General features: G+C 62.6%; 101 protein-coding genes, 1 tRNA gene and 1 pseudogene (1 of these 103 running past the window's edge). 54 read left to right on the forward strand and 49 right to left on the reverse strand.

What is annotated here, in order from left to right; translation table 11 throughout:
• Positions 1–123 precede the first annotated feature (123 nt).
• The 5 genes from D3242_RS00005 to D3242_RS00025 all read right to left on the reverse strand — a co-directional run bounded on the left by D3242_RS00005 (position 124) and on the right by D3242_RS00025 (position 5,084).
• Positions 124–930, reverse strand: coding sequence for an ABC transporter permease (locus D3242_RS00005; protein ID WP_064982905.1), 807 nt, complete (start codon positions 928–930; stop codon positions 124–126).
• Positions 930–1,763: an ABC transporter permease gene (locus D3242_RS00010; RefSeq protein WP_038645585.1), complete on the reverse strand. Its 834-nt coding sequence runs from the start codon at positions 1,761–1,763 to the stop codon at positions 930–932. Before D3242_RS00010 ends, D3242_RS00005 begins: the two co-directional genes overlap by 1 nt.
• Before the next feature lie 20 nt (positions 1,764–1,783).
• Entirely contained in the window at positions 1,784–2,896 is a 1,113-nt protein-coding gene (locus D3242_RS00015; RefSeq protein ID WP_064982907.1) for an ABC transporter substrate-binding protein, read from the reverse strand.
• Positions 2,897–2,965: 69 nt separating this feature from the next.
• Entirely contained in the window at positions 2,966–4,060 is a 1,095-nt protein-coding gene (locus D3242_RS00020; RefSeq protein ID WP_064982909.1) for an ABC transporter ATP-binding protein, read from the reverse strand.
• 136 nt (positions 4,061–4,196) lie between these two features.
• Positions 4,197–5,084, reverse strand: coding sequence for a LysR substrate-binding domain-containing protein (locus D3242_RS00025; RefSeq protein WP_019857136.1), 888 nt, complete (start codon positions 5,082–5,084; stop codon positions 4,197–4,199).
• A 75-nt stretch (positions 5,085–5,159) separates the two neighbouring features.
• Between D3242_RS00025 and D3242_RS00030 the strand changes: the two genes are divergently transcribed.
• The 14 genes from D3242_RS00030 (at position 5,160) to D3242_RS00095 (ending at position 20,021) form a co-directional block, all read left to right on the forward strand.
• The gene (locus D3242_RS00030; RefSeq protein WP_064982911.1) at positions 5,160–6,746 is read left to right on the forward strand and encodes a zinc-binding metallopeptidase family protein; all 1,587 of its coding nucleotides are present in this window, start codon (positions 5,160–5,162) and stop codon (positions 6,744–6,746) included.
• Between the two features lie 40 nt (positions 6,747–6,786).
• Positions 6,787–7,719 carry a dimethylarginine dimethylaminohydrolase family protein gene (locus D3242_RS00035; RefSeq protein WP_010915034.1) on the forward strand — a complete coding sequence of 311 codons (933 nt, stop codon included), beginning with the start codon at positions 6,787–6,789 and terminating at the stop codon, positions 7,717–7,719.
• 159 nt (positions 7,720–7,878) lie between these two features.
• Positions 7,879–8,496: a cupin domain-containing protein gene (locus tag D3242_RS00040; protein WP_064982913.1), complete on the forward strand. Its 618-nt coding sequence runs from the start codon at positions 7,879–7,881 to the stop codon at positions 8,494–8,496.
• 140 nt (positions 8,497–8,636) lie between these two features.
• Positions 8,637–9,578, forward strand: coding sequence for an ABC transporter substrate-binding protein (locus D3242_RS00045; RefSeq protein ID WP_019857132.1), 942 nt, complete (start codon positions 8,637–8,639; stop codon positions 9,576–9,578).
• A 92-nt stretch (positions 9,579–9,670) separates the two neighbouring features.
• Entirely contained in the window at positions 9,671–10,471 is an 801-nt protein-coding gene (locus D3242_RS00050; RefSeq protein ID WP_019857131.1) for an ATP-binding cassette domain-containing protein, read from the forward strand.
• On the forward strand, positions 10,468–11,481 hold the full coding sequence (locus D3242_RS00055) for an ABC transporter permease (RefSeq protein WP_064982915.1): 1,014 nt from the start codon (positions 10,468–10,470) through the stop codon (positions 11,479–11,481). Before D3242_RS00050 ends, D3242_RS00055 begins: the two co-directional genes overlap by 4 nt.
• Position 11,482: 1 nt before the next feature.
• Positions 11,483–12,571 (forward strand): phosphotriesterase family protein, encoded by a 1,089-nt coding sequence (locus tag D3242_RS00060; protein WP_064982917.1) that lies wholly within the window; start codon positions 11,483–11,485, stop codon positions 12,569–12,571.
• A 33-nt stretch (positions 12,572–12,604) separates the two neighbouring features.
• A complete protein-coding gene (locus D3242_RS00065) occupies positions 12,605–13,375 on the forward strand; it encodes a glutamine amidotransferase (protein ID WP_038645574.1) in 771 nt (256 codons plus the stop codon).
• Positions 13,376–13,377: 2 nt separating this feature from the next.
• The gene (locus D3242_RS00070) at positions 13,378–14,289 is read left to right on the forward strand and encodes a ribokinase (protein ID WP_064982919.1); all 912 of its coding nucleotides are present in this window, start codon (positions 13,378–13,380) and stop codon (positions 14,287–14,289) included.
• Positions 14,286–15,131 carry a BtpA/SgcQ family protein gene (locus D3242_RS00075; protein ID WP_064982921.1) on the forward strand — a complete coding sequence of 282 codons (846 nt, stop codon included), beginning with the start codon at positions 14,286–14,288 and terminating at the stop codon, positions 15,129–15,131. The genes D3242_RS00070 and D3242_RS00075 overlap by 4 nt, the downstream gene beginning before the upstream one ends.
• Positions 15,128–16,372 (forward strand): Zn-dependent hydrolase, encoded by a 1,245-nt coding sequence (locus tag D3242_RS00080; RefSeq protein WP_064982923.1) that lies wholly within the window; start codon positions 15,128–15,130, stop codon positions 16,370–16,372. The genes D3242_RS00075 and D3242_RS00080 overlap by 4 nt, the downstream gene beginning before the upstream one ends.
• Positions 16,373–16,609: 237 nt before the next feature.
• Positions 16,610–18,763 (forward strand): transglycosylase domain-containing protein, encoded by a 2,154-nt coding sequence (locus tag D3242_RS00085; protein ID WP_064982924.1) that lies wholly within the window; start codon positions 16,610–16,612, stop codon positions 18,761–18,763.
• Positions 18,764–18,874: 111 nt separating this feature from the next.
• Entirely contained in the window at positions 18,875–19,459 is a 585-nt protein-coding gene (locus D3242_RS00090; RefSeq protein WP_064982926.1) for a DUF1214 domain-containing protein, read from the forward strand.
• Positions 19,452–20,021 (forward strand): DUF1254 domain-containing protein, encoded by a 570-nt coding sequence (locus D3242_RS00095; protein WP_038645568.1) that lies wholly within the window; start codon positions 19,452–19,454, stop codon positions 20,019–20,021. Before D3242_RS00090 ends, D3242_RS00095 begins: the two co-directional genes overlap by 8 nt.
• A gap of 51 nt (positions 20,022–20,072) precedes the next feature.
• On the opposite strand, the gene D3242_RS00100 is transcribed toward D3242_RS00095, so the two are convergent.
• Positions 20,073–20,258, reverse strand: coding sequence for a hypothetical protein (locus D3242_RS00100; protein ID WP_056563609.1), 186 nt, complete (start codon positions 20,256–20,258; stop codon positions 20,073–20,075).
• 210 nt (positions 20,259–20,468) lie between these two features.
• Between D3242_RS00100 and D3242_RS00105 the strand changes: the two genes are divergently transcribed.
• Positions 20,469–21,503: a DUF2336 domain-containing protein gene (locus D3242_RS00105; RefSeq protein WP_064982928.1), complete on the forward strand. Its 1,035-nt coding sequence runs from the start codon at positions 20,469–20,471 to the stop codon at positions 21,501–21,503.
• Here the strand turns inward: D3242_RS00105 and D3242_RS00110 are convergent.
• From D3242_RS00110 to D3242_RS00120, 3 genes are all read right to left on the reverse strand, one after another.
• The gene (locus D3242_RS00110; RefSeq protein ID WP_019857119.1) at positions 21,481–21,828 is read right to left on the reverse strand and encodes a DUF1491 family protein; all 348 of its coding nucleotides are present in this window, start codon (positions 21,826–21,828) and stop codon (positions 21,481–21,483) included. The genes D3242_RS00105 and D3242_RS00110 overlap by 23 nt on opposite strands.
• 207 nt (positions 21,829–22,035) lie before the next feature.
• Positions 22,036–22,848: a peptidoglycan-binding domain-containing protein gene (locus tag D3242_RS00115; RefSeq protein WP_064982929.1), complete on the reverse strand. Its 813-nt coding sequence runs from the start codon at positions 22,846–22,848 to the stop codon at positions 22,036–22,038.
• The gene (locus tag D3242_RS00120; protein WP_064983550.1) at positions 22,823–24,586 is read right to left on the reverse strand and encodes a sensor histidine kinase; all 1,764 of its coding nucleotides are present in this window, start codon (positions 24,584–24,586) and stop codon (positions 22,823–22,825) included. Before D3242_RS00120 ends, D3242_RS00115 begins: the two co-directional genes overlap by 26 nt.
• Before the next feature lie 532 nt (positions 24,587–25,118).
• Here D3242_RS00120 and D3242_RS00125 point away from each other — a divergent pair.
• Together D3242_RS00125 and D3242_RS00130 are read left to right on the forward strand one after the other, a co-directional pair.
• Positions 25,119–25,469 (forward strand): DUF5330 domain-containing protein, encoded by a 351-nt coding sequence (locus D3242_RS00125; RefSeq protein WP_019857116.1) that lies wholly within the window; start codon positions 25,119–25,121, stop codon positions 25,467–25,469.
• Positions 25,470–25,569: 100 nt separating this feature from the next.
• Positions 25,570–25,998, forward strand: a complete 429-nt coding sequence (locus D3242_RS00130; RefSeq protein WP_019857115.1) for a SufE family protein — start codon at positions 25,570–25,572, stop codon at positions 25,996–25,998.
• 82 nt (positions 25,999–26,080) lie between these two features.
• Here D3242_RS00130 and D3242_RS00135 read toward each other — a convergent pair whose 3' ends face one another.
• Both D3242_RS00135 and D3242_RS00140 read right to left on the reverse strand, forming a co-directional pair.
• Entirely contained in the window at positions 26,081–26,506 is a 426-nt protein-coding gene (locus tag D3242_RS00135) for a Ros/MucR family transcriptional regulator (protein WP_019857114.1), read from the reverse strand.
• Positions 26,507–26,934: 428 nt separating this feature from the next.
• A pseudogene (locus D3242_RS00140) lies at positions 26,935–27,320 on the reverse strand (SH3 domain-containing protein).
• A gap of 114 nt (positions 27,321–27,434) precedes the next feature.
• Here D3242_RS00140 and D3242_RS00145 point away from each other — a divergent pair.
• The 5 genes from D3242_RS00145 (at position 27,435) to D3242_RS00160 (ending at position 31,868) form a co-directional block, all read left to right on the forward strand.
• Positions 27,435–29,558 (forward strand): S9 family peptidase, encoded by a 2,124-nt coding sequence (locus D3242_RS00145; RefSeq protein ID WP_064982931.1) that lies wholly within the window; start codon positions 27,435–27,437, stop codon positions 29,556–29,558.
• Positions 29,555–30,181 carry a LysE family translocator gene (locus D3242_RS00150; RefSeq protein ID WP_064982933.1) on the forward strand — a complete coding sequence of 209 codons (627 nt, stop codon included), beginning with the start codon at positions 29,555–29,557 and terminating at the stop codon, positions 30,179–30,181. Before D3242_RS00145 ends, D3242_RS00150 begins: the two co-directional genes overlap by 4 nt.
• A gap of 150 nt (positions 30,182–30,331) precedes the next feature.
• Positions 30,332–30,721 (forward strand): SET domain-containing protein, encoded by a 390-nt coding sequence (locus tag D3242_RS00155; RefSeq protein ID WP_027046644.1) that lies wholly within the window; start codon positions 30,332–30,334, stop codon positions 30,719–30,721.
• A gap of 102 nt (positions 30,722–30,823) precedes the next feature.
• Positions 30,824–31,135: a hypothetical protein gene (locus tag D3242_RS33410; RefSeq protein ID WP_019857110.1), complete on the forward strand. Its 312-nt coding sequence runs from the start codon at positions 30,824–30,826 to the stop codon at positions 31,133–31,135.
• Positions 31,062–31,868, forward strand: a complete 807-nt coding sequence (locus tag D3242_RS00160) for a serine hydrolase domain-containing protein (protein ID WP_167470402.1) — start codon at positions 31,062–31,064, stop codon at positions 31,866–31,868. The genes D3242_RS33410 and D3242_RS00160 overlap by 74 nt, the downstream gene beginning before the upstream one ends.
• A 10-nt stretch (positions 31,869–31,878) precedes the next feature.
• Here the strand turns inward: D3242_RS00160 and D3242_RS00165 are convergent, their stop codons facing one another.
• The 4 genes from D3242_RS00165 to D3242_RS00180 all read right to left on the reverse strand — a co-directional run bounded on the left by D3242_RS00165 (position 31,879) and on the right by D3242_RS00180 (position 35,095).
• Positions 31,879–32,829, reverse strand: coding sequence for a cytochrome c (locus D3242_RS00165; protein WP_019857108.1), 951 nt, complete (start codon positions 32,827–32,829; stop codon positions 31,879–31,881).
• A gap of 9 nt (positions 32,830–32,838) precedes the next feature.
• Positions 32,839–33,276 (reverse strand): c-type cytochrome, encoded by a 438-nt coding sequence (locus tag D3242_RS00170; RefSeq protein ID WP_019857107.1) that lies wholly within the window; start codon positions 33,274–33,276, stop codon positions 32,839–32,841.
• 162 nt (positions 33,277–33,438) lie between these two features.
• Positions 33,439–34,038 carry a superoxide dismutase gene (locus D3242_RS00175; protein ID WP_019857106.1) on the reverse strand — a complete coding sequence of 200 codons (600 nt, stop codon included), beginning with the start codon at positions 34,036–34,038 and terminating at the stop codon, positions 33,439–33,441.
• Between the two features lie 178 nt (positions 34,039–34,216).
• Complete coding sequence (locus D3242_RS00180; protein WP_019857105.1) at positions 34,217–35,095, reverse strand: branched-chain amino acid aminotransferase; 879 nt, start codon at positions 35,093–35,095, stop codon at positions 34,217–34,219.
• A 154-nt stretch (positions 35,096–35,249) separates the two neighbouring features.
• On the opposite strand from D3242_RS00180, the gene D3242_RS00185 reads away from it, so the two are divergent.
• Together D3242_RS00185 and D3242_RS00190 are read left to right on the forward strand one after the other, a co-directional pair.
• On the forward strand, positions 35,250–35,909 hold the full coding sequence (locus tag D3242_RS00185) for a haloacid dehalogenase type II (protein WP_019857104.1): 660 nt from the start codon (positions 35,250–35,252) through the stop codon (positions 35,907–35,909).
• Positions 35,910–36,083: 174 nt separating this feature from the next.
• Positions 36,084–36,914 (forward strand): L,D-transpeptidase, encoded by an 831-nt coding sequence (locus tag D3242_RS00190; RefSeq protein WP_019857103.1) that lies wholly within the window; start codon positions 36,084–36,086, stop codon positions 36,912–36,914.
• A gap of 85 nt (positions 36,915–36,999) precedes the next feature.
• On the opposite strand, the gene D3242_RS00195 is transcribed toward D3242_RS00190, so the two are convergent.
• The 7 genes from D3242_RS00195 to D3242_RS00225 form a co-directional block, all read right to left on the reverse strand.
• Positions 37,000–37,812: a 3-methyl-2-oxobutanoate hydroxymethyltransferase gene (locus tag D3242_RS00195; RefSeq protein WP_064982936.1), complete on the reverse strand. Its 813-nt coding sequence runs from the start codon at positions 37,810–37,812 to the stop codon at positions 37,000–37,002.
• 9 nt (positions 37,813–37,821) lie between these two features.
• Complete coding sequence (locus D3242_RS00200; protein ID WP_038645542.1) at positions 37,822–38,604, reverse strand: hydroxypyruvate isomerase family protein; 783 nt, start codon at positions 38,602–38,604, stop codon at positions 37,822–37,824.
• Between the two features lies 1 nt (position 38,605).
• On the reverse strand, positions 38,606–38,917 hold the full coding sequence (locus D3242_RS00205) for a MocE family 2Fe-2S type ferredoxin (protein ID WP_019857100.1): 312 nt from the start codon (positions 38,915–38,917) through the stop codon (positions 38,606–38,608).
• 105 nt (positions 38,918–39,022) lie between these two features.
• A complete protein-coding gene (locus D3242_RS00210) occupies positions 39,023–39,847 on the reverse strand; it encodes an ATP-binding cassette domain-containing protein (RefSeq protein WP_019857099.1) in 825 nt (274 codons plus the stop codon).
• Positions 39,844–40,848, reverse strand: coding sequence for an ABC transporter permease (locus tag D3242_RS00215; RefSeq protein ID WP_064982938.1), 1,005 nt, complete (start codon positions 40,846–40,848; stop codon positions 39,844–39,846). Before D3242_RS00215 ends, D3242_RS00210 begins: the two co-directional genes overlap by 4 nt.
• Positions 40,849–41,003: 155 nt before the next feature.
• Complete coding sequence (locus tag D3242_RS00220) at positions 41,004–41,984, reverse strand: sugar ABC transporter substrate-binding protein (protein WP_064982940.1); 981 nt, start codon at positions 41,982–41,984, stop codon at positions 41,004–41,006.
• Positions 41,985–42,095: 111 nt separating this feature from the next.
• Positions 42,096–43,103, reverse strand: coding sequence for a sterol desaturase family protein (locus D3242_RS00225; RefSeq protein ID WP_064982942.1), 1,008 nt, complete (start codon positions 43,101–43,103; stop codon positions 42,096–42,098).
• 286 nt (positions 43,104–43,389) lie between these two features.
• Between D3242_RS00225 and D3242_RS00230 the strand changes: the two genes are divergently transcribed.
• Complete coding sequence (locus tag D3242_RS00230) at positions 43,390–44,427, forward strand: LacI family DNA-binding transcriptional regulator (RefSeq protein ID WP_038645533.1); 1,038 nt, start codon at positions 43,390–43,392, stop codon at positions 44,425–44,427.
• Between the two features lie 37 nt (positions 44,428–44,464).
• Here D3242_RS00230 and D3242_RS00235 read toward each other — a convergent pair whose 3' ends face one another.
• Positions 44,465–46,012 (reverse strand): helicase HerA-like C-terminal domain-containing protein, encoded by a 1,548-nt coding sequence (locus D3242_RS00235; RefSeq protein WP_064982943.1) that lies wholly within the window; start codon positions 46,010–46,012, stop codon positions 44,465–44,467.
• 307 nt (positions 46,013–46,319) lie between these two features.
• On the opposite strand from D3242_RS00235, the gene D3242_RS00240 reads away from it, so the two are divergent.
• Both D3242_RS00240 and scpA read left to right on the forward strand, forming a co-directional pair.
• Positions 46,320–47,762 carry a methylmalonyl-CoA mutase subunit beta gene (locus tag D3242_RS00240; RefSeq protein ID WP_027046642.1) on the forward strand — a complete coding sequence of 481 codons (1,443 nt, stop codon included), beginning with the start codon at positions 46,320–46,322 and terminating at the stop codon, positions 47,760–47,762.
• Positions 47,759–49,882 carry a methylmalonyl-CoA mutase gene (gene scpA, locus D3242_RS00245; RefSeq protein WP_064982945.1) on the forward strand — a complete coding sequence of 708 codons (2,124 nt, stop codon included), beginning with the start codon at positions 47,759–47,761 and terminating at the stop codon, positions 49,880–49,882. Before D3242_RS00240 ends, scpA begins: the two co-directional genes overlap by 4 nt.
• A gap of 11 nt (positions 49,883–49,893) precedes the next feature.
• Here the strand turns inward: scpA and greA are convergent, their stop codons facing one another.
• Positions 49,894–50,367 (reverse strand): transcription elongation factor GreA, encoded by a 474-nt coding sequence (gene greA, locus D3242_RS00250; RefSeq protein WP_064982947.1) that lies wholly within the window; start codon positions 50,365–50,367, stop codon positions 49,894–49,896.
• Between the two features lie 109 nt (positions 50,368–50,476).
• Between greA and D3242_RS00255 the strand changes: the two genes are divergently transcribed.
• Entirely contained in the window at positions 50,477–51,853 is a 1,377-nt protein-coding gene (locus tag D3242_RS00255; RefSeq protein ID WP_064982949.1) for a TIGR03808 family TAT-translocated repetitive protein, read from the forward strand.
• Here D3242_RS00255 and D3242_RS00260 read toward each other — a convergent pair.
• The gene (locus tag D3242_RS00260) at positions 51,846–52,850 is read right to left on the reverse strand and encodes an asparaginase (RefSeq protein WP_064982951.1); all 1,005 of its coding nucleotides are present in this window, start codon (positions 52,848–52,850) and stop codon (positions 51,846–51,848) included. The genes D3242_RS00255 and D3242_RS00260 overlap by 8 nt on opposite strands.
• Positions 52,851–52,879: 29 nt before the next feature.
• Positions 52,880–54,046 carry an acetyl-CoA acetyltransferase gene (locus D3242_RS00265; RefSeq protein ID WP_027046640.1) on the reverse strand — a complete coding sequence of 389 codons (1,167 nt, stop codon included), beginning with the start codon at positions 54,044–54,046 and terminating at the stop codon, positions 52,880–52,882.
• Between the two features lie 199 nt (positions 54,047–54,245).
• Here D3242_RS00265 and betI point away from each other — a divergent pair, with 199 nt between their 5' ends.
• The 5 genes from betI (at position 54,246) to betB (ending at position 60,550) form a co-directional block, all read left to right on the forward strand.
• On the forward strand, positions 54,246–54,836 hold the full coding sequence (gene betI / locus D3242_RS00270) for a choline-binding transcriptional repressor BetI (protein ID WP_064982953.1): 591 nt from the start codon (positions 54,246–54,248) through the stop codon (positions 54,834–54,836).
• Positions 54,833–56,362: a choline-sulfatase gene (betC, locus tag D3242_RS00275; protein WP_064982954.1), complete on the forward strand. Its 1,530-nt coding sequence runs from the start codon at positions 54,833–54,835 to the stop codon at positions 56,360–56,362. Before betI ends, betC begins: the two co-directional genes overlap by 4 nt.
• On the forward strand, positions 56,362–57,363 hold the full coding sequence (locus D3242_RS00280; protein ID WP_081296015.1) for a threonine/serine dehydratase family protein: 1,002 nt from the start codon (positions 56,362–56,364) through the stop codon (positions 57,361–57,363). The genes betC and D3242_RS00280 overlap by 1 nt, the downstream gene beginning before the upstream one ends.
• Positions 57,356–59,008, forward strand: coding sequence for a choline dehydrogenase (gene betA, locus D3242_RS00285; protein WP_019857084.1), 1,653 nt, complete (start codon positions 57,356–57,358; stop codon positions 59,006–59,008). Before D3242_RS00280 ends, betA begins: the two co-directional genes overlap by 8 nt.
• Before the next feature lie 78 nt (positions 59,009–59,086).
• Positions 59,087–60,550: a betaine-aldehyde dehydrogenase gene (betB, locus tag D3242_RS00290; protein ID WP_064982958.1), complete on the forward strand. Its 1,464-nt coding sequence runs from the start codon at positions 59,087–59,089 to the stop codon at positions 60,548–60,550.
• Between the two features lie 7 nt (positions 60,551–60,557).
• On the opposite strand, the gene D3242_RS00295 is transcribed toward betB, so the two are convergent.
• Together D3242_RS00295 and D3242_RS00300 are read right to left on the reverse strand one after the other, a co-directional pair.
• Positions 60,558–62,798: a mannose-1-phosphate guanylyltransferase/mannose-6-phosphate isomerase gene (locus D3242_RS00295; protein WP_064982960.1), complete on the reverse strand. Its 2,241-nt coding sequence runs from the start codon at positions 62,796–62,798 to the stop codon at positions 60,558–60,560.
• A 42-nt stretch (positions 62,799–62,840) separates the two neighbouring features.
• Positions 62,841–63,740, reverse strand: coding sequence for a LysR family transcriptional regulator (locus D3242_RS00300; RefSeq protein WP_064982961.1), 900 nt, complete (start codon positions 63,738–63,740; stop codon positions 62,841–62,843).
• A 101-nt stretch (positions 63,741–63,841) separates the two neighbouring features.
• Between D3242_RS00300 and D3242_RS00305 the strand changes: the two genes are divergently transcribed.
• The 9 genes from D3242_RS00305 (at position 63,842) to D3242_RS00345 (ending at position 69,738) form a co-directional block, all read left to right on the forward strand.
• Entirely contained in the window at positions 63,842–64,726 is an 885-nt protein-coding gene (locus D3242_RS00305; protein ID WP_064982963.1) for an NmrA/HSCARG family protein, read from the forward strand.
• Between the two features lie 75 nt (positions 64,727–64,801).
• A tRNA-Pro gene (locus D3242_RS00310) sits at positions 64,802–64,878 on the forward strand.
• A gap of 417 nt (positions 64,879–65,295) precedes the next feature.
• Positions 65,296–65,748, forward strand: coding sequence for a pyridoxamine 5'-phosphate oxidase family protein (locus D3242_RS00315; protein WP_019857079.1), 453 nt, complete (start codon positions 65,296–65,298; stop codon positions 65,746–65,748).
• Between the two features lie 33 nt (positions 65,749–65,781).
• Positions 65,782–66,429, forward strand: a complete 648-nt coding sequence (locus D3242_RS00320; protein ID WP_064983552.1) for a DUF6064 family protein — start codon at positions 65,782–65,784, stop codon at positions 66,427–66,429.
• Positions 66,430–66,916: 487 nt separating this feature from the next.
• A complete protein-coding gene (locus tag D3242_RS33240) occupies positions 66,917–67,423 on the forward strand; it encodes a hypothetical protein (RefSeq protein ID WP_147377437.1) in 507 nt (168 codons plus the stop codon).
• A 121-nt stretch (positions 67,424–67,544) separates the two neighbouring features.
• Complete coding sequence (locus tag D3242_RS00330; RefSeq protein WP_019857076.1) at positions 67,545–67,826, forward strand: hypothetical protein; 282 nt, start codon at positions 67,545–67,547, stop codon at positions 67,824–67,826.
• Positions 67,827–68,411: 585 nt separating this feature from the next.
• A complete protein-coding gene (locus D3242_RS00335) occupies positions 68,412–68,627 on the forward strand; it encodes a hypothetical protein (RefSeq protein ID WP_038652355.1) in 216 nt (71 codons plus the stop codon).
• Positions 68,628–68,631: 4 nt separating this feature from the next.
• Positions 68,632–69,069, forward strand: a complete 438-nt coding sequence (locus D3242_RS33415) for a hypothetical protein (protein ID WP_064982967.1) — start codon at positions 68,632–68,634, stop codon at positions 69,067–69,069.
• A 324-nt stretch (positions 69,070–69,393) separates the two neighbouring features.
• Positions 69,394–69,738 (forward strand): hypothetical protein, encoded by a 345-nt coding sequence (locus tag D3242_RS00345; RefSeq protein WP_064982969.1) that lies wholly within the window; start codon positions 69,394–69,396, stop codon positions 69,736–69,738.
• Between the two features lie 46 nt (positions 69,739–69,784).
• On the opposite strand, the gene D3242_RS00350 is transcribed toward D3242_RS00345, so the two are convergent.
• The 4 genes from D3242_RS00350 to D3242_RS00365 form a co-directional block, all read right to left on the reverse strand.
• Positions 69,785–71,404 carry an ABC transporter ATP-binding protein gene (locus D3242_RS00350; protein WP_064983554.1) on the reverse strand — a complete coding sequence of 540 codons (1,620 nt, stop codon included), beginning with the start codon at positions 71,402–71,404 and terminating at the stop codon, positions 69,785–69,787.
• A 17-nt stretch (positions 71,405–71,421) separates the two neighbouring features.
• Positions 71,422–72,543, reverse strand: coding sequence for an ABC transporter permease (locus tag D3242_RS00355; protein WP_019857070.1), 1,122 nt, complete (start codon positions 72,541–72,543; stop codon positions 71,422–71,424).
• The gene (locus D3242_RS00360; protein ID WP_019857069.1) at positions 72,536–73,459 is read right to left on the reverse strand and encodes an ABC transporter permease subunit; all 924 of its coding nucleotides are present in this window, start codon (positions 73,457–73,459) and stop codon (positions 72,536–72,538) included. The genes D3242_RS00355 and D3242_RS00360 overlap by 8 nt, the downstream gene beginning before the upstream one ends.
• Before the next feature lie 160 nt (positions 73,460–73,619).
• Complete coding sequence (locus D3242_RS00365) at positions 73,620–75,212, reverse strand: peptide ABC transporter substrate-binding protein (protein ID WP_019857068.1); 1,593 nt, start codon at positions 75,210–75,212, stop codon at positions 73,620–73,622.
• Between the two features lie 283 nt (positions 75,213–75,495).
• Here D3242_RS00365 and D3242_RS00370 point away from each other — a divergent pair, with 283 nt between their 5' ends.
• Together D3242_RS00370 and D3242_RS00375 are read left to right on the forward strand one after the other, a co-directional pair.
• Positions 75,496–75,942, forward strand: a complete 447-nt coding sequence (locus D3242_RS00370) for a TadE/TadG family type IV pilus assembly protein (RefSeq protein ID WP_019857067.1) — start codon at positions 75,496–75,498, stop codon at positions 75,940–75,942.
• The gene (locus D3242_RS00375) at positions 75,943–77,712 is read left to right on the forward strand and encodes a Tad domain-containing protein (RefSeq protein WP_019857066.1); all 1,770 of its coding nucleotides are present in this window, start codon (positions 75,943–75,945) and stop codon (positions 77,710–77,712) included.
• 51 nt (positions 77,713–77,763) lie between these two features.
• Here the strand turns inward: D3242_RS00375 and bglA are convergent, their stop codons facing one another.
• The 10 genes from bglA to D3242_RS00425 form a co-directional block, all read right to left on the reverse strand.
• Positions 77,764–79,410, reverse strand: a complete 1,647-nt coding sequence (gene bglA, locus D3242_RS00380) for a beta-galactosidase BglA (RefSeq protein WP_064982970.1) — start codon at positions 79,408–79,410, stop codon at positions 77,764–77,766.
• Positions 79,410–81,407, reverse strand: a complete 1,998-nt coding sequence (glgX, locus tag D3242_RS00385; RefSeq protein WP_064982972.1) for a glycogen debranching protein GlgX — start codon at positions 81,405–81,407, stop codon at positions 79,410–79,412. Before glgX ends, bglA begins: the two co-directional genes overlap by 1 nt.
• 172 nt (positions 81,408–81,579) lie before the next feature.
• Entirely contained in the window at positions 81,580–83,208 is a 1,629-nt protein-coding gene (locus D3242_RS00390) for an alpha-D-glucose phosphate-specific phosphoglucomutase (protein ID WP_064982974.1), read from the reverse strand.
• 3 nt (positions 83,209–83,211) lie between these two features.
• A complete protein-coding gene (glgA, locus tag D3242_RS00395) occupies positions 83,212–84,657 on the reverse strand; it encodes a glycogen synthase GlgA (protein ID WP_064982975.1) in 1,446 nt (481 codons plus the stop codon).
• Between the two features lie 83 nt (positions 84,658–84,740).
• Positions 84,741–86,006 (reverse strand): glucose-1-phosphate adenylyltransferase, encoded by a 1,266-nt coding sequence (glgC, locus tag D3242_RS00400; protein ID WP_019857060.1) that lies wholly within the window; start codon positions 86,004–86,006, stop codon positions 84,741–84,743.
• 34 nt (positions 86,007–86,040) lie between these two features.
• Positions 86,041–88,260, reverse strand: coding sequence for a 1,4-alpha-glucan branching protein GlgB (gene glgB / locus D3242_RS00405; RefSeq protein WP_064982977.1), 2,220 nt, complete (start codon positions 88,258–88,260; stop codon positions 86,041–86,043).
• 106 nt (positions 88,261–88,366) lie between these two features.
• The gene (locus D3242_RS00410; RefSeq protein WP_027046634.1) at positions 88,367–90,835 is read right to left on the reverse strand and encodes a glycogen/starch/alpha-glucan phosphorylase; all 2,469 of its coding nucleotides are present in this window, start codon (positions 90,833–90,835) and stop codon (positions 88,367–88,369) included.
• A gap of 131 nt (positions 90,836–90,966) precedes the next feature.
• Positions 90,967–91,749, reverse strand: coding sequence for an ATP-binding cassette domain-containing protein (locus D3242_RS00415; protein ID WP_019857057.1), 783 nt, complete (start codon positions 91,747–91,749; stop codon positions 90,967–90,969).
• Positions 91,746–92,807, reverse strand: a complete 1,062-nt coding sequence (locus tag D3242_RS00420) for an ABC transporter permease (RefSeq protein WP_019857056.1) — start codon at positions 92,805–92,807, stop codon at positions 91,746–91,748. Before D3242_RS00420 ends, D3242_RS00415 begins: the two co-directional genes overlap by 4 nt.
• 160 nt (positions 92,808–92,967) lie before the next feature.
• Positions 92,968–93,945 (reverse strand): sugar ABC transporter substrate-binding protein, encoded by a 978-nt coding sequence (locus D3242_RS00425; protein WP_394811859.1) that lies wholly within the window; start codon positions 93,943–93,945, stop codon positions 92,968–92,970.
• A 268-nt stretch (positions 93,946–94,213) separates the two neighbouring features.
• Between D3242_RS00425 and D3242_RS00430 the strand changes: the two genes are divergently transcribed.
• The 4 genes from D3242_RS00430 to D3242_RS00445 all read left to right on the forward strand — a co-directional run bounded on the left by D3242_RS00430 (position 94,214) and on the right by D3242_RS00445 (position 98,213).
• Entirely contained in the window at positions 94,214–95,440 is a 1,227-nt protein-coding gene (locus D3242_RS00430) for an ROK family transcriptional regulator (protein ID WP_064982979.1), read from the forward strand.
• The gene (locus D3242_RS00435) at positions 95,441–95,887 is read left to right on the forward strand and encodes an RbsD/FucU family protein (RefSeq protein ID WP_019857052.1); all 447 of its coding nucleotides are present in this window, start codon (positions 95,441–95,443) and stop codon (positions 95,885–95,887) included.
• On the forward strand, positions 95,884–96,807 hold the full coding sequence (locus D3242_RS00440; RefSeq protein WP_019857051.1) for a carbohydrate kinase family protein: 924 nt from the start codon (positions 95,884–95,886) through the stop codon (positions 96,805–96,807). Before D3242_RS00435 ends, D3242_RS00440 begins: the two co-directional genes overlap by 4 nt.
• Before the next feature lie 263 nt (positions 96,808–97,070).
• Entirely contained in the window at positions 97,071–98,213 is a 1,143-nt protein-coding gene (locus D3242_RS00445; RefSeq protein ID WP_064982980.1) for a DegT/DnrJ/EryC1/StrS family aminotransferase, read from the forward strand.
• 13 nt (positions 98,214–98,226) lie between these two features.
• Here D3242_RS00445 and cysQ read toward each other — a convergent pair whose 3' ends face one another.
• The 3 genes from cysQ to cysD are packed head-to-tail and all read right to left on the reverse strand — an operon-like array spanning position 98,227 to position 101,874.
• Positions 98,227–99,018, reverse strand: a complete 792-nt coding sequence (gene cysQ, locus D3242_RS00450) for a 3'(2'),5'-bisphosphate nucleotidase CysQ (protein WP_019857049.1) — start codon at positions 99,016–99,018, stop codon at positions 98,227–98,229.
• 10 nt (positions 99,019–99,028) lie between these two features.
• Positions 99,029–100,966, reverse strand: coding sequence for a sulfate adenylyltransferase subunit CysN (gene cysN, locus D3242_RS00455; protein WP_064982982.1), 1,938 nt, complete (start codon positions 100,964–100,966; stop codon positions 99,029–99,031).
• A 2-nt stretch (positions 100,967–100,968) separates the two neighbouring features.
• Positions 100,969–101,874, reverse strand: coding sequence for a sulfate adenylyltransferase subunit CysD (gene cysD / locus D3242_RS00460; RefSeq protein WP_019857047.1), 906 nt, complete (start codon positions 101,872–101,874; stop codon positions 100,969–100,971).
• Positions 101,875–102,464: 590 nt separating this feature from the next.
• Here cysD and D3242_RS00465 point away from each other — a divergent pair.
• Positions 102,465–103,718 (forward strand): O-antigen ligase family protein, encoded by a 1,254-nt coding sequence (locus D3242_RS00465; protein WP_064983556.1) that lies wholly within the window; start codon positions 102,465–102,467, stop codon positions 103,716–103,718.
• A gap of 18 nt (positions 103,719–103,736) precedes the next feature.
• Positions 103,737–104,690, forward strand: a complete 954-nt coding sequence (locus D3242_RS00470) for an NAD-dependent epimerase/dehydratase family protein (protein ID WP_064982983.1) — start codon at positions 103,737–103,739, stop codon at positions 104,688–104,690.
• On the opposite strand, the gene D3242_RS00475 is transcribed toward D3242_RS00470, so the two are convergent.
• Together D3242_RS00475 and D3242_RS00480 are read right to left on the reverse strand one after the other, a co-directional pair.
• Positions 104,669–105,223 carry a sugar transferase gene (locus D3242_RS00475; protein WP_171880397.1) on the reverse strand — a complete coding sequence of 185 codons (555 nt, stop codon included), beginning with the start codon at positions 105,221–105,223 and terminating at the stop codon, positions 104,669–104,671. The two genes, D3242_RS00470 and D3242_RS00475, sit on opposite strands and share 22 nt — an antisense overlap.
• Before the next feature lie 154 nt (positions 105,224–105,377).
• Positions 105,378–107,366, reverse strand: a complete 1,989-nt coding sequence (locus D3242_RS00480) for a nucleoside-diphosphate sugar epimerase/dehydratase (protein WP_019857043.1) — start codon at positions 107,364–107,366, stop codon at positions 105,378–105,380.
• A gap of 397 nt (positions 107,367–107,763) precedes the next feature.
• Between D3242_RS00480 and D3242_RS00485 the strand changes: the two genes are divergently transcribed.
• Positions 107,764–109,215: a phosphomannomutase gene (locus tag D3242_RS00485; protein WP_120145477.1), complete on the forward strand. Its 1,452-nt coding sequence runs from the start codon at positions 107,764–107,766 to the stop codon at positions 109,213–109,215.
• A gap of 197 nt (positions 109,216–109,412) precedes the next feature.
• On the opposite strand, the gene D3242_RS00490 is transcribed toward D3242_RS00485, so the two are convergent.
• On the reverse strand, positions 109,413–110,345 hold the full coding sequence (locus D3242_RS00490; RefSeq protein WP_064982985.1) for a glycosyltransferase family 2 protein: 933 nt from the start codon (positions 110,343–110,345) through the stop codon (positions 109,413–109,415).
• Positions 110,346–110,751: 406 nt separating this feature from the next.
• Between D3242_RS00490 and D3242_RS00495 the strand changes: the two genes are divergently transcribed.
• The 3 genes from D3242_RS00495 (at position 110,752) to D3242_RS00505 (ending at position 113,849) form a co-directional block, all read left to right on the forward strand.
• Positions 110,752–111,639 (forward strand): ABC transporter permease, encoded by an 888-nt coding sequence (locus D3242_RS00495; protein WP_223217764.1) that lies wholly within the window; start codon positions 110,752–110,754, stop codon positions 111,637–111,639.
• Between the two features lie 5 nt (positions 111,640–111,644).
• On the forward strand, positions 111,645–112,346 hold the full coding sequence (locus D3242_RS00500; protein ID WP_010914947.1) for an ABC transporter ATP-binding protein: 702 nt from the start codon (positions 111,645–111,647) through the stop codon (positions 112,344–112,346).
• Between the two features lie 294 nt (positions 112,347–112,640).
• A complete protein-coding gene (locus tag D3242_RS00505; protein WP_064982987.1) occupies positions 112,641–113,849 on the forward strand; it encodes a sulfotransferase family protein in 1,209 nt (402 codons plus the stop codon).
• A 95-nt stretch (positions 113,850–113,944) separates the two neighbouring features.
• Here the strand turns inward: D3242_RS00505 and D3242_RS00510 are convergent, their stop codons facing one another.
• Positions 113,945–115,343, reverse strand: partial view of a rhamnan synthesis F family protein gene (locus D3242_RS00510; RefSeq protein WP_064982989.1) — the 3' portion only. Its footprint extends 431 nt past the window's final position; only the last 1,399 of its 1,830 coding nucleotides appear in the window; the start codon falls outside the window, past its right edge; it ends in the stop codon at positions 113,945–113,947.

Raw genomic sequence — 115,343 nt, forward strand, 5'->3', positions numbered from 1 at the left:
AAGGTCTCATCTGATACCGGAACGTGAAGAATCAATTTGCGAGCGAACGGCATAGTCAGATTGTAGGCCGACGGGTGACTGCTTTCCAGCGTCTCACTGATCCAGCATTTATGAGTTCACGGCCTAGTGCCCGGCGCGCTGCCTGGTCATCACACTGCGCACCGCCAGCACCAGCACCGTGATGATGATTAGGATCACCGAAAGGGCGGCGATCGCCGGGTCGATGTTGTCGCGCAGGCCCATCCACATCAGGCGGGGCAGCGTGATGGCATTGACCGAGGTGATGAACAGGGTGACGCCGATTTCTTCCCAGGACAGTACGAAGGACAAAAGCGCTGCTGTGATGATGCCGAACTTGATGTTGGGCACGATGATGCGGGTAGCACGCTCCCAGACAGTTGCGCCAAGGCCGCGCGCGGCAAGGTCGATGCGGCGGTCGAGCTGGCTGAGCGAGACCAGGATCAACACGGTGGCGAAGGGCACCGTCATCACCGAATGGGCCATGGCGACGCCGAGCCAGGTGTCGTAGCCGAAGTACGAGCTGAAGCCGGAGATCGAGGTCAGCAGGAAGTAGAGCGTGATCGCCGACACCACCGGCGGCACCACCATCGGCAACAGCACGAAACCGACCAGTGCCGCGGTAAAGCGGGGCTGGAACATCCACACACCGAGGCTGAAGCAGAGCGCCAGCACTGTGGAAATCGCGCTGCTGACGATGCCGATACGGATCGACAGCAGGATCGACTGGAGCCAGCGCGGATCCTCGATCAGCGAGCGATAGTGGCGCAGCGACAGTTCGCCCGTCGGCATCGCCAGCATGCGGCTCGGCGTCAGCGACACCGGGATGACCGCAAGCAGCGGCATCAGCAGGAACAGCGCCACAAGGGCGGCGAGGATCAGCGAGACGGGACCGGGGCGATAGGTCGGCATCAAATCAACTGCTTCGGTCTGACATAGCGGAACAGCAGCGCCATCAGCGCGCCGACGAACAGCACCAGCACGACGCTGATCGCAGCCCCCAGCCCCCAGTCCGGACTCTGGAAGATCCTGAGATAGATCAGTTCGGCGATCATCACGCTGCGGCCGCCGCCGAGGATTGCCGGCGTGACGAAGAAGCCGAGCGAGAAGACGAACACGATGAGCGCCGAACCGATGATGCCGGAGCGTGTCATCGGCACGAACACCGTCCAGAAGGTGCGCGTGCGGCTGGAGCCAAGCCCGCGCGCCGCAAGCAGCACGCGGTCGTCGAGGCTGCGCATGGCGGACGCCAGCGGAAAGACCGCGAAAGGAATGAGGAAATGCGTCATGCCGACGACGACGCCGAACTCATTGCGCACCAGGGTCAGCGGTTCGGAGATGAAACCGATCGATTGCAGCCAGGTGTTGATCAGGCCGCGATTGGACAACAGCGCCACCCAGCCAAAGGCACGGGTCAGCACAGAGATCCAGAACGGCACCAGGATGCAGAATTCGGCGATGAGGCGCTGCGCCGGGCTGCCACGCACCCAGACGACCGTGATGGCGTAGGCGGCGGCGACGGAAACAACTGTGACGATCGCCGCGATGCGCAGCGTGCGGATGAACACCGACTGGACCAGATCGTCGGTGAGCAAGGCATCATATTGGCCAAGCCCCGGCGTCGGCAGAGTAAAACTCCACTTCACCACGCCGAGAAACGGCCAGGCATAGGCCAGGACGAGGAACAGGAGCAGCGGCGCCATCAACAGCGCCGCGCCCATCCTGTCGGAGAGAACGCCTCTCATCTCAGATCAGCATCCCGCTCTCAGGCGGAGATGATCTTGGTGTATTCGTCGAGCGCCGCGCCGTAGTTCTTGGCGTACCAATCCATGTCGAGTGCGATCTGCTTCTTCATGTTTTCGGGATCGACCGGGTTGATGCGCTTCTTGTCGGCGGGGATCAGCGCATCGGCCGCCGGGTTGGCCGGGCCCTGGCCGAGCTTGTCGAACATGACGAGCTGCTTTTGCGGATCCTGTGCGCTGGCGATGAACTTCATCGCCGCGTCCTTGCCGCCGGGATTGTTCTTGAGCACGGCCAGCGCGCCGGGCGAGATCAGGCCCTGGTCCCAGATGAACTTGATCTTGCCGCCGGAATCCTGCTCGATCAGCGAGGCACGGGTCGACCAGACGATGGCCATCGAGGCTTCGCCATTGAGCAGCACGCTCTGGCTCTCGGCGCCGCCGCCCCAGTAGGCGACGACGTTTTCCTTGAAGGCGGCGATCTTGTCATGCGCCCGCTTGAGGTCGAGCGGATAGAGCGAAGCCGGCGCGATGCCGTCGGCCAAAAGCGCCGCTTCCCAGCTCGACACGCCCCATTTGTAGAGGGAACGCTTGCCGGGGAACTTCTTGACGTCGAAGAAGTCGGCCATGCCGGTCGGGGCATTGCTGCCGTATTTCTCGGAATCATAGGCGATGACATAGGAGAAGAAGTAGGTCGAGGCGGCATATTCCCAGCCGAAGCCGGGGCGCATCTTCTTCTTGTCGACGATGTTGTAGTCGATCGGTTCGAGCGCGCCCTGTGCGCCGAGCGTGATGGCCGAGAACGGATCGACGTCGACCAGGTCCCAGGTCGGCGCACCGCTCTTGAACTGCGCCGAGATGGCGCCCTCGGTCGGGCCCGAGCCGTCCATCTTGACGGTGATGCCGGTGTCCTTGGTGAAGGCCTGGCCGTAGGCCGCATCATAGGCGGTGATGGCGTCGCCACCCCAGTTGACCAGCACCAGTTCCTTGGCCGCGGCAAGGGCTCCGGTCGAGCGCAGCAGCATCGGCGTGCCGGCGAGCACGAGGGCTGCCAGCTGCGTGAACTGGCGGCGCGAGATCTCGCCGCGTCTGGTCCTTTCGGACAGCGTGTCGATGGCGTTTTTCTTGGTGTCGTTCATGTCAGTTCCCCTTTGTTTTCGTTGATTTCAGTCCGGAAGCCGGCGCGGCGGGTCAGGCCGCGCCGGCGCTCATTGTCCTCCGTCCGGAAGGAGGAAACCCTTTTCCGCCGGCCAGGTCAGCCAGACGGAATTGCCTTTGCTGAGTGCCGCGGCGGCAACCTCGTTCGGCACCGAGACGGTCACCTTGGCGCCCTGGCGTGTGGTCAGATCGAGCTTGGTGGCGGCACCCAGATAGGTGGAGGCGATGGCGGTCGCCGCAATGCCGTTTTCGCCGGCGGCCGCTTCGCGCGCGATCGACATGTGCTCGGGCCGGATCGCCAGGATGGCGTCACCACGGACCTTTTCAGCCTTGCAGTGCATATTGACCGCGCGGTCCTCGCAAAGGCCCGTCGAGCCATTGTCGGCGGGCTTGACCCCCTTAAGCGGCAGCATGTTGATCTCGCCGAGGAATTCGGCGACGAAGCGGTTATCCGGCCGGTCGTAGACTTCGTCCGGCGCACCGACCTGCAGCAATTTGCCGTGGTTGAAGATGGCGACGCGCGAGGACAGCGCCAGCGCCTCGCTCTGGTCGTGGGTGACGAAGACGAAAGTGGTGCCGGTTTCCTGGTGCAGGCGCTTCATCTCGGCCTGCATCTGGCCGCGCAGGCTCTTGTCCAGAGCCGAGAACGGCTCGTCGAGCAGAAGCACGCCCGGCTCGAACACCAGTGCGCGGGCCAGCGCGACGCGCTGCTGCTGGCCGCCGGAGAGCTGCGAGGGCAGTTTCTTCTCATGGCCGATCAGGCCGACGCGCTCGATCATCTCGCCGACGCGCTTTTTGATGTCTGCGGCCGATTTCTTGCGCACCTTGAGCGGGAAGGCGATGTTGGCCTCGACGCTCATATGCGGGAACAGCGCATAGCCCTGGAACACCATGCCGGCGGCGCGCTGCTCGGCCGGGCGGTCGGTGATGTCGGTGCCGTCGCTGAAAAGCTTGCCTTCGGTCGGCTGTACGAAGCCGGCCAGGACCATCAGGAAGGTGGTCTTGCCCGAACCAGAAGGGCCGAGCAGCGTCAGGAACTCGCCGCGGCCGATATTGAGCGACAGATTGTCCAACGCACGGAACGAGCCGAAGCTCTTGCCGATTCCGATTGCCTTGATCTCTGCGGCCCGGCCGGGTTGCTGCATCCTGCCTCTTCCTCAGTCCCAGGTGAAATCGTAGGCAGGCTGGCGGCTCACCGCAACCGAATAGTTTTCGCTTGATCGGCAAATTTGATTCACGTCTGGCAGTTGGGACGCGTCCAATCTTCCCCTCCGGGGGAGATTAGAGTCGGCTCTCCGACAGCTTCGCCCTGAGCCAGTCGCTGAAGGCGTTGAGCACGGGATGACTGGCCTTGGCATGCTCGAAGACCAGGAAATAGGAGCGTGGCGAGGGCACGGAAGCTTCAAACGGCTTGACCAGCCGGCCTTCGCTGAGCGCCCGGCGGCCGGTCAGCTCGTCGCCCATGGCAATTCCCTGGCCGGCGACCGCTGCCGAAAAGACGAGGTTCATGTCGGAAAAGAAGATGCCGCCTTCGGTATCCGGGTTTTCCACCTTGGACAGCGCCAGCCAGCGCGCCCAGTCCTCGGTGTCGGAGAGATGCAGAAGGTTGGCGCGCAGCACGTCCGCCGGTTTGGAAAAGCCGCCGACCTTGTTGAGCAATGTCGGGCTGCAGAGCGGCGTGAAGTGGACTTCGCAGAGCAGCTCCACCGCCCGGTTCGGCCAGTTGCCGACGCCGAAGGCGATGAAGGCGTCGGCGTCCGGGTTCGAGACGTCATCGAGCCGGCGCGGCGTCAGCACCGAGAGCGCCACGTCAGGGTACATCTGCTGGAACTCGCCGATATGGGTGCACAGGAACATGGAGGCGAAGCCTGGCGGGCAGGAAATGGCGAAAGAGCCGCCGACGCCGGCGCCGTTCGTCTGCGCTCCCGCGTCGCCGAGCACGGTCAGCGCCTTCCTGACATCGGCGGCGTAGCGCTGGCCGCGCGGCGTCAGCGCCACCCCCTTGCCGATGCGCTGCAGCAGATCGAAGCCGAGATCGCGCTCCAACAACCGCAACTGGTGGCTCACCGCGCTGCGGGTGAGGTGCAGTTCGTCGGCGGCACGCCAGACGCTGCCGTGGCGGGCGAAACTGTCGAGGGCGCGCAGCGCCTGTGTGGATGGAATTCTCAAGAGGTGAACCGAATTTGCATGAACCGGGAAAACATATCACTTTTTGGCGAGCCGCTTCACTGCTTTCTTTGATGCATGGACAAACCGGTGACGACATCGGCGCAAGAGACCGCCCTTGCCTGCCTCGACGGCATCCAGCCGCTGCTGTCGGCTTGGACGCGCACCATCTTCGATTTCGGCGAGACCGCCTGGCGCGAATACCAGTCGGCCGCATGGTATGTGGAGCGACTGAAGCGGGAAGGCTTTACCGTCGAGGAAGGTTCCGGCGGCATGCCGACCGCCTTCTGCGCCCACTGGACGAATGGCGCCGGACCGACGATCGGCCTGTATGCCGAATATGATGCCGTGCCCGGCAACTGCCAGGACGCGGTGACGGTGAAGCAACCGCGGCCCGGCCTTGGCGTCGAGGCCGGCGGCCACACCGATCCGCATTCGGGGTTGGGCATGGCAAGCCTCGGCGGCCTGCTGGCCACCAAGGCGGCGATGCAACACCACGGCATCCCAGGCACGTTGCGCTTTACCGGCGAGCCGGCTGAAAAGGTGCGCGGATCGAAACCGATCCATGCGGCCAAGGGTTATTATGACGGCCTTGCCGGCATGATCTCGTTCCACCCTTTCTACATGCTGCCACTCTGCAATACGGCGCGCTGGGACACGCATTGTGGGGCAGCCTACGCCATGATCTTCCGCTTTGTGTGCGACGAACCCGAAAACTGGGTTCGCGCAGGCGACGGCGCACCGATCCCGCAGGCGCATTCGGCGGTCCGCGCCCCCGGCGCCAACGACGCGCTGATGACGATGTACATGGCTTCCAAGGCGCTGCGCGATTCCATGCTGCCGCACCAGGGCGGCTGGTCGATCAGCGAGGCGATCCTGACAGCCGGCCAGGCGACCGCCGATAATCTGCCGGCGGGGCTGGCAGAAATCCAGTACATGATCCGCGTGCCGACCATTGGCATGGCCGAGCAGGTGACAGCCGTGCTCGACCGCAATGCGGCGGCGGCGGCCGCGATCAGCGGCTGCCGTTACGAGCGCCACTGGGTGTCGAAGTCGCGGCCCGGCTTGGCCAATCATGCCATGGCCGGGATTGCCTATGAGGCGCTATCGACGGTCGGGCCGCCCCGCTGGGACGAGGCCGCCAGGGCGATCGGGCGCGAAATCCAGGTCAATGCCGGTGGTACCGCGACCGAGAACCCGTTCATCGACGAGTTGGAGCGGCTGATCGCACCACAGGAGGCGGAGGCGATCCTGCGCCGCGACCTGCCGCCCTCGCAGGTGAATTCAACCTCCGACGACTACACCGACATGAGCTGGCACGCGCCGACCGCGCGCTTTTACGTCGCCCGTCCGGCGCTGCGCTCGTCGAATGGCCATACCTATCCCTCCTGGGTGATGAATGCGCTGGGCGGCATTTCCGCCACCATCGACCCGATGGTTGCCTGTGCGGCCAAGACGGTCGCGCTGGCGGCGCTGCGCCTGCTCGAGGACGAAAAAGCCCGCGATGCGGCGATGGACGAGTTCGTCACCCGCACCGGCGGCGGCATTGGCGGCACCAACTGGATCGCGCCGCTCTGCGACTACGAACCGCCGATCAACTTCCGCTGGCCGGAATATGTCACCACGGTGCGCGGCCGCGACTGGTGGATCCCGAACAGCGCATGACCCGACCAACTCTTGAGAACAAGCCCACGAGGAGAACCGCATGACCGTTCATGACCGCATCGTCGCCGAGCCGTTTTCGCTGCAGCGCCGCAACCCGGCCGGCGGCACCAAGCCGCTGACATCATGGGGCTTCGCCAACGAAACCGACGTGCTGACCGACGTGCTGCTGGGGTCGCCGAATTTCCTGCGGCATCTGTCGACCAGCTCGCTGTCGCGCAAGCATCTGCGCGAGGCGCCCTGCAACGTCCAGATCGCGCAGGCGCAGCACAAGGACCTGGTCGCCGCCTATGAGCATTTCGGCGTCAACATCCACTGGCACGAGCCGACGCCGGAACTGCCGATGCAGGTCTATTCCCGCGATTCCAGCGTCATGACGCCTTACGGCGCCATCATCACCGCCATGGCCAATTGGTGGCGGCGCGGCGAAAACTATGCCGCCATCCGCACCTACGAGAAGCTCGGCATCCCGATCTACGACATGGTCACGGCAGGCACCTTCGAGGGCGGCGACTTCAACGTCATCGAGGACGGCGTGGTGCTGATCGGCTGCGGCGGCGCCCGCACGCAGGAAGAAGGCGCCCGCCAGGTGCAGGCCTGGTTCGAGAAGGAGGGCTGGGAAACCCGCATCGCCTTCATCGACGAGTACTATGTCCATATCGACCTGATGGTGGTGCCGATCGCCGAAAAGCTCACAGCGGTCTGCTTAGCCTGCACCGAACCCGGCATCGTCGACTGGCTGAAGGGCAAGGGCCACGAGATCATCGACGTTCCCTTCCAGGACACGATGGCGCTCGGCTGCAACTTCATGTCGCTCGGCAAGGACAGGGTCATCGCACCGACCTCCAGCCAGACGTTGATCGGCCAGCTCAAGGCGCGCGGTTTCGAGGTCGCGGCCGTCGACATGAGCGAAATCTCCAAGACCGGCGGCGGCATCCACTGCATGGCGCAGGCCTTGAAGCGCGAAGCCGCGTAAGAGATCACCGCCCCGCCGGTGTTATACGGCGGGGCGCGGAGACTGCCTGGACGGGTCCTTGGCTCGATCCGATGCATCGTCTGTTTTTCGCAAGGATGGACAACGCACGGGATCGGTTTTACGAGTCAGCCCGACCAGCGGAGATGTTCGCGCCCCCCAATGAACAAGATCGATACCCACAACAGCAAGGGCGGCGACGACCGCTCTACAGCCACCAGCCTGTTACGGCTCGGCACAAGGTTGAAGCTCTCCCGGCAGACGCGTGGCCTGACCTTGAAGGCGCTCGCGGCCGCCGCCAACTGCTCCGAAAGCCTGCTTTCCAAGGTCGAGAACGGCAAGGTCTCACCTTCGCTGCCCATGCTTCACCGGCTCGTCGAGGTGCTCGGCACCAATATCGGCTGGATGTTCGAGGAAGCCGATGGCGAGGAAGGCATCGTCTTTCGCGCCGGAGCACGGCCGTTGATTGCGCTCGATCCGCTCAGGCGCGGCGAAGGTATATCCCTGGAACGCGTCATTCCCTATTCGCCGGGCCACCTTCTGCAGTGCAATATCCATCACATCGAGGCGGGCGGAGAAAGCGCCGGCCCGATCCAGCATGCCGGTGAGGAAGTCGGCTATCTCCTGGAAGGCGCCATCGAACTGATGGTCGGTGAAAAGACGTTTCGCCTGACCGCCGGCGATTCCTTCGTTTTCAACTCGGAACTGCCGCACTGGTACCGCAATGTCGGCGACGAACGCGCCAGCATTTTCTGGGTGAATACGCCGGCGACATTCTGATCTGGCCAGCCCCCTTCTCCTTTCGCCGACGCTAATTCAAGTCACTTGACAAGAAATCAAGTATCTTGAATTATGCGTCTGCGCTCAGCGCCAGATGAGCCCGATCAAGGGCCTTTTCCGCAAAACCAAGGGGAACCGGAATGCGTCTTATCAAGATCCTTTCAGGCTGCGCCGCAGCCATCGCCATGACCCTCGCGCTTGGCTCCGCCTCGGCCATGGCCGAAACCTATGCGCTGGTCACCATCAACCAGCAAGCCCTGTTCTTCAACCAGATCAATGACGGTGCCAAGGCCGCGGCAAAGGCCGCCGGCGTCGACCTCGTCATCTTCAACGCCAACAATGTGCCGAGCGCGCAAAACGACGCGATCGAGAACTACATCACCCAGAAAGTCGACGGCATCATTCTCGTCGCCATCGATGTCAACGGCGTGAAGCCCGCGATCACCGCGGCCAAGGCCGCCGGTATTCCGGTGATTGCCATCGACGCGCAGATTCCGAATGGCGACAATGTCGCCTTCGTCGGCGTCGACAACACCAAGGCCGGCGAGGATATCGGCAAGTTCTACGCCGACTACGTCAAGACCAAGCTGAACGGAACCGCCAAGATCGGCGTTGTCGGCGCGCTTAATTCGTTCATCCAGAACCAGCGCCTGGACGGCTTCAAGAAGGCTGTCACCGAGAGCGGCCAGAAGGTGACCTTCCTCGACACGGTCGATGGCCAGAACGTGCAGGACGTGGCGCTGTCGGCCTCCGAAAACCTGATGACGGCCAATGCCGACATGACGACGCTTTATGCGACCGGCGAGCCGGCCCTGCTCGGCGCCGTTTCGGCCGTCACCAGCCAGGGCCGTACCGGCGACGTCAAGGTGTTCGGCTGGGATCTCACCAAGTCCGCGGTGCAAGGCCTCGAAGAGGGCTGGGTAATCGCCGTCGTCCAGCAGGATCCGGCCGGTGAAGGCAAGGCTGCCATCGAAGCCTTCGGCAAGCTCAAGAAGGGCGAGAAGATCGATCCGATCATCAATGTTCCGATCACCATCGTGACCAAGGAAAATGTCGGCCAGTTCAAGGACATGTTCAAGTAAGATCCTCCCCAGACCGCCGGGCCGCGCATTGACTTTGTGGTCGTTGCGCAGCCCGGCGACCGTTTGAACATGCCGCATTGAGAACTGGAACCATGATGAGCGATGGCGAGACCTACCGCGTCAGGATGACCGGTATTTCCAAACGATACGGGCCTATCCAGACGCTGGATGATGTTTCGCTGAACCTGAAACCTGGCGAGGTGCTTGGCCTGGTCGGCGACAATGGCGCCGGCAAATCCACCTTGAGCAAGGTTCTGTCCGGAGCGGTCATTCCGGATTCCGGCACGATCGAGATCGATGGCAAGGCCGTGTCCTTTTCCTCGCCGGCCGATGCCCGCGCCGCACGGGTGGAGATGGTCTACCAAGACCTTTCGCTCTGCGACACGGTGGATGTGGCGGGCAATCTCTTCCTTGGCCGCGAGCCTCGCCGCCACGTACTCGGCCTCCCCTTTCTCGACAACAGACGCATGCATGACCAGACGCGCGAGATGCTCGACCGGCTCGGCATCGTCATCGCCGACACCAGGCTCAAGGTCGAGAACCTGTCCGGCGGCCAGCGCCAGTCGATCGCTATCGGCCGCGCCGCCTCCTTCGATCCATCGGTGCTGATCATGGACGAACCGACAGCCGCCCTTGCGGTGGCGGAAGTCGAGGCGGTGCTGGACCTCATCCGCGCCGTCAGCGCCCGCGGCGTCAGCGTCATTCTCATCACGCACCGGCTGCAAGACCTGTTCCTGGTCTGCGACCGCATCCAGGTCATGTATGAGGGCCGAAACGTCGCCGAACGCAGGATCGGCGACACCAGCATCGAGGAGGTCGTCAACCTGATCGTCGGCCGGAAATTCACCGCGCGCTCGGCGCGCGCCAGCCGCGACGAGGGGGTACAGCCATGAACGTCACCTCCGCCGGTGTCGGCGCCTCGCCGCCCAAACGTGCCCACAACAGCACCTGGAAGGATGGGGCGCTAGCCAATGGCAGCGTCGTCTCCATCGCGCTGTTCTTCATCGTCGTCTGCGTGGTCTTCTCGCTGGTCACCGGTTCCTTCCTGACGACGCCCAATCTGCTCAACATCGTGCGCCAATCGGCGCCGCTGCTGATCGTGGCGGCGGCGATGACCTTCGTCATAACCACCGGAGGCATCGATCTTTCGGTTGGGTCCGTGCTGGCGCTGACGGCGACACTTTCGGCCGTTGCGCTGCAGGCCGGCCTGCCATGGCCGCTGGTCGTTGTCGGCATGCTGGCGCTTGGCGCGGCGATCGGCGCCTTGCAGGGTTTCTTCATCGCCTATGAGCGCATCCCGGCCTTCATCGTCACCCTTGCCGGGCTCTCGGTCATCCGTGGCGTGGCGCTGCTGATCACCGGCGGCTATTCGATCCCGGTCGAGCCGACGAGCTTCTTCGTCAACATCGGCAGGGCCTGGTTCCTCGGTGTGCCGGTACCCGCATTGCTCGCCCTTGTCGTCCTGGCCATCGCCTATCTCGCCTTCAACCAGACGCCGTTCGGCCGCTATGTGACCGGCATCGGGGCCAACGCCGAGGCTGTGCGCCGCGCCGGTGTCGATACGCGCTTCATGACGCTCTTCGTCTATGTCCTGTCGGGCATGGCGGCAGCGTCGGCCGGCGTCATTCTGGCCGCGCGGCTGGGCTCCGGCTCGTCCAATTCCGGCCAGGGTTTCGAGCTCGATGTCATCGCCGCCGTGGTGCTTGGCGGCACCAGCCTGTTCGGCGGGCGCGGTACGATCATCGGCACCGTGCTCGGCGCGTTGACCGTCGCTGTCATCGGCAACGGCCTGATCCTGGCGCACATGTCGCCCTTCCTGACGCCGATCGTCACCGGCACAATCATCCTCGTTGCCATCTGGCTGAATTTCCGCCTGTTCAAGGGCGCGACGCGGAGCCGCTGACATGGATCATTTGTTCGACAACACGCCAAGGCAAAGGGTGCCGATCGGTGTTCGCTCCGGCACCGTGATGACCGTTGCCGGCCCGGCCGCGATCGCCGACATGGGCGTGACGCTGATGCACGAACATATCCTGCTCGATGGTTCGACATCCTGGAAATGCCCCTGCCATCCCGACGACCGGAAGATCGCCGAGCAGCCGGTCAGTATGGAGATCATCGGCGAATTGCGGATGAACCCCTACATGAATCGCGACAATGTCTCGCTCGACAATAGCGACCTGGCGCTTTCCGAGCTCGCCAGGTACCGGGCGCTTGGCGGCCATACGGTTGTCGACGCGACCAATATCGGCATCGGCCGCGATCCGGTGAAGCTGGCGCGTATTGCCCGCGCCTCCGGATTGCGCATCGTCATGGGCACGGGCTTCTATCTGCAGCACACCCATCCCGACTGGCTGAAGGCGATGGACGTCGACGCCGTCACAGAATTTCTCGTCAACGATATCGGCGGCGGCCCGACGCAGCCCGAGATCATGGCCGGCATCATCGGCGAGGTCGGCGTCAGCAAGGATTTCACCGAAGAGGAACGCAAGTCGCTGCGGGCTTCAGCGCGCGCGGCCAGGATCACCGGCGTCCCGCTGACCATCCATCTGCCCGGCTGGGAACGGCTGGCGCATGACGTGCTCGACGTGGTCGAGGCGGAAGGCGCAGATCTCAGACACACTGTCCTCTGCCATATGAATCCGAGCCATAATGATCTTGCCTACCAGAGAAGCCTCGCTGCGCGTGGCGCCTTCCTGGAATACGACATGATCGGCATGGATTTCTATTATGCCGACCAGGATGCGCAATCGCCTTCCGACGAGCAGAACGCGCAGGCGATCCGTTCGTTGATCGACATGGGGCTGGTCGACAGGATCCTGCTGTCGCAGGACGTCTTCCTGAAGATCATGCTGACGCGCTTCGGCGGCTTCGGCTACGGCTTCATCCTCAAACATTTCGTGCCAAGGCTGAAACGCCATGGTGTCGAGCAATCGGCAATCGACCGCATGCTCGTCGACAACCCAAAGACCGTGTTCGCCGCGAGCCTCTGAACCGCCGGCCACAGCAAAAAACAGGGAGTTTACATGTCCAGGAAGAAAGTTCTTCTCGCCGGCGAGTCCTGGGTCTCGACCGCGACCCACATCAAGGGCTTCGACCAGTTTCCGACCGTGACCTATCACACCGGCGCCGATGAACTGCTGGCGGCGTTGAAGGATGGCCCGTTCGATGTCACCTTCATGCCGGCGCACGAAGCGCAGCGGAATTTTCCCCAGACCATGGAGACGCTTTCGGCCTATGACGCCGTGGTGCTTTCCGACCTTGGCGCCAATACGCTGTTGCTTCACCCCGACACCTGGGTCCACTCCAAGCCGACGCCGAACCGGCTGCGGCTGCTGCGCGACTATGTCGGCAATGGCGGCGGCCTCCTGATGTTCGGCGGCTACTACAGCTTCCAGGGCATCAACGGCGGCGCACGCTACCACAAGACGCCGGTCGAGGACGTTCTGCCGGTGACCTGCCTGCCGGTGGACGATCGCGTCGAGGTGCCCGAGGGCTATGCGCCGGTCGTTGTCGGCCCCCAGAGCCATCCAATCTTGAAGGGCCTGGGCAAGGATTGGCCGATCCTGCTCGGCTTCAACGAGGTCACGGTCAAGGAGGGCGCCGAAGTCCTCGCCACCGTGTCTTCCGACTACCGTTCCATGCCCCTGCTGGTGACCGGCAAATATGGCAAGGGCCGCACCGTCGCCTGGACATCGGATGTCGGGCCACACTGGCTGCCGCCGGGCTTCATCGCCTGGAATGGCTACAAGACACTCTTCGAACAGATGCTGGGCTGGGCGACAGCCAGGGATTAGCCATGCGCGTCCATGTCGTCGGCAATGTCTGCGTCGATACGACGTTTCAGCTGGGCCGCTTTCCGCGGCCGGGCGAGACGTTGAACGCGTCCAGTCATATTGACGGACTTGGCGGCAAAGGGGCGAACCAGGCGGTGGCCGCCGCCCGCACCGGAGCCGATGTCCGCTTCCACGCGGCGATCGGCGACGACGCCGCCGGCCTTTGGATACGGGAACAGTTGAGCCGCGACCTCGACGCCAGCCATCTGACGATGCTGGCACTACCCAGCGACCGGTCGACGATCATCGTCGATGTGCGGGGCGAAAACCTCATCGTCACCGGCGCCAGCTGCGCCGCCGCCTTCGATCCGCTGGCCGACGGCGGTTTCGCGACGTCGATCGAACGCGGCGACATTGTGGTGATGCAAGGCAATCTTCTTCCCGATGTAACGACAGCCTGCCTGCAAGCGGCGCGCAGCGCGGGCGCCATGACGATCCTCAATCCAAGTCCGCTTGCGGTGGGTTCGACACCGTGTATGGACGCCGTCAGCCTCGCTGTCGTCAACGCAGGCGAAGCAGAGCAACTGACCGGAACCGGCGATGCAGCCGCGGCGGCCCGCGAATTGATCCGTCAAGGCGCCGACAGCGCGATCGTGACGCTTGGTGCGGCCGGCTGCCTGGTTGCCGACCGCGAAGGACGGATCGACCGGTTCGCGGCGCCCAAAGTGGACGTGGTGGACACCAGCGGCGCGGGCGATGTCTTTTGCGGCTGCCTCGCAGGCTGCCTTGCGGCTGGCATCAGCCTCGCCGCGGCCGCGCGGATCGCGGTACGAGCCGCGGCCATTTCGGTCGGTCGCCCCGGCACGCTCGGCTCCTGCCCCGACAGGCAGGAGATGAAGATACTCATGGAAACGACGGAAGCGGAAACCGCATGACAACATCCCCCAACTCCATCGGCTCCAAGCAGGGCGCCGACGCGCTGCAGTCGATCTTCAACAGAAGGAAAGTGGTCATCGGCGTCGTTCATCTGGCGCCCTTGCCGGGCGCGCCGCGCTACGATGGCGAGGCGGTCGAGACCATCTACCAGCGCGGCCTCGACGATGCCAAGGCCTATCTCGATGGCGGTTGCGACGGCGTGATCGTCGAAAACCATGGCGACGTGCCCTTCGCCAAGCCGGACGATATCGGCCCAGAGACCTCCGCTTACATGTCCGTCGTCTCCGACCGCATCCGCAGGGAACTCGGCCGGCCGATCGGCATCAATGTGCTCGCCAATGCCTCCATCCCCGCGCTGTCGATCGCCAGCGCCTCGGGTGCCTCCTTCGTGCGCGTCAATCAGTGGGCGAACGCCTATGTCGCCAATGAGGGCTTTATCGAAGGCGAGGCGGCGCGCGCCATGCGCTTCCGTGCCAGGCTTCGCGCCAACGGCATCCGCATCTTCGCCGATGCCCATGTCAAGCATGGCGCCCATGCGATCGTCGGCGACCGGCCGGTCGAGGAACAGGTCAAGGACCTGGTGTTCTTCGATGCCGATGCGGTGATCGCCACCGGTCAGCGCACCGGCCACGCCGCCGACCTCGGCTATATCAGGATGATCAAGGAGGCCGCCGGGTTGCCGACGCTTGTCGGCAGCGGCGTGACGCCCGAAAATGCCAACGACATTCTCGACATTGTCGACGGCGTCATCGTGGCCAGCTCGCTGAAACATGATGGCGTCTGGTGGAATCAAGTCGATCCGCTGCGGGTGAAGGCCTTCATCAGCGGCCTCAAGCGATGAGTTTGACGCCTCGGATCGACGGCGACAGACTGCTCGGGCGGCTTGATGCTTTCGCTGGGATCGGGGCGACACCAGCCGGCGGTGTCAACCGGCAGGCGTTCAGCGTCGAGGATCGCAGGGCCCGGCGCCTCCTGGCTGAGCTGGCGCTGGAGCGTGGCTTCACGGTCTTTCAGGACGGTATCGCGAACCTCTTCATTCGCCGCGAGGGTACGGATGCCACGCTGCCACCGCTCCTGATCGGCAGCCATCTCGACAGCCAGCCGACAGGCGGCCGCTTCGACGGTGCGCTCGGCACGCTTTGCGCCTTCGAGGTGCTCGAAGCGCTGGAGGACGCACAGGCTGAAACCCGAATGCCGGTCGAGGTCGTCGCCTGGGCCAATGAAGAAGGCAGCCGCTTCGCGCCGGGCGTCATGGGCTCCATGGCTTTCACAGGCGCGGATGCCGCTACGTGGAAATCCGTTGTCGGCGCCGACGGTGCGCTCCTCGCGGCTGAGCTGGACGCGACGATCACCGCCTTGCCGGAGGCTGCCCTCCGTCCAACCGGCATACCGATATCAGGCTATATCGAGCTCCACATCGAACAGGGGCCATCGCTGGAAAAGGAGCAGTTGCCGATCGGTGTCGTGACCGCCGTCCAGGGTACGCGCTGGCTGGAAGTCACGACCCAGGGCACGGCCGGTCATGCGGGCACGACAGACCTTGCCTACCGCAGGGATCCGATGGTCGCAGCGATTGCCGCGATCCACAGGCTGCAGACGACAATCATGCCGCTCGACAGCAGCGCGCGGCTGACGGTGGGCCGGATCGCCGCCAGGCCGGGATCGATCAACGCCATACCGCAATCGGTGGCCTTCACCGTCGATATCAGGCATCCGCTGGCAGAGCAGCTCGATGTCATAGAGACCGAGGTCCGCCAGGTCTGCGCGGCGGAAGCAGAGGCCCAGCATTGCACGGCAATGATCAAACGATCGTTCGACATGCCCGGGGCGGCCTTCTCGCCCGATATGGTCAACCTCGTCGAGGAGGCCGTCAATTCCCTGGGACTTCCGCACAAGCAGATGATATCGGGCGCTTTCCATGATGCGCTGTTTCTCGCCCGTGTCGCGCCTGCCGCAATGATCTTCGTGCCATGCCGTGACGGGCTTAGCCACAACGAGGCGGAGTATGTGGAACCTGACGACGCAGTGATCGGCGCATGCGTTCTGCTGCGGACGGCCATCATGGCCGCCTCGCCGCGATGACCATTCATAGCACCCGTCTCTGACAGGCTGATCACAGTCAGCCTACCAAACGCGGTTTCGAGGTGGCGACCGTCGCCGATCATGGTTGCCCCTGCCCCTCGTCGACAAACCTTGCAGCTGTGTCCTCGCAGCCCTTGTGGGCACCCATAAAATGGATGAATAGTCAGGACAGGGCGCCGCCCTGAAATTGCCGGCTTGCGGTTTTCAGGTCACGCCACAGCCGAGCCGGGTTTTTGAATGGTCAGCCCTGAACCGCGCAAGAGAAGAGGTCCGATCGCGTCGCGCCTTCTGGCGCTGGACGCCTGGATCGATTCCTCGCTCTATGAGATCGGGTTCAAGGCGCGGCAGTTCTGGGAGGCCGCAACGATCTTCTCGCGGCGCTTCCGTCTCAAGGGCTGGCGGCGTGGCATCATCGAGATTTTGAGCGAAGGTTTCACGCTCGGCGCCGGCGGCATCGTGGTGATGCTGGCGCTGGCCATTCCGGCGTTCCAGGATACGGCCGGTGACTGGCGCGCCCAAGGCGATTTCGCCGTCACCTTCCTCGACCGCTATGGCAACGAGATCGGCCAGCGCGGCATCATCCAGCGCGATTCCGTGCCGGTCGACGAGATGCCCGATCACGTCATCAAGGCAGTGCTGGCCACCGAGGACCGACGCTTCTTCGACCACTACGGCATCGACGTACTCGGCCTGTCACGCGCGATCTTCGAGAATGTGCGGGCGAATTCCGTCGTCCAGGGCGGCTCGAGCATCACCCAGCAGCTGGCCAAGAACCTGTTCCTGACCAATGAGCGCACCTTCGAGCGCAAGATCAAGGAAGCCTTCCTGTCGCTGTGGCTCGAAGCCAATCTGTCGAAAAAGGAAATCCTGCAACTCTATCTCGACCGCGCCTATATGGGCGGCGGCACCTTCGGCATCGAGGCGGCGGCGGACTTCTATTTCGGCAAGAGCGTCAAGGACTTGAACCTGGCCGAAGCGGCGATGCTGGCCGGCCTGTTCAAGGCACCGACCAAATACGCCCCGCACATCAACCTGCCGGCAGCGCGCGCCCGCGCCAATGTGGTGCTGTCGAACCTGGTCGATTCCGGCTTCATGACCGAAGGCCAGGTGCTGCAGGCAAGGCTGCATCCGGCCGACGTCGTCGACCGCGGCGAACAGAAGAGCCCCGATTATTTCCTCGACTGGGCCTTCGACGAGGTCAAGAAGATCGCCAAGCCCGGCCAGCATTCGCTGGTTGCCCATACCACCTTCGACGCCAACATCCAGAAGGCGGCGGAAGAGTCCGTCGAGTTCCACCTGCGCCAGTTCGGCAAGGAGTACAACGTCACCGAAGGTGCCGTTGTGGTCATCGAGACCAATGGCGCGGTCCGCGCCATCGTCGGCGGCCGCGACTACGGCGCCAGCCAGTTCAACCGCGCCACCAAGGCGCTGCGCCAGACCGGCTCGTCCTTCAAACCCTATGTCTACGCCACGGCGATGGAACACGGCTTCACGCCCAACTCCATCATTTCCGGCGGGCCAATCAGCTGGGGCAACTGGTCACCGCACAATTACAGCGGCGAATCAGCCGGCAACATCACGCTGATCATGGCGATGGCCAAGTCGATCAACACCGTCCCGGTGCGGCTGGCCAAGGACCATCTCGGCATCGCGCCGATCAAGGCGATGGCTGAGGCGATGGGCGTGGAATCGCCGCTAGAGGCACACAAGACGATGGTGCTCGGCACTTCGGGCATGACCGTGATGGACCAGGCGACGGGCTACAGCGTGTTCGCCCAAAACGGCTTCGTCGGCTCCCGGCACGGCTTCACCCAGCTCGTCACCCGCACCGGCGACGTAGTCTATGACTGGACCAAGGATGCGCCGCCGCCGCACCGGGTGCTGTCCGAGCAGGCGCTGAAATCCATGAACACCATGCTGGCGGCCGTGCCGGTGATGGGCACGGCGCGGCGCGCGCAAATTCCCAACATCGTCGTCGCCGGCAAGACCGGCACGACGCAATCCTATCGTGATGCCTGGTTCGTCGGCTTCACCGGCAACTACACGGCGGCCGTGTGGCTGGGCAATGATGATTTCACCCCGACCAAGAACATGACCGGCGGCTCGCTGCCGGCGATGGTGTGGCAACGCCTGATGGTCTACGCGCACCAGAACATCGACCTGAAGCCGATCCCCGGCATCGACAAACCTTTCGTCGACGAGGATATCGCGGCCAAGGCCGCGGAAGCGCAGAAGAAGAGCGAGGAACAGGCCGCGGCCGACGCGGCCGCCGAACGCCCTGCGGTGCTGTCCGGCCGGACCACGCAGACGCTGAGGGACATGACGCAGCTGTTCCAATCCGCACCCAAACTCAACGCCGCCGCCTCGCCCGAAACGCTCTCGGCGCTGTGACTTCGGCCTCGGCGCGGACCAAGCCAACAGGCAAATCCATCACGCCCGCTTGCCACAGGGCCCCGCGCCGCGATATCCCCGAACGGCAATCCTTCGCGCACGCGGCCCTTCATGCTCAAGAACGCCTTCCTGATGCTGCTTTCGCTTGCCATAGCCATTGGCGGCGGCGGCGCCAGCGTCTGGTATGCGCTGAAGATCCAGGACGGCGTCGGCGCCATCCGCATCGGCCAATGGACGGCCTTCCCCGATATCGGCACTCCAGCAGCCGACCCCTACTCGAAGGCCCGCGTGGCGCGCGAGGGCGTGCTTGCACTCGGCCGCGCCGAAGGCCTGTCCTTCGTCGCCGAAAATGACGCTGCCGGCGACCAGCTCAAGCGGGAATGCAGCTACAGGATAGAGGGCGGATTCCCGACCGCCCGCTTCTGGACGCTCTACGCCGCCGATCAATCGCTCGGCGTCGTCGAGACCGGCAAGCCGCGGCTTGCCGCGCTTCAATCCTACCAGTTGCTGCGCCAGGCCGACAATTCGGTGACCATCTCGGTCGGCCATCACCCCATGCCCGGCAATTGGCTTCTGACCGACGGTTCTGGACGGATGTATTTCGTCCTGACCTTCTACGACACGCCGATCGCCAGCAGCACCGGCCTGTCGGACGTCTCGCTGCCCAGGATCGTGAAGGCCGGCTGCGATGCGTAATGTCCTGGCCACGCTGCGCCGTCTTTTCCACGCTGTGCTGCTCGGCCTGGTCGGCGCCGGCATTGTCCACATCGTGGTGCTGCTTCTGGTGCCGGAATTTTCGGAACGCGATGCCTGGTCGCGATTGTCCATGGCGTCCGATCTCTACCGGATGAACCGGCTCGATGCCGAGGCGGGCGGCGCGCCGGTGGTGAAATCGGTCGACCCGCTGTTCTACGCCACGGCCTGCCGGTTCGACCTCGAGGAAGGCATGGTCCGCATCAAGGCGCCGGGGAACGTCCCCTTCTGGTCGGTGTCGGTCTATGACCGCAACGGCCACAACATCTATTCCTTCAACGACCATACGGCGACCGGCGGCAAGCTCGATGCCGTGGTGCTGACGCCGGCGCAGATGATCGACGTGCGCAAGGATTTGCCCGAGGATCTGCAGGGGGCGATCTTCGTCGAAGCACCGATCGACGAGGGCATCTTCGTCATCCGCAGCTTCGTCCCGGACGACAGCTGGAAGCCGATCGTGTCACGCTTTCTCGACCAGAGTTCCTGCGAGCTGCAGGATTTCTAGACCAATAGCCAGAGGCCCAGATCTAGTAGCCTGACGGAACGGACCAAGGCTTCAGTGGTGCGGCACCGGCGTCCGTGGCGATCCCGGCTTGTCGGGCCCGGCAGGCCGAGCTTCCCCGGTGCTGGACCGCTCATAGCGGATGCCTGGAAAGATGATCACCGCCGCCGGTATTTCGGTGGTTTGCTTGGCTCGATTGGTCGGTGCCGCACGCGGCACGAAAGACAGTACCATGCCCATGATTCGCGCATTCCTCTCGGTTTCCCCGGAGCACAACGCAACGCCTCCAAATATCATTAAGGCCGGCAGAGGGTTAACGGAGCGCTAACGGATCACCGCTAACTTGATCTTTGTCTTGAGGTCAGCAGGTTCTGACCAGGGCAATCGCTCAACCGACACAGTCCCGGTTGAGCGTGGTCAAGGCTGTGTATCGAGTATCGGGTATCCTTCGTGTCATCTTCGGACTTCAGGCAAATCGCGATACGGACGGAATCGGGCAAGGCGGAAAGGCTGTTCCGCGCCGCGGTGTCGGCATTCTGCTCGCTGACCCGCCCGTCACGCCGCGAGATCGGCCAGCTCGAAGACCTGACGCTGCCGCTGTTCGACGATGTGTCCGTCGAATCGCGACGCTACGTCGCTGCCGCCCTTTCCGAATGCGAATATGCCCCTGCGGCGCTCGTGCGGCGCCTCTGCGAGGAACCGGTCGACATTGCCGCGCCGCTGCTGATCCGTTCGCGCGCCGTCAGCGATATCGACCTCATCGCGCTGATCGGCCGGCACGGGCTGCCGCACGCGCGCGCCATAGCGCGCCGCAAGGACCTGAACCCGACCATCGCCGATCTGATCCGGGCGCTCGAACGGCCGACACTGGTGCGGGTACGGGAACCGGACGTGCAAGCCCCCGCGGCGCCAACCGTCGCAGCCGTGAATGCGGAAGCTGCCGAGGACAGTGCTTCAAGCCAACAGTCTCCCGGCATTGCCGCCGAGAATGCCCGGCGCAGGCTGCGCTCGATGATGCGTACCGGCGACGAAGCGTCGACAGCGAAGGTCGATGCGTTCCCCGCCTCTGATACCTATGTCAAACTGCGCGAGACGGCGCTGACGGGAAACGCCGCCTTCTTCCAGACCGCGCTTGCGGACGCGCTCGACATTGATTTCTCGACCGCGCGCTCGCTGACTGCCAGCCAGAACTATGCCTCACTGCTCGCGGCGCTACGATCGCTCGACTTCAGCGAGGACAGGGCCTTCCTGATCACCGTCGCCATCTACCCCAGCCTGTTCCCGCATCCGCAGGCCATCCGCACCTATCTCGACCGCTACCGCCTGCTGCATCGCGATGTGGCTCTGGACAGGGTGCGGGGATGGAAAGCCGAGGCCCTCTCCAGGATGGTTCGCGATGCGTCGCCCGCAAACAGCGACAGCCGCAAGGCATCGGACTGCGACGAAGCCTCAGCCCCTGCCCTCAAGGCGTCTTCACGGAAATAAGCTCCTCGACGGGAACGGTGCCGGCCTCGATCTCCACCACCCAGATGTCGGGATCGAACTTCTTTTCCCTCTCGAGACGGGCATCGAGCACGGCCGGATCGTCTTCGGCGGCGAGAAGGCTGAAGAAACGGTCGTCGGGCTTGGCCGAATCGTAGCTTGTCTGCGGCGCCGGCCCGTAGAGGGCGACGTCACCCAGCCTGCCCCGCGCCAGCACGAAAACAGCACCGGCCTCGGTCGCGCCACGGTTGACCACGGCGGCAAATCCGCCAGCGCCGAAAACGCGGCGCACCAAGGCAGAAACCCACAGATCCGATGTGACGCGCATAAGAAAGCTCCGAAAGCGTGCGGGCTATCTAAAGCAGATGGCCGTTTCAAGGAAACGGCCATCTGCTCTAACTCTTTGTTTTGACGCAATTCCCTAGGGAAAGCGCTACGCGCTTTTCCCGGGAAAACCGTTCAAACTTTTCCTGGAATTGCTTGCCGATAATTCCGCCGCTCGGCGAGCCGTCGTTTCGGCCTCGTTGGCCGGACCTTAATTGGTCAGGCCGATCTCGCGCATCTTGACGTAGACGATCTCGTCGGGCTCGCCGGTCTGCGGCAGGCCGAACAGCGACTGGAATTCCTTGATCGCCGCCTTGGTGCGCGCGCCGACGACACCATCCAACTGCATGTCGTCATTGCCGAACGCCTTGAGCCCGGCCTGGATCTTGACGATGCGGGGGTCGGGTCCCTGGGTCGGGGCGGCATCCGTCTGCCCGGAATTCGTTTGCCCAGAATTTGTCTGACCAGAATTTGTCTGGAGGGACACCGGAACGGCGGCCTGCGTATCCGGGCGCGGCTGCGGTTTGGGCACGGAGGCAGTCTTCGGCGTTGCACCAAGCTGATCGAGCAACAGGGCATCGATCTCGCCGGAAGCGTTGAGGCCGACCTTCTGCTGGTAGGCCTGTATGGCCTTGCGCGTGTTGGGGCCGGAAATGCCGTCGACCGTGCCGGAATAGAAGTCGAGGTCCTTCAATATGCCTTGCACCTGCTCGACCACCGGATCACCCTTCATCGGTGCGGGGGCCGCATTGGGCCGCACGATGTTGATCGTCGTCTCCGGCTCGTCGGAGGCAGTGTGCGGAAAACCCTGGAAATTGCGGGTGGCGAAGAACGCCCCGGCATGCGGGAAAGGCTGATACCACAGCGCATTCGCCGAGACATAGAACAGCGTCACCAGGAATGCCGTCGATCCGCCGACCAGGACCGGATTGCGCGAAATCATCCCGCCGACGGCCATGGCGCCGTCCTGGAAGGCGTTGCTGCGGCGTTTGACCGCCTTAGGCTGTTTTGCGGAGCGAGCCATTTCTGTCCCCTTTCGCCCTCGTCACCGGCATCGTCAGCACCCCTGCCTCGTTCGCCGGACGCCCCTTCGGCCCGTTGACCGGCAGGCTGATGGTCACCGTGGTGCCCTCGCCCGGCATGCTTTCGATCGACATGGTGCCTTCGTGCAGCGCCACCAGCCCCTTCACCAGCGACAGGCCAAGGCCGGTCCCCTCGAAACGGCGCGTATAGTCGTTCTGGATCTGCGTGAAGGGCTTGCCGAGATTGGCGAAATCCTCCTCGGCAATGCCGATGCCGGTGTCCCTGACCCAGAAATGCAGGCGCGAACCGATCCGCTTGGCGCCAACGACGACATCGCCGCCGTCGGGCGTGAACTTGATCGCATTGGAGACGAGATTGATCAGCATCTGCTGCACGGCGCGGCGATCGGCATTGATGTCGCCGGCGTCGGGAGCGATCTGCGTCTGCAAATCGATGTTCTTGGCCTGCGCCTGCAGCCGCATCATCGACTGGCACATCTCGACGGCTTCCATAAACCGGAACGGCTCCGGGTCCGCCGTGTAGGCGCCCGATTCGATCCTCGACACGTCGAGTATGGACGTCACGACAGCCAGAAGATGCTGGCCCGAATCCCGCACCAGGGTGACATATTCCTTCTGGCGCGGATCCTTGAAGGCGCCGAACATCTCATGCAGCAGCATGTCCGAGAAGCCGATGATGGCGTTCAGCGGCGTGCGCAGTTCATGGCTGACCACCGCCAGGAACCGGCCCTTGGCCACTTCCGCGGCTGCCGCCGTCTCATTGGCCTGCGCCAGTTCCTCACGCAGGCGGGCAGTCTCGTCATTCTCGCGCAGCACCAGCGTGAAGACGTCGCTCTGCTCCTCGCCACGCAGCAGTTCGAGCAGGAATGGCCGGTAATTGTCGGCCATCAAGCGACTGTCACTTTGGCGCGTATCATTCTGGCCGTTGCCGTTCTGGGGCAGCCTGACGCGCAATTCGAGGCGGCGCGAGGCAGCACCATCGCGCATATCCGCCAGGGCGCTGAGATAGGAGACACGGTCCGACAGGTGGACACGGTCGAACAAGCCGGTTCCGGAAAGCAGTTCCGGCGGCAATTTCAAAAGCGTGCGTGCCTTGGCGGACGCATCGAGCACCTCGCCATGGCGGGCGACGCGCAGGATCACCGCGTCGATGATGTCTTCCAACCGGTCGCCGGTATCGAGCGTATCGGCCGCACCGGCGCTATCGCGAAACGCCGACAGGCGCGGGATCAGCGTCAGCGCCCAGGCCAGCGGCACCAGCCAATGCCAGGCAGCGATCTGCGCGCCCGCGAAGGGCAAGAAGGCCGCAGCCAGAGGCTGAAGGGCGATGGCGGCAATGGCCGAGACCGCTCCCCACAGGACCGCACGCCGCGAAGCACCGATCCACCAGGCTTCGAAGGGCAGCGCCACGGCAAGCACGGCGACGGGAGAACTCAACCCGCCGGCGGCGGCGATCAGACCGCTAAGCGCAACGGCCGCCATCGCCAGGGCAACCGGTGCCGCCACGGGCATCTTGCCGGTAGCCGCCACCAGCAAGGCGACGAACCAGCACAGACCGAAGGCGGCGAAGATAGCGGCCATGGTCACAGCGGCGCCCATGCCTGATGTGACCAGCGTGACCGCGGCACCCGCGGCGAAGAATGGCGCTGCCAGCATGACACCGATGAAACGGCGTTGGCGCTCGCGGCCGCTCTGCCCGAGAATTGAGGGATGGACCATACGTTCGCAACCGGCGGCAATCGCGCCAGGCAATTCAGCGTATCTGGCCTTGATCGGCATCAACTCAACGCACTCGCACTCGTCGTGAACAGCTCTGCTTTTGCAGATTGTTTTGATTGGCTCCGAAACTCTCATCCAGCGTTTAAGGAATGGATAAGGCAGGGCCGACCAAAGCCCGGCCCGTGGCAAATATCGGGATCGCAGCGGTCGAAAACCCGGGCAAATGCCGCCATAGTAAATGGAGGGTTATCTGCGAACGCCTGCCGTCGCCGGATCATGGACGAGGTGAGAACCGACTAAATTCCAGAAAAATTCAATGGAAACAGCAGGATAAACGGTTATCAAGAGATAACGAAAATCGTCCCGATATGAAACAAATCCATGGCAAAACGCTTCGTTTCGAATTTGCCTAAAATTTGAGGAAAATTGTCGCTGTGCGCGCAAGCCGTCCTTTGTGCCTGTGTGCCAACATCCTGCCCATAAAAGAGGTCATGCCATATGATGCATGATCCGGTCACGACGAGAGGCAGGCATGTTCTTCCTGATAAGAATGGCTTTCTGGTTTTCACTGGTGCTGCTGGCGCTGCCGCTGGGTGTCGGTTCCGACGAGCCGGGGCAGGAAAGCGTCGGGCCGATCCAGGCCCTGTTCGCGGCACGCGACGCGGTGGGCGACATTGCCGGCATCTGCGAGCGCAAGCCCGACGTCTGTGAGACGGGCAAGTCGGCGATGCACACCATCACCGCGCGTGCCAAGGAAACCGCCAAGATCGCGGCCGCCATGCTGGACGACAAGTCCACCGGCCCCGATACCTCGACAATGACGGGCAGCGTGGCGGAAGAGATCGTCCTGCCCGAGACCGTCAACCTGCCGGTCAAGAATTAAGCCGTCTCGACGGCGCACCGCGGGCCGTCTGCCCTCTCGACGCCCGCGGTGTCCTTGTTTTTTCCGTGACGCGGGGCCGCCGCGTGACTATATCCGGATCATGACGACCACGATCCAGACGATCCGCGACGACTTCTCCTTCCTTGACGAATGGGAGGACCGCTATCGTTACGTCATCGAGCTCGGCGAGGCGCTGCCTCCCTTTCCCGATGAAGAGCGCAATGCCGCCAACAAGGTCCCGGGTTGCGTCAGCCAGGTCTGGCTGACCACCGAACAGGGACCGGGCAGCGATCCGGTCGTCACTTTCACGGGGGATTCGGACGCCCATATCGTGCGCGGTCTGGTCGCGATCATGCTGGCGCTGTTTTCCGGACGGACCGCCAGCGAAATCCAGAAAACCGATGCGGAAGCCACGCTGAAGGCACTCGGCCTGGACGAGCACCTGTCGCCGCAGCGCGCCAATGGCCTTCGCTCGATGGTCAAGCGCATCAAGCGCGATGCCGAGATGGCACTCAAGCAGACCGCCTGACGCCCTCCGGCCAGCCTGTTCCCCAAAATCAAACGGCGCCCAAAGGCGCCGTCGATGTCGGGTCGACCTGAGGGAACAGCGACTACCGCGCCTTGCGCTTGCGGCCAAGGCCCATCTTCTTGGCGAGCTGGGAGCGGGCTGCCGCATAGTTCGGAGCAACCATCGGATAGCTCGGGTCGAGATTCCACTTTTCGCGATACTGCTCCGGCGTAAGATCATAGTGGGTCATCAGGTGACGCTTGAGCGACTTGAACTTCTTGCCGTCTTCAAGGCAGACAATGTAGTCGTCATGAACCGAGCGCTTCGGGTTGACAGCCGGCTTCTGCTTGTCGGCGGGGGGCTGTTCGGCGGTTCCGCCCACACGCCCGAGAGCGGCATGGACATCGGATATGAGGTTCGGCAATTCGCCGACCGGCACGGGGTTGTTGCTGACATAGGCGGCCACCACATCGGCGGTCAGCTCGATCAGCGCATCGTTGTTTCTGGAAGGTGTTTCGACAATATCCATGGTCTTCAGGCCCCAACAAGAGTTACGTCGATATGCGCCCTTTTTTACAGGCAGGGCATCGCACGAATTTTGAGCAGGTAGTGTTTCTACGATTCGTGTCGTGGGCACATCAATGCGACCATGGAGCAAGTAAGTCAATTCGCCCTTTGCATTATATTTAGGAAATCTGATCAACTATTCGCCAGTCAGCTTCAATCTTTCGTGCATCATGTAATTTTTCGATATTTCGTTCGCCAAACCGGCACTGCCTGACGTTAGGTCAGCTGATCGTTACATTCGCGATAACTCACAAAGCAATTCTCAATGCTCTGGTTTGCTTTGTCAGGGCGCCGTCAATCTTGGTTGTTCACAACTTTGCACAAAACCATAGGTTGCCGCTCATCTTTTCGCAGACAACGAGGCGACCTGTCCCACCGGCCGCATCACAATCAATCGACGACCGTCAAGCAATACGGGGTGATGTACTTCCCATAGGCCCGGCCGGTGACGAAAGCGCCGTTTTTGGCCGGGTCGTGCCAGACCTCAGACCAGCGATAGCGAACCGTCTGGTGTTGCTTCCATGCCGGCTGATTGGCGATGTCGAGCCGGTTTACGCCGCCGGTGCATCGCCCGGTATCTGCAGGACGGTGCCGTTCGGGTATGCGGCCTGCTTCTGGGAGGTGCCGGACGGATACTTGCGCACGTTGAGCGTGTCGCCGAACGGCACATTGGCCACTTGCCAAGCCGCGAATACGGTCGCATGAGACTGGCCGGCAAAGACCAGAGTCAGCGAAGCGACGGCGAAAGTCGCAGCGATCCGAGATCGAATAGTCATCATCTTCCTCCCGACCCACCTCATGGAGCCGACACCACCTCTAGGTTACGGCCCTTGAACCCACCCTGATCGGCGTGTTCACTCATCATTCAAGATATTCCCAAGCGAGACGCAATGACCAAGACTTCCGGATTTCCGATCGTCAGCCCGCCGACACCGCAGAAGCGGCCGGTTTTCGACACGCATCACGGCATCACGCGAACCGATGAATATGCCTGGCTGCGGGCCGACAACTGGCAGGAGATGTTTCGGGACCCGTCCCTGCTCGATGCGGGCATCCGCGCCGAACTCGAAGCCGAGAATGCCTACCAGTCGAAGCTGATGGCCGACACTTCAGACCTGCGGAAGCAGCTTTTCAAGGAGATGAAGGGCCGCATCAAGGAAGACGATTCTTCCGTTCCGATGAAGGACGGGCCCTATGCCTATGGATCTTCTTTCAAGCTCGGCGGCGAGCAGCCGCGCTATTTCCGCATGCCGCGCGACGGCGGAACCGAGCAGATCCTGCTCGACGGCGACCTCGAGGCGGAAGGCAAGGCGTATTTCCGGCTCGGCGGTGTCGACCATTCGGCTGATCACCGCAGGCTGTTGTGGGCCTTCGACGACAAGGGGTCCGAGTTCTACACGTTGTGCGTGCGCGACCTTGCCGATGGCAAGGACCTGGCGGACCAGATTCCCGCGACAGGCGGCTCGGGCGTATGGGACGCGGGCAATGACGGATTCTTCTACACGCGTCTCGACCCCAACCACCGGCCCTCGAAAGTGCTGTTCCACGCGCTTGGACAAGACCCTGGAACCGACCGCCTGATCTATGAGGAAACCGATCCCGGCTTCTTCATGAATGTCGACGGCACCCGCGACAACCAATGGATCATGATCGGCATCAACGACCACGAGACCTCGGAATATCGGCTGCTGAGCGCCAGCGATCCGTTTGCCGAACCCAGGCTGGTTTGTGCGCGCGAGACCGGCCTTCAATATGAGCTGGAGGAAGGCGGCGACATCTTCTTCATCCTGACCAATGCGGACGGCGCCAAGGACTTCAAGATCATGACGGCGCCGGCAAGCGATCCGGTCCGCGCCAACTGGCAGGAGCTGGTGCCGCATGAACCGGGCCGGCTGATCCTGTCGGTGATCGGCTTCAAGGACCATATGGTCCGGCTTGAGCGCAAGGAGGGCCTGCCGCGCATTGTCGTGCGCGACCGCACCAGTGGCGAAGAGCATCTTCTGTCTCTCGATGAGGAGGCTTTCTCGCTCGGCCTGTCGGGCTCCTATGAATACGACACCGAGATCATGCGCTTTTCCTATTCGTCGATGACGACGCCGGCGCAGGTGTTCGACTACAATATGCGCACTCGCGAACGTGTGCTGCTCAAGACCCAGGAAGTTCCGGCCGGTCATGATGCGGACCATTATGTCACCAGGCGGCTGATGGCGCCCGCCGCCGACGGCGAGCTGGTGCCGATCTCGCTTCTGCACCATCGCGACACGCCGCTCGATGGATCAGCACCTTGCCTGCTTTACGGCTACGGCTCGTACGGCATCACCGTGCCGGCGGCCTTCAACACCAACTGCCTGTCGCTGGTCGACCGCGGCTTCGTCTACGCCATCGCTCATGTGCGCGGCGGCAAGGACAAGGGCTACGGCTGGTACAATGACGGCAAGCGGGCGCACAAGATGAACACGTTTACGGATTTCATCGCCTGTGCGCGCCACCTCGTTGCCGAGCGCTATAGCGCGCATGACCGCATGGTCGCGCAAGGCGGCTCGGCCGGCGGCATGCTGATGGGCGCCATCGCCAATATGGCGCCGGACTGCTTCGGCGGCATCGTCGCCGAGGTTCCCTTCGTCGACGTGCTCACCACCATGCTCGACGCGACCTTGCCGCTGACACCGCCGGAATGGCCGGAATGGGGCAATCCGGTCGCGTCGGCCGACGACTACCGCACCATCGCCGCTTACTCGCCTTACGACAATGTCGCGGCCCTCGACTATCCGCCGATCCTGGCGCTCGCCGGCCTCACCGACCCGCGCGTCACCTATTGGGAGCCGGCCAAATGGGTCGCACGGCTGCGCGACCGCAAGATCGGCGACAATCCGGTGCTGTTCAAGATCAACATGGATTCCGGCCATGCCGGCGCGTCCGGCCGATTTTCAAGGCTGGAGGAGATCGCCTATACCTATTCCTTCGCGCTGAAGGTTACAGGCAAGGCGCAGCTTATTCAGGAGACCCTCCGATGATCGATCTGTCGACATTGATCGCCTACATCGCCGTCGTGCTCGGCTTTGTCTTTATTCCGGGTCCGGCCACGCTGCTGACGATCGCCCGGGCAACGAGTTCGGGAACGAAGGTCGGGATCGCGACCGGCGCCGGGATCGCGGCCGGCGACATTTTTCACACTGTCATGGCGATGCTCGGCATCTCGGCGATCATCGCCACCTCGGCGACGCTGTTCAGCATCGTAAAATATATCGGTGCGGCCTACCTCGTTTATCTCGGCATCCGCGCCATCATTGAGAAAACGCCGGCCGATCCCGCTGCCGGCGCGCTCGCGATCTCGGCTGACAAGGCGTTTCGGCAGGCCGTCCTGACCGAAGTGCTCAACCCCAAGACCGCACTGTTTTTCCTGGCATTCCTGCCTCAGTTCGTACGGCCCGAAGACGGAACGGTGATGCTTCAATTGGCCGTGCTGGGAATTGTCTTCGTCGTGCTCGGCCTTTTCAGCACGATCGTCTTTGCCGTGAGCGCCGGTCGCCTCGGCTCTTTCCTGCGCCGAAATCCGACCGTGCTGAAATGGCAGGGCAAGGTTGTCGGCGGAATCTACTGTGCCTTGGGCGTGCGCCTGGCCTTGCAGCAACGCTGAGGCTCCGGACAGCACGTTCACTTTTGGGTTCAGCGATCATGACTTTTTGAATTCCGCATTGCTCATTTCCACTCGCAATTGCGATGGTCGCGCGTTACCCCTGCACGACTTTCCCGGGCGATGAAGCCCGCACGCGCACAAGGGTCCATTATGCTGCTCGTCGACGTCTATCTCGACAAATCGCCGATCCAGGGCATCGGCGTCTTCGCCAAGCACCACATCCCCAAGGGCACGCTGATCTGGAAGCTCGACCCCCGCTTCGACCGGATCATCGACGTCGAGACCTATGAGGGCGAGAGCGGGCCGGTGAAGAACTATCTCGACCGCTATTCCTACCCGGACCGGCGCGATCCGGCCTATATCGTCTTCGAAGCCGACGACGCCCGCTACATGAACCATGACGACGAGCCGAATTGCGATGTCTCGTCACCTGAGGAAACCTATGCCTTGCGCGACATCGCACCCGGCGAGGAACTGACCTGCAACTACAACCATTTCTTCGAGACGGGCTTCGATTTCCTCGGCGATCGGCACCTCTAGTCTGAAAATGGGCATGGCCCCTAGAAGCCGGGGCCGGAGACTTCGATTGCCCGGCCCCTGTCTGGGCTGCTAGTTTGGGTCCTGATAAATTAGAGCCCAAAAATGCTGCGGTCATTCGAGCAACTGCGCGACACGGCAAAGGCCGATCTTCTGATCGCGGCCGACGAGGAGCACGCGGCTTTGGCCGGCAGTGGCGCCTACGCGATGCCGTGGCACTGGCACGATTGCCTGATGTTCATCCTACCAAGCCATGGAACGGTCGAGCTCAAGCACGAAGACCAGCGCGAAGGGACGTGGCTGTCGCAGGACCGGTTCGCCGTTGTGCCGCAGAACAGAGCGCATGAGACCCGCGCCGGGATTGGCGCGCATCGCCATGTCGCCATCTATGTCACCGGCGCCATTCTGCGCCGGTGACATAGATGGCGATGCGCGGGTCCGCGATGTCCTCGACATGCGGGTGAGCCTGGATTTCGAGGAGATCTATCACGATCCGCGCGGCCCCTACGCGCGCTATCGCCGGGCCGGCCTGCTGGACCCCTCCGAACCCGGTGAGGAGCCCGAGACGGTCGTCGGCTTCATCGCCGGGCTGAAAAAAGGCCGGGGGGACCACGGCGGCGTCTATCACTACGCCTCCCCCAACTCCGATGTTCTGGGCCTCGTCATCCAGGGCGCTTCCGGGCGGTGCTTTCCTGATCTTGCTTCGGAGCGCCTGTTTCAGCCGCTCGGCGCCAGGCAGGATGCCTATGTCACGGTCGATCGAGCCGGCACGCCGCGCACGGGCGGCGGCATCAACATGACGCCGCGCGATCTCGCGCGCATCGGCGAGATGATGCGGCAGGGCGGCGTCGCCAATGGACGCCGCATCGTCTCGCAGGCCTGGGTGAACGACACCACTACCGGCGGCTCTTCCAAGGCCTGGTCCGAAAGCACTTCCGCGAGCTGGCTGCCGAAAGGCCGTTACCACAACAAATGGTACCAGACAGGCAACGGCGCCTTCTTCGCACTCGGCATTCATGGCCAGTGGCTCTATGTCGATCCCCGGGCAGAGATGGTCCTCGCAAAGTTTTCATCACAACCCGATGCCATCGTCGACGACGCCAAGGATTTCAATCTCACTCTGTTCGACGCACTGGCAAAGATCGTCTGAGCCTGAACGCTCAATTCGCAGCCTGCTTGCGCGCGGGATAGCCGTTCGGGTGCGGCGGCACAGCTTTGAGATAGGCGGCGATCGCAGCCCGGTCCCCTGCTGTCAGCTCGGCCATGTTGCGCTGGACGTCGACCATCGCGCCGCCAACGGAATCGAAATTGGGCGTGAAGCCGGTTTCGAGGTAGTTGGCGATGTCGGCTTCGGACCAGTCGGCGAGGCCGCCCTTGCCCGATGTGATGTTGGGCACGATGCCCGAGCCCTCGGCCGCCACGGCCCCCGCCAGCCATTCGCCTTTCTTCGTCCCCCCTGCGAAGTTACGCGGCGTGTGGCATTCGCCGCAGTGGCCCGGCCCCTCGACCAGATAGCGGCCGGACGCCACCGGATCGGGCGCGCCATCGGCCAAGGCAACAACAGGCTGGTCGCTGAGATAGAGGCGCTTCCACAAGCCGATGCCACGCCTGACGTTGAACGGGAACGCAAGCGAATTGCCCGGCGCCTTGCCGGCGACGGCGGGCAGCGTCTTCAGGAAGGCATAGAGATCGGCAACGTCCGACGGCTTCATGCGGGCGTAGGACGCGTAGGGAAAGGCCGGATAGAAATGCTCGCCGGACGGTGAAACGCCCTTGAGCATGGCGTTGGCAAGGTCCTCGACCGACCATGCACCGATGCCGTCCTTGGGGTCTTGCGAAATGTTGGGCGGGACAAAGGTGCCGAACGGCGTCTTGAGTTGAAGACCACCGACCAGTTGAAGCCGAGCATCGCCCTGCGAACCCGGCTTCGCGTGGCAGGAGGTGCAACCGCCGGCGTAGAAAATGCGCTTGCCCTTGGTCGCGTCGCCCGGGCCGAGTTGCGCCAGGGCCGTCGCGTCCAGCTTGACCGGTGCCGACAGCAGCCAACCACCGACCGCGCCGACGCTGCCCAGAATGAGGGCCGCGCCGACAAGCTTCTTCAGCCATGCCATGTCAGGCAATCAGCCCTTCTTGATCCTGTAACCCTGATGGCAGGCGCCGCAATCCGAACCGATGGCGCCGACTTGCGCTTTCAGCGCGTCGACATCGGCGGGAGCCGCCGCGACCGCGGCCTTGACGTTGGCGAGATACTTGTCCTCGGCGGCCTTGAAGCCGGCCGTGTCTTCCCAGATTTTCGGCCCCGCCGTGGTGTCGCCGGCATCGCTGCCTTTCGGGAACAAAGCGTCGACGTCGAACTTCTCGGCATTCACCTGCAGCGCCTGCAGCTGCGTCAGCACGGCAGTGGCATCAAAGGAGTCCTCGCCCTTGGCGACTTTCGCCAAGCCGCCGACGATCTTTCCGCGTTCCTTCATCAGAGCCTGCCGGTCGATGATCGGATCGGCAAAGGCCGCCGAACCGGCGAAGGCGAGCATTGAGATGGCGATGACAAGCTTTCTCATTCATTTGGCTCCGTGATGAAGGTATTTGGGACACGACGTTAACGGATGCGGCGGACGGAATATTCCCTGTCCTCGGATGGTTTTTTCCGGGCCTTCGCAGCCACTGATATCGATACGGAAAAAGAAAGGCCCCGGGATTGCCGGGGCCTTTCTGACTGTCGATCACTTCGCCTTTTCGTAAAGTTCCAGCACATGATCCCAGTTGATCAGGCTGTCGACGAAGGCCTCGAGATATTTCGGGCGGGCGTTGCGGTAGTCGATGTAATAGGAGTGTTCCCAGACGTCGACACCGAGGATCGGCGAGGCGCCATGAACGAGCGGGTTTTCGCCGTTCGGGGTCTTCGAGATCGCCAGCTTGCCGTCCTTGACCGAAACCCAGGCCCAGCCCGAACCGAACTGCGTCGTGCCGGCGGCGACAAAATCAGCCTTGAACTTGTCGTAGCCGCCGAGATCGCTGTCGAAGGCCTTCTGCAGCGCGCCCGGCAGCTTGTTGCCGCCGCCGCCCTTCTTCATCCACTTCCAGAAATGGATGTGATTGTAGTGCTGCGCGGCATTGTTGAAGAGACCTGCATTCTTGCCGAACGACTGCTTGACCACCTCTTCGACCGACAGATCACCCATTCCGGCCTCGGCAGCCAGCTTGTTGCCATTGTCGACATAGGCCTTGTGATGCTTGTCGTGGTGATATTCCAGCGTCTCTTTCGACATGTAAGGCTGCAAGGCCTCATAGTCGTAGGGCAGAGCGGGCAATTCAAAAGCCATGGGTAGTACTCCCTCGTGGAAAAAATCCGGTATGGATACCGGATTAAGATAGGACTGGATTGAGCTGGAACAACTCCGGAAGTGAAGCGCCGGTTCCCTTTCTAAGCGGGTTCCGGAAAACTGTCACACGGTTTTCCTGCGGCCAAGCGCGCAGCGACAAAAAGGCCGAAGCGGCGCGTCAGCCGGCCGACGCCGAATGCGCCCAATCCCAATAGAGCTCGCGCGCCTTCTTGGCCACAGGGCCGGGTTGCAGATCGCGATCCTCGATGCGCGTGATCGGCACCACCTTGGAGTGGTTGCCGGTCGAGAAGATTTCGTCCGCTTCGAGGAAATCGCGCACCGACAGCGTCTTTTCCGTCGTCTTGAATCCGTACTCGCCCAGCAGCGTCATCGTGCGCGAGCGTGTGATGCCGGACAGGAAGGTGCCGTTCGGCGCCGGCGTCAGCACGTGGCCATCCTTGACCAGGAAGATGTTGGAGCTTCCGGTCTCTGCGACGTTGCCCAGCATGTCCAACACCAAAGCATTATCGAAGCCGCGCATCTTGGCTTCGAGGATGGCGCGGCCATTGTTGGGATAGAGGCACCCGGCCTTGGCGTTGGTCGGCATGGTTTCGATCGTCGGGCGCCGGAACGGCGATACCGTCACCGAAAACCCGGTCGGCGAGATCATCGGCGATTCATAAAGGCAGAGGCAAAAACGGGTCGAAGCAGGATCGGCCGGCACGCCCATGTAGCCGCCATGCTCGGCCCAGTACATCGGCCTGATATAGACCGCCGTCTTGCCGTCGAATTTCTTCAATCCGTCCCAGGTCAGCCCGACGATCTGTTCGGGCGACATGTTCGGCTTGAGGCCGAGCGCGATCGCCGAGGCGTTCACCCGCCTGGCGTGCAGGTCGAGGTCGGGCGCCACGCCCTCGAACCAGCGCGCCCCGTCGAACACGCTGGTGCCGAGCCACATGGCGTGGCTGCGCGGGCCCAGAATGGCGATATTGCCCTCGTACCAGTCGCCGTCGACGAAAGTCCATGTCGCGGATTGCGCCGCTGCCGCCAGTGTCATCGCGTTATCCCATTCCGATCAATCTTGTGTGACAACATTGGATGATGCTTTGGCCGCTGCCGTCAACGGGCATCGGGGAGTTTTGTTGAGGCCAGCGGGGCCGCGATGCAATCAAGGCTTGCACCTTGCCCCGCCTCGCCTCAAAACTGTCGCCATGCAATACGCCGCCTATGTTTTCGACGCCTACGGCACATTGTTCGACGTGCACGCCGCCGTGCGCCGGCATGCCGACCGGATCGGCCCGGACGGCCAGTTGCTGTCCGAAATCTGGCGCGCCAAGCAGCTCGAATATTCCTGGGTGCGCTCGCTGATGGGCGCCTATGCCGATTTCTGGCAACTGACCGAACAGGCGCTCGACTTCGCCTTGCGCAAGGTCCCCTCCGCCGATCCCGGCCTCAGGACAAAACTGCTGGAAGCCTACTGGCGGCTGGACTGCTACCCGGAGGTACCGGCCGTGCTGAAGGCGCTCAAGGCCTCTGGAGCCAGGCTGGCGATCCTCTCCAACGGCTCGCCCGAAATGCTGGAAGCGGCGGTCAAATCGGCCGCGCTCGACCATGTTCTGGACGACATCTATTCGGTCGATACGGTGCGGCGCTTCAAGACCGATCCGGCGGTCTACGACATGGTCGCCACCGGCTGGCGCCTCTATCCCGGCGCGGTGTCCTTCCAGTCCTCCAATCGCTGGGACATAGCCGGCGCCACCAAATTCGGCTTTCGCACCGTGTGGATCAACCGCTCCAACCAGCCCGAGGAATACCGGGACTTTCCGCCGGCCTTGATCCTGCCGACCCTCGAAGCGCTGGTCACCGCCTGAGCTGTCCAGCTGTGACCCTGGCGCAACAGTGGCGGCGCAGTCACAGCTTCGCCTTTGTTTGTCCACGTTCGGGCCAGAATCGGAACCGCCTATCGCCTCAGGTGTTGTCAGGCACCCGCATAGCGGCAAGCGTATTCACGCTTTGTTGCAATTTGAGTCCTAAAGAAGGCAGCCATGTCCATAGCCGAAATCGAATCCTATCGCCTGAGCCGTCGCGGCTTCCTCAACGCCGCAGCATTGGGCGCCGCATCGATCGCGGTTTCCGCATGCGCCACCACCGGGCCAGGACCGGTCGAGCCTCCGCAGCCAACCTATGTCGAGCCGCCGCTCGCCGACTATGCGTCGATGTACGCGGCTGTCAGCGATGGCGGCTTCGACCTGCCGGCCATCCCCTTCGACAGGATCGATCCACAGTTCCTACGCCAGATCGTTCCCGATCCGACCGGGCAGAAGCCCGGAACGATCGTCGTCGATACGACAGGCCATTTCCTCTATCTGGTTCGTCCGGGTGGCCAGGCCATCCGCTATGGCGTCGGCCTCGGCCGCGCCGGCTTCGAATGGTCAGGCGACGCCGTCGTCCAGTGGAAGCAGAAGTGGCCGAAATGGACGCCGCCGGATGAGATGATCGCCCGCCAGCCGGAATTGAAGCCATACAGCGCCGACAATGGCGGCATGCCCGGCGGGCTGAAGAACCCGCTCGGTGCCCGCGCGCTCTATCTCTTCCAGGGCAATGTGGACACGCTCTATCGCCTGCACGGCTCGCCGGAATGGAAGTCGATCGGCAAATCGGTGTCGTCGGGCTGCGTGCGCCTGATGAACCAGGACATCATCGACCTCTACGACCGCGTGCCGTCGAAAACCCCTGTCATCGTGACCAGCGACGCCAGCCAGCCGATGGCGGCGGCAGCGACGGCCAACCACAAGGCCATCCCGATCGACGCCGGCGTGCCGGACGGATCGGTGCTGCTCGGCCCAGTCAAGGCAGTGACGAACGCGATCTTCTGAGTCTGTCGAAGGAGCGGCGGACAGTCGCCGCTCCTTCCATGCATGTCGGTGCCGCAGCCTAAAACGATTTCAAGGGCGGTATCCGTCAGAGGCCAAGCGGGGCCCTGAAGGCCGCGAGTTCTTCGTCGGCGATCGAGACGACGTGCTGCGGCTCGGGATAAGTGCCGGTCTTCACATCGGAGATGAACTCGCGATAGGCGGCGATGCGCTCGCGCTGCAGTCGCTCATACTCGGCGGCGAAGTTGCGGTAGGTCTTGGCGTGGCGTGGCCTGTGGCCTGAGGTGTGGCCGAGTACGTCCTCGCTGAACAAATACTGCGCATCGGCATGCGGTCCGGCGCCCATGCCAAGCATGATCATCGGCGTGCTTCTGGTGATCAGTTCGGCAATCCGGTCCGGCACCACTTCCAGCTCGGCGCCGAAGCAGCCGATGGTTTCAAGGCGCTTGACGTGATCCCACACCGCACGCGCGCTCTCGGCCGTCCTGCCGACGGCCTTGAAACCGCCGGTCCAGGTGCATTGCGAAGGGATCAGGCCGACATGGGCGACGACCGGCACGGCGTTGTCGCACAGCGTCTTCTGGATATCGAGCGAGGCGGCGCAGTAGAAGCAGTCGCCGCCGATGCGCATGAAATGGTAGGCGGTTTTCAGATAGTCCTCCGCCGTAACCAGATTGCCGGCTGGGCCGTAGGGAAGCCCGACCTGCACGAAGCAGCGGCCGGCCACCTCGCGCATCTCGGGCGAGAAGAAGCGGCCCTCGATCGAAAGCATGTCGACGCCGGCCGCGTCGGCCGCCGCCGCCTCGTCGAGCGAGGTGACGTAGAGCATGGAAATCTTCTGCCCGCGGCCCTTCATGGCGCGGATGTCGGCGACGGTGGGCCGGGTATTTTTGCTGACCATTTTGTTCCCTCAGATGGTGAAAGCTTCGCGGAAGGCTTGCAGGGCGGCCTCAGGATCGCCTGAGGCGAACGCCTCCATGCCCACCGGCCCGCGGTAGCCCATGTCCTTCAGCGCATGGGCGATACCCCGGTAATTGATCTCGCCGCTGCCGGGCTCCATGCGTCCGGGGACGTCGGCCACCTGGACCTCGCCGATCCAGGGCAGGCAGGCGCGGCACAGCTCGATCAAATTCCCTTCGCCAATCTGCGCATGGTAGAGGTCGAGGTTGAGACGCAGACCGGGCCGGTTGACATCAGACACTAGCGCTAACGTGTCTTCCGCTCGTCCAAACGGCACGCCGGGATGGTCGACCGGCAGGTTCAAATTCTCCAGCGTGAAGGTCACGCCTTCCGCCTCGGCGAGGTCGGCGATGCGGTTCAGCGTGTCGCGCGCCTTGAGCCACATGGCACCGGTGACAGCCTCGCAAGGAGTGACCGGCAGGCCGCCTTCGCCGAGCCCCGTGCCGTGCAGATTGAGCCGCGCGACGCCGAGACGCTTGCCGACCGCCACCGTCTCCTTCGCCGTCTTCAACAGTTCGGCAGCGCCCTCGTCATCGGAAAGCCTGCCGCTGAGGTAGCCGTTCATGATCGAGAAGGTCGCGCCGGATCTTTCCAGCATCGCTAGGTCATGGTCCGGCCAGTTCCAGAGGCCGACCTGGAAGCCCAACTCGGTGAGGCGCTCGACGCGCCATTCCATCGGCCGGTCGCGCCACAGCATCTCGACACAGGCCGCAAGGGTGAAGGTATCGGACATGTCAGACCTCGATGTACACGCGGCCATCCTCGACCTTCGTGTTGTAGGTTTTCAGGTTCACGCAGACCGGTGCGCGCAGCGCTTCGCCGGTCCGGTAATCGAACACGCCGCTGTGCTTCGGGCATTCGATCCTGTGTTCCATAACCAGCCCATCGCTCAGATGCACCTTTTCATGCGTGCACAGCCCGTCGGTGCAAAAGAATGCATCGTCGGGGCTGTGGTAGATGGCGAATGTCCGGCCCTCGTGATCAAAGCGGATGACGTCCTCTTCGTCGATGTCATCGGTCGCGCACGCATCAATCCATTTTGCCATTGTCACTTTGCCGTCTGTTCTTTGGTTGGTCGAAAAGGCGGCCGGCGGGATCCCGCCGGCCGCACCGGAAGATGCCGGGGAGGAGGAGATGGGCACCTTCGCTGATCATACATGGCTCGCACCGCGCGGCGCATGCCCGTCATCAGCCGCCGAGAAGCTCTCGATCTCGGCTTCGAGCTCGGCCATTTGCTCGCCGCCCGCCATCAGGTCGGTGATCGCCTCGCGGCTTTTCTCGCCCTTACGGAAGTCGGCGGCCTTGGAGCCTCTGATGAGCACGGCGAAGTGATCGCCGACGGTCAGCGCATGGACGACATTGTGGGTGATGAAGATCACCGCGATGCCCTTGCGGCGCGCCTGGAGCACGATGCGCAGCACATGCGCCGCCTCCTTGACGCCGAGCGCCGCTGTCGGCTCATCGAGGATCAGCACGCTGGCGCCGAAATGCACGGCGCGTGCGATCGCCAGCGCCTGGCGCTCGCCCCCGGACAGCCCGCCGACGAGGCGATCGCCGTCGTCGATGCGGGTGATGCCGAGCTGACGCATCTCGGTGACGGCGATCTCGTTGGCCCGCTTGCGGTCGTAGATGGTGAGCGGCCCCCAGCGCCGCGTCGGCTCGGCGCCAACGAAGAAGGACCGACCGATGCTCATCAGCGGGAACGTGCCGCCGAACTGGTGGACGGTGGCGATGCCATGGTCACTGGCATCGCGGGGGGTGTCGAAGGCGACCGATCTGCCGTCCATTTCCATCGTGCCCGATGTCGGGCGGTGGACGCCGGAGAGAATCTTGATCAGCGTAGACTTGCCGGCGCCGTTGTCGCCAAGCAGGCAAAGCACCTCGCCTCTGTAGACCTCGAGCGAGATGTCGTGGAGCACGTCGATCGGGCCGAACGACTTGTTGATTCCAGTCAGCCTGAGCAGAGGCGTGGTCATCGGCGTGCACTCAGTTTGGTGCGCGGCGCGTAGGTCAGGGCCATGGTGCGGAAGGTGTTGTTCATCAGCACGGCCGCCAGCAGCAGGACACCGATGATCAGGCTCGCCCAGTTGGCGTCGAAGCCGGTGTAGAAAATACCCTGGTTGACGATGGCGAAGGTCAGGGTGCCGAGCACGATGCCGACCACCGAACCGTAGCCACCGGTGAGCAGCACGCCGCCGATGACCACCGCGATGATCGAATTGAAAATGAAGGACTGCCCCGCGGCCACCTGGGCGCTGTTGTATAGGATGGCCTGCGACATGCCGACGAAGGAGGCGCACAGGCCGCTGCTCATGAACAGCGCTATGGTCACCCGGTCCGTCGGTATGCCGGCATTGCGAGCGCTGACGGCGTCACCGCCCATGGCCAGGATCCAGTTGCCGAACCGCGAGAAATTCAGGATGAAGCCGACGATCAGGATGGCGGCGATCCACCAGAACAGCGTCACCTCGAACTTGCCGCCGAGATAGTCGCCGAACAGGAGTTTGGCGATCGGCCCGCTCTTCAGCGCGACGCTGGTGCTGCCGGACAGGATGACCGAGAGGCCGAGTGTCAGGCCGGCCAACGCGAACAGCGTGGCCAAGGTGACGACGAAGGACGGCACCTTGGTGCGAATCACCAGCACGCCGTTGACGAAGCCGACGGCGAGCCCAAGGCCGAGCGCGGCGAGGATGCCAACGATGATCGGCAGGCCGTAATGGCCCGACAGGATGGCAATGGTCATCGAACTGGCGGGGACCATCGAACCGACGGAGAGATCGAGATGCCCGGCGATCATCAGCAACCCGATGGGAAGCGCGATGATGCCGAGTTCCGAGGCGACGTTGAGCCAGCTCGCGGCCCCCCCGGACGACATGAAGTTGGCGCCGCCGAAGATCGAGAAGAAAAACAGAACGGCGATCATGCCGATCAGCGAGCCGACTTCGGGCCGGCGTACGAGACTGCCGATCGAGGGCATCGAAGAGCGCTGAGAGAGCGGCGCGGTAGTTGCCGCGGCGAGTTGGTCGTGGGCTTGGGATGTCATCGAAATGTCCCTGGCTTGAACAATGGAGAGCCTGGCGCGGGGCAGATGATGTCCGGCCCTCGGATGGGCCGGACACCAATCCGCGCAAGCTAGCGAGCGCCGGCTGCGGCACCAGCCATTGTCGCGTCGACATTGGCAGCGTCGACGATCCCCGGTCCGGTCAGCACCGGCTTGGTCGGCAGGTCCAGCCCATAGTTGGCGAAGCCGTTCAGCAGCGAGACCGCGAGATAGCCCTGCAGATAAGGCTGCTGGTCGACCGCGAACATCTGCGTGCCGGCCTTGATGCGCTGCAGGCCGGTCTCATCCATGTCGAAGGAAGCGAGCTTCACCTTGTCGCCGGCATTGGCCTGGCTGATGGCGTTGGCTGCGCTGTTGGCATCGCCTGCGCTGATGGTGATGACGCCGTCGATGGTGTTGTCCTTCAGCACGGCCGCCTTGATCGCCTCGGCGACCGCGGTCGGGTTGCCGAAGCTGGACGAGGGCAGCGGCAATTGGGTCGATTTGCCGCCGCTCTTGGTAATGGCGTCGGCAATGCCCTTGCAGCGGTCTTCGGTGTTGGTGGCACCCGGCAAAGTATTGACGCACAGCACGTTCTTGGAACCATGGCTGCCGTAGTAGGTGCCGCCGCCTAGACCTGCGGCGTATTCTTCATTGCCGACATAGTTCATGGCGCCGAGCCGCTTGGCCGCGTCCATGCCACCGGAATTGTAGATGATGAGCGGAACTCCGGCGGCAACGACCTCCTTGAAGGCGTCGTCCATGGCCTCCGGCACCCAGTCGGGGCCGACAATGGCGCTCGGCTTCTGGCTGAGCGCGGTGCGGATCAGCTTGGCCGCGTCGGGGCCGAGATTGTCGTAGTTCTGCGGGCCGAGCCAGGTCACCGAGCCGCCGGTCAGTTCGGCGACCTTGCCGGCGTCGTCGGCGCCCTTCTTGACCTTCGACCAGAACGGATCGTCCGCCTTGCCGCCTATGACGAAGATCTTCGCCCCGTCTGCCATTGCCGACGTGGCCGATGTTGCCGCCACGCCCGCAAGCATGATCGCCGTCAGCAGTTTCGTGATCGCTTTCATTTCATTCCTCCCGGTTGCCGTCGTCAGACGGATTAGAAAAACAGCTGCTTCGTCGCTCCATGCGCGCCTCTCTCCCGATTGCGCGTCACGAATGCTTCGCCTCGGTGTTGCTCACACCCTGGCGTTCATGCGTTCTTTCTTTTTCTGGAAGCGGGCGTCCATCATGGCTTCACCCTCCCTTGTGCCGTCGTGCCAGGTGCCGAACCACTTATCGAGCGGGATCAACCCGTCGCCGCCATAGTTCACCTCGAAATATTTGTGGTGCAGGTAATGTGTGTAGGCATGGCTGTTGACGGCCGTGTCCTTAGTCACTTCCAGCTTGTCGAAGCCGAGATGGCCATTGACGGCGCCGAAGCCAGCAACATGCAGCTGGAACAGCGCGACGATCGGATTGGACGGGATAACGAGGTGCCAGAAGGCGACCGCGTGGTAGAGGAACCCTTCCACCGGATGCATCGACAGCGACGACCAGGGCGACGGGTTGATCGAATTGTGATGGACCGAATGGATCCAGCGATAGAGCGGTCCCCAGTGGATCAGCCGGTGAATAAAGAAGAAATGCACCTCGTGGATGGCCGGCGCGATGAGCACCAGTGCGGCGAGGTACACCGGATGATCCTGCCAGCCGACCCACGGCACGTAGCCATTGGCAAAGCACCAAAGGAAGATGACTTCGACCACGGTCCATAGCGGAATGGTGATGAAGAACGAGCGCAGGAAGTTGTCGAGGTTCTGGCTCTGGAACCAGAACACGTCGGACGGCGCATCGGCGGGGAATTTGTGGTTGTATTTGAACCGCGTCGCCTGGGCGCGCTTGATGTAGTAGCGCAGCTCGAAGATGCCGTAGAAGACGAGGATCGCCGCGGCGTTGACGGCATAGAGCCACAGTGCCCAGCCCCAGCTGATCGTCTTCATCGTCTCTACGCTCGGCACGATATAGAACCAGTAGAGCAGCGCCGTGAACATGTGGAAGGCATTCCACGGCCAGATGTAGCCCGGCAACCACGCCAGGATCTTCGGCAGCCTGGGCGGCCAGTTCCATAACGGCGCGCCCTCGATGCGTCCGTTCGGCTTCCAGTCGCCGCGCTTGTCGCGCACGCCGTATTTGAGATCGTCCATGCAATTTCTCCACCCGCAATGCCGCACCCGCAACGCCTTGGAATGGGCCGCACGCGCGCGCTGCCTCACACCGTTTGAGAGCGGTGGGCGAAAACCTGTCTGCGCTGTGCTGCTGCTATCCCTGGGCTGGCGGTGCGTCCGCCTTGCTTGCTTTTGACGAGATAAACATCTTGATCCAAAATGAATCAAGAATAGAATTTTTGTTCCAAATTGATTGTGTCATTCATATCAATCTCGCATGGACAATGATATTTTTGTATCAGATGCGACAGGCTGATGAGATAAAATGGATCAGGGCAAGCGGCCAACGATCAAGGATGTAGCCGCCGAGGCGAATGTTTCGGTGGCCACCGTCAACCGGGTGCTGAGCGGCTCGGGCGCCGTTCGCCAGGGCATGCGAGAGCGTGTCCGGCTGGCGGCCGAGCAAATCGGTTTCTACGGCATGGGCGCGCTGCGCAGCCGCGTGGCGGCCGCCCGGCCGCGCTACCGGTTCGGTTTCCTGCTGCACCAGCCCGGCCGCGCCTTCTACCGCAACATGGCCGAGGCGCTGCGCCTGGCAACCGAAGCGGTGCCCGATTGCGAGATCGAGCTGCGCACGGAGTTTCTGGACGATCTGTCACCGCAGAATGTCGCATCGCGGATGCTGGCGCTCGGCGCCGAATGCGACGCCGTTGGCGTCGTCGCCGCGGTTCATCCCCTCGTCACCCAGGCGGTGGACACATTGCATGCCCGCAACGTGCCGGTCTTTGCGCTGATCTCGCAGATTTCGGCGACCGGGCATGTGCGCTATATCGGACTGGACAATTGGAAAGTCGGGCGCACCGCGGCCTGGGTGTTCGAGCATGTCTGCCGCGCACCCGGCAAGCTCGGCATCCTTGTCGGCAACCACCGCTATCGCTGCCAGGAGATGAACGAGAGTGGCTTTCGCTCCTATTTTCGCGAGCACGCGCCTGGCTTCACGCTGCTCGAGCCGCTGCTGACTTTCGAATCCAGCGCCATTGCGCAGGAGATGACCGAAAAGCTGCTGAACGAAAATCCGGACCTGTCTGGGCTTTATGTCGCCGGGGGTGGCATCACCGGCACTATTGCGGCCCTACGCTCCACCGGCAGGGCCGGAAGCCTCGTTGTTGTCGGCTATGAACTGATGGAGTCGACCCGCCCGGCGCTGCTCGACGGCACCCTGACCTTCATCATCTCGCACCCCCTCGCCCGCATTGCGCAAGAGACCTTGGCCGGCATGATCCGCGCTGTCTCAACACCGAACGAAGGCGGGAATTTTACAAACATCCTGCCCTTCGAGATCTACACCCGCGAAAACATCTAGCAGGTTGCGCCCGACTTGCTACCGGCCCTGGCGCGGCTCAGCGGCCTCTCGACAGGCTCCCCAGGATCCCGCGCACGATGGCGCGTCCGACCGACGAGCCGACCGAGCGCACCACGGACTTGATCGCGGCCTCGGCCACAGTCTGGCGATTGGAAGGGCGCGGCGCCGGCGCGCGGCGGCCACCGGACGGCGGTGCGGGATCGTCATTGCCGAAGCCCGGTATGGTCCAGCGCGAGCCGCCTGTGCCTGCCTGCTGCGCCTGCTGCTCGGCGTCCTGTGCGTCCTTGGCCTTTTTCTGCAGCATCTCGAAGGCCGATTCGCGGTCGATGACCTGGTCGTACTGGCCAGTGACCGGACTTTCCGCGATCAGCTTTTGCCGCTCGGCGGGGGTTATGGGTCCAAGCCGCGAGGATGGCGGCCGGATCAGCGTACGCTGCACCATGGACGGCACGCCCTTGGCCTCCAGCGTCGAGACCAGCGCCTCACCGGTGGCGAGCTGGGTGATGGTGGTGGCGCAGTCGAAATCGGGATTGGGGCGGAACGTTTCTGCCGCTGTCCGAACCGCCTGCTGCTCACGCGGCGTATAGGCGCGCAACGCGTGCTGGACGCGGTTGCCGAGCTGGGCCAAGACCTTTTCCGGAATATCCAGGGGGTTCTGCGTGACGAAATAGACGCCGACGCCTTTCGAGCGGATCAGGCGGACCACCTGCTCGACGCGGTCGATCAGCACCTTCGGCGCCTCGTCAAACAGCAAATGCGCCTCGTCGAAGAAGAACACCAGCTTCGGCTGGTCGGGATCTCCGACCTCGGGCAGTTCCTCGAACAGCTCCGACATAAGCCAAAGCAGGAAGGTCGCGTAGAGGCGCGGATTCATCATCAGCTTGTCGGCGGCCAGCACGCTGACGGCGCCTCGGCCGTCACGCGTGGTGCGCATGATGTCGGAGATGCGCAGAGCCGGCTCGCCGAAGAAGTTGGCCGCGCCCTGTTGCTCCAGTACCAGCAGCGTGCGCTGGATGGCACCCACCGATGGCTTGGTGACATTGCCGTAGCGCGCGCTGATCTCCTCGGCGCGCTCGGCGATGTTGGCAAGCAAAGCCTGCAGGTCCTTGAGATCGAGAAGCAGCAGGCCCTCCTCGTCGGCAATGCGGAAGGCAATGTTCATGATGCCCTCCTGCGCGTCGGTCAGGTTCATCAGCCGCGACAGGAGAAGCGGTCCCATTTCAGAAATGGTCGCGCGGATGGGATGGCCCTGCTCTCCGAACAGGTCCCAGAAGATGACGGGGAATTCCTGGAAGTCGTAAGGGTCGAGCTTGACCTGCGCGGCCCGCTTGACCAGGAAATCCTGCGCCGTGCCCATCATCGCGATACCGGACAGGTCGCCCTTGATGTCGGCGCAAAACACCGGAACGCCGGCATTCGAAAAACCTTCAGCCAGGATCTGCAAGGTGACGGTCTTGCCGGTGCCGGTGGCACCGGTCACCAGGCCATGGCGATTCCCATATTGCAGCAGCAACTGCTCGGGGCGCTGATAGCTGTCGTCGGACTTGCGGCTGGCGCCGATGAAAATACTGGTGTCGTCAGCCATATGTCCGGTCTCCGCAAACTGATAAGTCAAAAGCCAGCCTTTGCCCGAAGGTATAGTGAGGCTGTCGCACAGCGACAATGCCAATTGTCCAGAGCGGGGCCAATCGTCCCAATCAGGCCTGTCGCCGAAATCGGATTTTGGAACTTGCGGATTTTGCTGGTGTTTGGCAATCGTTCATGGTTCGTCCATGCAAGCCGACCTATATCTGATGGATCGAATTCAGGCTCGGGATGCGCATTGCGATAACCGACCGGGAACCGTAGAGTGAACCGCCCGGCTGGTGCGGCCATATGAACGAGGAAGATGGATGGGCGCCGGAGCCTTGACCAAGGATGTTGAACCAGTTGGCGCCGAGCGCCAGCGATGGCTGGCCCTGGCGGAAAAGGCACTGGCTGGCGCGTCCTTCGAGGAAAAGCTGGTTTCGCACACCGACGACGCCATCCGCATCGAGCCCCTTTATGACCGCGCGACCGGGGCCGAACCGCTCGTGCGCACGAACCCCCGATCGCCCTGGATCGTCAGCCAACGCGTCGACGACCCCAACGTCGATCGCGCCAAGGCCCAGGTTCTGGACGATATCGCGCAGGGTGCGACAGGACTGTCGCTCGTCTTCGAAGGCGCCCCGAACGCTTTCGGCTACGGTCTGCCGAGAACCGCTCAGGCGCTGGAAACGGTGCTGGAGGGCGTGCCTCTCAATCGGATCCAGATTCGCATCGACACGCACCCGTGGAGCCGCCCGATGGCCGACTGGCTGGTGGCGTTCCTGAGCAAGCGCCGCTCCGATCCGGCAAAGCTCAACCTGTCCTTCGGCATCGACCCGGCGGCGATCCTTGCCGGCACCGGCCGGCTGCGCATGTCGATCGAAGCGCTGCAGGAATCGATGCCCCAGTCGCTGGCGCACTTCTTCTCGATGGGCGTTCCCGGTGTGCTGCTGGAAGCGGACGGTCGCGTTTTCCACAATGCCGGCGCAACGGAAGCGCAGGAACTCGGCATCATGCTGGCTTCGGCGGTCTCGTATCTCAGAATGTTCGAGAAGGCGCGGCAGCCGCTTGTCTATGCCGCGCCGCATATCGGCTTCGCGCTCAGCGTCGACCAGGACCAGTTCCTCTCCATGGCCAAGGTGCGGGCCTTGCGCAGGCTGTGGGCACGCGTGCAGGAAACCTGCTCGATCCCCAACTCCACGGCCAACATCCATGCCGAAACGTCATTCCGCATGATGACGGCGCTGGATCCCGAAACCAACATCCTGCGCACGACGATCAGTTGCTTCGCCGCGGCGGCGGGTGGAGCCGATTCGATCTCCATCCTGCCGCATACGATCGCGCACGGCCTGCCGGCGCCTTTTGCCCGCCGCGTCGCGCGCAACGCCCAGCTGATCATGGCCAATGAAAGCCATGTCGATCATGTCGCCGATCCCGCCTATGGGTCCGGCGCGGTCGAAGCGCTGACGGCGGACCTTTGCGAAGCCGCGTGGGCGGAGCTGCAGGCGATCGAGGCCGAAGGAGGCGTATTGTCGAGCCTTCGGGACGGACACATCCAACAGCGCGTTCGCGCCGCCGCCGCCCGGCGCGACGCAGCCTTCAAGGCCGGTGAGCGGGCCATCATCGGCACCACACTCTATCCGCAGAAAGGTGAACGCCCGGTCGAGACGCTGGATGCGGAGCAGCGGCCTGCCTTCACCGAAGGCGTCGTGCTGTGCGAAGCGCTGTTCCCGGCCCGCATCGACCAATCCATCGAGGCTGCCTCTTGATCCCGGATTTCAGTCAGGTCGGCTGGGCGCCGCCGCGCCGCGCGTCGGTCGAGGTCAAGGGCCAGCGGGTGACGCCGGAAGGGCTTGTCGTCAAGCATCTGTACAATCAGGGCGACCTCAAGGGCCTGCCGTATCTCGACACCTATCCAGGCTTGCCGCCCTTCGTGCGCGGCCCCTACCCGACCATGTATGTCCAGCAGCCGTGGACGATCCGGCAATATGCTGGCTTCTCCACGGCCGAAGAGTCCAACGCCTTTTACCGGCGCAATCTTGCCGCCGGCCAGAAGGGCCTGTCGGTCGCCTTCGATCTCGCCACGCATCGCGGCTATGACAGCGACCACCCGCGCGTTGCCGGCGATGTCGGCATGGCGGGTGTCGCCATCGATTCCATCCTCGACATGCGGCAGCTCTTCGACGGCATTCCGCTCGGCGACATGACGGTGTCGATGACGATGAACGGCGCGGTGCTGCCGATCATGGCGCTTTACATCGTCGCGGCGGAAGAACAGGGCGTTGCGCAGAAGGATCTGGCAGGCACCATTCAGAACGACATTCTGAAGGAGTTCATGGTCCGCAACACCTACATCTACCCGCCAAAACCCTCGATGCGGATCGTGTCGGACATCTTCTCCTACACCTCGAAGAACATGCCGAAGTTCAATTCGATATCGATCTCCGGCTATCACATGCAGGAAGCCGGTGCGACAGCCGACCTGGAGCTCGCCTATACGATCGCCGACGGCATCGAATATGCCCGCGCCGGCGTCGCGGCGGGCCTCGACATCGACCGCTTCGCGCCGCGCCTGTCCTTCTTCTGGGCGATCGGCATGAACTTCTTCATGGAAGTGGCCAAGCTCAGGGCCGCGCGGCTGCTGTGGGCGACGCTGATGAAGAAGAATTTTGCGCCGAAGGACGAACGCTCGCTGTCGCTGCGCACCCATTGCCAGACATCCGGCTGGTCGCTGACCGCGCAGGACCCCTACAACAACATCATCCGCACCATGATCGAGGCGATGGCGGCGACCCAGGGGCATACCCAGTCGCTGCACACCAACTCCTTCGACGAGGCGATGGCGCTGCCGACCGACCATTCGGCGCGCATCGCCCGCAACACGCAGCTCATCCTGCAGAAGGAATCCGGCACCACGCGCATCATCGACCCGTGGGGCGGCTCGGCCTATCTTGAACGGCTGACGCATGATCTCGCGGCGCGCGCACTGAGCCATATCGAAGAGGTCGAGGCTCTCGGCGGCATGGCCGCCGCAACCGAACAAGGCATTCCCAAGCTGCGCATCGAGGAAGCGGCGGCGCGCACGCAGGCGCGCATCGATTCCGGCGAGCAGATGCTGGTCGGCGTCAATGCGCATCGCCCCGAGACCGACATCGAGGTCGATGTGCTCAAGATCGACAATGCCGAGGTCAGGGCCCGGCAATTGTCGAAGCTGCAACGGCTGAAGGGCACGCGCGATGTCGCGGCGGTGGAAAGCGCGCTCGATGCGCTGACCCGCGCCGCACAAGGCAATGAGAACCTTCTGGAGTTCGCCATCCGCTCCGCGCGCGCGAATGCGACCGTCGGAGAGATCTCGTTTGCGCTCGAAAGAGCCTTTGGCCGCCACGTCGCTACGGTGCAGACCATTTCCGGCGTCTATCGCAAGGCGCTTGGCGACAGCCCCGTGGTCGACGGGCTGCAGGACAAGATTAGCGCTTTCGAGAAGAAAAACGGCGGCAAGCCGCGCATCCTCGTTGCCAAGATGGGACAGGACGGCCACGACCGCGGGCAAAAGGTGATCGCCACCGCCTTCGCCGATCTCGGCTTCGACGTCACCGTCGGCGCGATGTTCCAGACGCCGGAAGAGATCGCCAAATTGGCCGTCCAGCATGACGTCCATATCATCGGCGCCTCATCGCTGGCGGCGGGACACCTGACGCTGATCCCCGAATTGCGCGACGCGCTGAAGAAACTCGGTCGGGGCGACATGCTGATCGTGGCCGGCGGCGTCATCCCGCCGCAGGATTATGATGCGGTGCTGCAAGCCGGCGCGGCTGAAATCTTCCCGCCGGGCACGGTCATTCCGGAAGCGGCGGACCGGCTGATGGATAGGCTGCTGGCAGCCAACTAGGCTATGCTGCTCTAACTGTCCGACAGCTTGACGATTTCCCATTCCTTGCCGTTGACCGCGGCCACGTCGCCGACCTTCTTGCCGAACAGCGCGACCGCCATGGGCGAAACATGCGAAATGCTGCCCTTGGTGGGATCGGCCTCATCCTCGCCGACGATCTTCCAATGCACCTTCTTGCCATCGTCGCCTTCCAGCGTGACGCCCATGCCGAAGCGGACGACGTCGCTGCCGGGCTCCGGCACGGACAGTTCGGCGTTTTCGCGCCGCGCCGTCCAGTAGCGCAGATCGCGTGACACCACCGCGATGCGCTCGCGATCGGCTTTCTTCTCGGCTTTCGCCAGAACGTCGCGCAGATCGGCTAGATTCTCCTCGATCTGCGCCAGGCCGCGTTCCGTCACAAGGTTGCGGTGCGTGCTGATCGGCCGCTCGCCGACGCCGGCAATGGCATTCTCGCTGTCTTCTTCGCGGGTAAAAGCTCTGCTCATTGCCTGAACCTAGGCCTCGAGCGGCTGCTCGACAAGTCATTGTGAAAAAGGAACGGAACGTTTGGCACGATTCCTGCGACGTCAGGTTGAACGCTGGGATTCTGTGCCGATGTTGAACAGACGAACGCTGCTAACCGGAACCGCCGGCTTTGCCGTTGTGGGCCTTGCGCTCGGCAAAGCGGCGGCCGCCGGCCTGACCGGTATCGAAAAAGCCTCGATGCGCGGTTCCATCAATGCCACCGAGCTCGGCGTACAGCCCGGCACATTCGACGACCAGAGCAAGGCCTTCGCCAAGCTGCTGCGCGACGCGAACAGCCGGGACATGCCGGTGTTCCTGCCGGCGGGCACCTATCTGGTGTCCAATCTCTCGCTACCCGGCCGCGTGCGCCTTTCCGGCGTGCCGGGCGCGACGCGGATCGTCTATGGCGGCGACGGCCATCTCTTCATGGCCGAACAGGCCGACCATGTCGAACTGAGCGGGCTGGTCTTCGACGGTTCGAACCGCTCGATGGGCGACTATGCGCAAGGGCTGCTCGATCTGCGCCGGGTCGGCCATCTCGTCGTCGACAATTGCCAGATAACCGGCAGCGGCAAGAACGGGCTGGCGCTGGAACATGCGACAGGCCGCATCGAACGCTCCGACATATCGGGCGCGGCGGACGCCGGCATCTATTCGGTCGAGGCGGCCGGACTGACGATATCAGGCAACACGGTCTCCGACTGCGCCAATGGCGGCATCCTCGTGCATCGCTGGCAGGCGGCCGAAGACGGCACCATGGTGACCGGCAACCGCGTCGAACGCATCGGCGCGCGCAGCGGCGGGACCGGCCAGAACGGCAATGGCATCAACGCTTTCCGCGTCGGCAACGTCATCATTTCGGGCAATGTCGTCTCGGATTGCGCTTTCTCGGCGATCCGCGCCAACAGTTCCAGCAATTTGCAGATTTCCGGCAATACCTGTTCGCGCTCGGGCGAGACCGCGGTCTATTCCGAATTTTCGTTCGAGGGTGCGGTCATCAGCAACAACATCGTCGATGGCGCGGCCAACGGCATCTCGATCGTCAACTTCAACGAAGGCGGCCGCATGGGTGTCTGCTCCGGCAACATCGTGCGCAATCTGTCGACCAGCGGCCCCTACACGGCCGATCCGCCCGGCTTCGGCGTCGGCATCGGCGTCGAGGCAGACACCATCGCTTCCAACAACGTCATCGAGAACGCGCCGCTCTACGGCATGTCGATCGGCTGGGGACCGTATCTGCGCAATGTCGTGGCCACCGGCAACATCATCCGAAAGGCCGGCACAGGCATCGTCGTCAGCGTGGTCGAGGGTGCGGGCACGGCCGTCATCTCCGACAACGTCATCGACGGCGCGGTGAACGGCGCCGTCATCGGCCAGCGCTGGGCCGAGCCGGTAACAGCCGACCTGACCCAGTTAAGCAGCAGCGGTTTTGCGCATTTGACCGTTGAGCGCAACCGCGTCAGTTGAGGGCGGCAGTCGGCCTCACCGCGCCTACCTTGGCTCCGATCCGGCTTTGGATCGGCGCGTTTGCCAGTTCAGTGAGCTTCGCCGCCAGGGCCTGGTCCGCGCGCAGCAGCTTGGCGAGGACGGCGGCGACCATGGCTTCACTGGCGCGGTGGGCGCCATCATCGCATTTGAGCGCGATACCGAGGCCAAGCTCCGGAATTGCGGCACAATGGACACCTTCGGCGCCGCCTTTCGCAAAGATCCGCCCAGGTGCTGCTTCCATCAGCGCGACGTCTTCGCGGCCGGTGCCGGCGACATAGAAGGGTTCTGCCATACAGGCCGCCAGCAGCCGCTTTGCCGCCTTGGCCCGCTCGGGGCCGAAACCATTTGTGGTGGCCATGCGGGCAAAGCCGAGCGCGAAGCTCCTGAGCGGCACCGCATAGGTCGGGATCGAGCAGCCGTCGGTCGCCCGCTCATCAGCGCCATGGACGGCACCTGTGACCGACTGCATCGCGTCGCGCACCATCTCTTGCAGTGCGTGCCCCGCCTTGACGTAGCCACTGTGCGCAATGCCGGAATGGACGCAGGTGCAGAGGAAGCCGGAATGTTTTCCTGAACAGTTGTTGTGCAGCGCATTGGGCAAATCGCCGGTGCGGGCGAGTGCAATCTCGGCAGCATGGTTTGAAGGCCAATGCGCGCCGCATTCGAGCGCTGACCCATCGAGCCCGGCCCTGGCCAGCATGGATCGCGCCAGTTCGACATGCGCCGGTTCGCCCGAATGCGACGCGCAGGCCAGCGCCAGCTCACGGTTGCCGAAACCATAGACGTCGGCAGCACCGGTTTCCACCAGCGGCAAGGCCTGGATTGCCTTGACCGCCGAACGCGGGAACACCGGCTTCGAGGTGTCGCCAATCTCCAGGACCGGTTTGCCGTCGGCGTCGAAGACCGCGACAGCCCCGCGATGCGCGCTCTCGACGATCGCGCCGCGCAGAACCTCGATCAGAACCGGATTTGCCATGCCACCTCCAACGAATGTTGGGGGGCGGTTTACCTGATCCGGTCGAGAATGGAAACGTAGTTGGCGACCGCGGCCCCACCCATGTTGAAGATGCCGCCAAGCTTCGCACCCGGCACCTGGATGCCGCCGGCTTCGCCGACAAGCTGCATGGCGGTCAAGACATGCATGGAGACACCGGTGGCGCCGATCGGGTGGCCCTTGGCCTTCAGCCCGCCGGAGGGATTGACCGGCAGGCGGCCGTCCTTGGCCGTCGTGCCATCAAGCGCCAGCTTCGCGCCCTCGCCGGGCTTGGCCAGGCCCATCGCCTCGTATTCGATCAGTTCGGCAATGGTGAAGCAGTCATGCGTCTCGACAAAAGACAGGTCGTTGAGCGTCACGCCGGCGTTCTTCAGCGCGCGGGTCCAGGCCTGCTCGCAGCCCTCGAAAGCCAGGATATCGCGCTTCGACATCGGCAGGAAATCCTGCACATGTTCATTGGCCCTGAAGGCAACTGCGCGGCGCATCTTCAGCGCAGTGGCCGTATCGGCGAGGATAAGAGCGGCGGCGCCGTCGGAGACCAGCGAGCAGTCGGTGCGCTTGAGAGGACCGGCGACGAAGGGGTTCTTCTCGCTCTCCTGCCGGCAGAAATCATAGCCGAAATCCTTGCGCATCTGCGCATAGGGATTGTCGACGCCGTTCTTGTGGTTCTTGGCGGCGATCATGGCGAGCGCATCGGACTGGTCGCCATAACGCTGGAAATAGGCCTGTGCGATCTTGCCGAAGACACCGGCGAAGCCAGCGGGTGTCTCGCCGTCTTCAGGCAGATAGGATGCTTTCAGCAGGTTCTTGCCGATCTCGGGTCCGGGCGTCGTCGTCATCTGCTCGGCGCCGACCACCAGCACGATGCGGGCAGCGTTGGCGTCGATTGCACGGATGCCTTGCCGGACCGCCGCCGATCCCGTCGCGCAAGCATTCTCGACTCGCGTTGCCGGCTTGAAGCGCAGCCGGTCGTCGGCCTGCAGCACCAGGCTCGCGGTGAAATCCTGCGCAGAGAAGCCGGCGTTGAAATGGCCAAGCACGATCTCGTCGACCTCGTCCGGACCGATGCCGGCATGGTCGAGCGCATCCGTCGCGACCTTGACGATCAGGTTTTCGAGCGTCTCGCCCTCAAGCTTGCCGAAGCGCGAATGCGCCCAGCCAACGATGCATGCGGTCATGGCGGTCTCCATCCTTGGCGCCAGCCTAGCATACCGGGCTCATGGCGCACTTCGCCTTTATTGTTCAAAGATAAACATTCTCGTCCACACGTGAAGGGCCGGAACAGGATAATCGCTTGGTACAGGTCGCGCTCACGTCGATTTTTTGTTGATTGACCCGTCAATAAAAAATAATCTCCGCGCAAAGATCGGGAACAGCATGCCAAAAGTCGGAATGGAGCCACTGCGCCGCAAGGCGCTCATCGACGCGACGATCTCGGCGATCGGCGAGCGCGGCTCGCTTGACGTGACCATGTCCGAGATCGCCGGGCGCGCCGGTGTGTCCTCGGCCCTTGCCCATCACTATTTCGGCGCCAAGGACGAATTGCTGTTCGCGACGATGCGGCACATCCTCGCCGAACTGGCCATCGACATGCGCCGCGCCCTGCAATCCGCCAAGTCCCCGCGCGAACGCGTTTCCGCCGTGGTCGCCGTCAACTTCTCCGACATCCAGTTCCAGGCCGAAACCATCGCCGCCTGGCTTGCCTTCTACGTCGAGGCGCAGAAATCATCGGCGTTGCGCCGATTGCTCAAGATCTATGCGCGGCGGCTGCATTCGAACCTGATGAGCGGGCTGACGGGCATCCTGCCCAGGGCCGAGGCCGACCGCGCCGCCGAAGCGACAGCGGCGATGATCGACGGGCTCTACATCAGGCGTGCGCTGAAGGATGGCGTGCCCAACGCCGCGACCGCGATCGCGCTGGTCGAGGACTATCTCGAAACCAAACTCGGCGAGCGGCAAAAACAGTGACAGCGAAGCGACCCAATTTCCTGATCGTCATGGTCGATCAGCTCAACGGGACCTTTTTCCCCGATGGGCCCGCGGATTTTCTGCATGCGCCAAACCTCAAAGCGCTCGCGGCGCGGTCGGCACGTTTCAGGAACAATTACACCGCCTCGCCGCTCTGCGCGCCAGGCCGCGCCTCGTTCATGAGCGGCCAGCTGCCGTCGCGCACCGAGGTCTATGACAACGCCGCCGAATTCGCCTCGTCGATCCCGACCTTTGCCCATCATCTGCGCGCCGACGGCTATCACACCGTGCTGTCGGGCAAGATGCATTTCGTCGGACCGGACCAGTTGCACGGCTTCGAGGAGCGGCTGACCACCGACATCTATCCCGCCGATTTCGGCTGGACGCCGGACTACCGCAAGCCCGGCGAGCGCATCGACTGGTGGTATCACAATCTGGGCTCGGTGACCGGCGCCGGCGTCGCCGAAATCTCGAACCAGATGGAATATGACGACGAAGTCGCCTTCCACGCGGTGCAAAAACTCTACGACTTCGCGCGCATCTCCGACGATGCGGCGCACCGGCCCTGGTGCCTGACGGTTTCTTTCACCCATCCGCACGATCCCTATGTGGCGCGGCGGCAGTACTGGGATCTCTATGGGGATTGCCCGGCGCTGGAACCCGAAGTGGGTTTCATCCCCTATGACAGCCAGGACCCGCATTCGCAGCGGCTCTACAAGGCGTCCGACTACGACAGTTTCGACATCACGGCAGAACAAATCCGCCGCTCGCGGCGCGGCTATTTCGCCAACATCTCCTATCTCGACGACAAGGTCGGCGAACTGCTGTCGGTGCTGGAACGCACGCGCATGCTCGACGACACGATCATCCTGTTCTGCTCAGACCATGGCGACATGCTCGGCGAGCGCGGCCTGTGGTTCAAGATGTGCTTCTTCGAGGGCTCGGCGCGGGTGCCGCTGATGATCGCCGGCAAGGACATTCCCGCCGGCCTGATCGAGGCGCCGGTCTCCAATCTCGACGTGACGCCGACGCTGTGCGATCTCGCCGGCATCGACATGAGTGCGATCGCGCCATGGACCGACGGCCAGTCGCTGCTGCCGCTGCTCAATGGAAAGCCACGCACCGCGCCAGTGATGATGGAATATGCCGCCGAGGGCTCCAACGCACCGTTGGTGGCGATCCGCGAAGGCCGCTACAAGTTCGTCCATTGCGAGATCGATCCGCCGCAACTCTATGATATCCAATCCGACCCGCATGAACTGAGCAATCTCGCCGCCGATCCGGCACATGCCGGTCTGGTGGCGGCTTTCCTAGAAAAGGTGCGCGCACGCTGGGACATGGTGGCCTTCGATGCCGCCGTGCGCGCCAGCCAGGCGCGGCGCTGGGTGGTCTACCCGGCGCTGCGCAACGGCACGCACTACCCCTGGGAATTCCAGCCGCTTCAGAAGGCCTCGGAACGCTACATGCGCAACCACATGGATCTCAACGTGCTCGAAGAGCAAAAACGCTTTCCGCGAGGCGAATGATGGCAGGCCTTCTCGTCCCTTCGCTGGCCCATCTCAAACAGGCCTATGCCGTCACCTCCAGGGCGACGCAGATCACGCCGCTGCTGGAATCGGCCGCACTGGCCAGGGAGACCGGTGCGGCCCGCGTCTTCGTCAAGCCGGAATCGCTGCAATGGGCCGGAACCTTCAAGATACGCGGCGCCTATTGGCGGCTGAAGCGGCTGTCGGCCGACGAGGCGAGGAACGGCGTCGTCGCCTATTCCTCCGGCAACTTCGCGCAAGGCCTGGCGGCCGCCGGCCAGGCGCTCCGCATTCCCGTCACCATCGTCATGCCGATCGATGCGCCGGCCGCCAAGCGTGACGCGACCGCAGGCTATGGTGCGCGCGTGGTGCTGACCGATCACGGCGAGCGCGCGCGTGAAGAGGTCGCCGCGGCCAAGGCGCGCGAGATCGCCGAGACGGAAGGGCTGGCCCTGCTGCATCCCTTCGACGATCCGGAGATCGTCGCCGGCCAGGCTGGCGCCGGGCTGGAAGCGCTCGACCAGCTTGAGGCCAAGGGTGCCAGCGCCGATCTGTTGTTCTGCGCGGTCGGCGGCGGCGGGCTGATCGGCGGCGTTTCGCTCGCCTTCCACTATCTGTCGCCGGCGACAGAGATCATCGGCGTCGAGCCCGAAGGTTTTGATGGCATGGGCTCGTCGCTGGCGCATGGCAGCATCGAGACCATGCCGATAGGCCCGAAGTCGATCTGCGACGGGCTGATGTCGCGACGGCCGGGCGACGCGCCGTTCGCGGCGGTCAAGACCGCAGGTGTTCGCGGCATCACCGTCGACGATCAATCGGTGCGGCGTGCCATGCGGATCGCCTTCGAGCGGATGAAGCTGGTGCTGGAGCCGTCCGGGGCTGCGTCGCTGGCGGCGCTGCTCGGCGGCAAGGTGGACGTGGCGGGTAAGACCGTCCTTGTTGTGGCTACCGGCGGCAATGTCTCGCTCGCCGATTTTATGGCGCATATGAACCATGCTTGAAGCGGATTTCGTTATCATCGGCTCCGGCTCGGCCGGCTCGGCCATGGCCTATCGCCTGTCGGAAGATGGCAAGCATTCGGTCATCGTCATCGAATACGGCGGCAGCGATATCGGGCCGCTGATCCAGATGCCGTCGGCGCTGTCGATCCCGCTCAATATGAGCCTCTACGACTGGGGTTTCGCCAGCGAGCCGGAACCGCATCTCGGCGGCCGCGTCCTTGCGACGCCGCGTGGCAAGGTGATCGGTGGCTCGTCCTCGATCAACGGCATGGTCTATGTGCGCGGCCATGCCCGCGACTTCGATCATTGGGCCGAAGAGGGTGCAACGGGTTGGGGCTTCGCCGACGTGCTCCCCTACTTCAAGCGCATGGAGGACAATGACGGCGGCGAGGACGGCTGGCGCGGACATGGCGGGCCGCTGCATGTGCAGCGCGGTTCGCGTAAAAATCCGCTCTACGGCGCCTTCGTCGAAGCCGGCCGTCAGGCCGGGTTCGAGCTGACCGACGACTACAACGGCTCCAAGCAGGAAGGTTTCGGGCCGATGGAGCAGACCATAAGCGGTGGCCGCCGCTGGTCGGCTGCGTCAGCCTATCTGAAGCCGGCGCTCAAGCGGAAAAACGTGAGTCTGGTCAAGGGCTTTGCCCGTCGGGTGATCATCGAGAATCAACGCGCCATTGGCGTCGAGATCGAGGCTCACAAACAGATTCAGGTCGTTAAGGCGCGACGTGAAGTGATCGTCGCCGCCTCGTCGATCAATTCGCCCAAAATCCTGATGCTGTCCGGCATCGGACCGGCCGAACATTTGCGCGAAAACGGCATTGCCGTGGTCGCCGACCGGCCCGGCGTCGGCCGCAATCTACAGGACCATATGGAGCTTTATATCCAGCAGGAATCGACCAAGCCGATCACGCTGAATTCCGTGCTGAACCCGTTCTCCAAGGCACTGATCGGAGCACAGTGGCTGTTCTTCAAGTCCGGCCTCGGCGCCACCAACCATTTCGAGGCCGCCGCCTTCGTGCGCTCGCGCGCCGGCGTCGATTATCCAGACATCCAGTACCACTTCATCCCGGCGGCAGTGCGCTATGACGGCAAGGCGGCGGCGAAGTCGCACGGCTTCCAGGCCCATGTCGGGCCGATGCGGTCGAAGTCGCGCGGCGCGGTGACGCTGCGCTCGCCGGATCCGAAAGCGAAGCCGGTGATCCGCTTCAACTACATGTCGCACCCGGACGACTGGACCGAGTTCCGCCACTGCATCCGGCTGACCCGCGAAATCTTCGGCCAGTCGGCGTTCGACGCTTTTCGCGGCCAGGAAATCTCGCCGGGCAGCCATGTGCAGTCGGACGATGATCTTGACGTCTTCATCCGCGACCATGCCGAGAGCGCCTACCACCCCTGCGGCACCTGCAAGATGGGCCGCGCCGACGATGTGATGAGTGTTGTCGATCCGGAATGCCGGGTCATCGGCGTCGACGGGCTGCGGGTCGCCGATTCCTCGATTTTCCCGCGCGTCACCAACGGCAATCTCAATGCGCCGTCGATCATGACCGGCGAGAAGGCGTCCGACCACATCCTTGGCCGCACGCCGCTGGCGCCGTCCAACCAGGAGCCATGGATCAATCCGCGCTGGCAGGTGTCGGACAGATAGAGCATGATCCACCTGTCAGATTGAGCCGTCCCTAGATTGAGACGTCCCTTTTGGGGCGCAGACATTCGGAGACTACCCATGCGCGCCCAGCCCACGGCATCGCACTATGTCAACGGACGCTACATCGACGACGAGCAAGGGGCGCCGTTGCCGGTCATCTATCCGGCCACAGGCGAGACCATCGCCATGCTGCGTTCGGCGACGCCGAATGTGCTGGAACTCGCCGTCGAGGCCGCGCGGGCCGCGCAGCCGGCCTGGGCGCGGCTGAAGCCGGTCGAGCGTGGACGCATCCTGCGCCGGGCCGCCGACATTCTGCGTGCCCGCAATGCCGATCTCGCCCGCATCGAGACGCTCGACACCGGCAAGGCGATCCAGGAAACGCTGGTGGCGGACGCACCATCGGCCGCGGACTGCCTTGAATATTTCGGCGGCGCGGTCGCCGCCTATAATGGCGAGGCCGTCGACCTTGGCGGGCCCTTCGCCTACACGCGGCGCGAGGCGCTTGGCGTCTGCGCCGGCATCGGCGCCTGGAACTATCCGATCCAGATCGCCGGCTGGAAATCCGCACCGGCGCTGGCCATGGGCAACGCCATGGTGTTCAAGCCGTCGGAAAACACGCCGCTGTCAGCGCTGGCGCTGGCTGAAATCTACAGCGAGGCCGGCCTGCCCGACGGGCTGTTCAACGTCGTGCAGGGCTATGGCGATGTTGGCGCGGGCCTTGTCGGCCACGATGTCGTCGCCAAGGTTTCGGTCACCGGCTCGGTGCCGACCGGGCGCAAGGTGCTGTCGCTTGCCGGTTCGAAGATGAAGCACGCGACGATGGAGCTGGGCGGCAAGTCGCCGCTGATCGTCTTCGACGATGCCGACATCGAAAACGCCATTGGCGGCGCCATGCTCGGCAATTTTTACTCCACCGGCCAGATCTGCTCTAACGGCACGCGGGTCTTCGTGCAGAGCGGCATTCATGACCGCTTCGTCGAGCGGCTGGTCGAGCGGACGAAGAAAATCCGCATCGGCGACCCGCTCGATCCCGAAACGCAGATGGGACCGCTGATCTCCAAGGCACAGCATGAAAAGGTCGTCGGCTATATCGCGGTCGGCAAGCAGGATGGCGCTGTTCTGGCCTGTGGTGGCAACGTGCCTTCGCTGCAGGGTTTCCAGGGCGGCTTCTTCGTCGAACCGACGGTGTTCACCGGTGTCACCGACACGATGCGCATCGCCCGCGAGGAGATTTTCGGACCTGTCATGAGCGTGCTGAAATTCGACGGCGAGGACGAGGTGATTGACCGCGCCAACGACACCGAATTCGGCCTCGCCGCCGGTGTCTTTACCCGCGACCTGCCGCGCGCCCACCGCGTTATCGCCGAGCTGCAGGCCGGCACCTGCTGGATCAATGCCTATAATCTGACGCCGGTGGAAATCCCCTTCGGCGGCTTCAAGCAGTCCGGTATCGGCCGCGAGAATTCGCTGGCGGCGCTGGCTCTCTATTCGCAGCTGAAGTCGATTTATGTCGAGACTGGGGACGTGGCGAGCCCTTATTGAGCCGAACCTAGACCGCCTTCTTCGCCGTCCCATCCAGATACTGCGTCAGGGCGGAGACCAGATGATAGAAGATGCTGGCCGGCACGTCGGTCGCCAGCGAACGGCCGCGTTCGTCGATGCGATCGATCCAGAGGCCCAGCGGCGCCGGGTCGATGTGCCAGCGGAAAAGCCGGCCGACACGGGCTTCGATCTCGGGCTTCAGGTCGGGACCACCTGAGCCGTCCAACGCGATCGCCGCCTTGATGGCTTCGGCCTGCGGCCAGCTGCGCGAGATCAGGTCGAGCGGCAGGCCCTGCCTGGAGACGGCGCCATAGGCAAGGCCGGTGGCCCGGTTGAGGCCGTTGGCGATGGCCGAAGCGTAAAGTTTCCTGGCGAAGCCACTCAGTTCGGCCTGGCCGCTGCGTTCGGCGAAATCGACCAGGAGCGAAGCCCATTCGAAATGATGGCCTGGCTCGGTCCAGCCCCCTTTTTCGCCGGCGGCCGGTTTCCATTCGGCATCGAAATATTCGCCGAGCGTCCAGCTCTCGGCGTCGAAGAAATGGCTGCGGAAGAGGTCGATGATGCGAGCCGCGCGGCGCAGATGGGCGCGCTCGCCGGTCGCCTGATACCAGGCGAGGAAGGCCTCCAGCAAATGCATGTGTGGGTTTGAGCGCCGCGCACCCTCTCCGTCCGACGTCTCGAGGAAGCCGGTCATGCGGCTGTCCTCGAGATGTGCGTCGAGGAAGGCAAAGGTTTCCTCACCGAGCCGCAAGGCATCGGGATTGCCCGACATATGCGCATGCGCCAGCGCCAAGAGCACGCAGGAATGATCGTAGGCGTCTTCCGTGGCGTCGGCGACAGCGCCGTCGACGTTCAGCGTGCGCACCCAACCGCCGCGTTCGGTGCGGCCCTTCCCTGCCATGAAGTCGATGCCATGCGCGATCAGACGCTCGGCCGGGCCAGTCCAGCCGCGCTCCTTGGCAACCGCAAAGGCATAGACCTGACGGGCCTGCGTGCGCATGCGCTTCGGCTTCATCAGCGGGGAGCCGTCGAAGCCAAGCGCTTCATGGAAGCCGCCATGGCGCTCGTCGACGCCCGATGTCGACCACAGCGGCAAGGTTTCCTGGAACAGCCAGTGGTGCACGCGCCGCCGCCAGGCGCCGCTTTCGATGACGCGATTGTGCGCCGGGGTGAACCGGGTTTCCAGCCGGCCCGATTTCTCGAGCTGCTCGACCACCTTCTTGACATGCTGGCTGTGGCTGACCGGGGCGACGAAAGTGGCATCGGCCGTCGAAACGATGGCGACGTCCTTCATGCCGATCGCCGACAAGAGGCGCCCTTCGCTGCGGATGTAGGAGTTTTCGCAATCGATGGCGACGACATCGCCGACAATGACATTGCCCTGGTCGTCGGCAGGGCCGACATCGAGCAGCGACTGCCAGGAGCCGAGATCGTTCCAGCGGAAACCGGCGGGCACCATAGCGATGTCCCGCGCCCGCTCCATGATGGCATAGTCGATCGAATTGGACGGGATGGCCGCGTAGAGCTCGAGCGGCATGTAGAGGCCGGACAGATCCGATGTCGCCGCCTTGTAAGCGGCTTCGGTCGCCTGCCAGATGTCCGGCTGGAACACAGCGAAAGCGTCGCGCATGGCAGCGGCGCGAAACAGGAAGATGCCGGTGTTCCAATAGAAGTTTCCGGCTTCGAGATAACCCTGCGCGGTCGCCAGGTCCGGCTTTTCGACGAAGCGCGAAACGTCTGATACCCCGCCCTTCTCGGCGGAGACCTCGATATAGCCATAGCCGGTTTCGGGCTGCGTCGGCTTGATGCCGAACACAACGAGCCGGCCGGCGCGCGCCGCCTCGGCGCCTGCCTCGACGCTCTGCCAGAATTGCCCTGCCGTCGATATTTCGTGATCCGACGGCACCACCAGCACCAGGCTGTCGCCGAATTCGGACAAGGTGCGCAGCGTTGCAAGGGCCACCGCCGCGGCGGTGTTGCGCCCTGTGGGCTCGAACAGCGGACCGCCGCCGGCAAGATCGAGGCCGGCGAGATCGGCATGGACGCGGTCGGCGTGACGCTCCGAAGCGATCAGGAAGATCGGAGTTTGACCGTCGGGCCTTGCCGCCAGGCGGCGCAAGGTCTTGGCCAGCATCGAGCCATCACCCGAAAAATCGTGAAACTGCTTCGGATTGTCCTCGCGCGACAATGGCCAGAGCCGCGAGCCGACGCCGCCGCTCATGACAAAACTGACGATGCGCTGACTCATTGGGGTCTCGCTGAGAAGTTGGTCGGAGGTAGCAGACATGCCTTAAGCCCTGTTTGCCCGATTGGAAATCCGCTCGACCGCCAGGTCGATGAAGGCCTTGACCAGGGGTGAAAGGTGCCGGCTGCTGGGAAAGAGAACGTGCAGGCCGCCAGCCGGCGTCGTGTAGCCGTCGAGAACGCGCCGCAACCGCCCCTCGTTGATCAGCCCGTCGGCCATCGGCTGGGGCAATTGGGCGATGCCGAAACCCGCGAGCGCGGCCGCCACCACCGCCTGCATCTCATTGGCGGCGAATCGCCCGGCGACCACGACAGTTTCCTGGCCTTGTGGTCCATCCAGCACCCAATGAGCGCCTGAGACCGACGGGCCCGCGATGACGCATCGATGGCGGGCAAGATCGGCCGGGCCTTCCGGCATCCCGTAACGTGCGAGATAGTCATGGCTGGCGCAGAGCAGCCTGTGCGTGGAACCCAGCTTGCGAGCGATGAGCGTCGAATCCTCAAGCCTTCCGGTGCGGAAGGCGAGGTCGATGCCGTCTTCGATCAGGTTGAGCTTGTCGTCGGTGAGGCGCAGCTCGACATTGGTCTTCGGGTACAGGGTCAGAAAGTCGACCACGGCGCGGATGAGGAAGTGACCGCCAAAACCAACCGGGGCCGAAATGCGGATCGTGCCCGAAGGCTCCGCCCTCGCCTCCGCAAGACGCAGGTTCGCCTCCTCGATCGTCCGCAGCCCCTGGCTGCTTTGCTCATAGTAGAGACGCCCGGCATCCGTCAGGTTGAGGCTGCGTGTGGTGCGCTGCAGCAGCCGCACGCCGACCTCACGCTCGAGCGCGGCGACACGGCGGCTGACGGTTGTCTTGGGCATGGCCAGCAGGCGAGCTGCAGCGGTGAAGCTGCCGGCTTCGACGACGCGGGCAAATACGACGACATCGTTGAGATCGACCATTGTATTCATCAATGAGACAACATTTCCCAATTATAGGCAATTATGCATCAATGAGATAGAACCTAATTTTGCTCCTGACAAACCGACAAGGAGCAAATGAGATGACCAGCAAACGAAGCATTCTTGTGACCGGCGCCACAGGCCAGCAAGGCGGCGCCGTTGCGCGCGCCCTGCTGTCCAGGGGCCATCGCGTCAAGGCTCTGACGCGCAAGCCCGACAGCGATGCAGCACGGCAACTGGTCGCGGCGGGTGCCGAGGTCGTGGCCGGCGATCTTGCCGACGCAGCCTCCATCGTGCAGGCCGCAAAAGGCGTCGACACCATGTTCCTGATGGGTAACAGCTACGAGGCCGGACTTGAGGAGGAGACCCGTCAGGGGATCCTTGCCGCCGACGCAGCGAAGGCCGCCGGCATCGGACACCTGATCTATTCATCCGTCGCCGACGCCGACAAGCAGACCGGAATTCCGCATTTCGAAAGCAAGTATCTGGTCGAACAACATGTCAGGCAGCTTGGCATTCCCCATACGATCAGCGCGCCGGTCGCCTTCATGGAGAACGCCGTCGCACCGTGGTCGACCGGTGCGCTCAGCCAAGGCACTCTTGCCTTCGCCATGCCGCCGAAGCGTGTCCTCCAACTGGTTGCGCTGGCGGATATCGGCGCCTTCGTCGCCGCGCTCGCAGAGCGGCGGGAACAGGTGTTCGGCAAGCGCTATGACTTCGCCGGGGACGAATTGTCCGGCGAGGAGCAGGCAAAAATCCTGACCAAAGCCATCGCCCGTCCGATCCGCTATCAGGAGATCCCGATCGCTGCAGCCCGCCAGCAGAGCGAGGACGCGGCACTGATGTTCGAATGGTTCGATCGCGTGGGTTACGACGTCGATATCGCTGCCTTGCGCAGGCAATTTCCCGAGGTGCGGTGGCACGGTTTTGCCGACTGGGCGCGCGCGTTCGACTGGAGCGCCAGCGGCCTGCGCAGCGAAAGCTGATGAAATGCGACAGAAGCGCTGCCATTGCCGCTTGCAGGAATGAAGTGTGGCGGCTATAAGCCCGCCGTCTGGTCACGGAGTGTAGCGCAGCCTGGTAGCGCACCTCGTTCGGGACGAGGGGGTCGCAGGTTCAAATCCTGCCACTCCGACCAGAAAAAACAGATACTTAAATATCTGTTTCTCCCGATACCCCACAGGTTGGGATCGCGTTTCGCGCCCAGCGGGAGCGTAACGCTATTTCCTTCCTGCTCTCTGCAATCCTGCTCTGCGGTGTGCCGATCGTTCTGGACGGCGACACGATCGTGCTCGATGGGACGCGTGTCCGAATCGCCAGTATCCACGCCGTGAGATCCATCACTTCCATTGCGATGCGGAGCTGCCGCTTGGGTCAACGTCATCGCCGCCACCGCCCGGCCTTACAGCCAATACCGTGCTGACGCATGATAGGTTGCGGGGCAGTTTGGTGCCGCAAGCTCATCTGCCGCGCTGGGTCTATTTGACCCGCATCAAAGCTGGCCGATCCCCGTTTGCACTACCATGGCCACGTCCTGCTGTTTTGGGGATCGACCATGGATCAGAAAATCAGAGACACAATTCTCAATCTGTTGAGCACGCACCGTATCATGACGGTTGCCACTTTACGGCCTGACGGCTGGCCCCAGGCCACCACCGTGGGATATGTGAACGATGGCTTGACCCTCTATTTCCTGTGCGGTCTTGAGAGTCAAAAGGCCAAGAATCTGGCGAGGGACAACCGGCTTTCCCTCACGATTGACCATGACACCGCCGATCTGATGGCGATCACTGGCCTGTCGATGGCAGCCCACGCCGAACCCGTGCTGGACCGTGCCGAAGCGGAGAAGGTTCTCAGCATGTTGCCGTTGAAATACCCGGACGCCCCGCCCTTGCCGATGAAGATGCCAGGCCCGGATGAGGTTCGGATATTTCGGGTGATGCCGACGATCGTTTCGGTGCTCGACTACACCAAGGGCTTTGGACACACGGACCTTGTCGCCTACTGACGCAACGCCTTCCTGCACAGTTTGGACATGAACATGCCATTCGGTGTCGAACAGTTCTTTGCAGTCTTCACCGCTTACAACAGGGCGATCTGGCCGACCCAGATTGTCGCCTATGCCTTGGGCGCGTTTGCCGTCGGTGCGATATTGAGCGGTCGTTCTCCTGCCCGCGAAAGGATCGTTTTCGCTGTCCTGTCATTTCTGTGGGCATGGAATGGGGTGGCTTATCAGTTGCTGTTCTTTTCGCCGGTCAATCCGGTGGCAAAAGTATTTGCCGGGCTGTTCATTGCCCAGGCCGCTCTCTTCGCTATGTATGCCGTCATCGGTCCTCCAGAACTCAGATTCGAGCTTCGATCGGGCTGGCAATCAATTGCCGGCTTAGCGCTGATCCTATATTCGTCGCTCGTCTACGAAATTCTTGGGATAGCGGCCGGCCATGGCCTGATGAATGGACCGTTGTTCGGAGTGGCGCCGTGTCCAAGCACGATCTTCACGATCGGCTTGCTGTTGCTGCTTAGAGGTCGATCTGTGGTGCCGCTGTCGGTGATCCCTGTCATCTGGGCCCTGATAGGCACCGGTGCGGCGCTGATGCTTCAAGTCCGCGAAGATTTCGGCCTCGCAATAGCGGGCCTTATTCTAAGCGTCAGTCTCACTTCCGACTGGCTGCGATACCCACAATCGTGATGAGTGAAAGCTTCGCCGCCCAGCGCGCGAGCCGAGCGGGAACAAAACTGCCGCTGTGAACAACACATGGCGGCAACCAAGGAAGCCCGGAGCAGCGCCCTCCGGTTATCGCCAACGCATTGCGGCAGGTGGGGTTGTTGAAAACGCCGACGCATTAGGCCGCTGCAGTCTGTCGGTCATCGGGAATGAATTTTCATTCGCCGCGCGGCATTCAACAACGCCGCGCCATTTGCCTCGATCCTGTCTACGAGTTCGCTGGCAATAACCTCCTTGCCATCGTTTTGCTCTTCTGCCGATAGCCCGCGGCGCTTTCGCATTGTCCGCTTCGGCGACGGAGGGTCGATGGACATAGCTGACGTCGCGCTTATCGCAGGCCGAAGAAGCTCAATATCGCTATGACGATGACCACCGCTCCGACGAGCCAAATGATATTGTTCATGATCTTTCTCCGTTGCCTGGAAAAGCCCGCGCCTGTGGTGGAGGAGCGTTGGCCGACCAGCCGTTCCCGACTGATCTTCAGGAGACCCCAAGGGATGGTGTCTCCTGCAAGGGAGAACTATTAGGCAAGCCTAATGTTCCATCGCTTGGCAAGATCGAGAAATGGCCCTGCAATTGCTTTTATATTAGCTGCGTTGCATGTTTCTCTGAGGAATGCCAGAACGCCGGTGACATCGGAGCCGATATGAAAGGACTGGTTTTCGCAGCAGCGGTATTTGCATTTGCCTGCCATTGCGCGCCCTCTCGGGCGGACGATGAGCGGTCATGCCAGATCATGGCAGCCGCAGCCCTGCTTTCCGGGAAGACCAACTGCAGAGACGGCGACATCGCCACCATCTCCGGCGTCACCACCAAAGAGGTGCCGGAAGCGATAGCCAGGTATTGCGATTTTTGGGCACAGATCGTCGTGCTGCCCGGCGCGAGCGCGTCCGATGCATCGAGCCATTTCGTCCTTTGCAAGTACCGTCAGCGAGAGGCGGCCCCTTCCCAGCCTTAGCCCATACGCTTCGTCCACTCGGTCTGCCGCAGGCGGTTCGACGGTCCTGGGATACCCGGAACCAAAGGGCCTAGCAGCAGTTATCCAACGAAGGGCTAATCAAGGTAGCGGAGAAATTGCAATGAAATCAATGATCATGTGCGCTTTGGCGCTTTCCATCGGGTTGCCGGCTGTCGCTTCGGCGGCCGAAGCCGACGTGATCATCAGGACTCACCATCGCCACCACAGCAACGTCAGGATCATCAACGAGGACGGTCAGCGACTGCATCACCGCCACCATGGTACGGTGGCTTTCTACGATCACGGCCGCCGGCATCATCGCCCCGACGCCGTCGTTGTTACGAGTTCGGTCTACAAGCACCATCACCGCCGCCCCGTGGTGATCCAAAACAACGATTACTGATCGACCCAAGGCCCGGCTCGTTATAGCCGGTCCTTCTGCATGAAATCTGACATGTCGCTGGTGACCTGGCGTGCCGACACACGGCATCATCAACGGACCGTCGTGTGAATACGATGCCATTCAGCCTCTCCGAAAAAAGGTCGAGGAATCTCGCCACGTAGGCTGGAATGCCGGCTACGGCGCCTGCAGATATTTAGGGTTCGCCCGCCACGCGAACGTGGCGGGCGAACCCTATTGGCGCAGGAAGGGACGTAGCTGCGCCAAATACTGTCGGATGGTCAGCCAAAGGCTATTCCAATCGCCATGAAGGTGATGGGCATGGCGAAGATCACCGCGAGCAACCAGCGCGCTTGGCCAACACTCTTGTCCATCAGCTTCCTCCCGAACGTGTAGCCGACAACGGCCACGAACGGTGGCTGTTCCAAGCAGCACCACAGGCAGGACCATTGCATTTTGCAGCCGGACTAAAGTCCGGCTCTCTATCGGACCGAAGCCCAGCTAGGGAACGTTTTCGCTGCGACCCTGTTTCAAGTGGTTGGGCGCGGGGACGATCAAACGAGGAAGCGAAACTGGATGAACGTCACCATGTCTGGCAGTGAGGCCATACAATCCGATGTCTTGGGGGTGCGAGTAGCTGACCTCAAGGTCAGAATGCGGCAGGCCCGGATTACCATGAGCGAAATGAAGACCTTCCAAAAGGTCGCGGCCATGATGGTCGACGGACGAGGCAGCATTGACGGCGACGACTTGATCGCCGCGTCCTTCGTTGCGGACATGTCCCTGGACGAGAAAACGTTCTGAGACCATGCGGACAATCAGCAAGCTTTTTGATTCCCACGCCGAAGCCGCCCAGATTGCTGGAGAGCTGGTGGCGGTCGGTGTTCCTCGCGTTCAGGTTGCCATTATCGGGCCCTACCAGGACGAACTAACAGTCCTAAGGTCTCCAAGTGTCATCCTTTGTGCCGTCGGTGCGGCATTGGCTTGCCTGAGCGCCCTCGCGGTCTACGGCGTCAGTTCTGTTCCGGCCGGACTGCCGGCAACAGCACTGGTTTGCGCGGTCTGCGGCGGCGGCGCCGGCGGGCTGCTCGGTGCCTTCTTGACCACAGCGGCAAGGTCGGATGATCGGAGCGTTGCCGAGGGCATCGTCTTGGTGACGGCGCATGTCGATGAAAATGAAACCGGCATCGCCCAGGCTGTGCTGGGCGGTTGCGCTCCCACCGCATTCATCGCCGAAGCAGCCTGACTTTCAGGCAGGCTGAACGAACGGCGCGGCAGGACGGCCGGGCGCCACAGCAGCGCGAGCCGCTGAGATCGCGCCGGGGCAAGGATCGAGGAAAGGCCGCCCCGGCGTCAACCGGGGCGGACTCTCTTCGTTTCCAGTGATTGAAATTAGACACTCGACGGACACCAACTTCAGGTGGCCGAGAACGTTCCCACATCGGCTGGCCCGGTGGTCCCACGCCCGTAGGGCTCCTTTCGCGAGCCCAATCTTTGACGAAATAATCGTCGGCTCCAGATAGTTCGGTGGATATGATGAAGCCAGTGAAACGGTGAGCCGGGTGTGGATATGAACTTGATCGCGACGACGACCTCGACCCCGACTCTTATGCTTGCAGTGCTTCTCGTTACCGGCTGTTCGTCGATCGGCAGGACCGCCGATCCGGCGACGTACGATAAGATGAGCTGCGCCGAGCTCAACAGCGCGCTGGGTGAGAACGCCATCGAAATCTCACAAACCGCCATCACCCGCGGCAAGGTCGCCAACACCAGTGTTCCGCGCTGGCTGCTTGGTGGTTCGCGCGTGAAGACCGCCGTCGCCAATCGTGAGACCGCCAGGATCGATCGGCTGAAACAGCGGCAGGATGCCATTGGCGCCGTGCGGGCGCGCAAATGCTCCAGGTCAGCGGGCTGAGCGAACGGACGCCGCCGTGATGATTGCCCTCACCTGAAGCGACGTCTCAGGCGCTCAGCCGAAAGCGCGTCACATCGATCGCCGCATTCATCAGCGTCTGCGTGTAGGGCGCTTGCGGGTTGCTGAAGATTGCCTCGGTCGGCCCCTCCTCGACGATCTTGCCCTGCTTCATGACGATGATGTAGTCGGCCATGGCGCGCACCACGGCGAGGTCGTGGCTGATGAACAGGTAGGACAGTTCATGGTCCGCCTGCAGCTTGCGCAGGAGTTCGACGATCTGTTTCTGCACCGAGCGGTCGAGCGCCGAGGTCGGTTCGTCCAGCACGACCATTTTGGGCTTCAGGATCATGGCGCGGGCAATGGCGATGCGCTGCCGCTGGCCGCCGGAGAATTCGTGCGGATAACGGTTGCGGGCGTTGGGATCGAGGCCGACTTCAAGCAAGGCCTCGACCGCGCGCTGGTCGCGCCGCTTGCCTGAAAGGTTGGGCTCATGCACCAGCAGCCCTTCGGTGATGACTTGGCCGACGGTCATGCGCGGCGACAGTGAGCCGAACGGATCCTGGAAGACGAGTTGCATCTGGCGCCGCAGCGGCCGCATCGCCTGGCGGTCGGCGGTCGAAATGTCGCGATCGCCGAAACGGATCAAGCCATCGCTCGGCAGCAGCCGCAGCAGGGCGCGGCCAAGGGTCGATTTTCCCGAACCGGATTCGCCGACAATGCCGATGGTCTGGTTACGCTGCAGCCGGATCGAAATGTCGTCGACGGCGCGCAGCATCAGCGGCTCGCCGGCCAGAAACCCGCCGCCGATCCTGAATGTGACCTCGACATGCCTGCCTTCGAGCACCACGGGGGCATTGGCGGGCGGCGGCGCCTTGCTTCCCGTCGGCTCGGCCGCCAGCAGCATCTTGGTATAGGCGTGCTGCGGGTTGGCGAAGATCGCTCCCGCCTCGCCCTCCTCGACCACCTCGCCCTGGCGCATGACATAGACGCGGTCGGCGAAGCGCCGGACGATGCCGAGATCGTGGGTGATGAAGACGATGGCCATGCCGAGCTTGCGCTGCAATTCGGCGAGCAGCATCAGGATCTGCGCCTGAATGGTCACGTCGAGCGCCGTGGTCGGCTCGTCGGCGATCAGGATGTCCGGATCGTTGGCGAGCGCCATGGCGATCATTACCCGCTGGCGCTGGCCGCCGGACATTTCATGCGGGTAGGATTTCATCCGCCGCTCCGGATCGGGAATGTGCACCAGCCGCAAGAGCTTGAGCGCCTCTTCGCGCGCTTCGGCGGCATTCAAGCCGCGATGCCTGCGGATCGGTTCGATCAGCTGATTGCCGATCGAATAGAGCGGATCGAGCGAAGTCATCGGCTCCTGGAAGATCATGCTGATCTTGGCGCCGCGGACCTTATTCAGGTCGGATTTGCTCAGCGTCAGCAGGTTGCGGCCACGATAGTCGACGCTGCCCGTGGCCTCGCCGTTCGAGGCGAGCAGGCTCATCGCCGCCATCATGGTCTGGCTCTTGCCGGAACCGGACTCGCCGACCACGGCGACGGTCTCGCCCGCATTGACGTGGATGTTGATGCCCTTCACCGCTTCGACCGCGCCGTCGAGCGTGCGGAAGCGGACGCGCAGGTCCTTGACGCTGAGGATCGTTTCGGGAGTGGCCATGTCAGCGGTGCCCATCTTTATCGATCTCTCGGGTCGAGCGCGTCGCGCAGGCCATCGCCGACGAAGTTCAGCGCAAACAGCGTCGAGACGAGGAAGAAAGCAGGAAACAAGAGCAGCCAGTTGGCGGTGCCGATGTTCTTGGCGCCGACCGAAATCAGCACGCCCCAGCTGGTCATCGGCTCCTGGACGCCGAGGCCGAGGAACGACAGAAAACTCTCCAGGATGATGACCTGCGGCACCAGCAAGGTCATGTAGATGACGACCGGGCCGAGCAAATTGGGAATGACGTGGCGCAGCAGGATGCCGCGCTGGCCGACGCCCATGGCTTCCGCCGCCTGGACATATTCCTGGCGGCGGATCGACAGCGCCTGGCCACGCACGATGCGCGCCATGTCGAGCCACAGCACCGCGCCAACCGCCAGGAACATCAGCACGAAGTTGCGGCCGAAGAACACCACCAGCATGATCACGAAGAAGATGAATGGCAAGGAATAGAGCACATCGACGATGCGCATCATCACCTCGTCGATCCTGCCGCCGGAGAAACCCGCGGCGGCGCCATAGATCACCCCGATCACCACCGCCACGACACCGGCGAGCAGGCCGATGGCCAGCGAGATGCGCCCAGCCATCAACGTGCGCGAGAGCAGATCGCGGCCGGTGTTGTCGGTGCCGAACAGAAAATATTGCTGCTTGACCGACGCGCTCATGGTCGCTTCGAGCCCGTCGGGCGACTTGCTCTCGATCTTGGTGTCGTCAAAGGCATCGGAGCGGTCAAGGTAGCGGATATTGCGGTCATCGATCGGCTTCGTCGACTTGACCGTGACGAAGACGTGATCGCCCTCCTGGTGCCATTCCTTGATATCGACCCGCATGCGCTTGATCGCATCATTGAGCGCGGACTCGATCATGTCGGGCTTCGGATAGGCTGACAGGCTTGGCGGCATGCGTACATAGTCGGCATAGATGGTCGTGTACTGATGCGGCACGAACCAGGGGCCGAACACGCTGACGAGCCCGATCAAGGCGAGGTAGTAGAGGCTGAACATGGCAGCGCGGTTGGCCTTGAGGCGCGCCCAGGCATCGCCCCACAGCGAACGGCCGACGATAGCGGGAGCAGTGGCTGCGATGTCAGTCATAGCGCACCCTCGGGTCGACGACCGCGTACATGACGTCGACGATCAGGTTGAAGACGATGGTGAAGATGGCGATCACCACCACCGTTCCCATCACCAGCGTGTAGTCGCGGTTGAGCGCGGCATCGACGAAGTAGCGGCCGACGCCGGGAATGGAGAAAATCGTCTCGACGATGACGGAGCCGGTCAAAAGGGCCGCCGCCGCCGGGCCAGTGAACGAAACGATCGGCAGGATGGCGCCGCGCAAGGCGTGTTTGACCACAACCGACCAGTCGGAAAGGCCGAGCGCGCGGGCGGTGCGGATGTGATGGGATCGCAGCGATTCGATCATCGAGCCGCGCATGAGGCGGGCGACGATGGCGATCTGCGGCAAGGCAAGCGTCAGCACCGGGCCGACCTTGTTGATGAAGGCGCCATCGCCCCAGCCGCCGATCGGCAGGAGTTTCCAAGTCAGCCCGAAGAGAAGCTGGATCACCGGCGCGATGACGAAGGTGGGAATGGTGCTGCCGGCCGTGGCCAGAGCGATCACCGTATAGTCACCAAGCTTGTTCTGGTTGAGCGCGGCAATGGTGCCGAGCACGGAACCGAGCAGCAGTGCCAGGATCAGCGCCGAGGCGCCGAGCTGCACCGAAATGGGCAGGCCCTTGGCGAACAGTTCGGTGACGGTGAAATCCGGCATGTTGTAGCTCGGGCCGAAATTGCCCCGCAGAAGATTGCCGAGATAGTGGACATATTGCAGCCAGAGCGGGTCGTTGAGGCCGAACTGGGCTTCAAGGTTGGCCTTGATCTCGGGGCTTAGCCCCCGCTCCTGGTTGAACGGCCCGCCCGGCGCGACGCGCATCAGGAAGAACGCCATCGTCACGATGACGAACAGCGTCGGTATGGCGGTCAAAAGCCGCCGGAATACATATCGCAGCATAGGTGCCCCACTTGATCCGGAACACGCCTGTCCGATTGGACCATTGTGCTCCAGCCTTCAAATCTTCGCACCGGATTTTCCGAAAATCGATTGCGCTTCCCGGCCGATGCGATGGCAAACCAGCCGCCGCGCACGAAGTGCGCGGCGGCTTGGCCAGGGATCAATCCTTGCTGACGAAACGCGACGGATGGACGTCCATTACATTGTCGACGAAGCCATGCAGCTTCGAGGACACGATGTCGTGGTAGCTGTAGTAGAGCAGCGGGATCTGGCCGACATCGTCGACGAGAATGCGCTCGGCCTCGGAGAGCTCCTTCATACGCTCCTCGGGCTTGCCGCCGGCGGCGGCTGCCTTGTCCATAGCTGCTTCATAGGCCGGGCTGTTGTAGTTCGAGTAGTTGTTGCCGCTCGCCTTGCGCGAGATGCCAAGGAAGGTTTCCGGATCCTTGTAGTCGGCGATCCAGGCGGCACGCGCCACGTCATAGTCGCCCTTCTGCTCGAGGAAGGAGTAGTGCGTCTTGGTGTCGGTGTTGAGCAGTGTGACGTCGACGCCAAGCGGCTTCAGCTGTTCCTGGATGGCGACCGCGGTGTTCTTGTGGTTCTCCGAGGTGTTGTAGCGGATTTCCATCTTCAGCGGATGTTCGGGCGTGTAGCCGAGTTTCTCGAGGATTTTCTTGGCTGCGTCCTCGCGGTCTATCTGCGGCATGTCGGCATATTTGGCCATTGCGGGCGTGTACCCCTCGATGCCGGGAGGCACCATCGAATAGCCGGGCAGCATCGAGTTCTGCCAGACCTTTTCGGCAATGAAGTCGCGGTCGATCGCCATCGAGATGGCGGTGCGCAGTTCAGGATTGTTCCAGGGCGCCTTGTCGGTCTTGATCGCATAGTAGTAGGTGCCGAGATACGGGCCGACATGGATCTGGTCGCCGAACTTGGTCTTGAGGTCGGCGAGCTGCTCGGTCGGCAGATCGTCATAGCTGTCGAGTTCGCCTGCCTCGAAGCGCTTCATCGCCGATGAGCGATCTTCGGTCGGGATGTAGTTGACCACGTCGAACTTGACGGTCGCGGCATCCCAGAATTTCGGATTCTTGACCAGCTTCATGTGGTCGTTGGGAACCCATTCGGCCAGCGTATAGGCGCCGTTCGAGACCAGCTTGCCGGGCTTTATCCAGTCGGCGCCGAGCTTTTCGATCGAGGCCTTGCTGACCGGATAGGTCGCCTGGTGAGTCAGCATCTCCAGGAAGTAAGGCGTCGGCGCTTTGAGCGTCACTTCCAGGGTGGTGGCGTCGATCGCCTTGACGCCCATGTCCTCGGGCTTGCCCTTCTTGGTGTTGACGTCCTCGGCACCCTTCACCGGATACAGCATCGAGGCATATTCGGCGCCGGTCGCCGGGTCTTCCAGCCGGTGGAAGGCGTAGACAAAGTCGTCCGCCGTTACCGGGCTGCCGTCCGACCACATGCCGTCCTTGCGCAGCTTGAAGGTGTAGACAGTGCCGTCATCCGACACCGTCCAGCTTTCGGCGGCGCCCGGAATGAGGTTGGCCTTCTGGTCCTGCATGACCAGGCCCTGGAACAGGTCACGCAGCACATTGGCTTCATAGACCGTCGAGGTCTTGTGCGGGTCGACCGATTCCGATTCGGCGGCGGTGCCCCTGTTGTAGACGCTCTCGGCGAACGCCGGCGAGTAGAATGCGCCGGCGGCTACCGCCATGGTGGTGGCGAATACCGTCGCCTTCAGCATGTTTTTCAGCATGAAGTTCTCCCTGTCGGCGCTGCCGTGGGCGCGCCTTTGAGTGTTGACGCCCCGGAACCGATGCCTGGTTCCTTTGAGCGCGCCGCCGGTTCCCCCCGGCAGCTGGTGGCAGGAGACTAGACAGGAGGTAAGCTCTTTTCAACCGAGTACTGATTGACCCTAAGTCAATCCTCAGAATCGAAGAAGCAACAGCTAAATTAGAGCGACCTTTTCAATCGCACGCATCTGCAGGTTGCACCGAGAGTTTTCGCTTTCTGCATGCGAACTTTGGCATGTTGGTATCATGGTTCAGAAGCTCATTTCCATGCTCCGAAGACGCGCGTTCCGAACAGACAATTCGGGGACGTCGGCGGTCGAGTTCGCCCTGCTGTCGCCGATTTTTATCCTTCTTCTGCTCGGAATGGTTGCGTACGGTATTTATTTTGGTGCCGCCAACTCGATCCAGCAGATCGCGGCGGATGCCGCCCGGACGGCTATAGCCGGGCTGAACCAGACCGAGCGGCAGACGCTCGTGGCCGCCTTCCTCGCCAACAATGCCGGTGGATACCCCTTCGTGGACGCCAGCAAACTGACCTACCAGGCCAATGACAGCGTGGCCGACGGCAGCCAGTTCGTGGTGTTGATTTCGTACGATGCGCGCAACCTGCCGATCTGGAATCTCTTCCCGGGCATAGCCTTGCCGGGGACCACCATCAAGCGTCAGTCAACGATCAGGGTTGGGGGTATCTGAATGCTGCAGCGTGCCGGCAAAGGCATCGGCCGGCTTGCACGGTCGATGATGGGGGACAGGAGGGCGAACTTCGCAGTGATGACCGCGCTGAGCGCGCCGGTCGCGCTGGCTCTGGCGGCTGTGGCCATCGATGAAGCCTCCATCTACTCCGAGCGCCGGCAGGCCCAGGCGATGGTCGATCTGGCGGCGATCACCGCCGCGTCGAACATCAACAATGTCAACACCGCGGTCGTCACCACGCTCACCGACAACGGCATGCCGGGTGTCGTCGTTCAAGCCTCTGGCCAGACCATTGCCCCGGCCGTCGGCAAGACGGTGGTGACGGTCACGCAAGGCCGATACGCCTCGACGACCACCAATGTCACCCAGCGCTTCCAGGCGGGCGTGACACCCTACAATGCGGTGCGTGTCACGCTGGCGAAAGTGCCCGCCCGCTATTTCGCGAGCTCGCTGATCCCCACTCCGGTCATCGGCACCCAGGCCACGGCCAGCATGACGCCGCAGGCGGCATTCTCGGTGGGGTCGAGACTGCTCAGCGTCAATGGCGGGATCCTCAATGCTTTGCTGAGCGGGCTCCTCGGCGGCAACATCTCGCTCAGTGTCATGGACTATAACGGGCTGATCTCGGCCGATGTCAGCGTCCTGTCGTTCATCAGTGCGCTCGCCACACAATTGAACATCACCGCCGGCACCTATTCGGACGTACTGGCCTCGAAAGCGACTGTCGGCCAGATCGCCACCGCCATGGCCAACGTCCCTGGCCTTGGCAACACGGCCAAGGTTGCCCTGCAGACCATCGCCTCCAAGTCGACCAGCACGGTCAAGATCCCGCTCTCCAGCCTTGTCGATCTCGGCTCCGTCGGCAGCCTGGGCCTCGGGCAACAGCCGTCCGGCTTCGGCGTCGATGCAAGCGCCATGGGAATGCTGACCGCCGCCGCTGTGCTCGCCAACGGCACCAACCAGGCCGCGGTCGATCTCGGCGCCACCATCCCGGGACTGCTCTCGACCAAGCTCAACATCGCCATCGGGCAGCCGCCGCAATCCTCGCCGTGGCTCGCGGTCGACGGCATCGGCACTGTCGTGCGCACCGCCCAGACGCGCATCAAACTGACGGCCTCCGTCGGTGTCGGCACGCCCGGCCTCGGCGGCGGCATCAGCCTGCTCGCCGTCAACCTGCCGCTCAATGTCGAAGTCGCCTACGCCGAAGCCAAGCTGACCGACATCACCTGTCCGGCAGGGCCTTCCAGCATTAGCGTTTCGATCGCGGCGCATCCGGGCGTTGCCCAACTGAACCTCGCCAACAGCAACAATCCCTCCGGCTTCGCCGATTTCAGCCAGCCGCAGACCTTCACCGATGCCGACATCGCGGATGTGAGCCTCCATCTGCTGCTGATCAACATCCCGCTGATCCAGGTGATGGGATCGGCCGCGACCGCGATCACCAACAACAGCCCACAGACCTTGACCTTCAACGCAACCGACATCGCCAACAAGACGGTGAAAACCGTTTCGACGCGCAACATCTCGCAGTCGCTCACCACGTCGCTGGTCAACAACCTGTCGCTTTCGGCCAATGTGCTTGGTCTCGGTATTGATCTCAGCTCCCTGCTCGGAACGGTCAAACCGGCAGTGGTGACCCTGCTCAACACCGTAACGGCGCCCGTCGACGACTTGCTCTACAATGTGCTGTCAGCGCTGGGAGTCGGCGTCGGCCAAGCCGACGTGCGCGTCACCGGCGCGACCTGCGGTCGGGCGGTGCTCGTTCAGTAAGGTTTTCGTGGCCAAGCGGGTCGCCTGGCCAAGGCGCGGTCGAGCGGCCAGTCAGTCGAGCCGGCCAAGGAAGCAACCGAGAGCCGGCAGCGAAAGCGCTTCCTCCTCGCCTGCAGCGGTGCCAGCCAGGACAGCAGCGACAGCGCCAATATCCGGTGGCAAGGGCCAATTCGCCGGCTCTCCAGCGAAATTGAAGACGCAGAGCAGTCTCTGCCCGCCGCCTTCCCGGATGAAGGCCAGCACGTCGCCTTCGGCGTCGAGAAAGCGGATCGAACCGCTGACCAGCGCCGGATGCTGCCTGCGCAAGGCAAGCGTGGAGCGGTAGGCGGACAGCACCGATTGCTCGTTGCCGTTCTGCACATCGGCGGCGCGGGCGCGATGGCTGGCTGGGACCGGCAGCCAGGGTTTTCCTGTCGAGAAACCCGCATTGTCGGCGCCGGCTTCCCAGACCATCGGCGTGCGACAGCCATCCCTGCCCTTCACACCGGGCCAGAAACGGATACCGACGGGATCGCGCAGATCCTCATAGGCAAGCTCCGCCTCCTCCAGGCCGAGTTCCTCGCCCTGGTAGAGGCAGATCGAACCGCGCAGGCAGGCGAGCAGCATGATCGCGAATCTGGCCACCGCATCGGCATCGCCATCCGGCCCTGTCCAGCGACTGACATGGCGCACCACGTCATGATTGGAAAACGCCCAGCAGACCCAGCCGTCGGCAACCGCATGTTCGAAGGCCTCGACACAGCCGCGCACGTGCGCCGCCGAAAATTGCGGACCGAGCAGGTCGAAGGTGTAGGACATCTGCAGCTTGTCGCCGCCGGAGGTGTAGGCTGCCAGCGTCTGCAGCGAGCGGCCCTCATCGCCGATTTCGCCGACGGCGGCGCGGTCTGGATATTCGTCGAGCAGCGCGCGGAAACGCCTGAGGAAAGCCAGGTTCTCCGGCTGCGTCTTGTCGAACAAATGCTCCTGGTAAAGGTAGGTGTTGGTCTCGCCATTGGTGCCCGCGACGCTCGACGCCAGAGGCGGATTGCTGCGCAGCCAGCGGTCATGGACATAATAGTTGACCGTATCGAGCCGGAAACCGTCGACGCCACGCTCGAGCCAGAAGCGCACCGTGTCCAGCAGCGCGTCCTGGACCTCCGGATTGTGGAAATTCAGATCGGGCTGCGAGGCAAGGAAATTGTGCATGTAATATTGCCGGCGGGTCGAATCCCACTCCCAGGCCGGGCCGCCAAATACGGACAGCCAGTTGTTGGGGGCATTGCCGTCGGGTCTCGTATCGGCCCAGACGTACCAGTCGGCCTTGGGGTTGTCGCGGCTGGCGCGGCTTTCGATGAACCATTCGTGTTTGTCGGATGAGTGGGACAGCACCTGGTCGATGACGATTTTCAGGCCCAGCCGGTGCGCCTCGGCGACCAGAGCGTCGAAATCCTCCAGCGAACCGAACATCGGATCGACGTCGCGATAGTCCGAAACGTCGTAGCCCATGTCAGCCATCGGCGACTTGAAGAAGGGCGACAGCCAGACGGCATCGACGCCGAGCGAGGCGATGTGGGCAAGCCGCGTGGTGATACCCCTGAGATCGCCGCTGCCGTTGCCGGTCGTGTCCTGGAAGGAACGCGGATAGACTTGATAGATGACGCAGCCGCGCCACCATTCGGCCCCCTGCCCCGCCCAAGGGTCGGCATTGTTGTGGGCCATCACGACCTCTTTCTGGTGCGGCTCTTTGCAGTCCCGCGCTCAAGCATGAAATGGACGCTTCGGCCCGGCAGCGGCCGTGCAAGGTCGATCGCCTGCGTCTCGATCGCCGGCTGCCATTGGAAGCCGTCCCGCGCGGGCAAGGTGAAGACGCATTGCCGACGATCGCCGTTGATCATGATAGCAAGGCGGCCGCCTGCGTCACCCAACAGCATGACGAGGCGGTGCCGGGCGGGGTCGTTCCAGTCCGCCTCGGCAAGCGGCATGCCGGTCTCGGTCAGCCAGGCGACATCGGGGATGCCGGAAGCATCGGCCGGTTGTCCCGTCAGGAAATGCGTGTCCGACAGAGCGGGGACGGTACGGCGAAGGATGCCGAGCGCCGATGCGTGGCGCTCCAGCGCCTGGTCGCGGCCGGCCCAGTCGAGCCAGGTGATGGCATTGTCCTGCGCATAGGCGTTGTTGTTGCCCTTCTGCGAGCGGCCGAACTCGTCGCCCGCTGTCAGCATGATGGTGCCGCGCGAGGCAAACAGCGTCGCGAGCAGCGCGCACTGGTCGTCGAAGCGCGCCTTGGTGATCGCGGCGCTGTCCGTCTCGCCCTCGGCGCCATTGTTCCAGGACAGATTGTCGTTGTGGCCGTCGCGGTTCTGCTCGCCATTGGCCTGGTTGTGCTTGCGCTCATAGGCGACGAGATCGGCCAGCGTCATGCCGTCATGGGCGGCGATGAAATTGACCGTGCGGCTGGCCGGCTGGCCGGCCTTGCCAAAAACATCGGACGAACCGGCAAGCCGCGTCGCCAGCGCTCCTACCGCGCCGGCATCGCCACGCCAGAAGCGCCTGGCATCGTCGCGATAGCGATCGTTCCATTCGAGGAAGCGCGGCGGGAAGTTGCCGAGCTGGTAGCCGTCAGGACCGATATCCCAGGGTTCGGCGACCAACACGCGATCGGCCAGCATGGGATCGCCGGCGATCGCCGCGAGCAAGGGCGCCGCGGGATCGAACACGCCGTCGACGCGGCCCAGCACCGGCGCCAGGTCGAAGCGGAAGCCGTCGACGCCGGCATTGCAGACAAAATGCCGGAGCGTGTCGAGCACCATGTCCCGCACCGCCGGATGATCGCAGGCGACGGTGTTGCCGGTGCCGGTGTCATTGACCAGCCTGCCATCCGGTTGGTGCCGATAGTAGGCCTGGTTGTCGAGGCCGCGCAGCGACAGCGTCGGCCCCAGCCGGTCGCTTTCGCCCGTGTGGTTGAAGACGAGGTCGAGGATCGTGCCGATGCCGGCCTTGCGCAGCGCCGCCACGGTGTCGCGCAATTCCTTGAGGCCGCCGGGCGCGAGACGCGGGTCGAGCGCCATGAAGGTAACGGGATTGTAGCCCCAGGCGTTGCTCAGGCCCAGCGGCGGCAGGTGCCGCTCGTCGATCGACGCCGTCACCGGCATCAGTTCGACGGCCGACACGCCGAGCCTTTGCAGATGCTCGATGACGACAGGATGAGCAAGTGCCGCGATCGTACCGCGCTGCGCTTGCGGAATGTCGGGATGCAGCTTGGTGAAGGCGCGCACCGGCACCTCGTAGATCAGGCCGCCTGGGCGGAACAGCGGCGGCAGCACTGGCATCGCCTTGGGCAGTGCTTTCGCCACGGTCTTGGGCATCAGCGGCGCGGTGTCGGCGCCCTCGTTGCGCCGCGCGGCGAGCCGCCAGTGATAGGCATAGGGTCGGTCGATTTCGACGGCGTAGGGATCGGTGAGCAGCTTGTCCGGGTCGAACCACAACCCGCGCTCGGGCGCATAGTCGCCATCGGCGCGAAAGCCATACCGCGTGCCCGCGGCAAGGCCGGGAACGACGAGCGCATGCACCCCCGCGCCTTCCGGCTGCAGCTCCAGTCGGTCGAGTTCGCGGTTTCCCTGCCCGTCGAAGATCGAGACCCAGAGGCGACGGGCCGACGAGGACCAGGCGGCAAAGCGGATGCCTTCGCGGGTGACGGCTGCGCCGAGCTGGGTCATGCAGGCTCCCCCTTCTCCCCTTGTGGGAGAAGGTGTCGCCGAAGGCGACGGATGAGGGGTGCTCCAGCTTGGGAAAGACGGCGATCCGTCACGCACCCCTCATCCGTCTCGGCGCTGCGCGCCGATCCACCTTCTCCCACAGGGGGAGAAGGAAGAGCGCGCACCGCCACCCTCAAGTAATCACGCTCGGCTTGTTGCGGCCGGTGTGGCTCTTGATCCCGGCAATGTCGTCGGCGGCCGCGATGAGGTCGGCAAGGGCTGCCTGCGTGTCGAGGTCGTGCCTGGCCTTGTCCGGCTCGTAGCGCTCGATGTAGACGCGCAGTGTCGCGCCGGACGTGCCAGTGCCGGAAAGCCGGAAGACGACGCGCGAGCCGCCTTCGAACAGGATCCTGATGCCCTGGTGCTCGCTGGTCGAACCGTCGACCGGGTCGTGATAGGCGAAATCGTCGGCCTTGGCGATCTTCAGGCCGCGCACGCTGGTGCCGGGCAGCGAGCCGAGCTTGGCCCTGAGTTCGTCGACCAGAGCGTTGGCGCGGTCGCTCTCGACCTCCTCATAGTCGTGGCGCGAATAGTAGTTGCGCCCATAGGCCGCCCAGTGCTCGGTGACGACCTGCTTGCAGCTCTCGCCGCGCGCGGCAAGGATATTGAGCCAGAGCAGCACCGCCCACAGGCCGTCCTTTTCGCGGACATGGTTGGAGCCGGTGCCGGCGCTCTCCTCGCCGCAGATCGTCGCCATGCCGGCATCGAGCAGATTGCCGAAAAACTTCCAGCCGGTCGGCGTCTCATAGATGCCGATGCCGAGTTTTTCGGCGACGCGGTCGGCGGCGCCACTGGTCGGCATCGAACGGGCGATGCCCTTCAGCCCGTCCTTGTAGCCGGGCGCCAGACGGGCATTGGCGGCAAGCATCGCCACCGAATCCGACGGGGTGACGAAAATGCCCTTGCCGATGATCAGATTGCGGTCGCCGTCGCCGTCGGAAGCGGCACCAAAATCCGGCGCGTCCGGCCCCATCATCTCGTCATAGAGATGCTTGGCGTGCACCAGGTTCGGATCCGGATGATGGCCGCCGAAATCCGGCAGCGGCTTGAAGTTGCGGCAGGTGCCGCTGGGCGCGCCAAGCCGGTTCTCGAGGATTTCCTTGGCATAGGGACCGGTCACCGCATGCATGGCGTCAAAGCGCATGCGGAAGCCCGATTTGAACAGTCTGCGCAGCGCGTCGAAATCGAACAGGCTTTCCATCAGCTCGGCATAATCGGCGACCGGATCGATGATCTCGACCGTCATGCCGGCTGCCTTGACGGTGCCGATCGTGTCGATGTCGATGGGATCGATGTCCGATGTCTTGAAGCTCGAAATCGCCTTGGTCTTGGCAAAGATCGCGTCGGTCAGCTTTTCCGGCGCCGGGCCGCCATTGCCGGCATTGTACTTGATGCCGAAATCCTCATGCGGGCCGCCGGGATTGTGGCTGGCCGACAGGATGATGCCGCCGAAGGTCTTGTACTTGCGGATGACATGCGAGGCGGCCGGCGTCGACAATATACCGCCCTGCCCGACCATGACCTTGCCGAACCCGTTGGCGGCCGCCATGGCGATGGCCTTCTGGATGACCTCGCGGTTGTAGAAACGGCCGTCGCCACCGATCACCAGCGTCTTGCCCTTGAAGCCGTCCAGCGCGTCGAAGATCGACTGGATGAAGTTCTCGGCATAGTGCTCCTGCTGGAACACGGGCACCTTCTTGCGCAGGCCCGACGTGCCGGGCTTCTGGTCTGAATAGGGCTTGGTGGGGACGGTCCGTATCATGCTTCAGGCAACCCTTTTCGAAAGCAGCAGGCGATAGAGTTCAAGATATTTTTCCGCGCTCTTGTCCCATGACACATCGGCCTTCATGCCTTGGCGCTGGATGGTCTCGAAGGCCGCGGGGTCGGCGTAGGCATCGACCAGGCGGCGTATGGCGTGCAGCATCGCGCTGCCATTGTTGGGAGCAAACTGGAACCCTGTCGCCACGCCTGCGGCCATAGCCGCTTCGTTGGCGTCGATGATGGTGTCGGCAAGGCCGCCGGTGCGGGCGACCACCGGCACGCAGCCGTAGCGCAGGCCGTAGAGTTGCGTCAGTCCGCAAGGTTCGAACCGCGACGGGATGATGATGGCATCGCAGCCGCCCTGCATGGTGTGCGACAGCCCTTCGTCATAGCCGATGACCACGCCGATGCGGCCACGGTGGCGTGCGGCGGCGGCAAGCAGCGCGCCTTCGAGGCCGGCATCGCCCGAGCCCAGCATGGCCAGCCGCGCCCCGGTCGCGACGAGGCCGTCGATCACCGTCGCCAATATGTCCATGCCCTTCTGCCAGGTCAGCCGGCTGATGACGCAGACGATCGGTCTGTCGTCGCGGTCGAGGCCGAAACGCTCCTCCACGGCCGCCCTGTTCGGCGTCCGGGCCTTGAGCGTCGCGGCCGTATAGTTCGACACCAGATGCTTGTCCGTCTCCGGATCCCAGATGGCGGTGTCGATGCCATTGACGATGCCATAGAGATCGCTGGAGCGCATGTTGATCAGGCCGTCGAGACCCATGCCGAATTCCGGCGAACGGATCTCCTGCGCATAGGTCGGGCTGACCGTGGTGATCGCCCAGGCCGCCTGCAGGCCGGCCTTGAGGAAGCCGACGCCACCATAATATTCGACGCCGTCAAGCGCCATCGCCACCGCCGGCAGGCCGAGTTCGCCGAAGATGCCGGCGCCGAACTGGCCCTGGAAGGCGAGATTGTGGACGGTCATCATCGACGGCGTGCCGACCGCCTTGCCGTAGCGCATATAGGCCAGCGTCATCGCCGACTGCCAGTCATGGGCATGGACGATGTCGGGCAAGTAGCCCGAGATGGCGCCGCCGGCGATATCGGCGCCGGCCTGGCTCAGTGCCGCAAAACGCCGCCAATTGTCCGGCCAGTCGGCGCCCGAAGCGTTGCCGTAGGGGCCGCCCGGGCGGTCGAAGAGATGCGGCGCGTCGAGCACGAAAAGGTCGAGCCCGGCGATCTGGACAGCATGGATCGAAGCCTTGCCGCCCTGCAGCAGCGGGTATTGGTAAACAGCCTTCTTTTTCTTGAAGGCATCCATCACCACGGGAAAGCCTGGAATGAGCGTGCGCATGGTCACGCCCTTGGCCGCCAGCGCGACGGGCAGCGCACCGGTCACGTCGGCAAGCCCGCCGGTCTTGATCAGCGGGAAGATCTCGGGCGTGACCGACAGAACCTGCATGCGTCTATCCCGATCCTGTCCAATTCTTCGTTTCCAGGCAATTCCCGGACGGAAAACCGTTTCGCACTTTTCGCGGAATTGCTCTAGAGCCCGAGTTTGTTGATCATATCCTGTGTGATCAGGCAGATGCCCTTCTCCGAAACGCGGAAGCGCTTTGCGTCTAGCGCGGGATCCTCGCCGACGACCAACCCCTCCGGTATCCTAACACCATGGTCAATGACGACGCGCTTCAACTTTGCGTTCCGGCCGACATGAACGTCGGGCAGCATGACGACCTCTTCCAGCGTCGAATAGGAATTGATGCGCGCGCCGGTGAAGATCAGACTTTTCTTCAGTGAAGCGCCCGAGACGATGCAATCGCCCGAGACCAGCGAGGAAACGGCCGAGCCGCGCCGGCCATCCTCGTCATGGACGAATTTTGCCGGCGGTTTCAACTCGGCATACGTCCAGATCGGCCAGTCGCGGTCGTAGAGGTCAAGCTCCGGCGTGATATCGGTCAGGTCGATATTGGCTTCCCAATAGGCGTCGACCGTTCCGACATCGCGCCAATAGGCTTCGTTCTCGGCGGTCGAGCGCACGCAGGATTTGGTGAAACGGTGCGCGATCGCCTTACCGTGCTGGACGATATAGGGGATGATGTCCTTGCCGAAATCGCGGCTTGAGCCCGGCTCGGCGGCGTCGCGGCGCAACTGCTCCATCAGGAACTTGGTCCTGAAGACATAGATGCCCATCGAGGCCAAGGCGAAGTCCGGATTGCCCGGAATGCCGGGCGGATCGGCGGGCTTTTCGACGAAGGCGATGATGTTGTCCTTGGCATCGACATGCATGACGCCAAAGCCTGTCGCCTCCATGCGCGGCACTTCGAGGCAGCCGACGGTGACGTCGGCATTGGCGTCGACATGCTGACGCAGCATCATCTCGTAGTCCATCTTGTAGATGTGGTCGCCGGCCAGAATGACCATATATTCCGGGCCATAGGCCTCGATGATATCGATGTTCTGGTAGACGGCGTCGGCCGTGCCTTCATACCACTGCGTTTCCGAGACGCGCTGGCTGGCCGGCAGGATGTCGAAGCTTTCGTTTCGTTCCGGCCGCAGGAAGTTCCAGCCGCGTTGCAGGTGGCGGATCAGCGAATGTGCCTTGTACTGCGTGGCGACGCCGAGGCGGCGAATGCCGGAATTGAGCGCATTGGAGAGCGCGAAATCGATGATGCGCGTCTTGCCGCCGAAATAGACCGCCGGCTTGGCGCGACGGTCGGTCAGTTCCTTGAGGCGGCTGCCACGGCCGCCGGCCAGTACATAGGCCATGGCATCGCGCGCCAGCGGCTGGGTCCGTTTCAAGTCTGCCATTTCTACCCTCCCAAGTTACTCAAGTCTCGCCCTGTTAGTCGGCCTCGGTCACGAGTTCGAGCATGATTGTCGACAGCGGCGGCAGAAGCATCGTTGCCGAGATGTTCTTGCCTTCCGCCCTTGCCTCGACTATGCCGCCATTGCCCATGCCGGAACCGCCATATTCGGATGCGTCGGTGTTGATGATCTCCCGCCACTTGCCGGCCTTCGGCAGCGGCACACGATAATTGTCGCGCGGCACCGGCGTGAAGTTGGAGATGACGGCCACCGGGCTGCCGCCCGGCGCGTTGCGCATCCAGGCGAAAACCGAGTTCTGGCTGTCGTCGACGATCAGCCAGGAAAACCCTTCCGGTTCGCAGTCGCGGCCGTGCAGCGCCGGGCGCGAACGGTAGAGATAGTTGAGATCGCGCACGGTCTGCCAGACGCCGCGATGCGGGCGGAAATCGAGCAGGTTCCAGTCGAGCGCGCGCGCCTCGCTCCATTCGCGGCGCTGCGCGAATTCCTGTCCCATGAACAAGAGCTTCTTGCCGGGATAGCCCCACATGAAGCCGTAATAGGCGCGCAAGGTCGCGAATTTCTGCCAGTCGTCGCCGGCCATCTTGCCCAGCAGCGTGCCTTTGCCGTGCACGACCTCGTCATGCGAGAGCGGCAGCACGAAATTCTCCGAGAAGGCGTAGGTCAGGCCGAACGTCAGGTCGTTGTGGTGGTGCTTGCGGAAAATCGGCTCCTTGGAGAAATACTCCAGCGTGTCATGCATGAAGCCCATGTTCCACTTGAAGCCGAAACCCAGCCCGCCTTCATGCACCGGCGCCGAAACCTTCGGCCATGAGGTCGATTCCTCGGCGATGGTCATGACGCCGGGATGGTGGCCGTAGACCTCCTTGTTCATCTTCTGCAGGAAAGAGACCGCCTCGAGGTTCTCGCGGCCGCCCTTCTCGTTGGGGATCCACTCGCCGGCCTTGCGCGAATAGTCGAGGTAGAGCATCGAGGCGACCGCATCGACGCGCAGACCGTCGACATGGTATTTCTCGGCCCAGAACAGCGCATTGTTGACCAGGAACGACACCACCTCGCGGCGGCCGAAATTGTAGATCGCGGTGTTCCAGTCGGGGTGAAAACCCTTGCGCGGATCGGCATGTTCATAGAGTGCGGTGCCGTCGAAATGAGCCAGGCCGTGCGCGTCGACCGGGAAGTGCGCCGGCACCCAGTCGAGGATGACGCCGACGCCGGCGCGATGCGCGCCATCGACGAAACGGGCAAAGCCGTCCGGATCGCCGAAACGGGCCGACGGCGCATAGAGGCCGGTCGTCTGATAGCCCCAGGACGGGTCATAGGGATGCTCGGAAATCGGCATGAACTCGATGTGGGTGAAGCCGGTCTCGACCACATAGGGGATCAGCCGGTCGGCCATTTCGTCCCATGACAGGAACGTGCCGTCGTCGTGAAGCTGCCAAGACCCAGCGTGGACTTCGTAGATCGAGACGGCTTCGCGCCGGGGATCGGCATTGCGCCAGTAGTTGCGATGCGCCTCGTCGCCCCACTCATGCGCCGGCGGCACGGCGACAACCGAAGCCGTGGCGGGACGCAGTTCGGATTTGAACGCAAACGGATCGGCCTTCAGCGGCAGCCTGACGCCATCGGGTCCAATGATCTCGTATTTGTAGGGTCGCCCGGCACCTATGTCGGGGATGAACACCTCCCATATGCCGGTGTCGCGGCGATCGCGCATCGTGTGGCGGCGGCCGTCCCAGTCGTTGAAATCGCCGACCACCGAGACGCGTCTTGCGTTGGGAGCCCAGACGGCGAAATGCACGCCGGTGGCGCCTTCGTGCTTGATGACGTGCGCGCCAAGCTTGTCGAACAGCCTGAGATGCGACCCTTCGGCGATATAGTAATCGTCCATCGGCCCGAGCACCGGGCCGAACGAATAAGGATCGGTCAGCCACCAGTCACCGCCGGCATTACGCGCGTGATAGCGCAGCGGCTGCCGCTTCCTGATCGACAGCTTGCCTTCGAAGAAGCCGGCATCGTCTCGCCTAGACAACGCACCGGCCTCGATGCCCGTCAGCGTATAGGCAGTGACGGTCTCGGCATGCGGAACGAAACAACGGGCAAACAGGCCTTTGCCGACCTCATGGACACCGAGGACCGCGAAGGGATCTCCGTGCGTGCCGGCGACAATCGCCGCAACATCGCTGGCTGGCGCCAGTCCGTCCGGCCCGCTTGTCGCAGCGGTCACGCGTGGCTTCCTCATCAGGCAGTGTCCCTCCCAGGGCACCAGGTGTCTATTTCTGGTGATGTGAGTTGGCATTCAACCCAAATCACCGGGACCACATTGTTCGTGGCCTCATGCAATCACATCAGGCAGGCACGTTCCAGATTTCTTTCGCGTATTGGCGGATGGTGCGATCGGACGAGAACCAGCCGACGCGCGCGACGTTGCGGATTGCTCTGGCATACCAGTCCGGGCTGTTGCGCCAGACAGCGTCGACATCACGCTGGGCGGCGGCGTAGGCGTCGAAATCGGCGGCGACCATGAACCAGTCGCTGGTGTAGAGGCCGTTGATGAGGTCGCGGTAACGGTCCGGGTCATCAGGCGAAAAGACGCCCGAGGAAACGGCCGAGACCGCCTGCGACAGTTCGGGCGAGCCCTCGATCACGGCACGCGGGTTGTAGCCATTGTTGCGCCGCTCGGCGACTTCGGCCGTGGTCAGGCCGAAGATGAAGATGTTGTCGTCGCCGACACATTCCTTGATCTCGACATTGGCGCCGTCGAGCGTGCCGATGGTCAGCGCGCCGTTGAGCGCGAACTTCATGTTGCCGGTACCCGACGCTTCCATGCCCGCGGTCGAGATCTGCTCGGACAGGTCGGCCGCCGGCATCATGACTTCGGCCAGGCTGACATTGTAGTTCGGCACGAACACCACCTTCAGCAAGCCGCGCACCGCCGGGTCACGGTTGATGACCCTGGCGACATCATTGGCGAGTTTGATGATCAGCTTGGCGTTGTGGTAGCTGGGCGCCGCCTTGCCGCCGAAGAATTTTACGCGCGGCATCCAGTCGCGCTCGGGATGCGAGCGGATCTGGTCGTAGAGCGCGATCGCCTCGAGAATGTTCAGAAGCTGGCGCTTGTATTCGTGGATGCGCTTGACCTGAATGTCAAACAGCGCCGACGGGTCGACCTTGATGCCGAGCCGGTCGGCGACGAGATTGGCCAGCCGCGCCTTGTTCTGGCGCTTGACGCCCGCGAACTTCTCCCGGAACGCGCTGTCATCGGCAAAGCCGTCGAGCCCTTTGATGGCGTCGATGTCGTCGAGAAAACGGTCACCGATCGCCTCGCGGGCGAGAGAGGTCAGGCCGGGGTTGCACTGGATCAGCCAGCGCCGCGGCGTGATGCCGTTGGTCTTGTTGTTGATGCGATCGGGATAGAGCTTGTGCAGGTCGGCAAACACCGTTTCCTTCATCAGCTCGGTATGCAGTGCCGAGACACCGTTGATCGAATGCGAGCCGACAAAGGCCAGATTGCCCATGCGCACGCGGCGGTCGCCATTTTCCTGGATCAGCGAAATGCGGCTGATCTGATCATCCGAGAACTGGTCGGTGGCGCGAGCCTCCAGAAGCACCTGCGCATTGATGGCGTAGACGATCTGCATATGGCGCGGCAAGAGCCGCTCGAACAGCGGCACCGGCCAGCTTTCCAGCGCTTCGGGAAGAAGCGTGTGGTTGGTGTAGCCGAAGGTGCGTTTGGTGATGTCCCATGCGAGATCGAAGTCCATGCCGTGGACATCCATCAACAGCCGCATCAGCTCCGGCACGGCAATCGCCGGATGGGTATCGTTCAAGTGGATCGCCGCCTTGTCGGGCAGCGACTTCAGGTCGCCATACTGGCTGAGATGGCGTTGCAAAATGTCCTGCAGCGAAGCGGTCGAAAAGAAATACTCCTGCCGCAACCTGAGCTCCTGCCCGGCCACGTGGGAATCTGCGGGGTAAAGCACGCGCGACAACGCGTCCGCCTTGTTGCTTTCGGCGAGCGCGCCGATATGGTCGCCGGCATTGAACTTGTCGAGCAGGATCGGATCGACCGGCATGCCCGACCACAGCCGCAGCGTGTTGACGCGGTTACCCCGCCAGCCGACGACAGGCGTGTCGTAGGCGACAGCCAGGACATGTTCCGTCGGCTTCCAGACGTGACGCTCGAGCCGGCCGTCCTTTGACGTGATGGACTCCACCGAACCGCCGAAGCCGACTTCGAAGGAGCGTTCGCGCCGTTCGAACTCCCAGGGGTTGCCGTGATCGAGCCACGTCTCGGGCAGTTCCACCTGCCAGCCGTCGTGAATCTCCTGGCGGAACATGCCATTGGCGTAGCGGATGCCGTAGCCATGCGCGGGAATGTCGACGGTCGCCATGCTTTCCATGAAGCAGGCGGCAAGCCGGCCAAGGCCGCCATTGCCGAGCGCCGCGTCGGGTTCCAGCGCCGCGATGAGATCGAGGTCGACGCCGAGCGACGACAGCGCCTCGCGCATATTGGCCATCAGGCCAAGATTGGAGAAGGCGTCGCGCATCAGGCGGCCGATGAGGAACTCCAGCGACAAGTAGTAGACGCGCTTTTCCTGCTGGTCATAGGCCTCTTTGGTTGCCTGCATCCAGCGATCGACGATGCGGTCACGCACGACCTTGATCGAGGCCGTCAGCCAGTCGTACTGGGTCGCGACGGTGGTGTCCTTGCCGACCCGGTATTTGAGGGCCACCAAGACTTCCCTTGCGAGCGTCTTCGGATCAGGATTTTCGAGCAGTGGCGGAAGGGTTTCGGATGTCATTGCGCGCGTCATGCTGCCTCTCGTGCGGTTGCAACGATCATACCGGCTTTCACCATTCATCCCAGCCCATGTTACCGCATCGCAACATATATTCAATCGATTTAGATGGACGTGCGCCGGCTTACCCTGCGGCAATTTGACAATCAGGCGGCCAGTGCTGCCTCCGGAGGCGCCTTGGCGCCGGTCATGAAGGCGACGGCATCGGACATCGTATATTGCTTGGGATCGATGACGGCGAGGCGACGGCCGAGGCGATGAATATGGACGCGGTCGGCCACCTCGAAGACATGCGGCATGTTGTGCGAGATCAGCACGATCGGCAGGCCGCGCTTCTTCACGTCGAGGATCAGTTCGAGCACACGGCGGCTCTCCTTGACGCCAAGGGCTGCCGTCGGCTCGTCCATGATCACCACGCGGCTGCCGAAGGCAGCGGCGCGCGCCACCGCGACACCCTGGCGCTGGCCGCCCGAGAGCGTTTCCACCGCCTGGCCAATGTTCTGGATGGTCATCAGGCCGAGTTCGGTGAGCTTGTCGCGAGCGCGCTTTTCCATCGCCGGACGGTCGAGCATGCGCAGCCATTGGCCAAGGAAGCCGGGTTTGCGGATCTCGCGGCCGAGGAACATGTTGTCGGCGATCGACAGTGCCGGCGACAGAGCGAGGTTCTGGTAGACGGTCTCGATACCGGCTTCGCGGGCCTCCATCGGCGACTTGAAGGCAACGGTCTTGCCTTCAAGCTGGATTTCGCCTTCGTCGGGCACGACTGCACCTGAAATCGCCTTGATGAGCGACGACTTGCCGGCGCCGTTGTCGCCGATGACGGCGAGGATTTCGCCCGGGTAGAGGTCGAAGTCGGCATTGTCGAGGGCGGTGACGCGGCCATAGCGCTTGACCAGGCCACGCGCGGTGAGAATGGGGTCCTGGGTCATGCGGAAACCTTTCTGATCCATTGGTCGACCGCCACGGCGCCGATGATCAACACACCGGTGAGCAGCACTTTCCACTGCGGGTCGGCGCCCAGCATGTTGAGGCCCATGGAGACGACGCCGACGATCATCGCGCCAAACAGCGTGCCCAGGATCGAGCCGCGCCCGCCGAACAGGGAAATACCGCCGATCACCGTCGCGGTGATCGCCTGCAGATTGTAGTCGGTGACGGCCGCCGACGGCGAGATCGAACCGTTGCGGCCGATGGAGACCCAGGCGGCGAAAGCGGCGATCAGCCCGGCAAGGGTGTAGACCGTCACCAGCACCTTCTTGGTCTGGATGCCCGACAGCTTGGCCGCCTCCTGGTCGTCGCCGACAGCGTAGACATGGCGGCCCCAGGCGGTGTGGTTGAGGACGTACCAAAGCAGCAGCACCAGCGCGACCATGGCGATGACGCCGAGCGTCAGCACCGCGGTACCGACCTTGAAGCTCAGGGCGAAAAGATGCAGCAGCGGCGCCTGGGTGTCGACGTCGGTGTCACGGATCGTTTCATTGGCCGAATAGATGAAGTTCGTGGCCATGACGATGTTCCACGTGCCCAGCGTCACGATGAAAGGCGGCAGCTTCATGTAGGCGACCAGCAACCCGTTGAGCAGCCCGCAGGCAGCACCGGCGGCAAGCCCGAGCGCCACGGCCACCACGCTCGGCAAGCCGTAGCTGACGGCGCAATTGCCCATGATCACGGCTGAGATCACCATGATGACGCCGATCGACAGGTCGATGCCGGCGGTCAGGATGACCAGTGTCTGCGCAGCACCCAGAATGCCGACGATGGCGATCTGCTGCAGGATCAGCGTCAGCGTGTAGGACGAGAAGAAGCGCCCCCCAATGGTGATGCCGAAGATGATGATCGACAGGACCAGCACGATCAGCGGCACCGCCGCCGGCGTCGAATGCAGGAAGTGCTGGACGCGCCTGACTGCGGATTTGTGTTCGTCGAACGCGGCAACGCTGGTGTCGCTGCCCGAGAGAACCTTCTCGAATTCCTGAGCTTGAGCCATGTTTCCTCCCCGTGAGGGGTCAGCCTAGCGCCGACGCCCGTCCACGCCTTTCCGGTCTGTCGCCGGGATTGTTCGCGGTCACGCGACCCATCGTCCACCCGAAGCGGCCGGGGATCAAGCCCCGACCGATCGAGTTCTGTAATTGCCGGTCAGACCAGCATCAGCCCCAGCACTTGGCGAGGCCTTCCTTGGTGTCGATGGACTTTACGCCCTTGGCCGGCTTGTCGGTCACCAGGTTGACGCCGGTGTCGAAGAAATTCTTGCCTTCGGTCGGCTTCGGCTTGGTTCCATCCTTGGCGAAGGCGGCGATCGCCTCAATGCCGAGCGCCGCCATCTGCAGCGGGTACTGCTGCGACGTCGCGCCGATGACACCTTCCGTCACCGACTTCACGCCGGGGCAGCCGCCGTCGACGGAGACGATCAGCACCTGCTTTTCAAGGCCGACAGCCTTGAGCGCCTGGTAGGCGCCGACTGCGGCGGGCTCGTTGATGGTGTGGATGACGTTGATGGTGTTGTCCTTCTGCAGAAGGTTCTCCATCGCCTTGCGGCCGCCCTCCTCGTTGCCGTTGGTGACGTCGTGGCCGACGATGCGCGGATCGGTTTCGTCGCCGATCTTGTTAGGATCCTTCACGTCGATGCCGTAGCCCATCATGAAGCCTTGGTCGCGCAGCACGTCCACGGTCGGCTGCGACGGCGTCAGGTCGAGGAAGCCGATCTTGGCGTCCTTGGCCTTGTCGCCGAGCGTCGCGGCGGCCCAGGCACCGATCAGCTTGCCGGCCTCGAGATTGTCGGTGGCGAAGGTCGCGTCGGCCGCGTCGATCGGGTCGAGCGGCGTGTCGAGCGCGATCACCAGCAGGCCGGCGTCACGCGCCTTCTTCACGGTCGGCACGATGCCCTTCGTGTCGGATGCAGTGATCAGGATGCCCTTGGCGCCGTCGGCAATGCAGCTTTCGATCGCCGCCACCTGGCTTTCGCTATCGCCGTCGATCTTGCCGGCATAGGTCTTGAGGTCGACGCCGAGTTCCTTGGCCTTTGCGGTCGCGCCTTCCTTCATCTTGACGAAGAACGGATTGGTGTCGGTCTTGGTGATCAGGCAAGCGCCGACGCCGGCCGCGGAGGCGGACGACGCAAACGCCATCAGACCCAGGGCAGCCGCGGCAAACACGGTCGATTTCAACAATTTTGTATTGGTCACGATCTTCCTCCCAGTGGAACCATTCCGGATGCCGACCAACCGGCATCTACGGCGCATCCTACGAAATTCTCCCAGCGTGGACGCCGCCTCAACAGACACCAGACCGCAGCCGCTGTCAATAATTAAATCACTCTTATTTATTATTGACAGCCTTGCGTCGTTCACTCATTCTGGCCCAAAAGCATTGAGGGGAAACGATGGGAGGAACAGGGTGGAGACCGCCACTGCGAGGCACGGTTCGCCCGAAGCGAATGACAGCCTGATTCACCGCGGCACCAACCAGAGCGGCATGCGCGATCACAACGAGCGGCTGGTGCTCTCGCTGGTGCGCCAGCAAGGCAGCCTGGCGAAATCCGACATCGCCCGCATGACTGGACTTTCGGCGCAGACGGTTTCGGTCATCATGCGCGAACTCGAGGAAGAAGGCCTGCTCGTGCGCCAGGCGCCGCTGCGCGGCAAGATCGGCCAGCCCTCCATACCTATGGCGCTCAATCCGGAGGGCGCCTTCTTCATCGGCCTCAAGATCGGCCGCCGCAGCGCGGAACTGGTGCTGATCGATTTTCTTGGGCACGTGCGCTCGATGCTGCAGCACTCCTACCGCTATCCGGCGCCGCGCGAGACGGTAGACTTCGTCACTTCAGGCATGAAAAAGATGCGCGGCGAACTGACACCGGCACAGGACAAGCGCATCGCCGGGCTCGGCATCGCCATGCCGTTCGAACTGTGGAACTGGGCCGACACCGCCGGTGCGCCGCGCGATGTCATGGACGAATGGCGCCACCGCGACATCAGGGCCGATATCCAGTCGCAATGTGATTTTCCGGTCTATCTGCAGAACGACGCCACCTCGGCCTGCGGCGCCGAGCTCGTCTTCGGCCAGGCGGGCGGCGCGCGTGACTTCGTCTATTTCTATATCGGCGCCTTCGCCGGCGGCGGCATCGTGCTCAACGGCCGGCTGTTTGGCGGGCCAACCGGCAATGCAGGCGCGCTCGGCTCCATGCCGGTGCCCGGACCAGACGGCAAACCTACCCAGCTGATCGACGTGGCGTCGATCGCCATGCTGGAAAAAGCGCTCAATGCCCGCGGCGTCGAGGCCTCGCATCTATGGACCTCGCCCGAGGACTGGGGCGAGATCGGTCCCGAACTCGCCGACTGGATCGCCAGCGCTTCACAGGCGCTCGCCTATGCCATCGTCGCGGCGTCCTCGGTCATCGATTTCGAGGCGGCGGTGGTCGACGGCTGGATGCCGCAGGCGGTGCGCCGCAGGCTGGTCGATGCCATCATCGCGGCCATTGCGACAATCGACGGCGAAGGTCTGAAACTTCCCGCCGTTCGCGAGGGGACCGTCGGCATTCATGCCCGGGCGCTCGGCGGCGCCAGCCTGCCGCTTTCCGAGCGCTTCCTGATCGGCTCGACGACCATTTCCAGGAGCGCCTGAATGCTTATCGGAATCCCGGCGCTGCTCGGTCCGGACCTTCTGGCGACACTGCGCGCCATGGGCCATGGCGATGAGATCGCCCTGGTCGACGGAAACTATCCGGCCGAGGAGCAGGCAAAGCGCCTGATCCGGGCCGATGGTCATCAGCTCATTCCCGTGCTCGATGCGATCCTGAGCGTGCTGCCGGTCGACGACGCCGTTCCGGAAGCCCTGTTTCGCGCCTCGGTCAAAGGCAATCCCTCGATTGCCGATCCAGTCCATCACGAGATCGAGGCGATCTGCGCCAAACACGCACCGGGCCGCAAGGTGGTTGCACTGGCCGGCGCCGACTTCTATGCACGGGTCAAGTCGGCGCATGCCATTGTCGCGACAAGCGAGCCCAGGCTTTACGCCAACATCATCATCCGCAAGGGCGTGATCTATCCGCCGGAGACCAAGACGCCATGATCCTCTGCTGCGGCGAAGCCCTCATCGACATGCTGCCGCGCGTCACGATGCAGGGCGAGCCGGCCTTTGCCCCCTATGTCGGCGGCGCGGTGTTCAACACGGCGATCGCGCTGGGCCGATTGGGCGCGCCGGCCGGCTTCTTTTCGGGCCTGTCGTCGGATCTTTTCGGGGGCCAGTTCAGGGACGCGCTCGGAGCGAGCAAGGTCAGCTCAACCTATGCGCACACCTCGCCCAGGCCGACCACGCTCGCCTTCGTGCGGCTCACCAATGGCCAGGCGACCTACACGTTCTACGACGAGAACACCGCCGGGCGCATGCTGACGATCGACGACCTGCCGTCGCTCGGCAACGAGATCGAGGCCATGCTGTTCGGCGCCATCAGCCTGATCTCGGAGCCCGCCGGCGGCGCCTATGAAGAGTTCATGCGGCGCGAGCATGCAAGCCGCGTCATGATGCTCGACCCCAACATCAGGCCGAACTTCATCCCGGACAAGGCCAAGCACCTCAGGCGCATCCGCGAGATGATGGCGATGGCCGACATCGTGAAACTGTCGGACGAAGACCTCCAATGGTTCGGCGAAGCCGGCTCGCACGAGGATGTCATCCGCAACTGGCTCGACCGCGGACCCAAGCTGATCGTCGTGACCCATGGCAGCGAAGGTGCCGTCGGTTACACCAAAGACCACACCGTCACCGTGATGCCGGAAAAGGTCGAGGTGGTCGACACGGTCGGCGCGGGCGATACGTTCAACGCCGGCATCCTCGCCTCGCTGCATGAACAGGGCCTGCTGACGAAGGCGGCCATCGGCGGCCTTCCGCAAGACGCCATTCGCAAGGCATTGGCGCTTGGTGCCAAGGCAGCGGCGGTGACCGTGTCGCGCGCGGGCGCCAATCCGCCATGGCGGCATGAAATCGCCTGAGTAACGCTCAATTTAAGTTGAGCCAGCCGATCACTTTATGTTTCGCGGGGCCGCCCAGCGGGACTATATAGGCGCAAACGCGCCCGACGAAGCCCGGATTTCCGGCATCTTGTGACGATACGCCGGAAATCGGAGGTAACAGACTGCGACACCCAGGCAATTGGCGGCTCTGGCTGTCCGGCTTTCTCGGCAAGCGCAACTCTGGTACCAGCGGGCCGTTATTTGGCCAGACCGCCCGGTTAAAAATCGTTTTTGAGGCTGACATGCAGTTCATCGATCTTGGCGCACAGCGCGAACGCATCCGCGACCGGCTGAAGGCCGCGATCGACCATGTCGTCGAGGACGGCCGTTACATCCTGGGCCCGCAGGTCGCGGAGTTCGAGAAGAAGCTTGCTGCCTATATCGGCACCAAACATGTCGTGGCCTGCGCCAACGGCACCGATGCGCTGCTGCTGCCGCTGTTTGCCGCCGGGATCGGCCCGGGCGATGCCGTGTTCGTGCCGAGCTTCACTTTCGCCGCCACCGCCGAAGTGGTGGCACTGGCCAAGGCGGAACCTGTCTTCGTCGATGTCGATCCGGTGACCTACAACGTCGACATCGCCAGCCTCGAGGCGGCCATCGCCATGATCAAGAAGGAAGGCCGGCTGAAGCCGAAGGCGATTGTCCCGGTCGACCTGTTCGGCCTCGCCGCCGATTACGATGCCATCATGGCGATCGCCAACCGCGAAGGGCTGTTGGTGATCGAGGACGCCGCCCAGTCGATGGGTGGATCGCTTGACGGCAAGATGTGCGGTGCGTTCGGCCATGTCGGCTCGACCAGCTTCTATCCCGCCAAGCCGCTTGGCTGCTATGGTGACGGCGGCGCGATGTTCACCAACGACGACGAGATGGCCGACAAGCTGCGTTCCTTTGCCTTCCACGGCAAGGGCGAGACGCAATACGACAACATCCGCGTCGGCATCAATTCGCGGCTCGACACGCTGCAGGCGGCGATCCTCATCGAAAAGCTCGCCATTCTCGAAGACGAGATGGTGGCGCGCCAGGTGGTGGCAAACCGCTATGCCGAAGGGCTGGGCGACATGGTCACCGCAGCCCGCAACATCGATGGCAGCCGTTCGGCCTGGGCGCAGTACGCCATCGAGACGCCCAAGCGCGACGGCCTGAAGGCGCATCTGAGCGAAAAGGGCATTCCGTCCGTCATCTACTACGTCAAGCCGCTGCATGCGCAGGTCGCCTATAGCGACTACCCACGTACGCCGACCGGTCTTGCCGTCTCGGAGGAGTTGCCGAAGCGCATCCTGTGCCTGCCGATGCACCCCTATCTCAGCGAAGCCGACCAGGATCGGATCATCGAGACGATCCGCAACTATATCGGCTCGAACTCGGCGCAGGCCGCAGCCGAGTAGTAGGCAGCGACTCTCAGGCGGGGCTCGCCCCTGCCCTGCCGCTGGCGATGAAATGCGGATTGGCGAAATCCTCGTCGTCGGCCTGGTCGCGTTTGCCGTAAGCCAAGGGCTTGCCGTCCAGCGTGCGTGTCGTACCGCCAGCCGCGCGCAGCACCGCGTCGCCCGCCGCGGTGTCCCATTCCATGGTGCGTCCAAAGCGCGGATAGACATCCGCCTCGGCGCTGGCAAGAAGACAGAATTTCAAGGACGACCCAACGGAAACGATCTCGGCGGCGCCGAGGTCGCGAATATAGGCTTCGGTTTCCGGCGTGTTGTGGGAGCGGCTGGCAACCACGGCCAGCGGTGACGCGGCCGCTCTCACCGAAATCGGCCGGCGGCCGATGATCTGATAGTCGTCATCGATTTCCAGGGCTTCCGCGCTGCCCGGCCGTCCCGAAAAGAAGCGGCCGGTGCAAGGCGCGAAGACGACGCCGACTTCCGGCACGCCATGGCGGACAAGCGCGATGTTGACGGTGAAGTCGGTGCGGCGATTGACGAATTCCTTGGTGCCGTCGAGCGGGTCAATAAGGAAAAAGGCCTCGCCGAGATCGGTCGGCATGATTCCAGCCGCCGCTTCCTCTTCGGCCACGCAGGGAATGTCGGGAAATGCCGCGCGCAGGCCGGAGAGGATGATCTTCTCGCTCTCGCGGTCCGCCTCAGTCACCGGCGAGGCGTCCGATTTCCGGTCGACGGCGCAGCCGGCGTGGAAGACGCGCATCACCTCACGTCCAGCCGCCAGGGCCAGCCGCTCGAAGATGTCGAGCATCGACCTATCGTCAGATACCGCCGCCACTTTCATATTGGTCTTCGGCAATGTCGCGCTCATTCAGCCAATGTTCCAGGGCATCTACCATCTCTTCCGCCGATTTGCCGAGCGTCTTCAGATGGATCTCCGGGTTTTCCGGTGCTTCGTAAGGTGAATCCACGCCGGTGAAATTCTTGATCTCGCCATTCAGCGCGCGCGCATAAAGCCCCTTCGGATCACGCCTGGCGCATTCCTCGAATGGCGTGTCGACAAACACCTCGATGAACTCGCCATCGGCCATCAATTCGCGCGCCATGCGCCGTTCGGCGCTGAACGGCGAAATGAACGAGACAATGACGATCAACCCGGCATCGGCCATCAGCTTGGCCACTTCAGCGACCCGGCGGATGTTCTCGACGCGGTCGGCATCGGTGAAGCCGAGATCGCGGTTGAGACCGTGACGGACATTGTCGCCGTCCAGAATATAGGTGTGCCGGCCGGTGGCGAACAGCTTCTTCTCGAACAGGTTGGCGATGGTCGACTTGCCGGAGCCGGAAAGCCCGGTGAACCACAACACGGCAGGGCGCTGGTTCTTCATGTCGGCGCGCACGCGCTTGCCGACATCGAGCGATTGCCAGTGGATGTTCTCGGCACGACGCAGCGAGTGCACGATCATGCCCGCGCCGACGGTGGCGTTCGAGATGCGGTCGATCAGGATGAAGGCGCCTGTGGTCCGGTTCTCGGCGAAGGGATCGAAGGCGATCGGCGCCCGTGTCGAGATGTTGCAGATGCCGACTTCATTCATTTCAAGCGACTTGGCCGCCTCATGGGCGAAGTCGTTGACGTTGATGCGGTATTTCAGGTCGGTGACGGTGGCGCTGGTCTGGTCGGTTTCGGTGCGCAGGATGTAGGAGCGGCCCGGCAGCAGCGCATGCTCATCAAACCAGACGATGTTGGCTGCGAACTGATCGGCGACCTGCGGCCTGGCGGCCGGCGAAACCAGCATATTGCCTCTGGAGACCTCCACCTCGTCGTCGAGAACAAGCGTGATGGCCTGGCCGGCCACCGCCTGTTTGAGATCGCCGCCATGAGCGACAATGCGTTTGACATGCGAGGACTTGCCGGATTTGGCGACGACGACCTCGTCGCCTTGCACGATGGCGCCGGACGCGATCGTGCCGGCAAAGCCGCGGAAATCGAGATTTGGGCGATTGACGTACTGCACCGGAAAACGGAACGGCTGCTCGACGGCAGCCTCTTCGACCGAAACGCTCTCGAGGTGCTCGATCAGCGTCGGGCCGGAATACCACTGCATGTTGTCGGAGCGGCCGCTGACATTGTCGCCGTAGCGGGCCGACATCGGGATCGGCACGATGGTCTGGAAGCCGAGATCGCGCGAGAATTGGCCGTAGTCTTCGACGATCCGGTCGAAGACCGCCTGGTCGAAATCGACGAGATCGATCTTGTTGACGGCCAGCACGATGTGGCGGATGCCGAGCAGCGAGGCGATGATCGAATGACGCCTCGTCTGGCGCAGCACCCCTTGCCTCGCATCGATCAGCACGATCGCCAGATCGGCGGTCGAGGCGCCTGTCGCCATGTTGCGCGTGTATTGTTCATGGCCGGGCGTGTCGGCGACGATGAACTTGCGCTTCGGTGTGGCGAAGAAGCGGTAGGCGACATCGATGGTGATGCCTTGCTCGCGCTCGGCCTCGAGACCGTCGACCAGCAGCGCGAAATCGATGTCGTCGCCAGTGGTGCCATGCTTGCGCGAATCGCGTTCGAGCGCGGCAAGCTGATCCTCGAAAATCTGCTTGGTGTCGGACAGGAGGCGCCCGATCAGCGTCGACTTGCCGTCGTCGACCGAACCGCAGGTCAGAAAGCGCAGCAGCGACTTCTTTTCCTGCGCGGCCAGGTAGTCGCGGATGCTGTCGGTGGGGGCGAGGCTTTTTGCCATGATGTGACGCATGGTCAGAAATACCCCTCGCGCTTCTTCTTTTCCATCGAGCCGGCTTCGTCACGGTCGATCAGGCGGCCCTGACGCTCGGATGTGCGCGCGGTCAGCATCTCGCCGACGATGGCTTCGAGCGTGTCGGCATCGGATTCGATGGCGCCGGTGAGCGGATAGCAGCCCAAAGTGCGGAACCGCACCAGGCGGTTCTCCACTGTCTCGCCGGGGCGCAGTTTCATGCGGTCGTCGTCCTTGAGGATCAGCATCCCGTCACGCTCCACCACCGGCCGTTCCTTGGCGAAATAGAGCGGCACGATCGGAATGTTCTCCTGCAGGATGTACTGCCAGATATCGAGCTCGGTCCAGTTCGACAGCGGGAAAACGCGGATCGATTCACCCGATGCGATGCGGGTGTTGAAGATCTTCCACATTTCGGGACGCTGGTTCTTCGGATCCCAGACATGTTGGGCATTGCGGAACGAGAATATGCGCTCCTTGGCGCGCGACTTCTCCTCGTCGCGGCGGGCGCCGCCAAAGGCGGCATCGAAACCGTATTTGTCGAGCGCCTGGCGCAGCGCCACCGTCTTCATCACGTGGGTGTGGGTGTTCGAGCCGTGGTCGAACGGATTGATGTTGTCGCGCACACCGTCTTCATTAACATGCACCAAAAGGTCGAAGCCGTGTTTTTGCGCCATCTGATCGCGGAAAGCGATCATCTCGCGGAACTTCCAGGTCGTGTCGACATGAAGAAACGGGAAAGGCGGCTTGGCGGGATAGAACGCCTTCATTGCCAGATGCATCAGCACGGATGAATCCTTGCCGACCGAATAGAGCATGACCGGCTTGGCAAAGGCGGCCGCAACCTCGCGGAAAATGTGGATGGACTCGGCTTCAAGCCGCTGCAGATGCGTAAGCGCTGTTATCATAGACTGTGAGCGTTCTCTCGTGCCTTGCGACAGAAGTCCTTGCGTCAAATCATCGAGCTTTGTGCCCGGTTCAAGCGTCGCTTCTGGACAAAGTGTTTCGTGCGGGCGTTCTAGCAGATCGGCGCACGGCAAAACAATGCAAGACGAGCCCGGCAGCAGTCAGTTCGGGAATGATTTTTCCATGCTTTCGCCAAAACCCGGAAATTTCTGTTCGCAATGCCTGCAGCCGGGAAAAGGCCGGGAAAAAATTGCTCGGCAGACCATGACGACAGACGCTGCTTGAGCCCATTCCCAATCGTCGGGCACCGGCCGCCGATTTTAGGTGACGACAAGCTCCACCGCACTATCGAAAAGACAGCCCAGCCGCTATACAACCTCCGGAAGCGGGCAAGATGCGTCATCAGGCATGGGCAAATTTCAACGCGAGCACATTCGGTTCCGCCGAACAGGATGTGCCGCATAGAGCTACTCGAGAATAGCGGGCCCGAAACTTGACCGGTCTTTCGTCTGCAAGACAGCAACTCACGCCTTCGCGGATCAATATCTACTTCTCCATTCTTTGCTTCTTTTTTCCACCGGTTTTGGGATCGGTGGTCAGCTTCGTGTTCAATGGCGGCGCTCTGTGGTCCGTCCTGTTGCTCGCTCTCAGGAAAAGGCGCTTCAATATCGACCCGGCGATGATGGCGATGACCATCGCGATCTATGCCTATTGCGCGGCCAATCTGGTGGCGTCCATCGTCAACCACGCGATCGCCAGGGATGCATTGCACCTGATCCCGCTTGTCACCTTCCTGTTTTTCCCCATCTCCTATTCGACCTGGAGCATTACGCAGAAGACAACGCTTGTCCGTATCATCGTACTGAGCAGCATGGCGGCCTGTTTTGTCGCGCTGCTTCTGGCGGTCTTCCAACAACATTGGCTTGGTATCCGCGCCGAGGGTGGGGCCGGGAATGCAATTGTGTTCGCGGAGGTCCTCTGCCTTGCCGTGGTGGTCTGCGTGGCAGGCGCCCTGTCGGATACAGAGAGACACAGGATCGCCCTCATTTGTGCGGCACTTGGCGGGACGATCGCCATCATCTACTCCGGCACCCGAATTGTCTGGCTGGCACTGCTGATTGCCGGTATCGCCGTTCTGCTGATCAACCAGCATAGGCTCAAGGGAAGGAACGCCATTCGCCTGCTGGTGCTGTTGCTGGCGGCCGGCGCCGTGATCGCTGCTGTCGGCTTCCAGACCATATCCGGGCGTGTCGACTTTCTGCGTTCCGACTTGGACGCGCTCGCCCTCAAGGGTGACCACACGACGGCTATAGGATTGCGATTGGCCGTGTGGGACATTGGTCTGAAAGCGTTTCGTGAGATGCCGCTGTTCGGACATGGAGTGGGTGCCACCCAGGCCTTGATAAAACAGGGCTTCCACGATCAGTTCGGGATGGATGCAGGCTTCAATCATTTCCACAACGGCTTCCTGACCGCCCTGGTGCAGGCAGGACTTCTGGGCGCCTTGACGCTGGCGGCGATCTTCGTCGTTGCCGCCAGGAATGCAGCCGTGGTTTTGCGAAATAGCACCGATCCTATCGAGCGTTTTGGCGCTACGATGATTGTCATCGTGGTGATCACCTATCTCACGTCCGGGATGACAGGCATCCTGATTGGCCACGACATTCTGGACTCGGTGCTGATGGTCTTCCTGGTGTCGGGAACGTATCTCGCCTCGGGCCGTCAGGCTCCGTTGCCGCAAGACCAGGCGTTTCCGCCCGAGACGGAAGAGCGCGTGCTTCCGCCGGTGACGGAAGACGCCCTTCTTCCAAGGATGGAACATCGGGCGCTTCGCTTCACTGAATAGCCGTTCGGGGCAAGACCAATGAAAGTCCTGGTCACAGGCGCGACAGGCTTCATCGGTCGTCAGGTGGTGCATCGGCTTCGCGAGGCGGGCACCGAGCTCCGCCTCGCGTCCCGCTACCCGGAGAGGCTTGGTCCGGGACATGATGCCATGCAGATGCCCGATGTCGATGCGCCGGCGGCTGCCTTCCTGGCGCTTGCCAGGGGGGTTACCGATGTCGTTCATTGCGCGGGTCTGAACAATGATGAAGGCAACGCCACCGAAGCCGATTTTCGGGCGGCCAATGCGGAATTGAGCGCAAGGCTGGCGCAGGCTGCGGCCGAACAGGCAAGTGGACGGTTCATCCTGCTCTCTTCGATCCGGGCCGTGATCGGCGCGCGCGTCAGCGCAACGATCGACGAGGACACGATTCCCCATCCGCAATGCGCCTATGGGCGCTCGAAGCGCGAAGCAGAGATCGGGGTGCTGGACGCCTATGCGTCGTATGGCCGTTCCGACGCCACCGTATTGCGACTGCCCCCAGTCTACGGGGCCGGCATGAAAGGAAACTTGGCGGCGCTGATGCGCCTGGCCGATACGGGCCTGCCGCTGCCGAGAGGTGCCCTGACGGGAACCCGCTCGCTGCTGTCATCGCAATCGACGGCAGGCGCGGTATGGCATCTTCTCAGCCTTTCGGGGCGGCTGCGATCGATCTATGTCGCCAGCGATGTGCCGCCGGTTTCGATCGCCGACATTGTCGGCGCCTTTCGCGACGGTTTCGGACGGCCGAGGCGCCTTGTGGCCATGCACGCCAAGCCGTTGCGTGCAGCCGCGATCCTCTTGGGCAAGCGGGCGTCCTGGGACAGCCTGACCGCGACACAGATATGCGACCCTTCCCTGCTCGTATCCGAAGGCTGGCTGCCGGGAACCGGGACGCTGGAGCGGCTGGCCGAAATAGCGCGGCTCGGAGACGCTCAATCGCCCCCGTGGCGATAGAGCGTTCCAAATAGGATGCGAAGGTCGAGCGAGAACGACACCGTCCTGAGATAGGCGGCATCCGTTTCGGCCAGAAGCTGCGGGTTGGACATGTCGATGCCCCTGATCTGGGCCATGCCGGTAATGCCCGGTCGTGCCGCCAAAACCCCCAGCTGCCGGCGGCGCTCGATCAGTTCCGTCTGTGTCGGCAGGCAAGGGCGCGGCCCGACCAGGCTCATCTCGCCCCGAAGAACATTCCAGAATTGCGGCAGCTCATCGAGCTTGAACTTCCGCAAGGTCCTTCCGACCGCGGTCACGGCATTTGCTGGCGCCTCGTGCGAGGGCAAGGACGGCGTTCCCTGATACATCGTCCGCAATTTGTGGCAGCGAAACAACACACCATCGCGGCCGACCCGCGTCTGTGAAAAAATCACCGGACCGGGCGACGATGCCCGCACCGCAAGCATGCAGAGCAATAGAACAGGGGATGTCACCAACAACAGCAAGACTGCCGCGACGAGATCGAAGGCGCGCTTCAGTCCCTTCACGGCCATCCCCTGATCACTAGAGCCATTTTAGGAAGAGTGTGAAACGGTTTCCCCAGCAAAAGCCAGAAGCGCTTTCCCGGCGGAAATTGCTCCGACACCGCCGGCCGCGGAATCGATATCCAGGCAAAATCCCGCCATTCAACCGTCAGCTGCAACGTATCTAACCTGCTTGCCCGACCGTTCTCGGACCAGTTTCCTGCCGCGTGTCGGGCGCTGGCGTCTCCGGCAGATGGAGTTGCGCCAACACGGCAAGGGCGGAAGCCTTGTCCTGGCTCTTCATTGCCGCCTGCAACGCGGCCAGCGAGGCCTGAACCCTAGGCCACGCCACCACATCGGTCCTGAGACCGAAGATCTTGGCGATGTCGAGCGTGATGATCTCTTCATTGGCGCCCTGGAGCGTCTCATGCAGCTTCTCGCCGGGTCTGATACCGGTGAAGCGGATCGGGATATCCGCATAGGGCGTCTTGCCGGCCATGCGGATCATGGTTTCCGCGACTTCGAGAATCGGCACGGGTTTGCCCATGTCCAGCATATAGATGGCATAGTCGTCCTTGCCGTTACGCGACTGGGCGTCGGCGGCCGCCATGATGACGAGGTCGACGGCTTCCGCCACCGTCATGAAATAACGGGTCATGCGTCGATCGGTAATCGTGACCGGGCCGCCGGCTTCGATCTGTGCCTGGAAGATGGTCGCCACCGAACCATTGGAGCCAAACACGTTGCCGAACCGCACGGCTATGAATTTGGTTCCGGAACGGCGCCCGTCCGGCGCGATTGCGTGGCTTTCGTGCAAGGAACTGACGAGTTGCTCGGCGGCTCTCTTTGTGATGCCAAGCACCGAGGTCGGATCCACGGCCTTGTCGCTCGATATGAGCAGGAACTGCGGAACACCGCATTTGGCGGCAACCTCAGCGCAGACAAGCGTACCGAAAACATTGGTCTGGATAGCTGATTCCCAGTTCTCCTCGAGCAGCGGAACGTGCTTCAGAGCCGCGGCATGAAAGATGATGTCCGGTTTGAATTCCGTGACGACACGCGTCATCTGACGCCGGTCCGCGACATCGACAATGCGCACCTTCAGGCGATCATGGTCCTTTTCGTCGACATACTGGCTCAACTGGAAGATGCCGAACTCGGAATTGTCGGCGACCAGCACCGCCCCTGCTCCCAGCTCCAGCGACCGCTTGACCAGCGTGCGGCCGATAGATCCGGCGCCTCCCGTCACCAGGACGCGCTTGCCGTCGACGAAGGCACCAATACGCGCGATATCGGACGGCACGGTCGGGCGGCGCAGGATCGTTTCCATCTCGACTTCGTCGAGAACGATCTTTCCCTCCTGCCCAAGCTGCGAAAGGCTCGAGAACTGCAAGACGGTTATGCCGCCATGCCGGGCGACACGCACAAGCTCGGAATATTCCTCGATCTCATGCTCGACACCGCTGCCGAAAATAAGCAGGTCGATGCTCCTGGTGCCGGCGGCGTAGTCCTCCAGGACATCGATCAGGCGTGGCCGGGACGCCACCACGGGAACACCTTGAATCCGTGTACCCAACGGTGCGCCACGCTCGGTCGCCATGATGCCGGCAATGGAATAATCGGTCGGCTCTGCCGTGCGCGTGAAGCGAATGATCAGGTCGGCCTCACCAAGCCGACCGACGAACAGCGCCCGCCTGGCCTGCACTTTGTCGACCCTGTGGGTAAGGATGCCCCAACTCGCGCCGTCGCGAAGAAATCGGTAGAACAGCCGCGGCGCCGATATGATGGTAAAGGAAACGAGGAAAAAGACGATGAATTGGCGTTCGTTGAGGCCAGCCACGGGCTGGATGAAACGAAACATCAACGAAAGAGCATAGAGCACGACCGTCAGAATCGCACAGCTCTTCAGAATGTTGAAAAAGTCCGGAGTCGAGGCAAAGCGCCAGATCGTGGTGTAGAGACCACAATATCTGAACAGCAGGTGACTGATGAGAACGATCCCGAGCCAGGTGACCAGGCCTTGGTAGGAGAATGCATCGAACGAAAGGTCTGACCGGGAGAGGACGAGACTAAGCGCCACCGCAACCAGGACCATGAGCAGGTCCTGGACCATGATGATGACGCGCCGTATCTTCGGTCGAAATCCGAACACGGCTTCTGCATAGGAAGTCATTGGCGAGTATTGAACTCCAGGCGTGAGAACTTCAACACTAATGCGGCGTCAGATCGAATACCATCCGTCACCGGCCACCTGTTCTCAGCGTCAAATCCTCGGCCCCCGCCGTCGCTACCGCATAGCGTGGACGTGAGGTCATCGCCAGAGATTTCTTCACAGACGGTTCGATCGGGGTCAAGTGTCGGCCAGGATATCGCGCAACCGGCGGGGAGGTTTAAGGTTCACGCTGTTGCCAGGAGCAGGTCAGGCGATGCGATTGGCTGCCGTCTGACGCACTTTCTACAGCGCTGCCGTTGCCCGTTCGTTCATCGCGACGCACTATTTTTCAAGCTCTCGAGGAAACCTCGGGTGGGCGGCAAAGCGCTTTTCGGTTAACAGGGGAACCTACCTCAATATGACAACCTTCCCTCTCATCGGCCAAAGCGAAGTGATGAAATTTGGATCGAGTGGCCTCAGAGGCCTGGCTTCGGAACTGGTCGGGAACCCAAGTGGGCTTTATACTGAGGCTTTCGCCTGGCGCCTGGCTGCCGACGGGATTCAGCCAAATGCCATGGTGCTGGTGGGCCGTGACTTACGCGACAGCAGCCCCACCATTGCCGCCAACTGCATGGCGGCCCTGGCGGCAAGCGGGCTTCAACCGATCGATTGCGGCGCTATTCCAACACCGGCTTTGGCGCTGTACGGCCAGCAGCATGGCGCAGCGGCACTTATGGTGACGGGTTCGCATATTCCCGCTGACCGCAACGGTATCAAATTTTACGGCCCGCACGGCGAGATCAGCAAGGCCGATGAAGCCGCCATGGCACAATACGCCGCCGGAAGATCGGGAGCCTATCGCCCTCCGCCTCCGCCAGGAACGGCCTTGCCGACACGCCATGATCAGGCGATCGCCGCCTATCGCGCGCGCGCCGAGATCATATTGGAGCCCGGCTCCCTTTCCGGCATGAGGGTCGGCGTTTATCAGCACAGCTCGGTGGCGGCGGATCTGCTGGTCGAGATTCTCCAATCCCTTGGCGCTCATGTGACGCCTGTCGGGAAATCCGGTACCTTCGTGCCCGTTGACACCGAAGCCGTCAGCCCGACGACACTTGCCAAATTCAAGAGTTGGGCTGGGGAATTCGACCTCGATGCCATCGTGTCGACAGATGCCGATGCCGATCGTCCGCTTATCGCCGACGAAAATGGCGATCTCTTTCGCGGCGACCTGATCGGCCTCGCCACGGCCTTGTTCTTGCGGGCAGACGTCGTCGTGACGCCGGTGACCTCCAATTCGGGCATTTCGAAAGCTTTCGGTTTCGAGGTCGTGAGAACGAAGGTCGGATCTCCCTTTGTTATCGAAGGGATGGAAGCATCATACCATGCCGGTCGCATCGTCGTCGGCTTCGAGGCCAATGGCGGCGTTCTCCTGGGATCGGATTGTTCCCTGCGCGGAAAGACACTGACGGCATTGCCGACACGGGATTCCCTACTCCCGATCCTCGCCGTCCTGGGTCTGGTTGAATCGACAGGAAAAACGCTGTCGCAGCTGCGCGCGGTTTGGAAGCTTCCGGTTTGCGCAAGCGAGCGACTTGAAAACTTCCCGGTGGAAAGCTCGCACAGCTTGATGCGCCGCCTTGCGGATCGGGATGCATTGCAGCAATTCCTGGCGCCTTTCGGGACCGTTGCCGAAGTCGACGAGACTGACGGCTTAAGGATGCGAATGCAGACTGGTGAGATCATCCATTTGCGGCCCTCCGGCAACGCACCAGAACTTCGCTGCTATTCGGAGGCTGCAAACCCGGACAGAGCGGCGGCGATCGTGGCATTGACGCTTGAAAGGGCGCGGGCGATCACGTCCACGGATTAAACCGCGGGCGTCTCATGAAGATGGTTCTCGCACTGGCGCAAGCCCCTTCCGACGGCGGTCACTGCATTCGCTGGCCTCATGTGAGAACAGCTCGGCGTTCCTCGACGTATCGCCCTCAACTTGTAACAGCGAAGAAACGCTCGGGCCAATAGAGCACGAGGTCACCGCTCGACCGCGCGCCTTGAAGCGATCCGATTTCAGATGCGACCCAGGACGAATGCGAGATAAAGCCCTAGGGTCCCGGCAAGAGTCTGGCGGTAGACACCGCTTGCGGGCAGAGTGCGCAAACGCTGGAAAAGACTGCCCTTCCGGCCGCTTGCGAACAGGTCGAGGCACGCCGCGGCATCCGGCGTAAGGAGGTCGCGATTGACCGCCAGACCGGCAAGGTTGAGATCGGTCCAGTCGGCAAACTCGCCCTTGAACAGGCGCCCAAGCCGCGAGACCCTTGCCCGCCACGACGCGTTGGCGCCGACAAGGTTCGCCGCGTGCTGCCGGTAGTGCACCAGGGGCCGCGGGTCGTAGTGGACAACGCCGCCGGCACCGCTGACAACCAGATAGGCCCACCAGTCGTGGCTGACGAAGCCCGTGCGTGCCGAAGCCCTTGCCAACAGATCGCGTGCCGTGCGGTTGAGCAGGATGGTGTTGCCGCCGGCGATGCTTTGCACGAGCGCGTTGCGGAACGATGGCGGCCGCCGAAACAATGGCGACTGGCCGACAAGGCTTCCCGTTTCGGTCATGGTCGCGGTTCGCGAGCAGAACATCAACGGCATTTCCGCGCCGAACGCCTGCATCCATTGGATGGCACTTTCCAGCCTGTCCGGCTCCCAGACATCGTCCTGATCGCTGAAGGCATAGAAGTCGGCATCGATACGCCGGTCGAGTATCATCGAGCGGAAATTGGCGGCGAACCCTCGGTGCGGCCCCTCCACCAACGTCACTCGACCCTTTGTCCAGCGGGACTTCCAGGCTTCGATGATGGGAACCGTGCCGTCGACGGAGCCATCGTCGGAGATCCAGAGGTCGATGAGCGGATGCGACTGTGCGAGCAGGGATTGCAACTGCTCATCAATGAACGCCGCGCCGTCTTTCGTGCCCATCAGCACCGCTATGCGCAGATCTGCCCTATCCACGAATGTCGAACACCTTACTTGAGTTCTTCATGAAGGCGAGGTGCATCCGTGGCCGAAGTCCGAATACAGATTCCAGCTTCATCGGATGGCACCAGGCTCCAGGCTCGTGGACGTGAACACCAGCAAAGTGCGAACACGAAAATCGCTCATGGCCGTTCAGTTTTCTCAAAGCGCGATTTCCGGCCCGTCGCTTTGTATCGCATACTGTGGGCTGGAAGTCATAGCCAGAGGTTTTTTCGGCAAGAGCGGACGGTCAATGGACAAGCGTGGTGCATCATTCTTGGGTGATTGCCGCGAGCCTGATATTAGTCTCAGCTAACAAAGAAACCGCACGGTATCAGCACGTGCCCAGTTTTGCCGCAGTTGACTCTGCTCTTGACCTCGTTACGACGCAATGCGTTGCCATATGCCCGTCGAAATGGCTATTAGAGATGGGTGTGGTGGTTCGCGATGGCCAGCGAAGGACAATGCGCCAGAACAACGGATTGCGATATTCCCAGCTATGATTGCGGCACTAAACGGCGCTTTTGACGACATCTCAAAAGCCATGAGATTACACCGAGTCTGGATCGCGCTTGCCCATGAGGACATCGGCGACCAGCACAGACGCACGACGCTCGGCCCGCTTTGGATGCTGGTCAACTATTTCGCTTTCGTCGGCACATTTGCCTTTGTTTTCGTGACCAAGGACGCAAGCAACCCAAGCTATATAGCCTATGTGGCCATCGGCATGCTGGTGTGGTTCTATCTTACCGAGACCATCACCATGAGCGTGTCTCTCTTCCAACGCGAAGCGAGCTTCATTCAGGGCACGACGCTGCCGTTGTTCGTGTATGTGATGCGCTTGACGATGCAATGCATTATTCGAGCTGGTTATTCGCTGGCGGGTTGCGTTCTCATTCTGCTTTTGAGCGGTTACGGAATCAACACAAACTGGCTGCTGTCCTTGGTGGGATTGTTGCTCCTCATCCTGGCAACCCCTGCATTTGTGGTGGTTTTTGCGTTCCTGGGCGCATTCTTTCCCGATAGCGAATTCATCGTTGGCAACCTGATGCGGGTGGGCATGTTCTTCACGCCTGTCTTCTGGGTCTATAGTGGGCAAGAGGGCGTTCAAGAATATGCCTATCACTGGAACCCGTTCACCTATTTCCTGGAGGGCGTGCGCGAGCCGATCACGGCGGGCATATTTCCGGGGCATTCCTTGGCGGTGACAGGTTATTTCTGCCTCGGCCTCTGGGCTATTGCGCTGCTGCTGCTGGGCCTTTATCGCAAGCGCATCGTTTTCCTGATCTGAGTTCCATGACCTCCATCACACTGAACAATGTCAGCCTCGTCTATCGACTGTTTGAAAAGTTGACGCTTTCGGCGCCCGGCCGGCGTCGGAGCGCTCTCGGCGGCAATATAGCCAAGTCGGGCACCAAACAGGTCGTGCAGGCGCTCGACGGTGTCAGCTTCGAGCTCAAGGCGGGCGACCGGTTAGGGCTTGTCGGCCCGAATGGCGCCGGCAAGACCACCCTGCTCAAGGTTCTATACGGAATCTACCAGCCATCGGGTGGTACGATATCGATCACCGGCAAGGTCGATGCCCTGTTCAACATCCACATAGGGTTTCGTCCCGAGGCCACCGGGCGCAGAAACATCGTGCTGAGAGGGTTGATCAGTGGTTGGACGGCGGCCGAGATCGAAGAGAAAATGGAAGAAATAATCGATTTCAGCGAACTGGGCGACTTCATCGACCTGCCGTTCAAGGCGTACAGCCAAGGCATGGCGGCACGTTTGGCGTTTGCAGCAGCGACCACTCTCGAGCCTGAAATCCTGCTGATGGATGAATGGATTGGCGCCGGTGACGCGTCGTTCCAGGAAAAAGCCAAGCGACGCATGGACGAACTGGCGGAAAAGGCCGGCATCATCGTGTTGGCAAGCCACGACGATGCGCTCATCCGGCGGGTCTGCACGAAGAAACTCACACTTCGGGCTGGCCGGGTGGAGTCGCTGGCTTAAGGCGTCTCGCGATATTCGATATCGAGGTCGAGCGAGGGCACGATAGTCGTAGCATCCTCCTTTTCCGCAGGCCTTCAACGGTCCAAAACCACTGGCGAAGTCACGGCCGAACAACAGAGATCGGGTGCACCCTGTCAGCCCCGCATGCGATCTTCATAGAATTGACGCTTTGATAGAGCCTGGTCTAAGCGTACTGAACGTTGACCAACCGGACCGAAAAGCACCTTCAATGTGATAACCCCAACAGCCGGATTGCCACAGGGACCGAGGCGTCAAGCCATCTTAATCCTGGGAATGCACAGGAGCGGAACCTCGGCGCTTGGGGGTGTAATCAATGCACTGGGAGCAGCCGGCCCGAAGACCCCGCTGCCGTCGCACGCGGCCAATCCGCGCGGATTCTTCGAGAGCGCGCCCCTTGCCCTTGCCCACGACGAACTGCTCGCATTAGTAGGCTCGTCCTGGCTTGACTGGCGTCAACTCGATCAGCAAAGGATGAACTCAAAGGCAACAGAGCCGTGTCGTCAGAAAATAAAACAGCTGCTCATCGACGAGTTCGGTGACGAACCATTGATCGTAATCAAAGACCCGCGGACATGCAGATTTGTTCCGTTCATGTCGTCGATCTTGGACGAAATGAATGTCAGCCCTGTCGCCCTTCTGCCGGTACGCAATCCTCTTGAGGTCGCATATTCGCTGCACCGGCGAGACAAAATCACACTGCCAGAGTCCCTTCTGTTGTGGCTCAGGCATGTGCTCGAAGCTGAATATCATTCACGACACATGCCGCGATATATTCTGTCATATGAAGGGTTCCTGGTCGACTGGCGAAAGCATATGGACCGCGCAGCTGAAAAAACAGGTGTCGTCTGGCCTGCTCAGCCCGACCAGTCGGACGTCAAGATCGAGCAGTTTCTGACGACAGACCTTTATCATGAAAGGTCCACGCTCGAAGATGTGCATAATCATCCGGATGTTACGTCGCTGGTCCGCGAGACCTATCAAATTCTGACCACAATCGCCGCCGGGGATGAAGACAATGGCTTGCTTGCTCAGCTGGATATTATGCGGACGAGATTCGACGAAGCCTGCGAAACATTTTCGGTAGCCATGGCGACGGAGGAATTGGCGGTTGCGCAATTGCGTGGTGAACTCAGCGCGCGCAGCACCGAGACAGAGCAGGTCCGTCAAGAGAATTCGAGGCTTGCGAGCTTTCTGGAACAGCAATCCGTTGAAATCCGCGGCTTGGCGGACGAACGTGATGCCCTCGTCGGAACTCGCGACACTCTGATCGCTGAACGGGATGCCCTCGTAAACGCCCAAGCCAGCTTAATCGCTGAACGGGATGCCCTCGTAAATGCCCAAGCTAGCTTAATCGCCGAACGCGATGCTCTCCTGCGGGACATAATCGGCATCGCCAATGAGCGCGACGCGATACTCACGTCGCGCAGTTGGCGGCTGACCGCACCTTTGCGACTGATATGTGGTCTGTTCGCCCGTGGCTGATGCGGGCGCGCACAGTAAACGCGCGAGGTACTTGGAGCCCCTCACGCGCGACTTTGCCCACGTAAGAGAGCTCAGTTTGCTGTATCGCGATCTGGCTAATCCCCGAACGCGATTATCCTTCGTAGGCCGCGATAGAGTGGCCTGAGAATCCTGAACGCTAATGGCGATCTGGCTACAATCGATCTCTTGATCGAGAAGATGAGGCCACGAAAGGATCTTACCACTCCATAGTTTCCAAATTCCGCCGGAGCTCCGTTCTCGCATAGGGCTTGCAATTTAGCCTCCAGCATTACGTAGTTGTGAGCAGCATGCCCGGCAGTCATCACGTGCCGGAAGGTATAGCCGGCGTCGATTGCAACATAGGCTATGATCCGCTCTATGGCGTGGACCAAACTTCCATCCCGATAATCCATATTGGCAAAATCGTTCCAGCCCCACTTTTCTTCGAAAAGCTTCCTTAGAGCTGCAGGACGAAACCAGTACATCCCACCGTAAGGCGCGACAGGTGTACTATCATCCAGATGCACGATCAAACCCAACTGTCGGGCAAGCTTCGCTACGTTGGCTTTGTTGCCAGCCCATGAATTTCCAATGGTCGGATACCCAATATGAACCAACGGCGGCATGACGAGACCAAGCACTGGATTGTTGGCAAAGAGTTCAAGCAAATTCGAGACATATCCAGGCGTATGAAGAAGGTTTTCAAAAGTGTGGAGTTTAAACAACTCTCCCCTCGGGCCGTCTTGGGGAGATCGCTTGGAATGGATCCGGCAGATCAAGTCGTACCGATCCTCGAGTACATAGTCCCGGCAACCGACAAGAAGGGCGGAAGTGTCCCTGCCATCGTTCCGGACGACCAGGACGACCGCATTCCTGGCGTTCGTCGCCTTCGCGACTGCTTGCTGAATCAATGCCTGCTTGTTGGCATTGTCGGTCGTGACGATCAGATCGTAGCCTTTCGGCACGTTTTCGGCATAGCCGAGAACCTCATCGATCATGTCAACGTGATACACATGCGCAAGAACTGCTATCCGATAATCGTCCCAATTCCTTTGCGCGCCAATATGGATGTCCGGCAGGACGGAGAGCAACGCGGCATTGCCATTTAGCGTACGAGGCGAGCCCAAGCGGCCAACGCTTTTCCATATCAGCGACAAATCATAATCAGATTGGTTTTCTACGATCTCCAAGGCACGCGGCAGGTTGATGGCCGCGCGCTCGAGGGACAGCGTGTCGTGAAAAAAGAGGCGACGCTTCAGTATCGGGCTCCGGTCCTCCAGCGTTTTGTCCGGCTCCATGAAAACCGGGTATGGCGTCCTGTATCGTTCCGGATCGAGCAATACCGAACAGGTGTAGCCCAAAGCCTGAAAATGCGCTGTGAACACCGTCTCGTGCTTCGCAACTGACTCCATATAGGAGTTGATGGACACCATCCGGGTCCAATAGTCACGAAACGCCTTCGACTGATGCAAGGACCGCCGCACTGCGATGAAA

The organism is Mesorhizobium jarvisii (assembly GCF_003601985.1).
In the GTDB taxonomy this organism is placed as follows: Bacteria; Pseudomonadota; Alphaproteobacteria; order Rhizobiales; family Rhizobiaceae; genus Mesorhizobium; species Mesorhizobium jarvisii.

Coding starts and splice junctions, on each gene's coding strand:
- D3242_RS00005 (WP_064982905.1), bottom strand. CDS start 930: ATGCCGACCTATCGCCCCGGTCCCGTCTCGCTGATCCTCGCCGCCCTT.
- D3242_RS00010 (WP_038645585.1), bottom strand. CDS start 1,763: ATGAGAGGCGTTCTCTCCGACAGGATGGGCGCGGCGCTGTTGATGGCG.
- D3242_RS00015 (WP_064982907.1), bottom strand. CDS start 2,896: ATGAACGACACCAAGAAAAACGCCATCGACACGCTGTCCGAAAGGACC.
- D3242_RS00020 (WP_064982909.1), bottom strand. CDS start 4,060: ATGCAGCAACCCGGCCGGGCCGCAGAGATCAAGGCAATCGGAATCGGC.
- D3242_RS00030 (WP_064982911.1), top strand. CDS start 5,160: ATGGACAAACCGGTGACGACATCGGCGCAAGAGACCGCCCTTGCCTGC.
- D3242_RS00035 (WP_010915034.1), top strand. CDS start 6,787: ATGACCGTTCATGACCGCATCGTCGCCGAGCCGTTTTCGCTGCAGCGC.
- D3242_RS00040 (WP_064982913.1), top strand. CDS start 7,879: ATGAACAAGATCGATACCCACAACAGCAAGGGCGGCGACGACCGCTCT.
- D3242_RS00045 (WP_019857132.1), top strand. CDS start 8,637: ATGCGTCTTATCAAGATCCTTTCAGGCTGCGCCGCAGCCATCGCCATG.
- D3242_RS00050 (WP_019857131.1), top strand. CDS start 9,671: ATGATGAGCGATGGCGAGACCTACCGCGTCAGGATGACCGGTATTTCC.
- D3242_RS00055 (WP_064982915.1), top strand. CDS start 10,468: ATGAACGTCACCTCCGCCGGTGTCGGCGCCTCGCCGCCCAAACGTGCC.
- D3242_RS00060 (WP_064982917.1), top strand. CDS start 11,483: ATGGATCATTTGTTCGACAACACGCCAAGGCAAAGGGTGCCGATCGGT.
- D3242_RS00065 (WP_038645574.1), top strand. CDS start 12,605: ATGTCCAGGAAGAAAGTTCTTCTCGCCGGCGAGTCCTGGGTCTCGACC.
- D3242_RS00070 (WP_064982919.1), top strand. CDS start 13,378: ATGCGCGTCCATGTCGTCGGCAATGTCTGCGTCGATACGACGTTTCAG.
- D3242_RS00075 (WP_064982921.1), top strand. CDS start 14,286: ATGACAACATCCCCCAACTCCATCGGCTCCAAGCAGGGCGCCGACGCG.
- D3242_RS00080 (WP_064982923.1), top strand. CDS start 15,128: ATGAGTTTGACGCCTCGGATCGACGGCGACAGACTGCTCGGGCGGCTT.
- D3242_RS00085 (WP_064982924.1), top strand. CDS start 16,610: ATGGTCAGCCCTGAACCGCGCAAGAGAAGAGGTCCGATCGCGTCGCGC.
- D3242_RS00090 (WP_064982926.1), top strand. CDS start 18,875: ATGCTCAAGAACGCCTTCCTGATGCTGCTTTCGCTTGCCATAGCCATT.
- D3242_RS00095 (WP_038645568.1), top strand. CDS start 19,452: ATGCGTAATGTCCTGGCCACGCTGCGCCGTCTTTTCCACGCTGTGCTG.
- D3242_RS00100 (WP_056563609.1), bottom strand. CDS start 20,258: ATGGGCATGGTACTGTCTTTCGTGCCGCGTGCGGCACCGACCAATCGA.
- D3242_RS00110 (WP_019857119.1), bottom strand. CDS start 21,828: ATGCGCGTCACATCGGATCTGTGGGTTTCTGCCTTGGTGCGCCGCGTT.
- D3242_RS00115 (WP_064982929.1), bottom strand. CDS start 22,848: ATGGCTCGCTCCGCAAAACAGCCTAAGGCGGTCAAACGCCGCAGCAAC.
- D3242_RS00120 (WP_064983550.1), bottom strand. CDS start 24,586: ATGGTCCATCCCTCAATTCTCGGGCAGAGCGGCCGCGAGCGCCAACGC.
- D3242_RS00125 (WP_019857116.1), top strand. CDS start 25,119: ATGTTCTTCCTGATAAGAATGGCTTTCTGGTTTTCACTGGTGCTGCTG.
- D3242_RS00130 (WP_019857115.1), top strand. CDS start 25,570: ATGACGACCACGATCCAGACGATCCGCGACGACTTCTCCTTCCTTGAC.
- D3242_RS00135 (WP_019857114.1), bottom strand. CDS start 26,506: ATGGATATTGTCGAAACACCTTCCAGAAACAACGATGCGCTGATCGAG.
- D3242_RS00145 (WP_064982931.1), top strand. CDS start 27,435: ATGACCAAGACTTCCGGATTTCCGATCGTCAGCCCGCCGACACCGCAG.
- D3242_RS00150 (WP_064982933.1), top strand. CDS start 29,555: ATGATCGATCTGTCGACATTGATCGCCTACATCGCCGTCGTGCTCGGC.
- D3242_RS00155 (WP_027046644.1), top strand. CDS start 30,332: ATGCTGCTCGTCGACGTCTATCTCGACAAATCGCCGATCCAGGGCATC.
- D3242_RS33410 (WP_019857110.1), top strand. CDS start 30,824: ATGCTGCGGTCATTCGAGCAACTGCGCGACACGGCAAAGGCCGATCTT.
- D3242_RS00160 (WP_167470402.1), top strand. CDS start 31,062: ATGAGACCCGCGCCGGGATTGGCGCGCATCGCCATGTCGCCATCTATG.
- D3242_RS00165 (WP_019857108.1), bottom strand. CDS start 32,829: ATGGCATGGCTGAAGAAGCTTGTCGGCGCGGCCCTCATTCTGGGCAGC.
- D3242_RS00170 (WP_019857107.1), bottom strand. CDS start 33,276: ATGAGAAAGCTTGTCATCGCCATCTCAATGCTCGCCTTCGCCGGTTCG.
- D3242_RS00175 (WP_019857106.1), bottom strand. CDS start 34,038: ATGGCTTTTGAATTGCCCGCTCTGCCCTACGACTATGAGGCCTTGCAG.
- D3242_RS00180 (WP_019857105.1), bottom strand. CDS start 35,095: ATGACACTGGCGGCAGCGGCGCAATCCGCGACATGGACTTTCGTCGAC.
- D3242_RS00185 (WP_019857104.1), top strand. CDS start 35,250: ATGCAATACGCCGCCTATGTTTTCGACGCCTACGGCACATTGTTCGAC.
- D3242_RS00190 (WP_019857103.1), top strand. CDS start 36,084: ATGTCCATAGCCGAAATCGAATCCTATCGCCTGAGCCGTCGCGGCTTC.
- D3242_RS00195 (WP_064982936.1), bottom strand. CDS start 37,812: ATGGTCAGCAAAAATACCCGGCCCACCGTCGCCGACATCCGCGCCATG.
- D3242_RS00200 (WP_038645542.1), bottom strand. CDS start 38,604: ATGTCCGATACCTTCACCCTTGCGGCCTGTGTCGAGATGCTGTGGCGC.
- D3242_RS00205 (WP_019857100.1), bottom strand. CDS start 38,917: ATGGCAAAATGGATTGATGCGTGCGCGACCGATGACATCGACGAAGAG.
- D3242_RS00210 (WP_019857099.1), bottom strand. CDS start 39,847: ATGACCACGCCTCTGCTCAGGCTGACTGGAATCAACAAGTCGTTCGGC.
- D3242_RS00215 (WP_064982938.1), bottom strand. CDS start 40,848: ATGCCCTCGATCGGCAGTCTCGTACGCCGGCCCGAAGTCGGCTCGCTG.
- D3242_RS00220 (WP_064982940.1), bottom strand. CDS start 41,984: ATGAAAGCGATCACGAAACTGCTGACGGCGATCATGCTTGCGGGCGTG.
- D3242_RS00225 (WP_064982942.1), bottom strand. CDS start 43,103: ATGGACGATCTCAAATACGGCGTGCGCGACAAGCGCGGCGACTGGAAG.
- D3242_RS00230 (WP_038645533.1), top strand. CDS start 43,390: ATGGATCAGGGCAAGCGGCCAACGATCAAGGATGTAGCCGCCGAGGCG.
- D3242_RS00235 (WP_064982943.1), bottom strand. CDS start 46,012: ATGGCTGACGACACCAGTATTTTCATCGGCGCCAGCCGCAAGTCCGAC.
- D3242_RS00240 (WP_027046642.1), top strand. CDS start 46,320: ATGGGCGCCGGAGCCTTGACCAAGGATGTTGAACCAGTTGGCGCCGAG.
- greA (WP_064982947.1), bottom strand. CDS start 50,367: ATGAGCAGAGCTTTTACCCGCGAAGAAGACAGCGAGAATGCCATTGCC.
- D3242_RS00255 (WP_064982949.1), top strand. CDS start 50,477: ATGTTGAACAGACGAACGCTGCTAACCGGAACCGCCGGCTTTGCCGTT.
- D3242_RS00260 (WP_064982951.1), bottom strand. CDS start 52,850: ATGGCAAATCCGGTTCTGATCGAGGTTCTGCGCGGCGCGATCGTCGAG.
- D3242_RS00265 (WP_027046640.1), bottom strand. CDS start 54,046: ATGACCGCATGCATCGTTGGCTGGGCGCATTCGCGCTTCGGCAAGCTT.
- betI (WP_064982953.1), top strand. CDS start 54,246: ATGCCAAAAGTCGGAATGGAGCCACTGCGCCGCAAGGCGCTCATCGAC.
- D3242_RS00280 (WP_081296015.1), top strand. CDS start 56,362: ATGGCAGGCCTTCTCGTCCCTTCGCTGGCCCATCTCAAACAGGCCTAT.
- betA (WP_019857084.1), top strand. CDS start 57,356: ATGCTTGAAGCGGATTTCGTTATCATCGGCTCCGGCTCGGCCGGCTCG.
- betB (WP_064982958.1), top strand. CDS start 59,087: ATGCGCGCCCAGCCCACGGCATCGCACTATGTCAACGGACGCTACATC.
- D3242_RS00295 (WP_064982960.1), bottom strand. CDS start 62,798: ATGAGTCAGCGCATCGTCAGTTTTGTCATGAGCGGCGGCGTCGGCTCG.
- D3242_RS00300 (WP_064982961.1), bottom strand. CDS start 63,740: ATGGTCGATCTCAACGATGTCGTCGTATTTGCCCGCGTCGTCGAAGCC.
- D3242_RS00305 (WP_064982963.1), top strand. CDS start 63,842: ATGACCAGCAAACGAAGCATTCTTGTGACCGGCGCCACAGGCCAGCAA.
- D3242_RS00315 (WP_019857079.1), top strand. CDS start 65,296: ATGGATCAGAAAATCAGAGACACAATTCTCAATCTGTTGAGCACGCAC.
- D3242_RS00320 (WP_064983552.1), top strand. CDS start 65,782: ATGCCATTCGGTGTCGAACAGTTCTTTGCAGTCTTCACCGCTTACAAC.
- D3242_RS00330 (WP_019857076.1), top strand. CDS start 67,545: ATGAAATCAATGATCATGTGCGCTTTGGCGCTTTCCATCGGGTTGCCG.
- D3242_RS00335 (WP_038652355.1), top strand. CDS start 68,412: ATGTCTGGCAGTGAGGCCATACAATCCGATGTCTTGGGGGTGCGAGTA.
- D3242_RS33415 (WP_064982967.1), top strand. CDS start 68,632: ATGCGGACAATCAGCAAGCTTTTTGATTCCCACGCCGAAGCCGCCCAG.
- D3242_RS00345 (WP_064982969.1), top strand. CDS start 69,394: ATGAACTTGATCGCGACGACGACCTCGACCCCGACTCTTATGCTTGCA.
- D3242_RS00350 (WP_064983554.1), bottom strand. CDS start 71,404: ATGGCCACTCCCGAAACGATCCTCAGCGTCAAGGACCTGCGCGTCCGC.
- D3242_RS00355 (WP_019857070.1), bottom strand. CDS start 72,543: ATGACTGACATCGCAGCCACTGCTCCCGCTATCGTCGGCCGTTCGCTG.
- D3242_RS00360 (WP_019857069.1), bottom strand. CDS start 73,459: ATGCTGCGATATGTATTCCGGCGGCTTTTGACCGCCATACCGACGCTG.
- D3242_RS00365 (WP_019857068.1), bottom strand. CDS start 75,212: ATGCTGAAAAACATGCTGAAGGCGACGGTATTCGCCACCACCATGGCG.
- D3242_RS00370 (WP_019857067.1), top strand. CDS start 75,496: ATGGTTCAGAAGCTCATTTCCATGCTCCGAAGACGCGCGTTCCGAACA.
- D3242_RS00375 (WP_019857066.1), top strand. CDS start 75,943: ATGCTGCAGCGTGCCGGCAAAGGCATCGGCCGGCTTGCACGGTCGATG.
- bglA (WP_064982970.1), bottom strand. CDS start 79,410: ATGGCCCACAACAATGCCGACCCTTGGGCGGGGCAGGGGGCCGAATGG.
- glgX (WP_064982972.1), bottom strand. CDS start 81,407: ATGACCCAGCTCGGCGCAGCCGTCACCCGCGAAGGCATCCGCTTTGCC.
- D3242_RS00390 (WP_064982974.1), bottom strand. CDS start 83,208: ATGATACGGACCGTCCCCACCAAGCCCTATTCAGACCAGAAGCCCGGC.
- glgA (WP_064982975.1), bottom strand. CDS start 84,657: ATGCAGGTTCTGTCGGTCACGCCCGAGATCTTCCCGCTGATCAAGACC.
- glgC (WP_019857060.1), bottom strand. CDS start 86,006: ATGGCAGACTTGAAACGGACCCAGCCGCTGGCGCGCGATGCCATGGCC.
- glgB (WP_064982977.1), bottom strand. CDS start 88,260: ATGAGGAAGCCACGCGTGACCGCTGCGACAAGCGGGCCGGACGGACTG.
- D3242_RS00410 (WP_027046634.1), bottom strand. CDS start 90,835: ATGACGCGCGCAATGACATCCGAAACCCTTCCGCCACTGCTCGAAAAT.
- D3242_RS00415 (WP_019857057.1), bottom strand. CDS start 91,749: ATGACCCAGGACCCCATTCTCACCGCGCGTGGCCTGGTCAAGCGCTAT.
- D3242_RS00420 (WP_019857056.1), bottom strand. CDS start 92,807: ATGGCTCAAGCTCAGGAATTCGAGAAGGTTCTCTCGGGCAGCGACACC.
- D3242_RS00425 (WP_394811859.1), bottom strand. CDS start 93,945: ATGGCGTTTGCGTCGTCCGCCTCCGCGGCCGGCGTCGGCGCTTGCCTG.
- D3242_RS00435 (WP_019857052.1), top strand. CDS start 95,441: ATGCTTATCGGAATCCCGGCGCTGCTCGGTCCGGACCTTCTGGCGACA.
- D3242_RS00440 (WP_019857051.1), top strand. CDS start 95,884: ATGATCCTCTGCTGCGGCGAAGCCCTCATCGACATGCTGCCGCGCGTC.
- D3242_RS00445 (WP_064982980.1), top strand. CDS start 97,071: ATGCAGTTCATCGATCTTGGCGCACAGCGCGAACGCATCCGCGACCGG.
- cysQ (WP_019857049.1), bottom strand. CDS start 99,018: ATGCTCGACATCTTCGAGCGGCTGGCCCTGGCGGCTGGACGTGAGGTG.
- cysN (WP_064982982.1), bottom strand. CDS start 100,966: ATGCGTCACATCATGGCAAAAAGCCTCGCCCCCACCGACAGCATCCGC.
- cysD (WP_019857047.1), bottom strand. CDS start 101,874: ATGATAACAGCGCTTACGCATCTGCAGCGGCTTGAAGCCGAGTCCATC.
- D3242_RS00470 (WP_064982983.1), top strand. CDS start 103,737: ATGAAAGTCCTGGTCACAGGCGCGACAGGCTTCATCGGTCGTCAGGTG.
- D3242_RS00475 (WP_171880397.1), bottom strand. CDS start 105,223: ATGGCCGTGAAGGGACTGAAGCGCGCCTTCGATCTCGTCGCGGCAGTC.
- D3242_RS00480 (WP_019857043.1), bottom strand. CDS start 107,366: ATGACTTCCTATGCAGAAGCCGTGTTCGGATTTCGACCGAAGATACGG.
- D3242_RS00485 (WP_120145477.1), top strand. CDS start 107,764: ATGACAACCTTCCCTCTCATCGGCCAAAGCGAAGTGATGAAATTTGGA.
- D3242_RS00495 (WP_223217764.1), top strand. CDS start 110,752: ATGCCCGTCGAAATGGCTATTAGAGATGGGTGTGGTGGTTCGCGATGG.
- D3242_RS00500 (WP_010914947.1), top strand. CDS start 111,645: ATGACCTCCATCACACTGAACAATGTCAGCCTCGTCTATCGACTGTTT.
- D3242_RS00505 (WP_064982987.1), top strand. CDS start 112,641: ATGCACAGGAGCGGAACCTCGGCGCTTGGGGGTGTAATCAATGCACTG.